This is a genomic window from Burkholderia sp. BCC0419, assembly GCF_902830285.1.
In the GTDB taxonomy this organism is placed as follows: Bacteria; Pseudomonadota; Gammaproteobacteria; order Burkholderiales; family Burkholderiaceae; genus Burkholderia.
This window is the reverse complement of record NZ_CADESR010000002.1, coordinates 1-115,343: the sequence shown is the minus strand read 5'-3', so window position 1 is coordinate 115,343 and position 115,343 is coordinate 1. Positions and strand designations below refer to the sequence as shown.

Below are 115,343 nucleotides of genomic sequence, written 5' to 3'. Positions count from 1 at the left end.
CTGCCGTCGGGCAAAGGCTCGATTCCGCTTCATTGCGGTGATCTCGCCGTTTCCGCGGCTGCATTGTAACGATTTGGCGGCCCGGGCCGAACGAACGGAAATGATCGGACATACGCGCCTCGCTGCATTCCATTCGCCCCGAAACGGTCGCCGACATAAATACGCACTACCGCACGATTTTCCATGACAAACGCCCGGCCCGCGCCGTATACACTGGCCCTTTCGCGGCACCGGAAGTCCGACGGTACGCTCGGCGACATCGACTCGCACGCTTTGCCGATCACGAAACGAAGCACGCTGGAGAAACCATGACTCGATTTTTCACGCGCTGGTTCGGCAACGACAAGACAAGCGACGGGAACAACACACCGGAGGCGCTCGAGCCCCCGGCTTCCGATGCCGATATCCTTCGCGATCACTTCTCGCCGTCGCCGGACGCGTTGGCGGCACTTGCGAAGCTGGTCGACATCATCGTAAAGCCTCTCGACACCGTGACACGCAACCGTCTCGTCGCCTACGTCCACGATGCCGACCCCGGAGAAGACACGTCATCGATACTGGACTGGGTACTCACGCGCGACATGAGCGCCCCGGAAACGCTCGACCCTTCCAACTGGTGCCTGTGCATCTCGGTCGACTGGCGCGCATCCGACGAAATCGAATGGCAGGCAAACCAGATGCTCGATACGCTGGGCATCGCCGAGCGCTGGACCTGGGACGGTGAAGGCGACGTACCGGCCGGACTGCTCGTGCTGGGCGCCTGGCTGGCCGGCAAAGGGTACGCGTTGCTTCATCTCGACACCGGACACGACGCCTATACGGCGTTCGCCGTCAGACAAGACGACCTCGCCGAAGCGCTGGCGCTTGCCCATGCCGCAGGGGCGGAAATCTCGATGTACAACGACCTTCAGCCGTGAAATGCATGCGGCCCGCGCGGCCAGCCCGCCATTCTACGCAATCTGCCGCGCCCTACCCCAGCGCCTTCACCATCCGTTCCATCAACGCGAGAACCTCCGGCCGATTCTCGCCCTTCGCATGCACGAAGTGATAGCTGAGCAGTGAATCGACCTCGTGACGGCTCACGCGCACGAGTGCGCTGCGCTGCAGATACGCATCCGCAAGCGGCGTTCGCGCAAGCGCCACGCCCAGCCCCGCTTCGGCCGCCGCCAGCACGAGGTTGTAATCCTCGAACCGGCGATCCTGCGCACGCGGCTTGAACGGAATGCCGAGCGCATCGAACCACGTGCGCCAGCCGGTCACGTCGGAATCGTGCAGCAACGGCATGTCGAGCAGCGCGGCGTCGCCCGCTCCGCGGCGCATGCTGGCCAGTTGCGCGGCGAGCCGCGGATGCGCGACCGGATACAGCCGTTCCGGCATGAACGGGCGGGTGTCGAGCCGACGCCAGTTGCCGCGCCCGTACCGGATCGACAGATCCGCTTCGCCGCCGGCGATATCCACGTTGCGCAGTTCGATGCCGAGCTCGATGCGCAACGCGGGCGCTTCACTCTCGAGCGCAGGCTGCCGCTCCAGCAGCCACAGCTGCGCGAATGCGGGCACCACGCTCATCCGGACCAGCCGCGGCGCACGCGGCGAACGCCACTGATCGGCCGCGCCGTCGATGATCGCGAACGCCTGCTCGATCCGGCCGACGAAGCGCTGCCCGTCCGGCGTCAGGCGCACGCCGCGTGCATGCCGTTCGAACAGCGCCATCCCGAGCCAGTTTTCCACGGCGGCCACGCGTCGGCTGATCGCGCCGTGCGTGACGCCGGAAACGTCGGCGGCCGCGAGAAACGAACCTTCGCGCGCCACCGTGCAGACCGTCTCCAGGCTCGCGAGCGGCGGCCGCGGGCCCGGCATCGGCGTGGCGGCCGACAGCCCGTCGGCCACCTGACGCACACGCGCCGGACCGCCGGCCCGCCGCGCCTCCGAGCTGTGAGCCATATTCATATCCGGGTGTTGATCTGTGCGCTAGCTTAACATCTCGCCCCGCCGCACCATTGCCGCATGAATACCGTTTCGTCACCGACGTCGCGCGGCGCGCGACAACCGCTCGTCGCGGCAGCCGCGGTCGCGTTCACGATCGTCTCGTGGGCGTCCGCGTTCCCGTTCATCCGGATCGGCCTGCACGGCCTCGCGCCGCTGCAGCTCGCGGCCGCGCGCTTCGCGACCGCCGCGTTGCTCGTGATCGCGTGGCTCGCCTGGCGACGGCCGCCGCTGCCGGCGAAAGGCGATGCGTGGCGCTTTCTCGCATGCGGCCTGCTCGGCATCGCACTCTACAACGCGCTGCTCAATACCGGCGAACAGACCGTGTCGGCCGGCGCGGCGAGTTTCATCGTGAACACGCTGCCGATCTTCACTGCGTTGCTGGCCGCCGTGTTTCTGCGCGAGCGCTTCAATCGCTGGGGCTGGCTCGGTTCGCTGGTCAGCCTCGCCGGCATCGCGGTGATCGCGCAAGGGCAGCCCGGCGGCCTCGTCCTCGGCTCGGGAAGCACGCTGATCCTCGGCGCGGCGCTGTGTTCGGCCAGCTATTTCGTGCTGCAGCGGCGGCTGATTCCCGTGTACGGCGCGCTGCCGTGCACTGCGTACACGCTGCTGGCCGGCGCGGTATTGCTTGCGCCCTGGTTGCCCGGCGCGCTCGTGTCGCTCGGCGGCGGGTCGCGCGACACGGCACTGGCCGTCGTGGTACTCGGCGTCTTTCCCGCCGCGCTGGGTTACGCGACCTGGACCTTCGCGCTCGGCTACTTCGGCGCGGCGCGCGCGGCCAGCTTTCTCTACCTGACGCCGGCGGTCGCGACGCTGCTGTCGGTGGCGCTGACGGGCGAGCGGCCCGGCATCGCGACGGCGTGCGGCGGCCTGCTGGCGATTGCAGGGGTAATTGTCGTCGCGTTGCGCGGACGGTCGTAGGGTCGAACTTGCAGCGAATGGCGTGGCCGACGCGACGATCCGGATTTGCCGCGACGCCGGTCCCAAGACGCCCCCGGTCTCTGCCGATCCGGATGGACGGTTTGGCCTGTGCGGCTGGCACCCATTCACTGACGCTGCCGGGCCTGACCGTTAGTTGCACAAAGATAGAGGTCACTCTCGATGACGCATGTCCATGAAACCGGATACGCCATTCGCCAATGACCAAACTGTGCAGACAAATCGACCGAACAGTTCCCGATTGACCGTGCGTCAGTGTCCATGGCTTCGCCGTGGCGACCGGCCGAATAATGGATGCGGCCGTAAGGCCGACGACAGCGAACCGCAATCCGGGGGCCGCCGCGGCGCACGATTTCCGGTATCCGGAACCTTCGATATCCGCGCGCCGCAACGGCCCGCTACGCGGTGCGCCGCAGCACGCAGAAGCGGGTTCCGATATATTCATACGAATTGCATGGCGTCAGGCGCCCGTCCGCTCGCCCGGGCGGCAGGTCACCCGGCCGGATGCCAGGCAAGTGAACCCCGTGACGGGTATGAAAATTCGTCCGATCGCCCCGGCCCGCGGCCGGCCGGTCAAGACGTCAATAGAAAGACATTCAATTCGGAGATGGCAGATGGAACGAAGCACTGTCGGCATGCGCTGCAAACCCCTGATCACCGTTGCACTGGCTGCCGCCGCGTTCGCGGCCGCGTCGAGCGCGATGGCCGACCAGGTCGTGAAGATCGGCAGCGTCGAACCGACGACGGGCGGCATCTCGCACCTCGGCAAGGACAACGAGAACGGCGCGCGCCTCGCGGTCGAGGAAATCAATGCGAAGGGCCTGACGATCGGCGGCAAGAAGATCACGCTGCAACTCGACGCGCAGGATGACGCGGCCGACCCGCGCCAGGCGACGCAGGTTGCGCAGAAGCTCGTCGACGACAAGGTCGTCGCCGTCATCGGCCACCTGAACTCGGGCACGTCGATCCCCGCGTCGAAGATCTACAGCGACGCGGGCATCGTGCAGATCTCGCCGTCGGCCACTAATCCGACCTACACGCAGCAGGGCTTCAAGACGACCTACCGCGTCGTCGCGACCGATGCGCAGCAGGGCCCGGCGCTCGCGAGCTATGCGCAGTCGAAGGGCGTGAAGAGCGTCGCGGTGATCGACGATTCGACCGCGTACGGCCAGGGCCTCGCGAACGAGTTCGAGAAGAAGGCGAAGGCGCTCGGCCTGAAGGTGCTGTCGCACGACGCGACCAACGACAAGGCGGTGGACTTCCGCGCGATCCTGACGAAGGTCAAGGGCGAGAACCCCGACGCGATCATGTACGGCGGCATGGACGCCACCGGCGGCCCGCTCGCGAAGCAGGCGAAGCAGCTCGGCCTGCGCGCGAAGATCCTGTCCGGCGACGGCGTGTGCACCGATTCGCTGGCCGAACTGGCCGGCCCGGCGGCCGACAACGTGCTGTGCTCGCAGGCAGGAGCTGCGCTCGAGAAGATGCCGGGCGGCGCGGACTTCCTCGCGAAGTACCAGAAGCGCTTCAACCAGGGCATCAAGTTCGATGCGCCGTTCGCGTATGACGCGGTCTACATCGCGGTCGACGCGATGAAGCGCGCGAACTCCACCGACCCGGCGAAGATCCTCGCGGCGATGCCGGCGACGAAGTACGACGGCGTGATCGGCACGACGACGTTCGACGCGAAGGGCGACCTGACGCACGGGATCATCTCGATCTACGGCTACAAGAGCGGCAAGAAGACCTTCCTCGACCAGGTGAAGATGTAACCCGACGCGGCGCCGGCACGACGGGAACGCCACCCGTCGGCGCCGGCGTCGCGCGGGCCGAATACCGATTCACGGAGACGAAGCATCATGTGTGCAATGGCGTATGCGGAATTCCAACAGGAGTTGAAGAAAGCGCAGTTGACGGCGCGCGAGTTCGCCCGCCTGATCCGGATGAACGAAAGTTCGATCACCAACTATTCGAGCAAGGGCACCGTCCCTTCCCACCTCGCGGTCATCGCGAAACTGATCGGCACGCTGGCCGCGCACGAGATCGACTTCCGGCGCGTGATCCGGCAAATGCGGATCGAGCCGAAACGGCCGCGCGGCGTCGGCGTGTTTCCCGCGGCGGAAAAACCGCGTGCGCGGAAAGCGGCGAAAGCCGACGCCTGACCAGCGCCGGCAGAGGTCGACAGCGGCACGGGGATTGCCGCTCGACGCGCGATCGACGCCGCCTCAGGGGCCGCGCGACCCGCCCCGTTGTCACCCCACCGCCCGCACATGATCGAGCAGCGCCTGCAACGGATGGCGCAGCTGCTTCGACGACAGGCGTTTCACCTGGCTGCGGCACGAATACCCGGTCGCCAGCGCCTCGCCTTCCTGTTCCGCCCCGTCGACGTGCGCGGCCCACGACTGCGCATAGATCGTCTTCGACGTCGCGAGGTTGCGCGCCTCGTGCCCGTACGTGCCCGACATCCCGCAGCACCCGGCTGCCTGAACCTGCAAGCGCAGCCCGCGACGCGCGAACACCTGCGCCCATTGCTTGCCGCTGTCCGGTGCATTGGTCTTCTCGGTGCAGTGCGGCAGCAACCGATATGAAACCGTCGCCCCGCCCGCACCGGCTTCCGGCAGCGCATCCAGCAACCATTCCTGCGGCAGCGCGACCTTCGGCACGTCGGCGAGCCCCGTCACCTTCAGGTATTCCTGCCGATACGTGAGCGTCATCGCCGGATCGAGACCGACCAGCGCGACGCCCGAGCGCGCCAGCGCGGCCAGTTGCGTCGCGTTGCGGATCGCGGCCTTCGCGAATGCGTGAAGAAAGCCCTGCACGTGCAGCGCCTTGCCGTTCGGCGCGAGCGGCGCGAGCCACACCTGAAAACCCAGGCGCGCCGCCAGCTCGATCAGCGTCGCCAGTTGCTCGGTATCGAAATAGCGCGTGAACGTGTCCTGCACGATGACGACGCTGCGCGCGCGCTGCGCATCGCTCAACGCGGCGAGCGCATGCGGATCGGCCGGCTTCACGTTCCATGCGCGAATCACGGCCGCGAGATCGAAGCGGCTCAGCAGCGGGCTATCGACCATGCCGATCTTGCGCTCGAGCAGCGTCCGCGCCCAGCCGGCCCCCATCAGCCCGTTGTACAGCGCGGGCACGCGCGCCATCCACGGCATCGTGAATTCGAGCGAACCGATCAGGTAGTCGCGCAGCGGCCGCAGGTAGCGCTGGTGATACAGCTCGAGAAAGCGCGAGCGAAACTCGGGCACGTTCACCTTGACCGGGCACTGCCCCGCGCACGACTTGCACGCGAGGCAGCCAGCCATCGCGTCGTACACCTCGTGCGAGAAATCCGCGTCGCCACGACGTGCGTTGCGGCTGTTGCGCCAGCGCTCGGCCAGACCGCGCAGGAACGGCTGCCGCGTGCGCGCCGCCGCGACGACGTCGACGCCGGCCTGCCCTTGCAGGCGCAACCATTCGCGCATCAGCGACGCCCGCCCCTTCGGCGACTGCACGCGTTCGCGCGTCGCCTTCCACGACGGGCACATCGCGTCGTCCGGATCGAAGTTGTAGCACGCGCCGTTGCCGTTGCAATGCATCGCGGTGCCGTAGCTCTGCCATACGCGCTCGTCGATCTGCCGGTCGTGGTCGCCGCGCGTCGGCACCTCGTCGATCTTCAGCAACCGCAGCGTGTGGTCCGGCGGCGTCGCGATCTTGCCCGGGTTGAACTGGTTGTGCGGATCGAACGCGGCCTTCAACTGCTGCAACGACGGATACAGCTCGCCGAAAAACGCCGGCGCATATTCGGAGCGCACGCCCTTGCCGTGCTCGCCCCATAAAAGGCCACCATGGCGCTGCGTGAGTTCGGCCACCGCGTCCGACACGGGCCGCACCAGCGCCGCCTGCTTCGGGTCCTTCATGTCGAGCGCCGGGCGCACGTGCAGCACGCCCGCATCGACATGGCCGAACATCCCGTACTGCAGCCCGTGGCCGTCGAGCAGCGCGCGGAATTCGGCGATGTACGCGGCGAGATTCTCGGGCGGCACCGCGGTGTCCTCGACGAACGGTTGCGGACGCGCCTCGGCCTGCACGTTGCCGAGCAGACCGACCGCGCGCTTGCGCATCGCATACACGCGCTTCACCGCATCGTCGCCGGCCGCGAGCGTATGGCCGAGACGCTCCACGCTCGTATCGGTGCGCAGATGCTCGACGAACGCGCGCACGAGTGCGTCGACGTCATGTTCGTCGTCGCCGCTGAATTCGATCAGGTTGATGCCGAGCGTCGGACGCGCGTCGTCCTGCGGGAAATACTCGGCCACGCTGCTCCATACGAAGTCCTTCATCGCGAGCATCAGCACCTTCGAGTCGACCGTCTCGATCGACAGCGGCCGGTGTTCGAGCAGCGCGCGTGCGTCGCGCAGCGCGTCCATGAAGCCCGCGTAACGCACGTTGACCAGCACCGAAAACTTCGGGATCGGCAGCACGTTGAGCTTCGCCTCGACGACGAAGCCGAGCGACCCTTCCGCGCCGCACAGCACGCTGTTCAGGTTGAAGCGGCCGTCCGGTTCGCGCAGGTGCGCGAGGTCGTAGCCGGTCAGGCAGCGGTTGAGCTTCGGAAACTTCGCGTCGATCAGCGCCGCCTGGTCGTCGCTGATGCGCCGCGCGGTGCGATACACCTTGCCGACCCGGTCCTGCCGCGTACAGCGGCGTTCCAGTTCGTCGTCGTCGAGCGCGTCGCTGTGCAGCCGCTCGCCGCCCATCAGCACGAAGTCGAGTTCGAGCACGTGGTCGCGCGTTTTGCCGTACGTGCAGCTGCCCTGCCCGCTCGCGTCGGTGTTGATCATCCCGCCGACGGTCGCGCGGTTCGACGTCGACAGCTCCGGCGCGAAGAACAGCCCGTGCGGCTTCAGCGCCGCATTGAGCTGATCCTTGACGACGCCCGCCTCGACGCGCACCCAGCGCTCTTCCGCGTTGATTTCGAGGATCCGGTTCATGTTCCGCGACAGGTCGACGACGATGCCGTCGGTCAGCGACTGCCCGTTGGTGCCGGTGCCGCCGCCGCGCGCGGCCATCGCGACGTCGCGGTGCGCGGGCTCGGCCAGCAACCGGGCCAGCAACTGGACGTCCTCCGCATGCGCGGGGCAGATCACCGCCTGCGGCAGGCGCTGGTAGATCGAGTTGTCGGTGGCCTGCACGGTCCGGTTCGCGTGGTCTGCACGGATTTCCCCGGCGAAACCGGCCGCCTGCAGCGCGGCGAGAAAATCGCGGTACACGTTCGCGGACGGGCTGGCAGGACGGGGCAACGGGACGATCGACATGGGCAAAAACGCAATGTGGGTGGAGCCGGCCGGTTCACGCGCGCCGAAACATGATTTTTTGGCAAGTTTCCGCACAACCGGGAATTCCAGTATCTTTGGATATTCCGCCAGAAACAAACGAATTCTCACCCGGCAAAACTTGCATAAAACTCATGAATTACCGTCGCCTCACCCCGTCGATGTCGCTGCTGCTCGTGTTCGAGGCCGCCGCGCGGCATGAAAGCTACACGCGCGCGGCCGACGAGCTGTCGCTGAGCCAGAGCGCGATCAGCCGGCAGGTCCAGACACTCGAGGATCAGCTCGGCGTGCCGCTGTTCCGGCGCGAGGGCCGCTCAGTCAAGCTGACCGAAGTCGGCCGCCGCTACTTCGTCGAGCTGAGCGGCGCGCTCGGGCGCATTCGCGGCGCGACGCTGCAGGCGATGTCGCACCAGGCGGGCGCCGGCTCGCTGCGGCTGGCCACCCTGCCGACCTTCGGCTCGAAATGGCTGCTGCCGCACCTGCACGGCTTCTACGCCGCGCATCCGGGCGTGACCGTGCACCTTCATTCGCGCATCGGCGCGATCGATTTCCTCACCGACGACCTCGACGCGGCGATCACCGTCGGCGCCGGCGACTGGCCGGGCCTGCACGCGCACCGGCTGTACAACGAGTTCCTGATCGCGATCGCGCCGCCCGCCACGGGCCGCGGCCGCAAGGCCGACGCACGCACGCCGGCCTGGGCCGCGAAGCAGACGCTGCTGGGCGTGACGAGCAATCAGCAGGCCTGGGCCGAGTGGTTCTCGCACTATCGGCTCGATCATCGCCAGATGCGCATCGGCCCGAGCTTCGAGCTGACGTCGCACCTGATCCAGGCCGTGCATGCCGGAATGGGGATCGGGCTGGTGCCGAAGGTGCTCGTGGAAGACGAATTGAGCCGCGGCGAACTCGACGCGATCGGCGACGCGATTACCAGCCAGCGCAGCTATTACCTCGTCTACCCGCCGGGCAACGACACGCTGCCGTCGCTCGTCGCCTTCCGCGAATGGCTGTTGACGTCGTGCTGACGTGCCGCCGGCGACGTGCCGGTCAGGCGCGCCATTCGCCGAGAATCTGCTCGGCGAGGTAGTCGCACGGCGGGCGCGCGGACTGCGCGCTGCGCGCGAGCACGACGTCGAGTTCGCCGAGCGACGGCAGCCCGTGGCTCTCCGACAGCTGCAACAGATGATCGGGCACGCAGCAGCGCGCGAGCGGCGCGATGGCGAGGCCGGCCTCGACCATGCTGAGCAGCCCGAGAAAGCTCGGGCTCTCGTATGACATCCGGTACGGAATCTTGCGCCGGTTCAGCGCCTTGATCGCATGATCGCGCGCCATGCTGCCGTGTGCGAACAGCGCCACCGGCAGCGGCCGCTCTTCCCACACGTTCCGTTTCGGCGATCCCGTCCAGACGATCGGCTCGAGCCGGATCAGCTCGCCGGACACGCCCTTGACGCGGGTCAGGCAGGCGAGGTCGACCGTGTTGTCCTTCAGCATCGGCACCAGCGCGCTGCTCGGCTGGCCGATCACGCGCACTTCCACGCGCGGATGCATCGCGGCGAACTTGCCGAGCACCTGCGGCAGCAGCGACGAGATGTAGTCGTCGGGCACGCCGATCGTCACGCGGCCGCGAATCTCCGGACGCACGACCGACGCCCACGCCTCGTCACGCATCGCGAGCATCCGGCGGCCGTAGTCGGCGAGCATCCTGCCGTCGTCGGTCGCCGTCACGTTGCGCGTGTCGCGGATGAACAGCGGCTTGCCGAGCGCGTCTTCCAGCGTCCTGATCTGCATGCTCACTGCCGACGGCGACCGGTGCACGGCCTGCGCGCCCTGCGCGAACGATCCGGATTCCGCGACGGCCACCACCATCGCGAGCACATCGAGGTCGAGCTTTTTCATGTCGGTTCAGAAAAACTGATCAATCGATTCAGTTTATCCCGTTTTACTGTTCACCTCCATCGCCGGACAATGAATTCCGTCAGCACTCACTCGATGCAGGAAGCGGAAAACATGCACACGTCCGGATCGCTCTACGGGTTTCTCGTCATCGGCGGCATGCTCGCGGTCACGCCGGGGCCGAACATGGTCTACGTGATGTCGCGCTCGATCGCGCAAGGGCGGGCGGCCGGGCTCGTGTCGCTCGCCGGCGTGATGATCGGCTACCTGTTCTACATGTTCGCCGCGGCGTTCGGCATCACGACGCTGTTCATGAGCGTGCCCTATGCGGGCAGCGTGCTGGGCGCGGTCGGGGCAACCTATCTGCTGTACCTCGCCTGGCAGGCGGTGCGGCCCGGTGGCCGCTCGCCGTTCGAGGTGAAGACGCTGCCGAACGAGCAGCCGCTGCGGCTGCTCGCGATGGGCGCGACGACCAGCGTGCTGAACCCGAAGCTCGCGATGTTGTTCGTGTCGCTGCTGCCGCAGTTCATCGACTACGGGCAAGGCAGCGTGTTCGGCCAGTCGCTGTTTCTCGGCTCGCTGCTGATCGCCGCGTTCGCATCGGCCAACGGGCTGGTGGCGGTCTGCTCGAGCAGCCTCGCGAAGTTCCTGCACGGCCGCCCGACGCTGCTGCTCGCGCAGCGCTGGGCGATGGGCATCATCCTCGGCAGTCTCGGCGTGCAAATGGTGATCGAGGCATCGAAGATGGCGGGCATCGCGTGATGCGTCGTGCCGCCGCGCGGGCCCGCACGATCGCGGGCCGCGCGCTTGCGGCGGGTCACAGCGTCACGCGGCAACGGCCTGCCGCTGCGCCTCGAGTTCACGCACGAGCGGCAGCACGCGCTTGCCGAAGTACTCGACCTCCTCGATGAAGTGCAGGAACCCGGCCAGCACGAGATCGACGCCGATCGCCTTCAGCGCGACGATCCGCTCGGCGATCTGCTGCGGCGTGCCGATCAGGTTCGTGCGAAAGCCGTCGTTGTACTGAACGAGATCCTCGAACGTCGATTTCGCCCAGTTGCCCTCGCCTTCGGGCGACGCCTTGCCGGCCTGCTTCACCGCATCGCCGAATGCGTGCACGGCTTCGACGTGCGCATGCCGGATGATGTCGTCCAGCACGGCCTGCGCTTCTTCCTCGGTGTCGCGCGCGATCACGAACGCATTCACGCCGATGCGCACGCGATGGTTGTTCGCGGCCGCCTTCGCGCGGATGTCGTCGATCTGCGCCTTCAGGTTCTCCGGCGTGTTGCCGTTCGTGAAATACCAGTCCGACACGCTCGCCGCGTTGTCGCGCGCCGCGCGCGAGCTGCCGCCCTGGAAGATTTCCGGGTGCGGCTTCTGCACCGGCTTCGGGCTCAGCGTGTAATCGTTGAAGCGGTAGAAGTCGCCCTTGAACGTGAAATTGTCCTGGGTCCAGATGCCCTTGAGCGCCTGGATGAATTCCTTCGAACGCCGATAACGTTCGTCGTGCTCGAGCCACGGTTCGCCGATCGCGGTGAATTCGCCCTTGAACCAGCCGCTCACGACGTTGATCGCGATGCGCCCGTTCGAGATGTGGTCGATCGTCGCGAGCTGCTTCGCGACCACGGCCGGATGCCATGGCCCCGGCAGGATCGCGGCGAGCACCTTGAGCTTCGTCGTCGCATGCAGCAGCGCCTGGCTGAACGACACCGACTCATGCTGGTATTCGGCGCCGTAGCCGGCCGTGAAGCGGATCTGGCTCAGCGCGTAGTCGAAGCCGGCCGCTTCGGCCGTGCGCGCGAGTGTCTGGTTGTATTCGAGGCTCCAGTCGGTGCGCTGCTCGATCGTGCTGACGACGAGGCCGCCGCTGACGTTCGGCACCCAGTACGCGAATTTGACGCCGTCGGCGGAAGGGTCGGGAAGGCTCATGAAGGTGTCCTGGTCGAAGGGGAAACGAAAAGCGGCTCACGCGGCCGCGGCGGAAAGCGCATGCGGGCGCAGCTGCGGCACCGCGCGGTCCACGGCGAGCGCGATGCGCTCGCGCAACGCCGGGTTCGCGATCTGGTACTGGTCGAAATCGCTCTCGGACGCATACACGCCGATCGGCAGCGTGCGCGCCTGAAAGAAGCTGAATAGCGGGCGCAACTGGTGGTCGATCACGAGCGCATGACGCTCGCTGCCGCCGGTGGCCGCGAGCAGCACCGGCACGTCGACGAGCGCATCGTGACGCACGAGGTCGAACAGATGCTTGAAGAGGCCCGTGTACGACGCGCGATACACCGGGCTCGCGACGACGAGCGCATCGGCCGTCTCGATCGCGCGGATCAGTGCATCGAGATCGGCCGGCACCTGCGCGCGCGTCAGCGCGCCGGCCAGCCGGCTGCCGATCTCGCCGAGTTCGATCAGCCGCGTCTCGATCGGCAGCGCCGCGCCGAGCGCCGTGACGATCGCGTCGGTCAGCGCCAGCGTGCGCGACGGCCGCTGCAGGCTGCCCGATATCGCGACGACGTTGAGGGTGTGGCTCATGCCATGCGTTCCCGTGGTGGAGCCGCGTGCGGTGCGGCGATACCGGTTCGGGTCAGCAAGGAGCGTGCCATTGGCGCGGGTGCATGACGGAAAGGTCGTCTGCATCACGAAACTTCTCGCCATCGCCCGTCAGAAATGGCACTTCGCCAAATACGCGACAGTGGCAAGTGTTCCGGCTCGCACGTCACATCGATATTCCGCCCTGCGATGAACACCGTGCAGCGGGTCTGCGGATGCGCTGCTGATCAGGCAGCAGCGCACCACACGCGATAGCGCCGAATTCGATGTCTGGACGTCGCCGCACCGCCGCTCTTCCGCACCATTGCTGGTTCCGCAGCAATCGCGCTTTGGTTATCAGAAATCGATGCTTTTCGCGCGCGGCGAAACGTTCAACACTCTGCTGACCACGCAGCAGCCGGCCCGCTTTGCCCGGCCATCCAACGGTTCATCGCCATGACTTCCATTTCCGCATCGCCGCGCCCGCTCAACCTTCGTGTCGTCACCGCTTCCCGCGACCCGGCCGGGCCTCGGCCCGCAGAGCGCGCGGCGCCCGTGCTCACGCTGCCCGAACGTCACGCGCCGGCCCGCGCGCATGCGCAGGTGTTCGCCGATCCGCGTTCGCTCGCGCTGCTCGAACAGGTTCGCCGCGTCGCGCCGAGCGACGCGAACGTGCTGATCGTCGGCGAGACGGGCACCGGCAAGGAACTGATCGCGCGCCACGTGCACGAGCTCGGCACCCGTCGCGACGGGCCGTTCGTCGCGGTGAACTGCGGCGCATTCTCCGAAACGCTCGTCGACAGCGAACTGTTCGGCCACGAGAAAGGTGCATTTACGGGCGCATTCAGCGCGAAGCCCGGCTGGTTCGAAGCCGCGCACGGCGGCACGCTGTTTCTCGATGAAATCGGCGACCTCCCGCTCGCGATGCAGGTCAAGCTGCTGCGCGTGCTGCAGGAGCGCGAGGTCGTGCGGCTCGGCTCGCGCACGGGCATTCCGGTCGACGTGCGCGTGGTCGCGGCGACCAACGTCGACTTGCAGCAGGCGGTCGCGGCCGGGCAGTTTCGCGGCGACCTGTTCTATCGGCTCAACGTCGTGCAGCTCGCGGTCCCGCCGTTGCGCGACCGCCCGGGTGACATCCTGCCGCTCGCGCGCCACTTCTTCGACATTTACCGCGACCGGCTCGGCGGCGGGCCGCGCCGGATCGATCCGCGCGCCGAGCGCCGGCTCGAGGCACACGGCTGGCCCGGCAATATCCGCGAACTGGAGAACGTGATCCATCACGCGCTGCTGGTGAGCCGCCACGACGCGCTGCAGGACACCGACCTGCACATCGCGCCGCCGTGTGTGCCGGCCGTGGCCGCGCCTGCGGCCGATTCGTCCGCCGACGCACAGGCGGCGCTCGAACACGCGCTGCGCGACCTGTTCGACGACGGGCACGGCAACCTGTTCGAACACATCGAGGACACGGTGATGCGTGTCGCGTTCGAATTCAGCCACCGCAACCAGATCCGGGCCGCGCAGTTGCTCGGCATCAGCCGCAATGTGCTGCGTGCGCGGCTGATTCGCGCGAAGGCGATCACCGCGCTGAAATAGCGGCACCGGAGCGCGCCGCCGCTCCACCCCCGGCGCCATGGCGCCATCGCGCCGCGATCCGTGTCGCGACGTCCGAACCTGATGTATCGTGGCGCGAAGCGTACGCTTCGTTGCCCGCCCCGCATCCGGTCGCCCGTCATGCGACCGTCAGCGACCGGCAACAGGCCACGCACGATCCTCCGCAACACGAAAGCCGTCCGGCGCCCGTGCGCGCCCGGCCGAGCCCTGTTCACCCGTCCGGAACCCGTCGCCATGAAAAAGCTTGTGAACCGCCCGTCCGACGTCGTGCGAGAAATGCTGGAAGGCATCGCACGGCAATCGCCGCATCTCGCGATCCTCGGCGACGAGCACGTGCTCGTCCGCCGGCCGCTGCCCGAGCCGTCGCAGCGGCCGGTCGCGATCCTGTCCGGCGGCGGCAGCGGCCACGAACCCGCACATGGCGGCTATGTCGGCGAAGGGATGCTGAGCGCGGCCGTGTGCGGCGAAGTGTTCACGTCGCCGTCGACCGACGCCATACTCGCCGCGATCCGCGCGAGCGCCGGCCCGAACGGCGCACTGCTGATCGTGAAGAATTACACCGGCGACCGGCTCAACTTCGGGCTCGCCGCCGAACTGGCGCGCGCGGAAGGCATTCCGGTCGAAACCGCCATCGTCGCCGACGACGTGTCGCTGCGCGGCCGCGTCGAACGCGGCCAGCGGCGCGGGATCGCCGGCACCGTGCTGATCCACAAGCTCGCGGGAGCGGCCGCCGCGCGCGGGCTGCCGCTTGCCCGCGTCGCGAGCATCGCGCGCGACGCGGCGGCCGAACTCGGCACGATGGGTGTCGCGCTCGACGGCTGCACGATCCCGGGCGCCGACAAGTCGGGCTTCAGCCTCGCCGATCACGAGATCGAGCTGGGCCTCGGCATCCACGGCGAGAAAGGCGTCGAGCGCCGCGCGCCGCTGCCGGCCGATGCGCTGGCCGACACGCTGCTGTCGAGCATCGTCGCCGATCTCGTGCTCGACCGCGACGAACGCGTCGCGCTGTTGGTCAACGGCCTCGGCGCGACGCCGGACATGGAACTCGCAATCGTGCTGCGCGCCGCGTTCGACAACCTGAGCCGGCGCGGCATCGTCGTCGCGCGCGCATGGGCCGGCACGTTCCTGTCCGCGCTGAACATGCCGGGCTGCTCGATCTCGGTACTGCGGCTGAACGACGAGCGCGCGGCATTGCTCGACGCGCCGACGCAGGCGCGCGCATGGCCGGGCGGCGGCCTCGTGAACACGCAGATTCGCGTGGCCGCGGCCGCGTCGCAGGACGCACCGCCGCCGCCGCTCGATGCGGCCGGCCGCGCGTGGGCCGCGCGCCTGCAACCGGCGCTGCACGCCGTGGCGCAGACGCTGATCGACCACGAGCAGACGCTGACGGATCTCGATGCGGCAGCCGGCGACGGCGATCTCGGCGCGAGCATGCGGCGCGCCGCGCAGGCGATCCTCGAATTGCCCGATACCGCGTACGGCACGCCGTCCGGTGCGCTCGCGGCGCTCGGCGCGGCGTTGCGCCGCGCGATTGCCGGCAGCTCCGGGCCGTTCTATGCGACCGCGCTGCTGCGCGCGTCGCGCCGGCTGGCCGATATCGCCGAGCCGTCGCCGCGCGACTGGGCCGCGGCATTCCGCGCGGCGGTGGATGCGATCAGCGAACTCGGCGGCGCGCACGCAGGCGACCGGACGATGCTCGATGCACTGGTGCCGGCCGTCGACGCATTCGGCCGCGCGCTGGACAGCGATCGCGATCCCGCGAGCGCATGGACGGCGGCCGTCGACGCGGCCGAGCAAGGCGCGGAGGAAACGGCGCGCATGACGCCGCGCGCGGGACGGGCCAGCTATCTGGGCGAGCGCGCGATCGGCACGCCGGATGGCGGTGCGGTGGCCGTGTCGTACTGGTTGCGCGCGTTGCAGCCGCACGTGCGCTGAACGGCGGCGCGCGCGATGCGGGTCGGCTGCACCGTGCGCGTCAGCCGGCCGCTGGCGCCTTCGTCCGCCCGGGCAACAGCATCGCGCCGGCCAGCGCCGTGCCGAAACTCGCGAGCCAGCACCAGTAGCCGATTGCATCGAGATAAACCGGCTCGACGCTGCCGGCCTCGTTGACCATGATCTGGTGCTGCGACAGGAAGCTCAGCCCGAACAGCAGCGCAAGCGCGGCCAGCACGGCCGCCTGCACGCGCAAGCGCTTCACGGTCAGTAACCACGCGCTGAACACGAGCGGATTCGCGAGCCACGCATAAATGCCGACGAGCACGCCCGTCCAGCCCGTCAGCAGCACCTCCCAGCCATCGGCCCATGGATGCGGATTCGGCGCGCCGGTGCGAAACGGCGCGGTGAACATCGCGACGAGATAGAACAGCATGCTGGCGACGAGCAGCGCGGTGGTCGCACGGCTCATCGGCTCGCGAGTGGATGCGGAGGAAGGCGTGGTCGGGGTCATGATGGCATCGCGAACGGGACTCGCCGCGATTCTGCCACACGCGGCCCGGCCGGCTGCCCGCTCAACCGTTTCCGTCGAACCGGTACAGCGCCGCAGGCGTATCGACCAGTACCTGCCGGCGTCCGGCGTCGTCCGGCAACAGCGTCGCCAGGTACCGGTACGCGAGCGCATCGTCGACCGCCGCCTCGTACCCGACATGCGGCCAGTCGCTGCCCCACACGAGCCGCTGCGTACCGAACGCGTCGCGCAGCGCGCGCATCGCCGTCAGCCCGGACGCCTGCCAGCGGTCGGGACGGTCGTTCCGGTAGGCGCCCGACACCTTGACCCACACGCGCTGGGTCGCCGCCGTCGTCAGCAGGTAGCGGAAGCCGGGATCGTCGATCCCGAGCCGCGGATCGGGCCGGCCAAAATGGTCGAGCGAGACGTCGACGCCCGCATCGAGCAGCGGCGGCATCAGCGCCGGCAACCGTGCAGCCTCCGCATGCAGCTCGACCTGCCAGCGATGCGCACGCAGCAGCGGAAACAGCGCGCGCCACGCCGCGCCGGCGAAATCCGGATCGCGTACGCCGATCAGGTTCAGCCGGATCCCGCGTACGCCGAGCGGCGTCCATGCGGCAACCTGCTCCGCATCGCGCGCGGGATCGATCACGACGATGCCGCGCAAGCGCGCGGGCTGCGCGCGCAGCGCGGCAAGCAGATAGCGGTTGTCGGTGCCGAGAAAGCTCGGCTGGATCAGCACGCCGTTCGACATGCCGTGCCGGTCGAGCATCGCGAGATACTGGTCGAGCGACGCGTCGTACGCGATCGTGTAGCGATGGCCCGGCACGAGCGGCAGCGATTTCAGGAACACGTGCGCATGCGCGTCGACGCCGGTGATCGCGCGTGTGCCCGGCGTCGCGCCGGCGCAGCCGCCCAGCACCTCGGCCATCGCGAGTCCGGCGAGTGCGCGGTTGAACGAGCGCCTCGAAATCATGGGTGTCTCCTGTATTTTTTCGATTGAGGTGAACGGCGCGGCCCCGCCGGCCGCGAAGCGGCGCATCAGCCTACATCGTGCGCGCGACGAGGAATATCGGGACGAACGACAGCACCGTCGACAGCGCGACGACGAACGCCATCAGCCGATGGTTGCCGCCGTACTGCGTGGACAGCACGTACGAGTTGCTCGCGCACGGCAGTACCGAATAGAGCAGGATCAGGTTCCCGGACAGCGGCGTCACCGCGAACGCCTTCGTCGCGGTCAGCGCGAGCAGCGGAAAGCCGACCAGCCGGATCGCGGTGGTCACGAGCCCCGCGCGCACGAGTGCCGCCTCCTTGCGCGGCAGCGGCAGCCGCAGCGCGGCGCCCACGCAGATCAGGCTCAACGGCAGAGCGGCGCCGCCGAGCACGTCGACGGTCTGGTCCACGGCGGCGGGCAGGCGCCAGCCTGTCAGGTTCAGCACGATCCCGAACGCGCTCGCGACGATCAGCGGATTCGCCGCCACCTTGCCGACGATCCGCACGAGCCCGCGGCCGCCGGCCTGGCCATGCTCGAACGACAACAGCACGAGCGTGTTCGAGATCGCGACCATGTACGCGACGACGACCGCCGCGATCCCGTAATCCGCGCGGCTCAGCAATCCCGACGCGACCGACAGGAAGATGTAGCTGTTGAAGCGGATCGAGCCCTGGACGATCGACGTGAACGACGCGTGCGGCACCGCACACCATCGGCAGCCGAGCACGACGGCGGCCAGCACCGCGAGCGTCAGCCCCGTCAGCAGCACGATCGTCGATTTCGACGACGCGTCGAGCGGCCCGGCCAGTCCGATCGAATGCACGAGGAAGGCGGGAAACAACACGTAGTGGGTGAGCTTTTCGGCGGACGGCCAGAATGCCGCATCGACCAGCGCGATGCGACGCACGGCGATGCCGATGCAGATCAGGGCGAAGGCGGGTGCGACGGCGATCCAGGCGAGTTCGGTATGCATGGTTGGACGGATTCGGAGAGGGAAGCAGCGGGCAGGTCGGCCCGAGTGCCGAGGAGTGGCTCGGGTGCGGTCGTCGCGGGATCGGGTTCGAACGGCAACCCGACGGCGGCGAGCGCCTCGTACGCGAGGGCAGGCGCGAAACGCACGCCGGAGCCCGACGCGCCCGCCACCGAGCAGCCGTGGCGGCCGATCGGCGCGACCCGCGGATTGCGGTCGGCCGTGTAACCGTCGACCGCCGTGCGCGCGGCGAGATGGGCATCGCGCAGGCCCGGAAAATGACGGTCGAGCAGCGCGTGCGCGAGGGCGCGCTCGGCGGCGCTCGGCGCGACGCGTGCGCCGGCAGCGCAGCCCCACGCGTGCGACGTGATGCTCAGCAGCCAGCCGCGCCGCGCATGCATCGGTGCGAGAAACGCCTGCGCGTCGGGCAGGTAGACGACCGGCGCGTCCGGCGCGGGCGGCAAGCCGCGGCCGTCGACATCGAACGCGACGATCTTCTTCGTGACGATGTCGGTTCGCGCGTCGCCGGCGGCCTCGCCGTCGACCGCCGGCCACGGGCCGCTGGCGCGGATGAGCCGGTCTGCGCGCAGCGTCACGCCGTGGGCGACGACGGTCCAGCCATCGGCATCGTGCGTCACGTGCGTGACCGGCGCATCGAAGCGCTCGACGGCGTGCGCGCCCGTCAGGTAGTGCGCGACCAGCCGCGGCACGTCGACCAGCCACGCGCGGCCGCTGTGCCACAGATGCGCGCCGGCCGGCAACGCGCCGAGCAGTGCGGCGACAGCGGCCGGCGGATTGTCGGCCACCGGCGGCTCGAGCAACGGGCCGCCCGCATCGGGTGCGTCCGCAACGAAGGCGAACGGCGCGGCGCGCACGCAGCATCCGGCCCGCGCCCACGCACCGTAGTACGCGTTCGCGACCAGCGATCGCGCGCGGCGCTCGCCGCTGCCGCAGAACGGCGTGATCACGCCGGCCGACAGCGCCGTGGCCGTCTGCACGGCCGGCCGCGCATCGAACACGGCAATGCGCAACGCACCCGCATGCCGCGCCGCCACGTGCGCGATCGTCGCCCCCGTCACGCCCGCACCGACGATCGCGAGATCAACCCGCATCGGCCTGCCACCAGACGGTGCTGATCACGAGCGGCGTCGCGCCGTCGTTCTGCACCTGGTGCGAGCGGTGCGATTCGAAATACAGCACGTCGCCGGCCCGCACGCGCACGGGCTCGCCGTCGTAGGTCAGCCGGCCGCTGCCCTGCGCGATCATCCAGCATTCGCGTACCGCATGAACATCCAGCCGCGACGTGCAGTTCGGCTCGACCGTAAACAGGCCGCCGCGAAACGGAATCTCGCCGTCGCCGAGCCCGGCGAAATCGGCCTGGCGCAACACGACGCCACGCACATGCGACTCCGGCGGCAACGCGCCGACGTGCGGAAACTTACGCGCGCTCATCGTGCACCTCCTCGCCGACGAGGCCCAGTTCCGCGAGAATCGCGTCGCGGTCTCGATCGAGCGCCGGCGCGGCCCGGCGCGTGGCCGGATCGGGGCAGCCCGAGATCTTGATCGGCGTCCCGACGAGCCGATACGGGCCGACGTCGGGATCGTCGACGTCGATCAGCATGTTGCGCGCGGCCGTCTGCGGATGAACGACGGCCTGGTCGACCCGGTTGATCGGGCCGGCCGGCAATCCCGCGCGCGCGAAGCGCTCGCACCAGGCCTCGACGCCGTGCGCCGCCAGCAGCCCGTTGAGCATGCGTTCGAGTTCGGCCTCGTGATCCTTGCGCGCCTCGCCGCCCGCGAAGCGTGGATCGGCCGCGAGCGCCGGCACGCCGAGCGCGTCGCACAGCAGCCGGAACAGCTTGTCGTTGCCGGCCGCGATGATGAGCGGGCCGTCCGCCGCGCGGTAGACGCCGAACGGCGGCGCGATCGCCGGCCGATAGCTGCCGACCGGCCCCGTGACCTCGCCGGTCGCGAAGTAACGGCCGATGAAATACTCCATCAGCGCGAGCTGGCAGTCGAACATGCCGATGTCGACCTTCGAGCCCTGCCCGGTGCGACCGCGCCGCACGAGCGCCATCAGCAGCCCGGTCGTCAGGAACAGGCCGGCCGCCAGATCGCCGATCGACGGCCCGACCCGCACGGGCATGCGCCCGGGCTCGCCCGTCACGCTCATGATCCCGCCGAGCCCCTGGACGATCATGTCGTATGCACGGTGGTCGCGATACGGCCCGGTATGGCCGAACCCCGATGCGCTGCCGTAGATCAGGCGCGGGAAGCGCGCGTGCAGCGTGTCCCAGTCGTAGCCGATGCGCGCCATCGTGCCGGGCCGGAAGTTCTCGGTGACGACGTCGGCCTTCTCGAGCAGCGCATCGAGCACGCAGCGATCGGACGGGTCCTTCAGGTCGAGCGCGATGCTCTCCTTGCCGCGGTTGAGCGACGCGAAATACGCGGACTTGCCGCCGTACCACGGGCCGTACGCGCGTGCATCGTCGCCGGTCGACGGCCGCTCGACCTTGATCACGCGCGCGCCGTGATCGGCCAGCAGCATCGTGCAGAACGGGCCGGCCAGCACGCGCGTCAGGTCGACGATCACGAGCCCTTCGAGTGCGCCTTCCATCATGCGACCTCCCGCATGCCGGGCGGCAGGACCGCCGCCAGATCGCCCGGCGTGACCGGGTCGAAGTTCGCCAGCGGCGTGACGACCGGCGACGACAGCCGCGCGAAGTCGCCCGCGTTCGGCTCGCCGCGCAATCCGAGCGCACGCCACGCGGTCTGCGCGAGCGCCGGCATCAGCGGCCACGCGAGCAGCGCGAAACCCTTGGTCCAGCCGTACAGGTCACCGGCCGCGCGCGCGCCGCCGAAGCGCGCACTCCAGCGCTCGACGATGCCGGCCAGCGCCGTCGGGTCGAACGTCGCGAAAGCCATCGCGCGCTGCGCGTCGCGCCACGCCGCCTCGGCTGCCCGCGCCGTCTCGTCGGTCGGCACGCGCGCCGCGAGCGGCTCGCCGATCGCCTCGGCCACATGCCGCTGCACCGTCGCGTACGGCCCGTTCACGAAGCGGCAGAACGCATCGCGGTCGAAGTCCGTGCGTGCGTCGACCGGGTTGGTCGACGCGACGAAGAAGCGCACCGCGTCGGCCGGCACGCGCGTGCGCGCCGCGAGATCCTCGACCCAGATCGCCCAGCGCAGGCTGGTCGAGAACTTACGCCCTTCCAGCGTGTAGAAATGATTGATCACGAAGCGGTCGAACGGCTTCGACACGCCGTCGGCCATTGCCATCGCCTGGATGCCGACCAGGTGCGACACGCAATTGTCGATCCCGAATCCGTTGACGGTGATCACGTCCGAATCGCGATCGAACGGGTTGGCGTGCAGCCCGTGCCTGCGTGCATAGAGATCGCCGACGAAGCGGATCGCGCCGAACAGCAGCCCGTGCCCGAACAGCGTGCGCGGCTCGCCGTCGAGCACATACGGCAACCCCCAGCCGGCGTGGCTCGTCAGGCGGAAACGCGCGCCGTCGCGCGCCAGATGGCGGCGTGCGATGTCGACGAACACCGCTGCGGTCTCGGTGCCGGTCAGTTGCGCGAGCAGCGCGGCGGGATCCGTGATGTCGAAGAACAGGTTGTCCTGCTCGCGCATCGCGAGCGTCTCCCCCCAGCGCGCCGACGGTTCGCGCACGTCCTCCGGCTGGAAATGCGCGCCGCAGTCCTCGCAGAAGAATCCCGACACGTCGCGCGCGCACTGCGGGCAGCGGCCGAGCAGGAAACTGCCGGTCACGTAACCGTCGCGCGCGGCCGAATACGGCAGGCGCTCGCGCACCGTCGACACGCGCCGCTGCGCGGCCAGCCGTGCGACGAGCCCGTCGTGCGCGGCGAGGTACGCGTCGTGATGCGCATCGCCGAGCGGATCGACGAACAGGTCGACGTCGATGTTCATGTCGGCGAGATCGTCGACGATGCCCGCGCAGCTCTGCCGCGCGAGCGCCGCCGCGTCGATGCCGGCCTGCCCGGCGCGCAGCGGGATGTAGGAATCGTACGGGTCGCTCGCGCATGCGATGCGCGCGACCTCGCCGCGGCTGCGCAGGTGGCGCGCGAGCATGTCGAGCCGCAGGTACGGGCCCGCGATATGACCGAGGTGCAGGCGCCCGTTCGGCGCCGGCATCGCGGGTACGAGCAGGTAGTGGCGCGGGTCGCGGATCGTGTCGATCGGCATGATGGCCTCCGGGTCAGTCCAGCGTGACGGTCACGTCGGCCGCGAGTTCGCGCAGCAGCGCCACGATGTCGCGGTCGAGCTCGCACTGTGCGATCAGGTACGCGATCTCGTACGCCTTGAACACGTCCTTCGGCAACGCCATCTGCGCGCCCTTGCCGGCGACGACCTGCAGGAAGCGCAGTTCCGGCCGCCGCCACAGCCGCTCGAAGCCCTCGACGCGGGCGATGCGGCCGAGCCCCGGCGGCATCACGATACGCTGGCCCGCGCGCGTCGATGCGGTGCCGAGCCGGTCGTCGAGCGGGCCGTCGATCGCGCCGCGCGCGAGATCGAGCACGGTGCGGTACGGCGAGAAGCCCGCGACGCTGTACGGGATCAGATGCGAGTTGATGAACTCGCCGCCGAGCCGCCCGCCGATCTCGAGAATCTTCGGGCCGTCGCGCGTCACCATCACGTCCGCGTGGAAACCGCACCAGTCGATGCCGGTCGCCGCGACGCCCGCGCGCACCATGTCGCGGATCGCCGCCTGCGTGTCGGCCGGCAGCAGCGACGGCGTCACGTTCTCGTACTGGATCGGGATCGACCGGTCGAAGGTCTTGTCGATGATCGCGTTGATCGCGACGCGGCCGTGCGCGACGACGCCGGACACCGAATGCTCGCTGCCCGTCAGTTGCTCCTCGAGCAGCGCGTGATCGCCGTACAGGCTGAACATCTCGCCCTTCTCCGGCGAGTTGTACGCGCGAAACGCGCGATAGACCTCGACGGGGTCGGCGTGCGCATCGACTGGAAAGATGCCGCGGCTGCCGGAGTTGCCGGCCGGCTTGAGCAGCGCGGGCGCGCCGATCCGTTTCAGCGCGGCGGTGAATTCGGCTTCGCTGCCGACCACCGCATAGCGCGGGTTCGCGTTCGGCACCGCGTCGAGCACGCGGCGAGTCGCGGCCTTGTCGCGCACGTTGAGCGCGGCGTCCGGCGCCGTGCCGCGCAGGCCGAGCCGATGCGACAGCCGGCTCGCGAGCACGACTTCGAGATCCTTCCACGCGACGACGCCGGACAGCTCGACGCGATGTTCGCGCAGGTAATCGAGAATCGTCCGCTCGGCCGCGTCGTAATCGCCGAGGCGCGTCGGAATGATGCCGGCGCAGCCGAACGAACGGAACGCGTCCGGCGTCGGCGTCGCCACATAGAGGTCGAGCCCGAGGCTGCGCGCCGCGTCGATTTCGGCGATCCGCTCGCCCGGAAGCGCGCGTGTGTCGAGATACAGCATGGCCGGTGCATGGGTCATGGCGGGGTGCTCCTGTCAGTTCACGAGTTGTTGGGTGGTGGCCTGCGGCGCGTCGCCGTGCGGCCAGTCGACGAATCCGGGCGGCGTGCCGACCTCGTAGATGGACGCGCCCGCGATCGCGTTCGCGATCCGTCCGCTGCGCCACGCGGCAAGGCTCAGGTTCGGGTCGGCGATGCCGCGCGTCGTGCGCGCGGCGTTCTGGAAGAAAATCCGCGCGGCGCTCGGCCGGTTCCAGCGCACCGCATAGTCGTCGTCGAGTTCCGGCGCGCCGTTGCGCGTGTGCATCTCGAAGCGCAGCGATTCGAGCGCACCGGGCATCTGGAATTCGCTGCCCGTCGCGAGCAGCACGACGTCCGCATGCAGCGGCGCATGCACGCCGGTGCCGTCGTCGACGCTCAGCACGAAGCCGCCGTCCGCGCGGTGCAGGTTCGCCATGCTGCGGCCGGGCATCAGCGCGCAATGGCCGGGGCGCCCCTCGAGGTGCGTGATCTCGTAGAGCCGCTGGTAGATCGCCGTCAGCAGCGGCAACGTGACGCCGTCGCTCGCGAGGCGCTGCGTCTCCAGCGCGTCGCGCTTGCGCTGCGGCGACAGCCGCGAGAAATGTTCGTTGTACTGCGGCACGAACCATTCGTTGACGAACGGCGAGTCGTCCATCGGCAGGAAGTTCTCGCGCCGCGTCAGCCATGCGATGTGCGCGGGCGCGGCGTCGCCCGTCAGCCCGAGCAGGTGCAGCGCGAGCTCGGCGCCGCTCTGGCCGCCGCCGACGATCGCGACGCGCCGGCCGGCGAGCGCCGGTCGCACGGTGCAGAACTGCGACGAATGCAGCACGTCGGAGCCCAGGTGCGGCCGCGCACAGGCAGGCACGGTCGGGCGCAGGCCGACGCCGACCACCAGGTTCGCGGTGCGCACGACACCATGCGAGGTCGTGACGCGCAACGCGCGCCCGTCGCGCACGACGCTTTCGACTTCGCAGTCGAACCGCAGGTTGTCGAGCGACGCGCACACCCACTGCATGTACTGTTCGAACTCGCGGCGGCGCACGGTCGGAAAGCGTGCGTTCGCGAACGAGTACAGCCGTTCGGTGCGTTGCAGGAACGCAATGAACGAGTAGCGGCTGCACGGGTCGGCCAGCGTCACGAGGTCCTTCAGGAAGCTGGTCGTCAGCGACGAATCGGCGAGCATCAGCCCCGGATGCCAACGGAACTCGGGCCGGCGCTCGACGAACAGCGAACGCAGGCCGTCCAGCGGCGCCAGCAGCGCCGCCAGGCTCAGGTTGAACGGACCGACGCCGATGCCGAGCACGTCGACTTCTTCGCCGGCAAATGCCCGCGGCTTCGCGCCGTCGAGCGTCTGGAATTCGAAAGTGTTCATCGCGCCTCCCCGGCACCGGTGATCGAATCGTGAAAGGCAACGTCGTCGGCGTGGCCGAGCACGCGCGCGGCCAGCGCCGCGCCGCCGTGAACGGCCGTGGCGATCCCGCTGCCGCAATAGCCGCCGCACCAGCCGAGCCGCCCGGCCATGCCGACGTGCGGCACGCCGAGCGCGGTGAAGCCGAGCGGCGCGGACCACACGTGTTCGACGCCCACGTGCTCGAGCGCCGGGAAATACGCGGCGAGCCGCGCGCGCAATGCGGCTTCGACGCCCGCGGGCGGCATATCGGCCGACAGGCCGAGCCGGCTGCCGAACAGCAGCCGCCCGCTGTCGTCGAGCCGGAAATAGTCCTTGTCGGCGGACAGCGTGCCGTACACGCGCGGCTGCCGCGAAATGCGGCGCTGCGCCACGTCGTCGAGGATGCGGGTCGCCAGCAGGTGCGTGCCGTAGCGTTCGAGCGGCGGGCGCACGTCGGCCGGCAGCAGCGGCCACGCGTCCTCCGCGCACACCAGCACGGTGCCGGCGTCGAGCGTCGCGCCGCCGAGGTCGAGCACGGCCGCTCCGGACGCAAGCCGCACGGCGTGCACGCGCGCGCCGCGCCGGATCCGCACGCCGAGCGTCGCGGCCCGCATCCGCATCGCATCGCGGAGCGCGCGCGGCCGGATCAACGCGAAGCGCAGGTTCAGCAGCCCGGCGATCGCGTGTGCCGCGCCGGTTTCCTGCGTGACCGCCTGCGCGTCGAGCCACCCGACGCACGCATCCTGCTGTGCCGCGTAGTGCTCGAACCGGTGCGCCAGCTGCACCGCCGACGCGTCGTCGCACGCGAGCGTGATGTGGCCCGGATGCGCCCAGCCGCATGCGAGGTTGCGGTCGTCGACGAAGCGCTTCAGGTACGCGATGGCCTGCGCCGCCGTACGCTCGGCGGCCTGCGCGTGCGCGGCTGAAACCGGGCCGCGCGGCAACGCCGGCGCGACGCTCGCGACCGAACCGAAGTTGAATGCGCTCGGCACGTCGCCCGGCGGATCAGCGTCGCAAACGTCGACCGTCGCGCCCTGCTCCGCCAGGTGGATCGCGGCGGACAGCCCCGTGTAGCCGCCGCCGACGATCGCGACGTCGGCGGTTCGTGTGCCGGGCGTCCTCATGCGTGCTCCGGCTGGTGTCGATGCGCGTCGACGAATGCGCGGTACGGCGCATCGAAGAAGAACGCGGGCTCGCCATCCGGCGGTTCGAGCTGGTCGAGCCAGCAGGCCGTCGCCGAATACTTCGCGAGAAAGGGCCGGCGCAGCCAGCGCGGATCGCGCGCCTGCAGGAAATTCAGCAGGAAGTAGCGCTGCCCCTGCAGCTCGAGCGTGCCCGCGACCTCGACCTTGCCGGGGCCTGCGCTCATCGACGGGCCGCGCGCGCTGCGCGCAAGCCCCGACACCGATGCGATCGCGGTGTTGTAGAGGTCGAGTGCCCGCGCGAGCGGCAGCTCGAAATAGCCGCGCGGCCCCGTATCGCGCTCGACGAACAGGTAGTACGGCACGATGCCGAGCCGCACCTGCCCGACCCAGTTGCGCCGCCAGACTTCCGCGTCGTCGTTGATATGGCGCAGCACGGGCCCCTGCGAGCGGATCACGACGCCGATGCGGCGCAGGTTCGTCACGGCCTGCTCGGCGATCTCCGTCGACAGTTCGCGCCAGTGGTTCAGGTGCGCCATGACGGTCACGTTGCGCCCGGCATCGATCAGCGTGCGCAGCAGCGCGAGCAGCTCGGGCGTATCCGGATCGCTGACGAAACGGTACGGCCAGTAGGTCAGCGCCTTCGTGCCGATCCGGATGTTGCCGACATGCTCGAGCCCCGGCTCCAGCAGCGGCATCAGATACTCGCGCAGGCGCGCCGCGCTCATCACCATCGGATCGCCGCCCGTCATCAGCAGGTCGGTCACTTCGCCGTGCGCGCGCAGGTACGCGTGCAGCCGCGCGGCTTCGCTCGACGCGAATTTCAGCGACGCGTCGCCGACGAACTGCGGCCAGCGGAAGCAGAACGTGCAGTACGCATGGCAGGTTTGCCCGTGGCTCGGGAAGTACAGCACCGTCTGCGCATACTTGTGCTGGATGCCCGGGCAGGGCTCGCCGTCGAGCGCCGGCTCGTTGAGCCGCTGGTCCGCCGGATGCGGGTTCATCCGCGCGCGCAGGCGCCCGACCAGCGCGTCCAGGTCCGCATGGCGCGCCGCGTCGCGCGACAGCACGGCCAGCTCCCCGAGATCGTCGGGCGCGAGCATGTCGGGTTGCGGAAACGTCAGCCGGAACAGCGGATCGTCCGGTACGTTCGTCCAGTCGATCAACTGCTCGACGACATAACGGTTGACCTTGAACGGCAGCACGCGTGCGACCAACCCGATCTGCTCGCGCATCGGCGGCGGCAGCATCGCGAGCTGCGGGATGTCGTCCAGCTTCGACCGGTTGTACGCCTTGAACACGGGATGGACCGGGATCGACGGCCGCGGCGGCGCGCCGCCCGGCGCGCCGTCGTGCGTGGATATCCGTTGGCCCTCGGATAGTTCGATCATTGACTCGACTCCATTTTTTTAGATGTACTAATGTGTGTCGTGTGTCTCGTCTGCTCCGCGCCGACGGCCAGGCAGCCCGTCGGCGTTCTGCAGATACTAGAAGCAATCGCCGCGGCGAAGCATTACGCCGGTGTTATTTATCCATAAGCGTTTCGCATGCGGCTTCGCACCAATTCAGCGTGGTGCGGCGACGCCCACCGCCGGCCGCGCCACCTGTTCGCGCGTTGCCGGACGGGTTTCCGGCATCCGCCAGTACACGACCAGCGAAATCGCCGCGCAGGCCGCCACGTACCAGAAGAACATCGTCTCGTTGCCGACCGCCTTCAGCCGCAGCGCGACGAATTCGGTCGTGCCGCCGAGGATCGCCGTCGTCAGCGCATAAGGCAGCCCGACCGCCAGCGCGCGAATTTGCGGCGGGAACAGCTCGGCCTTGACCAGCATGTGTACCGACGTGAATCCGCTCAGCACGACGAGCCCGGCAAACACCAGCGCGAACGCGGCGAGCGGCTCGTGCACGTGCGCGAGCGCCGTGAAGATCGGCACGGACAGCAGCGTGCCGCCGAACCCGAACCACAGCAGCACCGGCCGGCGCCCGACGAGATCCGACACGAGCCCGAACAGCGGCTGCAGCGGCATGTACAGCAGCAGCGCGAGCGTGCAGATCCAGGTCGCCGTTTCCTTGTGCAGGCCGACGGAGTTGACCAGGTATTTCTGCATGTAGACGGTGTACGTATAGAACGCGACGGTGCCGCCGATCGTGATGCCGATCGCAAGCAGCAATTCGCGCCAGTGGGCCGCGAGATCGGCCGTCACGCGCGTCTTCGCCGCACGCGCCCGGCTCGCGACGAACGCGTCGCTCTCGACGACGTTGCGGCGCATGTACAGCGCGAACAGCGCGAGCACGCCGCCGACGAAGAACGGAATCCGCCAGCCCCAGCGCTCGATGTCGTGCGTGCCGGCGAAGATCCGCTGCATCGCCAGCATCAGGCCGAGTGCGACGAGCTGGCCGGCGACCACGCTCACCTGCAGGAAGCCGACGTAGAAGCCGCGCCGGTTCGGCGGTGCGATCTCGCTCAGGTAGGTCGCGCTGGTGCCGTATTCGCCGCCCATGCTGAGACCCTGCAGCAGCCGCGCGGCGACGAGCAGCGCCGGCGCGAGCATGCCGATCGTCGCGTAGCCGGGCGTGACGGCGATCAGCATCGAGCCTACGCACATCGCGAGCACCGACTTGGTCAGCGCGGCCTTGCGTCCGTGCCGGTCCGCGTACAGGCCGACGAGCCAGCTTCCCGCCGGCCGCGCGACGTAGCCGACCGCCGCGATCGCCGCGGTGTTCATCAGTTGCACGGTCGGCCGGTCGGCGGGAAAGAATGACGGCGCGAAGTAGATCGAGAAGATGCTGTACGCGAGGAAGTCGTACCACTCGATCAGGTTGCCGGCGAGCCCGCCGACGATCGAGCCGATGCGCGGCGGCGCGTCGGCCGCCCCGGTTGGGGAAGTTGCCACGGTTGTCTCCTGTTCGTTCTGTTTCGGGCGGCCGGCAGGCGGCCGCCCGTGCCGCATGCCGGCCTTACGGCTGCCCGGCCGCGTAGCGTGCGTCGAGCGCGTCGAAGCGCGCCTTGTCGACGAGCCGCTGCCGTTCGGCAAACGGCGCGACGAGCGCGGGGTTTTCGTCGAGCCGGCCCGTGTCGCGCAATGCGGTCAGCGCGGCCTGCATCCCGTGCACGGCGCCCTGCAGCGCCGCATTCGCATACAGCACGACGCCATAGCCGAGGCGCGCCAGTTCGTCGCGCGAGCGGGTCGGCGTCTTGCCGCCGATCACGATGTTGATGAGCTGCGGCGTGTCGAACAGCGCGGGCAGTCGTTCGACGTCCTCCGGCGTATCCATCGCCTCGATGAACAGCACGTCGGCGCCCGCTTCCGCATAGCGGTGCGCGCGCTCGATCGCGTCGTCGATGCCGTGCACGGCGGCCGCATCGGTGCGAGCGACGATCAGCAGGTTCGGATCGACGCGCGCATCGACGGCCGCCTTCAGCTTGCCGACCATTTCCGCGGCCGGAATCACTTCCTTGCCCGCGAAGTGGCCGCATTTCTTCGGCAGCACCTGGTCCTCGAGCTGGATCGCGTCCGCGCCGCTGCGCTCGAGCGTGCGGACCGTGTGCAGCACGTTCAGCGCGTTGCCGAAACCGGTATCGGCATCGACCATCAGCGGCAGACCGACGGCGTCGCGCACGCGCGCCGTGTGCTCGGCCAGCTCGCCGAGCCCGACGAAGCCGAGATCCGGCAGGCCGAGCGACATGTTGGTGACGCCGGCGCCGCTCAGGTACAGCGCGCCGAAACCGAGATCGGCGGCGATCCGTGCGCTCAGCGCATTGAACGTGCCGGCGACGAGCAGCCCCTGGCGGGCGGCGATGCTGCGCCGGAACGCGGCGCGACGAAGGGCGGTGTGATCGGTCATGCAAGGCCTCGTTGGTCGAAACGGAACAGGGTGCGCGGCGAGTCGCGCAGCACGCGCGTGCGCTCGCCGGGGTCCGGCAGCCAGCGTTCGAGCGCCGCGCAGGTCGCGCCGAAATCGACACGCTCGCGATGCTGCGTATGCGGCCAGTCGCTGCCCCACACGAGCCGCTCGGCCGTGAACGCGCCGCGCAGCGCCTGCGCGGCGCCGAGCGCGGTATCGGTACCGTCGCCGGTCAGGCTGTTGCGGTACGCGGCCGACAGCTTGACCCACACGCGTCCGGTATCGGCGAGCGACAGCAGGTGACGGAAGCCGGGATCGCGTTCGCCGAGCGTCGGCGACGGGCGGCCGAAATGGTCGATCACGAGTGTGCACGCTTGCGCGAGCAGGCTCGCGGCGATCGCATGCAGGTCGGCCGCGTCGCGATGAATCTCGACATGCCAGCCGAGCGCATTGATGCGTGCGAACAGCGCGCGCCACACCCGCGTGCCGAAATCCGGAATCGGCAGGCCGACCAGATTGAGCCGCATGCCCACGACGCCCGCGCGGTCCAGCGCGGCGAGCGCGTCGTCGTCGATCACCGGATCGACCACCGCGACGCCGCGAAAGCGGCTCGGGTAGCGCCGCAGCACGTCGACGAAGAACGCATTGTCGGTGCCGAGAAAACTCGGCTGCACCAGCACCGCGTGCGTGATGCCGTGCGCGGCGAGATGCGCGACGTACGCGTCGAGCGACGCATCGTAGTCGGGTGCATGGCGCACGACCGGCGCAAGCGGCAGGCCGCGCGCGAACACGTGCGCATGGGCGTCGACCGCCGCGACGGCCGCCGGGGATGCGTACCACGCGGCCGGGTCCGGCGCCGCTGAAACCGGTTCGACCGGCGGATTCACTGCTCGATCCATGACGACTTGCCTGCAAGAGGTGCCCGGCCCGGCAGCGGGCGACAGGCGACGGAATGAACGAAAGACGAAAACTACAGCGATGCGCCGGCGCGTGCGTCGCCGTCGGCGCCCGGCCCGGCGGCCGCATCGGGCAGGCGGCGCCCGCGCGTTTCCGGCAGGAACCACACCGCGATCACGACCAGCCCGTACGCGATGCCCGCGTCGATGCCGAGCGCCGTGCCGAGCGGCAGCGATTCGCCCATGCGCCCGACCAGCACCGGAAAGCCCGCCGACACGATGCGGCCGAAGTTGTAGCAGAAGCCGACGCCGCGTCCGCGCACGTGCTGCGGATACAGCTCGTTGAACAGCGTGCCGAGCGTCGCCGGGATGCCGGCCGAGCACAGCCCGAGCGGAAACCCGAGCAGCAGCATCGCGACGTCGTTCAGCGGCAGGAACACGTACAGGTTCACCATCACCGCGCAGCACGCGGCGAACAGCATCACGTTGCGGCGCCGGCCGATCCGGTCCTGCAGGTACGCACTCAGGAAACAGCCGCAGATGAACGCGACGATCACGACCGCCAGATACGCGCCGGTGCCGAGCACCGACAGGTGCCGCTCGGTCTTCAGGTAGGTCGGCAGCCAGATCGTGATCGCGTGATAGCCGCCGTGCGCGCCGACGCCGATCAGGCCGCCGACCACCGTGGTGCGCAGCACCGACCGGTCGAAGATGCCCACCGTCGACGCATCGCCCGTCTGCGCGGGCGCCGGCTGCGCGCGCGGCGGCTCGGAAATCGCGCGGCGGATATACAGCACCAGCAGCGCGGGCAGCGCGCCGATCGCGAACAGCACGCGCCACGCCCACTCGGGCGGCAGCCACGCGAACACGATCATGTACAGCAGCACCGCCGCGCCCCAGCCGAATCCCCACGCGCTCTGCACGACGCCCATCGCCTTGCCGCGGTGACGCGCGCCGACCGTCTCCGCGAGCAGCACCGCGCCCGCGGTCCATTCGCCGCCGAAGCCGAGCCCCTGCAGCGCCTTCAGCACCAGCAACTGCTCGAAGTTCTGGGCGAACGCGCTCAGGAACGTGAAGGCGGAGAACCAGCACACGGTGATCTGCAGCGCCCGCACGCGCCCGTAGCGATCGGCGATCGCGCCGGCCAGCAGGCCGCCGAGCGCGCCCGACACGAGCGTCGCGCCGCCGATCAGGCCGGCCTGCCCCTTGCCGATGCTCCAGGTCGCGAGCAGCGCCGGAATCACGAGACTGAACATCTGGGTGTCGAGGCCGTCGAGCGCCCAACCCGCAAAGCAGCCGCGCAACGTGCGCCGTTCGGTCGTCGAGAGTTCGCGCATCCAGGTCAACGGAGGTCTCCTCGTGTCGTCGCCGTGCGTCGCCTGATCGCGCCGCTACCGGGGGCGCGGCCGGGTTCGACAACGCCCGATGTGCATCCTATGAATCATTTGGATAATTCGCTACTATGATTCGAATAATTATTCATAACGCACGCTTATGGAAATCAGGCACGTCCGCTACTTTCTCGCGATCGCGGATTCCGGCAGCTTTACGCGCGCCGCCAGCGAACTGGGTATCGCGCAGCCGGCGCTCAGCCAGGCGCTGAACCGGATGGAAAAGGAACTGGGCGTCCGGCTGTTCGAGCGGTCGCGGCGCGGCGCGACGCTCACGCCGGCCGGGCTCGCGATGGTCGACGACCTGCGCCTGAGCGTCGCGCGGCTCGACGCGGCCGCGCACCGGGCGGGCGAGATCGGTGCACAGCGCGCCGGGCGCCTGACCATCGGCTTCGTCAGCGCGGCGCTGTTCGATACGCTGCCGCGCGCGATCCGGGGGCTGCGCGAAAGCGCGCCCGACGTCGAGCTCGTGATGAGCGAGATGAGCAATGCCGAGCAGGCGATCGCGCTCGAGCGCGGCGAGATCGACATCGGGCTGCTGCATACGCCGGTCGCGGTCAACGGCCGGATGCGCGAGAAGCTGATCCGGCGCGACCCGCTCGTCGCCGTGCTGCCGACGGCGTTCCCGCACCAGCCCGACGGCACGGTGACGTTGGCCGATCTCGCCGCGGCCGGCCTCGTGTGGTTTCCGCACGATCAGCTGCCGCTGATCCGCGCGGGCATCCTCAGCGCGTTCCGCCAGGCCGGTCATCCGGTGGACATCGTGCTCGACGTGAACCGCACGCTGACCGTCGTCGCCTGCGTGGCCGCCGGCTGCGGCGTGTCGCTGCTGCCGCGCTCGATCCACGCGTTCGCGTTCGACGGGGTCGCATACAGCCCGATTCGCGACGGCGCCGCGCTGCCGAATTTCGAACTCAGCGCGATCTGGCCCGCACGGTCGCGCCCGACGCTCGCGGACCGTTTCGCCGCGCTGCTGCCGTCGGCCGATACGCGGTCCTGAGCATCCGGCCCGCCGGCACACGGGCCGCCCCGGCACGGGAAAAACCCGATCCCCACATCGTCCTATGACATCCGGCATTGCGAATTGGCGGGATTACCTTGATCCTCGTCGGCGCCCGCCCGGGCGCATGCTGATAGCGAGGATCCCTCATGCGATACGTGCCATCGTGGACTTCCGTTTCCGCCGCGCTGTTTCCCGGCAACACCGCGAGCGCGACGCTGTTCGCACTCGGCACGTTCGCGATCTCGTTCCTGATCCGCCCGCTCGGCGGCCTGTTCTGGGGGCCGCTCGGCGACCGGCTTGGCCGCAAGACGATGTGGTGGATCTCGCTCGTCGGGCTGTTCGTCGCGGCCGTGCCGATGTTCACGCTGATGACGCACGGTCCGCTCGGCGCCTTCAGCGGGTTCGCGGTGCTCGGTGTGCTCTACGTGCCGCAGCTCGCCACCATTTCCGCGATGTTCCCGGCGATGTTCCCGACCCACGTCCGGTATGCGGGCATGGCGATCGCGTACAACGTGTCGACGTCGCTGTTCGGCGGCACCGCGCCGATCGTCAACGACTGGCTGATCGGCAAGACCGGCAACGCGCTGATTCCTGCGTGCTACATGATGGCCGCCTGCGCGGTCGGGCTGGTCGCGCTGCCGGCGGTGATCGAGACGCGCGGGTGTTCGCTGCGCGGCGACACGCTCCCCGGTCAACCGGGCTGACCCGCACGCCGGCGGCGCCCGGCTTCCCATAAACGGCATCCCTTGCATTGCCCGCCGTCCGGCAACGAACGGCGGGCAATGCGCATTTCGGGCGGCTGAAGCTGCTGCCGGATTGTTGCCGCCCGGACAACACGATGTGCCCACGTGCAGCGCTGTTGGCGTGTGCCGGCCGTCACTACAATCGCTGACAAGCTCGATCGGAATCCGGTCGAACCGAAGCGCGCGACCCTTCACGATCGCGCTCGCGAACCGCGCGGTACCGCGCGGCTTGATTCACTCGACGAACAGGATTACTGAACATGAACGCACCCATCCGCAACGTCCAGCCGGTTATCGCCCGCCTGGGCAACGAAGCTTCGGGCGAGCTCGTTTCGTCCCGCTACGCCGTGCGCATCGGCGAGGTCGATGTCGTGCTGATCAGCGACGGCGTGCTGCCGCTGCCGACTTCCACCATGTCCACCAACGTGAGCGAAGCGGACCGCAACGCATGGTTCGACGGCCGTTTCCTGCAACGCGACATGTTCGACTGGGCGCTCAACATCGCGCTCGTGCGCAGCGCCGATCGCCTGATCCTGATCGACTCGGGCGTGGGCGATGGCTTCGACTACTTTACGCGCGCCGGGCGCTCGGTGATGCGCCTGGAATCGGCCGGCATCGACCTGGCCGCGATCACCGATATCGTGATCACGCACATGCACATGGATCACGTCGGCGGGCTGAACGTCGACGGCGTCAAGGCGAAGCTGCGCCCCGACGTACGCATTCACGTATCGGCCGCGGAAGTGGCGTTCTGGAAAAATCCCGACTTCAGCAAGACGGTGATGCCGGAAACCGTTCCGCCCGCGCTGCGCAAGGCGGCGGCGAAGTTCGTGGAACTCTATGGCGAAAACATCGTGCCGTTCGACCGGACCGTGGAAGTCGCGGCGGGCGTGTCGGCGCGGGTGACGGGCGGGCATACGCCGGGACACTGCGTGGTCGACATCGCATCGAACGGGGAAAAGCTGACGTTCGCCGGCGACGCGATTTTCGAAGTCAACTTCGACAATCCCGACTGGCAAAACGGCTTCGAACACGATCCGGACGCGGCGGTCGACGTGCGTATCGCGCTGTTCAACGAAGCCGCCGACACCGGCGCGCTGCTGGCCGCGGCCCATGTCGCGTTCCCGTCCATCGGACATATTGCCAGGAACGGCGACGGGTTCCGTTTCGTTCCGGTCGTGTGGGATTACTGAGTGACGAGCGGTGGCCTGCGCGCACCGCTGGCGGTGCACTGACGGCTTTTTCAAACCGTACCGGCAAGAAAAAACGCCGCCGCACTTGCATGCGGCGGCGTCACCTCGCGCGCCGAAACGCGCATCAGCATCATTGAAAACTCACGCGACGGCAGAAATATTCCGCTCGGCGACCTCGTCCACCGCGTCCTTCACGATGCCGACGATCTCGTCGGCTTCCTCGCGCGTCATCATGAGCGGCGGCGCAAAGTATTGTCCTAGTGCAATCGCGCGCGAAAGCAGGACTGACGGGTCGAATCAGCGGGACAATCGGCGTGCCCGGTACGGAGACGGGCCCGGCACTTTTATCGTTCGGATGACTGTCGCGGGCCGCCTACCCGCGCAGAATGCGCCGCGCCTTCAGGATCACCGGCATGTCGACCATCCTGCCGTCGAGCGCGACCGCCGCGCCGCCGCTCGCATCGACGGCATCGAGCACGCGCCGCGCCCACGCGTGCTCCGCGTCGGTCCACGCATACGCGCGGTGCACCGCGTCGAGCTGCTTCGGATGAATGCACAGTTTCCCGCCGAAGCCGAACCGCCGCGCGTAGCGCGCATGCCGTTCGATCGCATCCGGATCGTCGATGAGGGTCGACACGCCGTCGACCGGCGGCGCGATTCCCGCCAGCCGCGATGCGAGCACGATCCGCGAGCGGAACGCGTTCAGCTCTTCCCCGTCGCCATCGATGCCGAGATCGACCTGGAAATCGAGCGTGCCGAACGCCACGCGCACGACGCGCGGCGCGGCACACACCGGATCGAGCCCCACGATGCCGGCCGCCGTCTCGACGATCGGCAGCAGTTCGAGCGCGCGATGCGCGTGCGCGAGCACCGCATCCACCTGCGCACGCGTCTCGCACTTCGGCAGCATCATGCCGGCCACGCCCGGATGCGCGGCGATCGCCGCGATGTCGTCGGCGAACCATGCCGTATCGGCCGCATTCACGCGCACCCACACGGGCCGCGCGGCATCGAGCTGCGCGACGACCGCGTCGCGCGCCGCCGGCTTGCCGTCCGGCGGCACCGCATCCTCAAGATCGACGATCACCGCATCGGCGCCGGCCGCGCGCGCCTTCTCGAAGCGCTCCGGACGATTGCCGGGAACGAACAGCCACGAACGGGCGGAAGCCGGCGTCATGCCGAGACCTCCGGAAACAGCGAGCCGATCGCGTAGCACGACGCGACCTGCCACGCGTCGGCCAGGAGCCGCTCGGCCTCGGCGTCCGACGCTGCGCCCGAGAACGCGGCGAGCGTGCGTACCTTGCGCGCGATCTCGTCGCGCGACAGCGTGTTGCCCGGATCGCCCTTCGGCTCGTCGACGCGGCCCGCGAACGTGCGGCCGTCGCGCGTCGTGACCGTGACCTTGCCGATCCAGCGCGCCGGATACGCGCGATCGACTTCGTCGTCGAACGCCATCGACACGCGCTCGCGAAACGCGGCGACGTGGGCAGCCGCGTAATCGCGCTCGAATTCGTCGACGCCCGCGTGCCCGTGCAATGCGGCCAGCGCGAGCACGGTGCCCATGTTGAACTTCGCCTGATGCACGGTGCTCGGCACCGTGACCGCGCCGAGCACGTCGAGCGCGCCCTGGTGCACATGCGTGACGACCGTCCCGATGTCCGCCGCGGCGAGCCGCTCGCGCGCCATCACCGCGAGCAGCGCATCGGCGGCCGGATGCGTATGGCGGCACGACGCGTGATACTTGAACGACGTTTCCGCCGTCGCCCAGCGTTCGCCGAGCCGGTCCGTCAGGCGGGCCGGGTCCGCATCGGTCGACATCCCGGCTGCCATCCCCTGCGCGCCTTCGAGAATCCGCGTGGCGCCACGAAACCCGTCGCGCGCGAGCTCTGCCGCCATCAGCCCGTTCGCGGCGGCCATCGCCGTATGCAGTTGCTTGGAATCGGCCGCGTCGCGCAGGAATTCCCACAACCCGCTCGCCTGGGTGCCGGCCGAGCCGAACGCGTCGAGCATCCGTTCCGGCGACAGCCCGAGCAGCCGCCCGGCCGTCGCGGCGGCGGCGACCGTGCCGGCGGTGCCGGTCGTATGGAACACCTTGTAGTGCGAGCGCCCGAGAAATTCGCCGACACGGATGCCGACTTCATAGCCCGCGACCGCCGCCGCGATGAAGTCGCGCCCGCTCGCGCCGCGCGCCTGCGCCAGCGCGAGCGCGACCGGAAACACGACCGTCGCCGGATGAAACACCGCGCCGTTGTGCACGTCGTCCTGCTCGGCGAAATGCGACGCCGCGCCGTTCGTCATCGCCGCGAAGTACGGCGTCGCGCGCGTGCGGTCGATCAGCACGTCGGCGGTGCCGGGCCCGCCGCGCGAGCCGCCCGCGCGGCGCGCGAACGCGGCGATCGTCTCGACCGGGCGCGCGCCCTTGCCGGCCAGCGCGGAGCCGAGCCAGTCGACGTAGAGGTTGACGGTGCGCGCGACGACGTCGGCGGGAATCGCGTCGAAGCGCAGTTGCGACGCGAACGTCGCGAGCGTGCGGCCGGGGGGAGTGGCGGGAATCGTGTTCGTCATCGTCGTCGTGAAAGCGGAATCAGATCGTGCCGTTCGCGCGCAGCGCATCGATTCGCGCGCGGTCGTAGCCGAGTTCGGCGAGGATCGCATCGGTATGCTGGCCGAGCGCCGGCACCGCGTCCATGCGCGGCTCGACGCCGGCGGGCAACCCGGGCGGCAACAGCGCAGGCACCGGGCCCGCCGCCGTATCGACGCTGCGCCAGCGTTCCCGTGCGTTCAATTGCGGGTGCCGCCATACGTCGTCGAGCGTGTTCATCTGCGCGTTCGCGATGCCTGCCGCGTCGAGCCGCTGCATTACTTCGGCGGCCGTCAGCGTCGCAAACGCATCGACGATCAGCGCATCCACCGCGTCGCGCGCCGCATGCCGTTTCGAATTCGCGTTGAAACGCGGATCGTCGGCGAGCGCCGGCTGCCGCAGCACCTGTTCGCAGAACAGCTTCCATTCGCGCTCGTTCTGCAGCCCGAGCATTACGGTCTTGCCGTCGCCGGCCGGGAACGGGCCGTACGGGCAGATCGTCGCGTGCGACGCGCCCGACGGCGCGGGCGGGCTTTGCCCGTCGATCGCGTAGTAGAGCGGGTAGCCCATCCACTCGACCATGCTCTCCAGCATCGACACGTCGATCCGGCACCCTGCGCCGGTGCGGCCGCGCATCAGCAGCGCGCTCAGGATGTTGGTGTACGCGTACATGCCGGCCGCGATGTCCGCGATCGAGCAGCCGGCCTTCGCCGGTTGCCCGGGCGAGCCCGTGATCGACAGGAACCCGGCTTCGCTCTGGATCAGCAGGTCGTAAGCCTTGCGGTCGCGATACGGGCCGTGGTCGCCGTAACCGGAGATGTCGCAGACGATCAGGCGCGGATGCGTGTGCTTCAACGCGTCGTAGCCGAGGCCGAGACGCTCGGCCGCACCGGGCGCGAGATTCTGCACGAGCACGTCGGCATCGGCGAGCAGCGCGTCGAGCACGGCGGCCGCAGCGGGCTGCTTCACGTCGAGCGTCAAGCTCTCCTTCGAGCGGTTCACCCACACGAAGTGCGACGACAGCCCGTGCACGCGTTCGTCGTAGCCGCGCGCGAAATCGCCGCTGCCGGGCCGTTCGATCTTGATCACGCGTGCGCCGAGATCGGCGAGCTGGCGTGTGCAGAACGGCGCCGCGATCGCATGTTCGAGCGTGATCACCTTGATGCCGTCGAGGGGTCGCATCGTCGGCCTCCGTCAGAACGAGCGCGGCAGGTCGAGGATATGCTCCGCGACGTAAGCCAGGATCAGGTTGGTCGAGATCGGCGCGACCTGGTACAGCCGTGTCTCGCGGAACTTGCGCTCGACGTCGTATTCGCACGCGAAGCCGAAGCCGCCGTGGAATTGCAGGCATGCATTTGCGGCTTCCCACGACGCGTCGGCCGCGAGCAGCTTCGCCATGTTCGCCTGCGCGCCGCACGGTGCGTGCGCATCGAACCGGCGCGCGGCGTCGAAACGCATCAGGCTCGCGGCCTCGACGTTCACGAACGCGCGCGCGATCGGAAACTGCACGCCCTGGTTCTGCCCGATCGGGCGGCCGAATACGACGCGTTCCTTCACGTACTGCGACACCTTGTCAATGAACCAGTAGCCGTCGCCGATACATTCGGCCGCGATCAGCGTGCGCTCGGCGTTCAGCCCGTCGAGGATGTACTTGAACCCCTGCCCCTCCTCGCCGATCAGGTTCTCGGCCGGAATCTCGAGGTTGTCGAAGAACAGCTCGTTGGTCTCGTGATTGACCATGTTCGGGATCGGCTGCACCGTCAGCCCGCGGCCGATGGCGTCGCGCAGGTCGACGACGAAGATCGACATCCCTTCCGACTTTTTCTTGACGTCGGCAAGCGGCGTCGTGCGCGCGAGCAGGATCATCAGGTCCGAATGCTGCACGCGCGAGATCCACACCTTCTGCCCGTTGATCACGTAACGATCGCCGCGCCGCTCGGCGGTCGTCCTGATCTTCGTCGTGTCGGTGCCGGTGGTCGGCTCGGTCACACCCATCGACTGCAGGCGCAGCTCGCCGCTCGCGATCTTCGGCAGGTACGCGCGCTTCTGTTCGGCCGAACCGTGGCGCAGCAGCGTGCCCATGTTGTACATCTGCCCGTGGCACGCGCCGGAGTTGCCGCCCGAGCGGTTGATCTCCTCCATGATGATCGACGCCTCGGTGAGCCCGAGACCCGAGCCGCCGTATTCCTGGGGAATCAGCGCGGCAAGCCAGCCGGCCTTCGTCAGCGCGTCGACGAACGCGTCGGGATAGCCGCGTGCGTGGTCGATCTGGCGAAAATACTCGCCGGGAAACTGGCTGCACAGGTCGCGTACCGCTTCGCGGATGTCCTGGTACGGGTCGTGTTGCGTCGTCTGCATGTCCGTCGTCGATGAAGTGGAAAGGGAGCGCGTCATGCGAGGGTCGCGGTGGCCTGCATCGTCAGCCAGCCGTCGCGATCCTTCGCCCACAGCTCGATCGTGCGGCCGTCGTCCGACGGCTTGCCGCACAACGTGAACGGCTGCCCGTCGAAGGTCGGGCGCACCGCGCGGAAGGCGAAGCTCGCGAGCGTCGCGTCCGGCCGTTCGCGGTGCACGAGATCGACGAGCAGCGTCGCGATCAGCGGGCCGTGCACGACGAGCCCCGGATAGCCTTCCTCCTGCGTCACGTAGCTGCGGTCGTAGTGGATGCGGTGGCCGTTGAAGGTCAGCGCCGAATAGCGGAACAGCATCACCGCGTCGGCCGTGACCGTGCGCGACCACGTTTCGCCCGCAGGTGCGGCAACCGGCTTCGGTGCGGGCGCACCCGGTTGCGGCGCGTCGCGATAGACGATGTCGTGCTCTTCGTCGACGCACAGCGCGCCGCCGGATTCGATCCGGTGCTGCACCGTCACGAACACGAGCCGGCCGCTGCGGCCCGTCTTGTCCTCGATGTTCGCGATCGTCGATTCGCGCGTCGCGCGCTGCCCCGCACGCAGCGGCGCATGGAACGTCAGGCGGCCGCCGGCCCACATGCGGCGCGGCAGCGGCACTGGCGGCAGGAAGCCGCCGCGCTTCGGGTGGCCGTCCGGGCCGACCTCGGCCAGCGGCGCGATCGGCAGGAAGTAGAGCCAGTGCCACATCGGCGGCACGACGTCGCCGGGCGACGGGCGGTCGAGCGTGGCGGCCAGCGCGTTCAGCGGAAACGCGGTGATGTCGTCGCCGAGCGTTTCGGTCTTGCCGAGCCACGCGTCGAGCGACGCGGGGGCGGCAGGCTGCGAGGATGAGGTCGGCACGTGCGATTCTCCGGTGCGCTTGCAATGACCCTAATATGCACGCCACGCACCGTTTCGCGAAGTCGGCTTTCCCGAACCGGGGCTTCGAATTTGCTTAACGCGCGCGGTCATGCGCCGTGCTGCCGGATGGTTCTCGTCTGACTATTCAATATAGTCGCCGCGCCGGACGCGTGCGGCTCGAGGTCGCCAGCCTTGCCGCTTGACCACGGCCGGCACGCCGCCTGGATTGCTTCAGACGGGCCGGCCGTGCGGCGTGGAACGTGTCATCCAGGTGACAAAAACCGATAGTTTGCTATCGAATGTTTTTGCCCCTATCATCTCGCCCATGATCAATCTGCACGACCTCCGCCTCGCCGTCAGCAGCCTGCTCGTGCTCACCGCGCGCAAGTGGCGCCGCACCAGCGACGGCGTGCTGACCGCGTACAACGTATCCGAGGCCTGCGCGACGCCGCTGCTGATCGCCGGCCGCCTCGGCGAAGGCGTGCGGCAAGGCACGCTCGCCGAGCACGTCGGCATCGAAGGGCCGTCGCTCGTGCGCCTGCTCGACCAGCTGTGCGCGGCCGGCCTCGCACGCCGTGACGAGGATCCGCACGATCGCCGCGCGAAAACGATCTCGCTGACGGCCGCCGGCCGCGCGGTCACCGCGAAGATGGAGGAAGACCTGCGCGCGCTGCGCGCCCAGGTGCTCAAGGGCGTGTCACGCGCCGATCTCGAAGCGACACTGCGCGTGCTGAACGCGTTCAACGCAGCCGACCCGCATCCTTCGGCGTCACACCCGTCACACCCGTCCCGCCCTGCCGATTCCGCGTCATGACCTATCCGAGCCTTCGCGACTGGCTGTTCTCGGGCAAGACGTTCGCCGCGTCGATGCTGGCGCTGTATCTCGGCCTGTATTTCCAGCTGCCGCGCCCGTACTGGGCGATGGCGAGCGTCTACATCGTGTCGAATCCGTTCGTCGGCGCGACGCGCTCGAAGGCGCTGTACCGCGCGCTCGGCACCGCGCTCGGCGCGGCCGCCGCGATCTTCTTCGTGCCGCCGTTCGTCGAAACGCCGCTCCTGTTCAGCATCATCGTCGCGACCTGGTGCGGCACGCTGCTGTACCTCGCGATCTCCGACCGCACCGCGCGCAGCTACGTCTTCATGCTCGCCGGCTATACGATGCCGCTGGTCGCGCTGCCGACCGTCACCGATCCGTCCACGATATTCGACGTCGCGATCGCGCGCACCGAGGAAATCGTGCTCGGCATCGTGTGCGCGAGCGTGGTCGGCAGCGCCGTGTTCCCGAACCGGCTCGCGCCGACGCTGATCGAACGCACCGACGCGTGGTTCAAGGATGCCGCGTTCTACGGCCGTGAAACGCTGTCCGGGCACATCGCCGGCAAGGCGCTGTCCGCGTGCCGGCAGCGGCTCGCCGCGACGATCACCGGCCTCGAGTTCCTGCTGAGCCAGTTGGGCTACGACCATGCGCATCCGCGCGTCCTCGCGCGCACGCAGGCGCTCGCGGGCAGGATGCAGCTGTTCCTGCCGCTGATGTCGTCGCTCGCCGATCCGCTGATCGCGCTGATGCGCGACCTGCACGTGCGCCCGCCCGCGCTCGACGCGCTGCTGGCCGACGCCGCGAAGTGGTTCGACGCGCCGCTGCCGGCCGTGAAGACCGGCTCCGACGGCGACATGGCGCACGATCCGGTCGCGGACGACCTGCGCGAGCGCATCGCCGCGCTGCAGCCGCCCGACAGCGCGCTGGCGAGCTGGGACGGCGCGCTGCTGTCGAATGCGCTGTGGCGGCTGCGCCAGGTCATCGACATCTGGCAGGACTGCCGCTCGCTGCGCGCGCTGATCGCGAACGAGTCGGGCGTGTGGCAGCCGCGCTATCGGCACTGGCGGCTCGGCGGCACCGAGCGCTTCTTCGATCGCGGGATGATGCTGTTCTCGACGCTGACCGTCGTGTTCGCGATCGTGTTCGCGTGTTGGCTGTGGATCTCGTCCGGCTGGCACGACGGCGCGGCCGCGGTCACGCTCGTGGCCGTGTCGTGCAGCTTCTTCGCGGCGCTCGACGAGCCGGCGCCGCTGGTGTTCAAGTTCTTCCTGTCGACCGCCGCGAGCGTGGTGTTCGCGGGCCTGTACCTGTTCGTCGTGCTGCCGCACGTGCACGATTTCGCGATGCTGGTGCTGATGTTCGCGGGCCCGTTCATCCTGATCGGCACGCTGCTGCCGCGCCCGCAGTTCAACATGGTGACGATGCTCGTCGCGGTGAACACGGCCACCTTCATCAGCATCCAGAGCGCGTACGAAGCCGATTTCTTCGTGTTCCTGAACAGCAACCTCGCCGGCGTCGCCGGGCTGCTGTTCGCGTACGTGTGGACGCGCGCGACGCGCCCGTTCGGCGCGGAACTCGCGGTGCGGCGCCTGCTGCGCTCGGGCTGGGAGGACGTCGCGCGCTCCGCGTCGACGCAGCCGCTCGACGACCAGCGCAACCACGCATCGCGAATGCTCGATCGCGTCACGCAACTGCTGCCGCGCCTCGGCGCGTCCGACGACCATCGCCACCCGTCGATCGAGAGCTTTCGCGACCTGCGCATCGCGCTGAATGCGCTCGACCTGCGCCGCTCGCGCCGCCGGCTGTCGGGCGACGTGCCCGACGCGATCGATCGCGTGCTGGCCGGCGTCACCGATCACTACACGCGCTGCGCGGCCGCGAACGCGCGCCAGCCCGTGCCGCCCGCGCTGCTCGCGACGATCGACGACGCGCTGCAGCGCGTGGCCGGCCGCAACCTGCCGGGCGCCGCGCCGGCCGACGACGCGGCCGCACCCGCGGCGCCCGCCACGCACCGCCGGTTGCGCGACACGCTGCACGCGCTCGTCGGCCTGCGCCTGTCGCTGTATCCGGCCGCAGCCGCGCAAGCGCCGCAGGCGCCGGACGGAGCGCGCGCATGAGCCGGCTTTCCACCTTGTCCTTCCGACCGCGACCATGATCGGCGAAATCGATATCTTCGGCGTATTCGTGCCGGCCCCGCTCGTGCTGATGCTGATCGCTTACCTGATCAACAGCGTCGTGCGCGCGGTGCTCGAGCGCGTCGGCTTCTACCGCCTCGTCTGGCACCGTTCGATCTTCGACCTCGGCATCTACGTGTTCGTGCTGGCCGCCGTCGTGATCGTGTCCCACCAACTCGTGGCTACCTAACGTGAAAAAAACCTGGCTCTCGGCAGGGCAAGTCCTGCTCACCCTGATCGTCGTCGTCGTGGCCGGCCTCGTGCTGTGGCGCATCATCAACTACTACATGTTCTCGCCGTGGACGCGCGACGGGCACGTGCGCGCCGACGTGATCCAGGTCGCGCCGGACGTGGCGGGCCTCATCACGTCGGTGCAGGTCGCCGACAACCAGGAGGTCAAGCGCGGCCAGGTGCTGTTCGTGATCGACCAGGCGCGCTACGCGCTCGCGGAACGGCTCGCCGAAGCGACGCTCGCGCAGCGCCGCGCGACGCTGGCGCAGGCGAAGCGCGAATACGCGCGCAACCTGCAGCTCGGCAACCTGGTCGCGAGCGAACAGGTCGAGGAAAGCCGCACGCGCGTCGAACAGGGCGAAGCCAGCGTCGCCGACGCGCAGGTATCGCTCGACACCGCGAAGCTGAACCTGCAGCGCACGACGATCGTCAGTCCCGTAGACGGCTACCTGAACGACCGCGCCCCGCGCGTCGGCGAATACGTGCCGGCCGGCCGCGCGGTGCTGTCGGTCGTCGACCGCAATTCGTTCCGCGTCGACGGCTACTTCGAGGAAACCAAGCTGCGCGGCATCCATATCGGCCAGCCGGTCGACATCATCGTGATGGGCGAGCCGCATGCGCTGCGCGGCCACGTGCAGAGCATCGTCGCTGCGATCGAGGATCGCGACCGTACGCAGGGCGCTAACCTGCTGCCGAACGTGAACCCGGCGTTCAGCTGGGTGCGGCTCGCGCAGCGCGTGCCGGTGCGCGTCGTGCTCGACGAGGTACCCGACGATTTCCGGATGATCGCGGGCCGCACCGCGACCGTGTCGATGCGCGGCGCCGACGCGCGCCGCCACGACAACGCGAAACCGGCTGGCGCGAGCGCCGTGTCGGCGGCCCCGACTGCGTCCGGTACGGCCGCCAGCACCGCGGGAGCATCGCAATGAAGCGGCACGGTCTGCGCGTCGCGGCGACGCTCGCCCCGCTTGCGCTCGCACTCGGTGCGTGCAAGTCGGTCGGCCCCGACTACAAGCTGCCGCAACAGGCGTACGTCAATGCGCCGCTCGCGAACCATGCGCTCGACGACGCGAACGGCGCGCTGGTGTCGCGCGACGCGGTGCCCGGCAACTGGTGGCAACTTTACGACGACCCGGTACTCGACGGGCTCGTGCGCAATGCGCTGAAATCGAACACCGACCTGCGCGTCGCCGCGGCCAACCTCGCCCGCTCGCGCGCGGCGCTGGTGGTCGCGAACGAACAGGGCGGCTTCTCCGGCGGCGCGGAAGCGGCCGTTCAGCGCGCGCAGGAATCGGCCGAGCAATACCTGCTCGAAAACAAGCTGCCGGTCGTCAACGAAGGCACGGTCGGCATCAACGTGTCGTACGAGCTCGACCTGTTCGGCAAGCTGCGGCGCGGCGTCGAAGCCGCGCGCGCGGACAGCGAGGCCGTCAAGGCGGCCGGCGACCTGGCGCGCATCACGGTCGTGGCCGACGTCGTGCGCGCATACGTCGAAGCGTGCTCGGCCGGCGACGAGCTCGCGATCGCGAAGCAGTCGCTCGCGCTGCAGAAGCAGCGCGTCGCGCTGTCGCAGCGGTTGCGCAACGCCGGACGCGGCAACCAGACCGACGTGACGCGCGGCGTGACGCAGGTGCGCACGCTCGCCGCCGACATTCCGCGCTTCGAAGGCCGCCGCAAGATCGCGCAGTACCAGCTCGCCGCGCTGCTCGCGCGCGCGCCGGCCGACCTGCCGAAAGCCGCCGCCGAATGCGAACGCCTGCCGAAGCTGCGTCAGCCGATTCCGATCGGAGACGGCGCCGCGCTGCTGCGCCGCCGCCCCGACGTGCGCGAAGCCGAGCGGCAGCTCGCCGCCGCGACCGCGCGGATCGGCGTGGCAACCGCCGCGCTGTACCCGTCGGTCAGCATCGGCGCGTCGGCCGGCTCGGTCGGCGTCGCCGCCGACCTGTTCTCGTCCACCACGAATCGCTGGTCGTTCGGCCCGCTGATCAGCTGGTCGTTCCCCGTCAACGGCCAGCGTGCGCGCGTGCGCGAAGCCGAGGCCGCGACGGGCGGCGCACTCGCGCACTTCGACGGCGTCGTGCTGAATGCGCTGCGCGAAACGCAGTCGAGCCTCGCGACCTACGCGGCCGACGTGCAGCGCACGGATGCGCTGCGCACCGCCTACGAATCGGCCCGCAATTCCGCCGCCGAAACGCATCGCCTCTATGCGGCCGGCCGCGAATCGTTCATCTCCGATCTCGACGCGACGCGCACGTTGACGAGCGTGCAGGCGCAGGTCGCGGCGGCCGAAGGCCAGGTCGCAGCCGACCAGGTGCGGCTCTTCCTCGCGCTCGGCGGCGGGTGGGATGGCGACGGTGCAGCGGCCGCAGCGGACGCCGGCTCCACCGCCGCGGCGCCCGCGACCGGCGCGTCAGCGCCGTAGCGTCATCGCCGTCGGCACGAAACGCGTGCATGACGCAACGCGCCATGGCGGCGGGTTTTCCTGATTCGCGCCATGGCATCCGCAGCGCGACGCGCACCCGCGTTGACGGTACACTGGCCGATGCATTTCCATTCATCTGCTGCCGCGGCCGGTCCGGCCGCGGCATCCACCCGGAGAGTCATCATGCGAACCAGCGCCCGCAACCAATTCGCCGGCCAGATCGGTGCCGTCAAACCCGGTGCCGTCAACGACGAAATCACGCTGCGCACGCAGGACGGCCTCGAGATCGTCGCCGTGATCACCCACGGCAGCGCGGCGGCGCTGGGTCTCGCGGCCGGCACGAAGGCGTTCGCGCTCGTCAAGGCATCGTCGGTCATCGTGATGGTCGACGTCGACAGCAGCAAGGTATCGGCCCGCAACTGCGTCGCGGGCACCGTCGCGTCGGTCGCGAAAGGCGCGGTCAATTCGGAGGTCGTGATCAAGGCCTCGGGCGGCGCGGAGATCGTCGCGATCGTCACCAATGACAGCGTCGATCGTCTCGGCCTCGCGAGCGGCACCGCCGCATCCGCGATCTTCAAGGCATCGAGCGTGATCATCGGCGTCGAGTGATCGCGTGACGATGGCGATGGCGATGGCGAGGTGCGCCACGCATACGTGCGGCCCGGTCTTCGTCGGGACGCACACGATGATCGCTCCGGCCGATCGCACGCGTGAACAGGTGTTGCAGTCGCTGCAATCCGCGGCGGCCAACGCCGACGTGCCCGATGCACAGCTGTTCGGCGCACTCGTTGCGGCACGCGCGGGTCGCAACGAACGCTCGCTGCTGGGCTTGTCTCCCGGCCAGTTCGCCGGCCTGCTGGCCCGGCAGTTTCCGCATCTGCGATCGGTCGATACCGCTGTACTCATGCCGACGGTCGCGCCGCCACCGTTACCGGCCGCCCACTCGGCATTCGTCGCGACGCTGCACGCGCGGCTGATGGATGACGCGAATCCGGCCGTCACCCGCGACGATGCCGACTGCCTCGCCTCGATCATCGCGCATGCGTGCCTGCGCCCCGATCATCTGTGGCGCGACCTCGGGCTCGACGGGCGCGACGCGGTATCCGCGATGCTCGAGCGCTTTTTCCCCGCGCTCGCCGCGCGCAACGTCGCTCATCTGCGCTGGAAGAAATTCCTCGTGCAGGAAGTGGCCGCATCGCTCGGCGTGCCGCCGGGGCCCGCACCCGGCTGCCCGGGCTGCGAGGATTTCGGTTTCTGTTTTCCTCGAGCGTGATCGTTGCCATGGCGACGCGTGATGCCGCCTGTTTCGTCGCCTCGTCAGACGGAAAAGCGGCGCTGACCGGCATGGCGAGCGCGAACCTGCCGTTACGCGACTTCGACGCCACATTCCGCTTCCACGGAAAAACGCGGATCGCCGACATCTCACACGGCAACGACTGAATGCTCGTCAAACCGCGGACCGGTCGCCAGCGCGCGCTCCGATCCTCCAACCCGATCTGGCCACGCGCGGCTTCCGGCACGCGAATGTCGGCGCGTGCTTCGGCAACCTGCCGGCAACCGGCATTGCCGGACCGATGACCGGCTTTCCGCGCTTCCCATAAACGGTCACCTTGCAATGCGCAGCGCCCATCGCTCACGACACAGTCAGTGTCGATGCCGGTGATGAATGTCCGGAAAATGCGCGTGACTATGCGTGATCGGCAGATGCACGTGCGGATGCGTGTGAGGTTCATCGCCGTCATACGGAAAGTCGTGCGCGTGCTGGTGATGGTCGTCGTGCCGATGCCGATGCGTATGCTCGAGCCGCTCGTGCGCATGCGTGTGTTCATGCCGTTCGCGCACGTGCAGCCAGATGCCGAGCGCCATCAGCGCGGCCGCGATCCAGAACGTCGCGGGCGGCAGCGCAGGCCAGATCAGCAGCGACAACACGACCCCGAACAGCGGGGCGATCGAAAAGTACGCGCCGGTGCGCGCGCTGCCGAGATGGCGCAGCGCGACCACGAACAACACGAGGCTGATCCCGTAGCCGCCGAGCCCCGTCAGCATCGCCGCGGCCGTGACCGGTATCGCAGGCAGCGTCGCGCCGGTCGCCAGCGCGATGCCGATGTTCACCGGCCCCGCGATCAGCCCTTTCAGGCACGCGATCACCATCGCGTCGTTCGCGGCCACCTTGCGGGTCAGGTTGTTGTCGATCGCCCAGCACAGGCATGCGCCGACGATCAGCAGCGCGCCGACCGGCACGCCGGCGCGGCCCGGCGTCCACGACAACAGCGTGCCGCCGGCGACGATCGCCACCATGCCGAGGAATATCTGCGTATCCACGTTCTCGCGAAACACGACCCACGCGATCACCGCCGTCAGCACACCTTCGAGGTTGAGCAGCAACGCGCTCGTCGCCGCCGGCGTGCTCGACAGCCCGAGCATCAACAATGCCGGGCCGGCCACGCCGCCCGCCGCGATCGCACCGGCCAGCCACGGCAGATCGGCACGCTGCAACGGCGCGGCATTCGCGGCCGGTGCGCGTCGGCTGTGCCAGCCGCGCAGCAGGATCCCGATGCCGAGCCCGACACCGCTGCCGAGATAGAAAAGGCCGGCGACCATGAACGGCGACATCGCGCCGATCAGCGCCTTGGCGAGCGGTGTCGCGGCGCCGAACAGCGCGGCGGCGGCGAGCGCGACGAAAATCGCGGAATGTCTCGGGTTCATGGTCCGGGTTGAATTGACGTTGATGAAGCTCGGCGCGGCTTTGGGTCGAGACCGGCTGGCCTTACTTTTCGTAAGGCCGGTTGTATCGCGGCACTCGGCTTGCCCGCAGCCTGACGATCCAGTCATGATTATCGCGCGCCATTTTGTCGCGACAGGCAGGCGGGATCACTCGCGCGTCGATCGATGCGTTCCGTCTCATCATTTCGTCACGCGAATTATTCGGTCGGCCCGACTTATTATTCAGGGATACGAAGTATTAGAACACAAGCGGAACAGTCGCAATATCATGCGTGCCGAGGCCGATCGACGAATGTGAGTCGTCCGGTCGCGTTGTCTGTTCGACGGGGAGGATATGTGCCGGCAGGTTCAGCGCCGGTGGAGGCAGTCCCGACCTGCCTCTGTCGAGGCAAGTCGGTCTGTCGTGTCATGCGCCGCATGCGACTGCATGCGGGTACGCGCACGCGCGGTGCGGATTACTCGTTGCCGGCCGCTTGCTGTTCGACCTGCGGCGCGGCGTCGGTCTGGACCTTCGCTTCCGCCTCAGCTTGCGCCGGTTGCGACGCGGCCTCGGCCTGCTGCTCGGCCTGCTGCTCGGCCTGCTGCTCGGCCTGCTGCTCGGCCTGCTGCTCGGCCTGCTGCTCGGCCTTCGGTTGCTGCGGCGCACCCTTGGCCGATTGTGCCGCACCCTTGCCAGGGCGGCGAGCCTTCAGGCGGCGTGCACGCGCCGCGTCGTCGTGCGTCACGCGCCCGGCTTCGTTGCCCTGCAGGTCGACGCGCACCGCGTCTTCGACGAGGCAGGACCAGTAGCGGTTGCCGCGGCACCACGTCGACATCGCCTCGCGCAGTTCGGCTTCGTTGAGGCCGACGGCCTGCGCTTCGCGTGCGAGATCGTCCCAGATGCCGACCTTGAGCGGCACTTTGGGGGCCGGATTCTTCGGGAATGCGCGCGGAAACTTCCGCTGCAGTTTGCCGATTGCGACGATGACCGGATCGACCGGCGCCGACGGCTTCGCCGAAGCAGGCTTCGCCCGATGCTGCGCCTTGGCGCCGGCACCCGGCTTGGCGCCGCGGGACGGCTGGTCGCCGGACTTCGGCTTCGCGCCCGCGTCCGTCGGCGCCGCCGGCCGCTTCGCGTTGCGCTCCTGCTTGGCCTTCGCTGCGAGCTGCGCCCGCAATTCGGCAAGTTGTTCAAAACCCATAAATTCAATCCACCAGGAATATAAGGTGTGGTTCGTGCGGCCGTGCCGCGCGGCACAAAAGCGTCGCCGCCATGCGTGCGGCCGGCCTGCCGCCGGTGCGGACCACTACGGGGCCGCATCGCGCACGCCACTCTATTTTCAGGCACCCGGCCTCGATGCCGGACAAGACAGGAGTGGAAGTATACCGGTACGCGGGACGGCCGGTTGACTCGCCGGTCTGCATTTGCCCGATCCGCGACGCCGAAAATGCGGCCGCGCGGTCGTGTTGCGCATTATATGGATACGTTTGCGGATGTCACGCCATTCGCGGCCACTGCCGGAAATCGTGCTGTGCAGGCACGCGATACGCGATCTCCCGCGCGATGGCCATCGAACAGCGTCGTGCCGCATCCGCGACGCGTTGCGTGGCCCCGACATCGCACGACACGCCCGCCCGACCTTCGTTTGCGCCGTCATCGGTGCCCGACTCGTTGCGTCCGCATCGATCGCGTCGAGGACGAAGATATCGGAAAGTGCGTAGTATGGCCGAATCGACTTCGTTGGCAGCATGTCCCGCCTACTTTTCACCGTGCGCTCGATCGGCCGGGCGCGATCCCGCTGCCTGCGAAAAGACCCGGTTACAAGCGATGGAGCGGATGCATGGTTTCCCAAGACGACACCCCGCACGACGGCATCACGCGCGAGGAGATTCACCATCGGCAGATCGACATGCGCGGCTATCGGCGCAGCGATGGCCTGTTCGAAGTGACGGCCTGCCTCGCGGACCGCAAGACCAACGATTTCACACCACCCGGCGGCACGCGGACGGTCGCGGCGCTGACGCCGCTCCACGATCTCGGCGTGACACTGGTCTTCGACATCGACATGGTCGTCCGCGCCGTATCCACGTTCATCCGTTCGCATCCGTATGCGCAGTGTCCGGGCGGCGGCGACTCGCTACAGGCGCTCGTCGGATTGAACATCGGCGCCGGCTGGAACAGCGAGGTTCGTAAGCGCCTGCCGTCCTGCGATACGTGCACGCACCTGAAGGAATTGCTCGGCCCGATCGCCACGACGGCCTATCAGACGATGGTCGGCATGCGGCGATCGTCGCTCGATTACCGCGACAGCGAAGGCAAGCCGCTCAAGATCGACAGTTGCTACGCATACGGCGCATCGCGCGATCTCGTGAAACGTCTTTGGCCCGAATATCACCAGCCTTCGGCGACGGTAAAGGGCAGCTAGCGCGTCGGCATTCGGCCGGTTCGGCGTGTGTGGAATGGCGTTGAGCGAACAGCCGGATATCCTGCCTGTGTCGATTCGGCAGGTCGGCGCCGCCGCATCCGTCATCAGAAAACGCCCAGTGCCAGCCCCGCGGCAAGCCCCGCACCCAGTTCGGCGCAGCGCGCGAGCGCGTCCCGGTCGATCGTCTTCATCGCGAGAATACGTTCCGGCGTCTGCGCATGCGTGCAGACGATCAGGCCGGGCGCGACGTTCTTCAGCCGCCATCCGGTCGCGATCCGGTCGATCTGGCGCAATGCGTTCTGTCCGTCGCTTCCCGCGCAGATCATCGCCGCATACGGACGGCCGTTCACGCGATCGAGCGCCGCGTAGTAGCAGCGATCGAAGAAATCCTTCATCAGCCCCGACATCGCCGCAAGATTCTCCGGCGTCGCGAACAGGTACGCGTCCGCGGCCAGCACGTCGTCTGCGCTCGTCGCGTCCGCGCGCTGCAGCCTGACGTCGACGCCGGGCTGCTCGCGAGCCGCGCCGGCAGCCGCTTCGGCCATCTGCTGCGTGCCTCCGGTCATCGTGTGATAGACGATCAACAGCGTCTTCATGAGTAGTTGCTCGCAGTCGGCTTCGGGTGCGCCGACGATATCGTCGGGTTTGGGCCGGATGGCCGCTCGGCACCGGTGAGCGCCATTTTCCGCTCGTTTTCCCCGGATCGGCCGGTTTCGCGCATCGCAACGATTTCGATTGGCCCGTGCATCCGGATGCTTCCGGATGCGCGGTCAGTCCTGCGTGCGATGCGATGCGGCGCCGTCCGGTCGCGCGTAGTACGCGAGGAACATGTCGGTAGCCGATTCCGCAACTTTCTGCTGCTCCTGCGCCGTCAGTGGCGGCTGGCCCATCGTGATCTGCGGCCAGAACGCGAATGCCTTCACGGCGCCATGCAACTGATGCGCGGCGAACACCGGATCGGCGACCGACAGGCGGCCGGCGGCCGCCGCCGCACGCACCCAGATCGTGAGGTCTTCCTCGCGCTCGCCGAGGCGTTCGACCATGTCGCGCGCCCGTTCCGGCGAATGGATGGCCGCGCCGATCGCGACGCGCGCCAGCGCGAGAAACGCCTCGTCGCTCATCAACCGCAATTTGCGGTCGAGTAGCGCGAGCAGTTGCTCGCGCAGCGGCACGTCGGCGCGATAGGTCGGCGAGTTGCCGGTCCGGGTCGCGTCCCACAGCTTGTTCAGGATCGCGGCGAACAGCGTCTCCTTACCGGGGAAGTGGTTATAGACGGTGCGCTTCGACACGTCCGCGCGCGCAGCGATACGATCCATGCTCGTCGCATCGTAGCCTGCCGCGAGAAATTCCTCGATCGCCGCATCGATGATGGCCGCGCGCTTTCGGTCGGTCAGACGCTGAGGGGGAGTGCTGGTATCCATACGGAAATTTTACACCGGCAGTTTACTTACCCCAAAAATAAACTACACTGTTTAGTGTACTTTATTCTCCGGACGAACCGACAATGGCATCGCCTCTCGTTTTGATTCACCGCATGCTGGGCTTCGCGGCCGCCCGACGTGGCCGGACGCTGTCCGGCAGTTCGCCGCAGCACAATGGCGAGCGCTTTGCCAACGTCGCCCCGCGGCCCGCCGAAGGATTGGGCAAGACGCTGGGAATCGCCTGGAACATGCTGGTCAACAAGCCGCGTCATACCGTGCCGGCCGGCGCCTTGCCCGTCGACTCGCTGACCCGCGCGGAACTCGACGCGGCGCCCGATCGCAGCCTGTACCGGCTCGGCCATTCGACGCTGTTGCTGAAGCTGCGCGGCGAATTCTGGCTGACCGATCCAGTGTTTGCCGAGCGCGCGTCGCCGTTTCGGCGCATCGGCCCCAAGCGCTTTCATGCGCCGCCGATCGCGCTGGAAGATCTTCCGCCGCTGCGTGGCGTGATCCTGTCGCACGATCATTACGATCACCTCGACCGCGACACGGTGCTCGCGCTGGCCGCAACCACCGGCGTATTCGTGACGACGCTGGGCGTCGGCGATCGGCTGATCGAATGGGGTATCGACGCGAACAAGGTCCGCCAGCTCGACTGGTGGCAAAGCATGGACGTGGCCGGGCTGACGCTGACGGCTACGCCCGCCCAGCACTTCTCCGGGCGTAGCCTGTTCGACGGCAACAGTACGCTGTGGGCGTCGTGGGTAATCGTCGACGACGACCTGCGCCTGTTCTTCAGCGGCGATACGGGTTATTTCGACGGCTTCCGGGAGATCGGCGAGCGCCTCGGGCCGTTCGATGTCACGCTGATCGAAACAGGCGCCTATGATGCTCAATGGCCGTACGTGCACATGCAGCCGGAAGAAACCGTGCAGGCGCACATCGATTTGCGCGGACGCTGGCTGATCCCGATCCACAACGGCACGTTCGACCTCGCAATGCATCGCTGGCAGGAGCCGTTCGAGCGTGTGACGGCGTTGGCGCTCGTGCGTGGCATCGAGCTGTCGACACCGAGGATGGGCGAACGCCTCGATCTCGACGCACCGCATCGCGGCGAACGCTGGTGGCGCACGGTCGACGAGCGCGCGGCAGCGCCGGCGGCGAAATCGCGACGCTGGCAGCTTTGCGCATCGCAGGCGACGAAGTAGTCCGCCAGTCGCTGCACCTGCCTTCCGGGAAGAGGGCGGTGCCGCGATTCCGGGTGGTGCACGCGTTGCCGGCCTCCCCTGCACGTCGACGGCCTGTCTGTCGACCCAATTACCTGAGTAGAGAAGTCATGCATCCGGTACCCGTCCGATACATACCCGGCGAACGAGACGATGACGTCGCCATCGCGGCATTCGACCAGGCAGGCCACCGTTCGACCCGCCGCAGCCGCGAGAACGAGCTGCGACAGACGCTCGCAGAGCGCGTCGCGAGATGGACCGACGGTGTCGATCACCTCGACACGGCCATTCCCAACCTGAGCTTTCATCGAAGGGAAGCACCGACGCTGCCGATGGAATGCATGGTCGAGCCCAGCTTCGGCCTCGTCGTTCAGGGTGCGAAGCGGGTCATGCAGAGCGGGGATGCCTACATCTACGACACCGACCGCTTTCTGATCACGTCTCTCGATCTGCCCGGTTCGACGCAGATCATCGAGGCCAGCTCCGACAAACCTTTTCTCGGGCTGGGCCTCAAGCTCGATTTCCGCGTCATGGCCGAACTGATGATGCAGGTCGCGCCGGATCACGACGATGCGCCAGCAGGCCGCGGACTCGTCGTCGGCGACATGACCGAACCGCTGTACGACGCGCTGAACCGGTTGCTCGCGCTGCTGGACGACCCGAACGCCATTGCCGTTCTCGCGCCGTACATCGAGCGGGAAATCTACTATCGGCTGCTGACGAGCGACCAGGGCGCCCGGCTGCGCCAGATTGCGTCCACCGGCACTCAGTGCAACCGAGTGTCACGCGCGATCCGGTGGTTACGCGCTCACTATGACGAGTCGTTGCGCGTCGATGATCTCGCGGCGCAGGTTCAGATGAGCAGTTCGACCTTCCATCACCACTTCCGTCAACTCACCGGCATGAGTCCGTTGCAGTATCAGAAACGGATACGGCTCAACGAGGCACGTCGACTGATGCTGGCGGAGCGGCTCGATGCTGCGTCGGCGGCCTTCAGGGTCGGGTATGCGAGCCCGACCCAGTTCAACCGGGAATATAGTCGGCTATTCGGTAATTCTCCGCGAAGGGATATCGATAGCCTGCGTGGTGGCACGGACCTCGCTCTGGCGATCGTGGCAAGTTATTGATCGTGATGGGTGACGGTGGAGATGTGCCGCTTTGGCGGGATCCGCAAAGTGCGGGGGGTGGCTTCTCGCACGCGGGTCGAGTGAACGCGCTCCTCTTCCGAAGGTCACGTTGTACCGGCCGCGCTCCGGATTCTTCCGCGCCCCCTCCAACGTCAGCTTCTTCTCGCGATGCTCCGCGATTCCATGAATCGGGAGCCCGACACGCGCGTTGTCACGTGACAACTGGCGCCAAATACCGGCGCACCTTGTGCCGAATTGGCGGCTCGACGCGACTCAGTGGTGCACAGATCCTCCGGACATCGACGCTCTTCGGCGACGTCCATTGCAAAACGTATCAAAAACCACAAATAACGTATCAAAGAAAACAAATCCGGCCGCGACTGCACCAACCTTCAACGCCGGTGCGCTGAAAAAGCATACGCCCCCATTTCCGAGCATCGCAGCGCTCATTTTGCGTGAAACAGCATGAAAAATATGGCGCAAGCCATTGCCACACAAGGATTTCCAGCAAGTGTAGATTTCCAGAGAATGTTTCACGACCCGACCGTTTTGGGTTGTCACATGCCTCGGAGACATGGGTTCGGCGCCAATTGGGACCCGTATGCGCGGCAATCTCATGCATGGTGAAACCCTCCAGCGAAGGTTACTCGATACTTGCCACGAAACGAGCCCTGCCCTATTGGCCAACACGAGAGGCAACACCAAATTCCCCCTATTAAATAGGGTCATACCAATGGCCTTGCGACATCTCCCCGGAGATATACCTCAGCAATCGGTCAGCGGCGGTGCGTCTGTACTTGAGCGCACGCACGGCGATAGGGGAATCAAGCAACCCGCCAATCATGTCCGGACCTCGCTACTCCAAACGCTCCATTGCAACGTCGCCTGGGACGCTTCACTTTATATAGCTTCCTCCGCCCGAATTTCCAGACATCGACCTCTGTTGTCACGTGACAACTCACCGATTCACTGCCGAGCCGGGTGGACCAAAAGCTATCGGCGACATCTTTCTTCCCGAGCAATATGCCTCCTCCGCAGTGAGCATCGGCCAACCGCGACTATTCCTTAATGATCACAAAGTCGCTACTGGGTGCGCGTCGGGAGCCGTTTGTCACGTGACAACTCATCTCGTTGCCAGATAAGCGTACGTCGTCACGGGCCGCGTATCGGTAATCAAGTGAAGTAACTTCTCCGCAGCCAAGCCGCGATCGAATCGAAGACTTCCCCACGACGTCCGCCTAGAGGAATCGATGAGAATCGATGTCCGGCGACTTGTCACGTGACAACTGCCTGTTTCCCCACGACCGACAACATCAACGACACGGATTCGTATCGAGTTTCGAATGAGACCAACGCGCGATGAGACGTCAAGTCTCTACGCAAAGGTTTCGTGACTGATATCGCCGACGGTCGGATTTTCTCAAATTTGTTGTTCGTTTTTTGTAGTCGTAATCGATGGTTTTTATCGAGTCGCTATTCGCGAACAGCGCCCTGGCCATTCGGCCTATTTGTCACGTAACAACCACAGCGATCAATAAAACATCCAGGGTATGGAACGCTTTTCTGGACATTCTGCGGATATCTGAATATATTACGCAAAACTCCTTGGAGGAATTCAATGGCTTTCAAGATCGCCGTCAGTAATCAAAAAGGTGGGACTGGAAAGACAACCATCTCCGTCAACATCGCGGCTGCATTCGAAGCCGGCGGCAACAAGGTCGCCCTGATCGATGCCGACCCTCAAGGCACTTCCGTTCGTTGGGTCACGAGTGGCGAGAACACACTCCCGATGACGGTCCTGTCGCTGGCTCCCGCCGGCCGCGGCATCGGCGGCGAGATCAAGAAGCAGGACGCGAATTTCGACGTGATCGTCGTCGACTGTCCCGGCAACCTCGAAGATCCGCGTATCGCATCCGTCCTCGAAGTGGCGGACTTCTGCCTGGTGCCGCTTTCGCCGTCGCCGGCCGATCTGTACAGCACCGTCGCGATGATCCGCATGATCGAGTCGATGCGCGCCGTTCGAAATCCTCAACTTTCTTCCGCATTGATGCTGAATAGTGTTAATGGAAAAACTAAAATGCGTGAAGAAATTTTAAAAATTCTAAGGGCTGAAGAAATAGGGGAGCATCTGCTCGACAGCCAGATCGCGCAGCGCGAGGTCTATCGTCAGACGTTCGCGCTCGGCACCACGATCCATCACCACAATCGATACCTGAAGGGCCTGAAGGAAGCCCGCGCGGAAATCGAAAGGCTGGTCACGGAAATGGCCCAATACATCGCGTCGACGCGCGCTACCGGAGCCGCCCATGGCTAAGGACACCTCGAAAGACAAGAAGCCGACCGGCAACCTGCATCTGGCAGCCGGCCTGTTGCGCGGGCTCGCGCAGGAAAATGCGGCACTCGAAACGCGGCTGCCCGAGCCGGCGGCCGCACCGGCTGCCGTCGTCGAAGCGACGCCCGTCAATGCCCCGGCCGCAGCCGCGCCCTCCGGGATACCCGATCTTGGCGCCCCGCAGAAGGTGCTGGTCAAGGACTGCATCCCGAACCCGTTCAACCCGCGCGTGTTCTACTCGGAATCGAGCCTGCACGAGCTCGCACTGACGTTGAAACGGGAAGGGCAGATCGAGCCGATCAAGGTCACGCGGCTCCCCGAGTTCCCCGGCAAGCTCGTCGTGATCGACGGACAACGCCGGCTGCGTGCGACGAGCATCAACGGCGACGAAACGATCAATGCGACGTTCCGCACGGATCACACGCCCGAGCAGCTCTATACGATCGCGTATCGGGCGAACCACGACCACGAACGCCAGACGATCTTCGACGATGCGGTCGCGTGGAAACGTCTCCTGGACGAGAAGGTCTTTGCCGACCAGAACACGCTGGCGGAGAAAATCGGCAAGGACAAGGCATCGATCAGCAAGACGCTGTCGCTGAACGCGTTGCCGAACACGCTGCTGGAGCGGATGGCCAGTGCGAACGACGTGGTCGGCCTGCAGGCCGCGTACTTCCTGAAGCTGATCTTCGAACGCCTGGGCGAGCCGACGGCCGACCGGCTGCTGACGGCCGTGATCGACCGGAAAAAATCCGTCCGCGATCTCGAGAATTTCCTGCGTGCGCAGAGCGACGGCGCCAAGAAGGCCGGACGCACGCGCTACAGCGTCCGTCATGACTTCGCGCTCGAATCGCGCGCGATCGGCCAGTTGAAGACTTATCCGGACGGGCGTCTGGATCTGCAGCTCAAGGGCGTCGACGCATCCCACCAGGAAGCGCTTGCCGACAAGCTCAAGACCGTCATCGACGCGTACGTCGCCGATCTGGCGACGGCCACGTCAAAGTAACGCGCCACCGGCAAAAGGCCTCGCCTGCGCGCTGCGCCGCGAAGCCGGACCGCACCACGGTCCGGCGCACGGCGCGCACGGCAGCGAGGCCTCGTTCAGTTGCCCGCGAGACTGCTTTTGAGCAGGAATTCCAGCAGGTCGTCCGAAGTCGGCTCGCCCCAGGTATCGAGCGCCAGCCATCGGAAGAAGCTCGTCTGCGCGAGCTTGCTCGCCTTCTTCTTCGGCGACAGCGTCAGGTCCTTCGAACCCGCCACCGTCTCGTTGTAACGCTCGATCAGCTTGGTCTGGTCGTCGATCTCCAGCTCGCGGAAATACGCGCCGGCTTCCTCGACCTTCGCCGCCAGATACTTGTCGCGAATCTGTTCCTGCTTGCTCTGCGCGGATTCCTTCGCCGGCGCGGCCGCTTCGGTTCCCTGCCCGTCGGCCAGCGTGTAACCGTGCGTCAGCGCCTTGCGGAAGTACGCGGCGACGTTGTCGACCGGCGCCGCATTCTTCTTCGTAGTCCGATTGAGCGTATAGGCGATCGCCGCCTTGATGCGCTGCACGCCGTATTGCGTGATCAGCCGGCGCGCTTCCGAACGCGGAATGCCGAACTTCGCGACCTCCTCGACCAGCGCTTCGTTCTTGACGTCGCCGTCTTCGACCGTATCGGTGCTCTGCTTGCGCGTCACCTTGAACTGCACGGCTTCCACGCTGCGGCCGGATTTGTGTTCGATCAGCTCGAGCGTGTGGTCCGATACTTCGTTCACCTCCTGGATGCACGGCACCAGGACCTTGCTCTTGAACAGCTTGTATTCCTTGTACGACTGCGATGCCTTGTCCTGGCCGAGGATGAGGTCACGGAATTTCGGCAGCGGAATCTTCGCGGTGATGCCGATCCCTTCGTAGCGCACCGTGTTTTCCCACAGCGCGAGCGAGTGCGACCGCCGGAACTCGCGAGCGATCCGCATATCGATCAGCGCGTAGATTTCGGGATTGAGCAGTTCGCTGCGAATCTGGTCGGAGAAGCTGTACTTCAGCACCGATTGCTCGAGCTCCGCGCCGGCGAGCAGGCCCGACGCTTTCCAGACCGTCGAGCGGTCCGCGGCCAGGTAGTCCCAGTTGACGACGGTACTGATCAACGAGTTGACCGTGTCCTTCACGTACTTCGTGTTGTTGCTGTTCAACCCGCTCTCGTGCGACAGCGACGCGATCGAGATCGAGAAGCTCGTCCGGCCCGGTTCGAACGCCTCTTGCCGAAGCGCGTTCTTGATCAGCGAGCTGAACATCTTGCGCTGCTGCAGGCCGATCTTTCCCGACTTCGGCGCGATATGAATCGCCTGGACCGCCTTGCGCAGCAAGTCGGGAGGCTCGGGTGTCTGAAACAGCGAAACCTGTTTGTCTGAGCCTTTGCTTGCGGGCTTGCGCGGCATCGTGGTGTCCGGGTAAGGTTGCCTTATTGAAAGCGGACTTTATACCTTTTCGTGCCATGGAGCAACGTCCTTTCTACAGCATCACTTTCACTATCTTCGCTAACTATCCGATATTTAAGTAAAAGTTTTTGTTGAGCGATTTGTACAGAGCCCCATATCCGTCTACCTTTTGGCCAAAAACCCTCCCAAAAGCCGCTACCTTTCCGGGACGGACAGGGAAACCCGGCACAGGATTTGCCACCACGAAGGTACCCATCCATGGGGAAAATGAGCGGAATCGAGATCGCCGGGAGGACACGTGGTGCCCTGCAACACGAGCGCAGTTTTCTCCCATAACTTGCTACCTTCAGCGATTCCCATAGGTGGGTACCTGTCAGTATCGTCGAGAATCTTGCTTTCCGTCCCGACGGTAGAAATCGCTCCCATAAACGGCAACCATTCGGTTTCCCCATAAAAGGTAACCTGTCCACGGCCTTGGCCCTGTCTATGGGAAAGCTTCACAGGGCCCTCGAGCGAAGGGCAACGAATCGATAGAGACCGGCTCCCATAAATAGGTACCTTCGAGATTCCCCATAACTGGTTACCCAAGAAAAATCGCTGTGCACACACCCGACTACCGACCGAGAAAAGCGCCCCATAAAAGGCTACCTTCATGTGTTCCCATAGACGGCTACCCAACACGATTCACGGTCGATTTCCCATAACCGGATACGTTCGCCCCATATCCACAACCCTGATTCCCCACAACCCGGTACCCCAAACCCCAAATCCACAGACCTGAAACCCCAAACCCTTCCACCTGTGCTCCCATAAATGGGTACCGAACACCGCTCAAACCCTTGCCAGACAAGGCTGTGAGCCGTCTAAAAGTAGTTAAAGAAGTAAACGTGGTTTACCAAAGATGTAAACACACGTGTGCTTGCACAGAAAGACGAACCCCATAAACCGCTACCAATGGGAGCCGTCTGTGGGATGCCACATGCGCAGATCGCTCGATTCAGGCTGACTTGGCCCCTGTCTGAAGCCTTGTTCCTGGACCACTTCAGGCCTGACAAGGCATTCCGAAGAGGTGAGTGCCCACTCACAAACACCGAAACGTAGAAACTTATGGGAGGAAATCCCCGGATTCGGCGTAGAGGTTCCCGTTTATGGGACCCAAAAACCTGCCCAGTGGCCCCCTCGGCACCTGTGATTGACCAGCGGAACGGATCCCGTCGCTTTCCCCCACAGCAGTTCGAAATCATCCCGGACTGCCTGCGAATGGTTTTTTGTACTCGCGCTGCCTCGTCCTTGGACAAGTTTTTGTCGATCGCCTGTGACGCCGCTCGACAAATTTAGCCTGTGGACTGTGCGGGGTGGAATCCGCAGCGGGCTGTTTTTCATCCCCGCGTCCCATCCGTTTTTCTACCTTTGGCGCCCCCGTCTGTGAAGTCATGCTGTGCCCGTCACAGGCAACGAGAGACTCAGACCATGGCGGAAAACCGACCGGGTGCCACAATGCCGCCGCACAGAGTCCCGGGCCTCCAGGACAGGTCTTGACGGGATTCATCGAGATCGTTGCGAGCCAACGTGAAGATGCCGCCAGTGCCGAAGCTCACCGCAACCGAATTCCACGATGCTCCCGAACATGCTCACCTTCCAAAAAACCGGAATCCCGTAAAAGCTCACCGATCAGGCGGAGCACAGGTATAAGCAAGCTGTGCAGATCGCAGCGCCGTCCACATAAGGAACCATCGATGGGAGCAAACAAGAAACGATCGGCATCCCTGTGGGACGCCTGACGCGTCGGCAAGCACGGTCGCATGGACGGACAGGCCTTCGCAGCCATGCGCACCTCCACCCGACGAGCGCTGCTCGTTCATGACAGGTTGCAGCGCATTCGTGCAATCAAACAGGCTGACGTCCTCACCGCTCGCGCAGCCTCCGCCTTTTTCGTCAGACCTGCCAGCCGACAACGAGCCTTGCGTCCACAGGTAGCCTTCTGCATCACAAGGCGGTAACGGTTGCCGGACGAATCACCGCACGCCGCAACGACGCAACGTAATCGTCTTGATCGCCGACGAAGCGAATCGTGGTCGTTTATGGGAGGAACCGTCGCTCGCGCCGCGTCGAACGATGACGTGACGCACGGATCGACTGCTGCTGCGGTGATCGTGCAAGCACGACGATACTCACGTCGCGCACGAGCGTATCGATATCACCACCCGTGAAACAGCCGTCGGCGTCGCGCGTCGTGTCGCGTCCAACGATTCCCGTCATCGAGCGCACCAACCACGTTGTCTCCCATACGTGTATCCCCAATCCGTCGTCACGTTGACGCCACAATTTTTGCGACACGGTTATGATGCTCAAGTCCTGACCGCGACATGACGACTGGTCAGGGCAGGGGCGGTATCTCGATGGTTTTTCAAACCGTGATGGTCATCAAAAAAGAGAGTTCAGCGATGCGAATCCAGATCAGAAAACTCACGCTGGCTGCTACTGCAGCCGCTTTCCTGTTCGGCTCGGCCGTTCCGGCCTTTGCGCAGACCGACGCCGCCAGCGCGCCGGCTGCACAGGACGCCAAGGCCGCGAAGAGCGAAGCGCGCAAGGCGGCCAGGGCCAAACACAAGGCCGAGCGCAAGGCTGCGCGTGCGAAGAACACCGCCGAGCTGAAGAAACTCGAAGACGCCGGTTACAAGCCGGCGGCCAATGATCCGAACTATCCGCAGAATCTGCAGAACGCAGAGAAGAAGGCCGGCGCCGCAGCAAGCCAGTAAGTCGGTCAGCGTCGTCCGGCGGCAAGCCACGGTTCGATCCGCGGCTTGCCGCATGCGTCGCGATCGCGCGATGCACGAAGGCAAGCACGTTCCGCACGCTTATCCAATTTGATTCGGAATCCTGTGTATCGTGAAGATGTACGACACGCATGCAGGGGCGGTCAGCGTCGCTCGCCCGACGCAGTCGCGCTTCCCGTTGCCTTCAGCCAGTCCTTGAACGCGCGGACGGCGTCGTCATCCGCCCGCGCCGACGCCACATACGTGAAGTAGCGCCACGGCGGCAGCGCCGGTTCGCTGAACGGCTGCACGAGGCGGCCTTCGGCGATGTCGTCGGCGACGAGCGCGATCGGCCCCATCGCGACGCCGAGCCCGTCGAGCGCGCCTTGCAGCGTCAGGTAGAAATGCTCGAGCGTGAGCGAGTGCCGCGGGACGAGATTCGGGTGCCCGGCCGCGGCGAGCCACTCCGGCCACATGCCCGGATAGGTTGCCGCATGCAGCAGCGTGAAGCTGGCGAGATCGGCAGGCGTATCCAGCGACCGGCCCTCCAGCAACTTCGGCGCACACACCGGCAGCCGGACTTCGGACAGGAATTCCTCCGCGACGTATCCATCGATGGCCTGCGGGCCGCCGCGAACGATCAGGTCGACCTTGTCGCGCAGCTTTTCGATCGGCTCGTTCGACGTCGACAGCCGCACCTCGATGGCCGGATGCGCAACCTGGAACGATGACAGCTTCGGGACGAGCCAGCGCAGCGAGAACGTCGCCGGTGCGCTGACGCGCAGCACGCGCTGCTGCGCGTGACCGAAGTGCTGCGCGGTGGCGAGTGCGATCCGGTCGAACGAAGCGCCGACCTCGGCGAGGTACGCGCGCCCGGCCGCAGTCAGTTCGACGCGCCGGTTATGGCGTTCGAACAGCGGCCGCCCGAGCCACGCTTCCAGTTGCTGCACGTGCCGGCTGATCGCGCCATGCGTCACGCACAGCTCGTCGGCAGCCAGCGTGAAGCTGCCGAGCCGCGCGGCGGCTTCGAATGCGCGCAGCGAATTCAACGGAGGGAGTCGTCGGGCCATTGCATCGTTTCGCGTGAAATTTACTCACACGATGGTTCAGGTTTAATCGTTTGATCGGGTGATCCGGCTCCCCCAATATGGCACACAAACGGCCGATCGGGCCGAACGAGTGTCTGAATTTCTCACATGGAGTACGGAGCATGCCGAACGTGGTGGTAGTGGGCGCCCAATGGGGTGACGAAGGCAAGGGGCGCGTCGTGGACTGGCTGGCGGCACAGGCCGATCTCGTCGCACGCTACAACGGCGGCCACAACGCGGGCCACACGCTGGTCGTCGGCGGCCACACGTACAAGCTCGCGCTGCTGCCGAGCGGGATCGTGCGCGGCAAGCGCGGCGTGATCGGCAACGGCGTGGCGCTCGACCCGGAAGCGCTGCTCGCGGAAATCGGGCGGATGGCCGAGCTCGGGCTGTCGGTGACGCCGGACAACCTGTCGATCGCGGAGAACGCGACGCTGGTGCTGCCGATTCACCGTGCGATCGACCAGGCGCAGGAGCGTTTGCGCCGCGAACCCATCGGCACCACGCTGCGCGGGATCGGGCCGGCCTACGAGGACAAGGTCGGGCGTCGCGGGCTGCGCGTCGGCGATCTCGCGGAACCGGGCGGGCTCGCGGCCAAACTCGACGTGCTCGTCGACCATCACAACGCGTGGTTCCGCGGCCTGGGGCTCGACGAGTACGATCGCGACGCGATGCTGGCGACGCTGGTTGCGCTTGCACCGAAGATCCTGCCGTTCGTGCGCCCCGTCTGGGCCGACCTCAACGACGCGACCGATCGCGGCGAGCGGATTCTGTTCGAGGGTTCGCAGGCCGTGATGCTGGACATCGACTGGGGCACGTACCCGTTCGTGACGTCGTCGGGCACCGTGGCATCGGCCGCGGCGGCCGGCACCGGGCTGGGTGCCGCGAAGCTCGGCCACGTGCTGGGTGTCACGAAGGCGTATGCGACGCGGGTCGGCGGCGGCCCGTTCCTCACCGAGCTGACCGACGCCACCGGCGAAACGCTGCGTGCGCGCGGACAGGAGTTCGGCGTCAACACCGGCCGGCCGCGACGCTGCGGATGGCTCGATGCCGCGCAATTGCGCCAGGCCGTCAGGATCTCGGGCATCGATTCGCTGGCGCTCACCAAGCTCGACGTGCTCGACGGCTTCGAGTCGATCGCGCTGTGCGTCGGTTATGAATTCGACGGCGCGCGCGTCGACCATCTGCCCGCGAGCCTCGATGCGCAGTCGCGCGCGAAGCCGCTCTACGAACGGTTCGAAGGCTGGCAAGGCTCCGTGAAGGGCGTGCGCGAGCGTGCGGCGCTGCCGCGGGCCGCGCAGGATTTCATCGCGCGCATCGAAGCCGTGGCGGGCGCGCCGGTTTCGATGATCACGACAGGCGCGGAGCGCAACGACACGATCGTGTTGCGCAATCCGTTCGAGGCGGCGGGCGCCGCGTAACGCGCGAGACGCGAAGAGCGTCAATCGAGAGCGGGATCATGGTCGGCGGGTAGTTTTTGCCGACCGCTGCGGTTGGCCTGTCGGCACCTTCGATACGCATGGATGCCCGGCCCGGATGCCGCGCGGCGAGCGGCTCGTCAGCACGATTCGGCATCCGGATCGTGCCGCATACGGCGAACTGGACACGCCTGCAACGCTGCTGTACTGTTCCGCACAATTCGCGCCAGACCGGCGTGTGCCGGCGCCGCCGGCACCCTGGCGGCACGGCGGCGCGACGTGACACTCCCGGGGACAGGTCGATGGACACGTTACAGATGATGCGCATTTTCGTCCGGGTCGCGGAGGAGGGCAGCTTCACGAGCGCGGCTCAGCGCCTGGACATCACGACGGCCTACGCGTCGCGCTCGGTCGCGCAACTCGAAACGCATCTGCGCACGCGCCTGCTCAACCGCAGCACGCGCCGCATCGCGCTGACCGACGCCGGGCAGCGCTATCTCGACCGCTGCCAGCGCATTCTCGGCTTTATCGACGAAGCGGAAGCCGAGGCGGCCGATGCACAGGCGAAGCCGTCCGGACGGCTGCACGTTCACGCGACGACGAGCTTCGGCCAGTCCTACGTGGTGCCCGCGGTCGTACGCTACCGCGAACGCTATCCGTCGGTCGCGGTCGAGCTGACGCTGTCGCAGCACGTGCCCGACATCATCGACGAAGGCTACGACGTGTCGCTGCAGTTGAGCACGACGGAGCTGCCCGATTCCGGGCTGGTGTCGCAGCGGCTCGGCGACGTGGGCAGCGTGCTGTGCGCGTCGCCTGCCTACTTGAAGGCGCGCGGCACGCCGCGCACGGTGAGCGATCTTGAAGGGCATGCTTGCCTGCAACTCGTCACGTCGCTCTTTCCGCGCGACCGCTGGCATCTCGACGGCCCGAACGGCCGCGAAACGTTCGAACTGACGGTGCCGGATTTCCAGGTGAATATCGCCGATGCGCTCGGCGCCGCGCTGCGCGCGGGGCTCGGGATCGGCTCACTGCCGATATCGGCTGCGCTGCCCGCGCTCGCGAGCGGCGCGCTGGTGCGCGTGCTGCCCGATTACCGGCTGCAGAAGCTGACGGTCTATACGTTGTATGCGTCGCGTCAGTATCTCGATGCGAAGATCCGCACGTTCGTCGATTTCCTGCGGGAATGCGTGCCCGAGCTGCTGGCCGCCGACGAGGCTGCGTTGAACGCTTGCTGCGCGTCCCGTCATTCCTGATTCACGCAAGGTCGGTACGTGAGTGCCGCACACTGTCTTCCGGCTCAACATAAATAATTTGCAGTCCTGCGTTAAAGGCCGGCGACGAATGCATGTGCATGGACCGGTCCGGACAACGATGCCGGTGCCACCGGCATGTCCTTATGCAAACGCTTGCTTTCGATATCGAACATCGTTGGTTCGGCGGGCGGCGGCCGCCTTTTAGAATCGGTGCGACCTGCTTCATCGCATGCGCGCGCTCCGTTCGCGCTCCCTTCATCGAACCCGAAACGACATGGCAGATCGATACTCCAGAACCCGCCGCCGGCTGCTTCATGCCGGCCTGGCGATTGCGGCAGGCGCCGCCGCCCACCCGGGCCTTGTGCTGGCCGGCGCGGCCGGCACGCGTACGTTGCGCATCGGTTATCAGAAAGGACCGCTCAGCCTGCTGAAGGCACGCGGCACGTTGCAGGGCAAGCTCGCGACACTCGGCGTGAACGTCACATGGACCGAATTCCCGTCGGGCCCGCCGCAACTCGAGGCGCTGAACGCGGGATCGATCGATTTCGGCGATGTCGGCGAAGCGCCGCCGATCTTCGCGCTCGCGGCCGGCGCGCCGCTCGTCTACTACGCGCAGACGCCGGCCGGCCCGGCAGCCGAAGCCGTGATCGTCGCGAAGGATTCGCCGGTCAAGACCTTTGCCGACCTGCGCGGCAAGCGCATCGCGCTGGTGAAGGGATCGAATACGCACTTCCTGCTGGTCCGGCTGCTGCAGGCCGCGAAGCTCGGCTATACCGACGTCACGCCGGTCTGGCTGTCGCCGTCCGATGCGCGGGCCGCATTCGAGAACCGCTCGGTCGACGCGTGGATCATCTGGGATCCGTTTCTCGCGGTGGTCCAGCAGGCATTCGGCGCGCGCATCGTCGCGGACGGCACGGGGCTCGTCGAGAACCGCAGCTACTACTTTGCATCGCGCACGTATGCGCAGCGCAATGCCGACGTGCTCGACGCGGTCGTGTCGGAACTGGCGACGGTCCAGCGCTGGCTCGATGCGAACCGCGCGCAGGGCGCGGCCGAATTCTCGAAGCTGTGGGGGATTCCGGAGCCGGCCGTGGCGCTCGCGTTTCGCCGTGCACGCTTCGGCGTCGAGCCCGTCACCCGCGACACGCTCGCGTACCAGCAGCGCATCGCGGACGTGTTCTATCAGGCGGGCATCCTGCCGAAACGCGTCGACGTCAGCCTGGCTGCACCGCCCTCGCTCGCGTGAGGGTATAGCCGGCCCGACGATGGGGTTCGCGGTGAGCAGCGAACCCGCCGCGATATCCGTTCATGGTGCGACGCGCGACAGCGGCACCGCTTCGCCGCGCAGTTTCGCGACGTCGCGGCCCGGCGCGTCGCCGAACAGCCGTGCGTATTCGCGGCTGAACTGCGACGCGCTCACATAGCCGACGCTTCGGCACGCCTGTCGCGCGTCCATCGCCGCGAGGCACATCAGGCGGCGCGCCTCCTGCAGCCGCAGCACCTTCTGGCATTGCAACGGACTCATCGACGTGACCGCACGGAAGTGATGGTGGAAGGTCGACGGGCTCATCTCCACGTGTCGGGCGAGCGCGTCGACCGCCATCGGATCGAGGTAGTGGTCGCGAATCCATGCGACGGCGCGCGAGATGCGCTGGGTCGTCGAACCGGCGTCGCCGATCTGCGCGACGCGCGCGCCCGACGGGCCGCGCAGCAGCCGGATGAGGATTTCGTCGACGATCAGCGGTGCGAGCAGGTCGAGGTCGTCGGGTTGTGCGATCAGTTGCATCAGCCGCGCGACGGCGTCGATGATTTCGGGCGTCGCGTCGAGCGTGTCGAGCGCGCCGTAGTCGACGGCTTTCGGCAATCCGCGTGGAAAGACGACCGGCGTGAGCGCCGCGATGCGGCGTGGATCGAGTTCGAGTTGCGCGTAAAGGAACGGCTCGGCCGGGTTCGCGCGCGTCACGCGGCCGGTCACGGGCAGGTCGGCGGTGGCGACCAGCATCCGCGATTCGTCGATCGGGTAGGTATCGCCGCCGACCCGCATCGACTTCGCGCCTTGCCCGACGATGCTCAGGCACGCGTGGTGCACGCCGTGGTTCCACTGCGGCGACGGCGCGCAAGCGCGCGCGACGCGCATGCCGCGCAGCGGCAGGTCGAACATGCCGTCGTGCGGCGCGTACGCGGCGATCAGCGCCGCGAGCCGGGCCGCGGGCGACCGGGCGCGCGACCGAGCATCGTGATCCGGCGGGTTGCGCGGTTGCGGCGGCGTTCGAGCGTCGATTTCCATGTTGCGTGAGCGGTTGGCAGAGTGGGCGATGCCATGCGCGCGGCTGCGATTCGGTGTCGAGGTGCAGGCACGGCGGTCACATCGTACGGCCAGTTGCGTGCGCGGGATTGCCTAAATCTGTCCGAAATTAGCCCGATCATCCGGACCTGCAGGGTTGGCGGCCGCGTCGCCCGTCGTTGCACGGTGTGCAGCGCACAAATTCGGAAATTAAGGCAAAACAATCGCAGGATCGGGCAAGCCATTTTCCGGCGGTTTCCCTACCATTGCACCTGCTGAAGGAAATGCGATTCAGCGCGCCCGGATGATGCGGGCGACACCGTCCGCGTGATGCGCGGCCGCCGCCGGCCATGCCGCGTGTGTCGCCGCCGCGAATCGCCGGAAAAGACTCAGGACTGCTATTGAACGATCGTGCATCGGGCTTGCCGAGGCCGGTTTGCGTCCGTTGCAAGCCGGCGCGTGCGTGTCGCGAGCGTGCCGACCGACCCGGCTGAGCCGGTGTCGGTGCCGCCGCATTGGCCGGGCCTATGCGGGCCGGCTGCGGCGCAGTGTCGGGTGCAGGCATACGGGCAGTCGTCCGCGCAGGGAAATCCGGACAAATGGACCAACTTCAATCGATTCGGGCATTCGTGACGGTGGCAAGGGAAGGCGGGTTTCGCCGGGCGGCGACGCGGTTGCGCGTGTCGACGGCGATGGCGAGCCGGCTGGTCGATGCGCTCGAGACGCGCCTCGGTGCGCGCCTGCTTCAACGCAGCACGAGCCACCAGTCGCTGACGGAAATCGGCGAGCTGTATCTCGCGCGCGTCGAGCGGATTCTCGGTGCGATCGACGAGATCGACGGTCGTTTCGTCGCGATGGGCAGCAAGCCGGAAGGCGTATTGCGCGTGGCCGCGCCGGTCGCGTTCGGGCTCAGCCAGTTGAGCGCGCTGCTCGATCGTTTCGTGCACCGGTTTCCGGACGTGCGGCCGACTGTGACGCTGACCGATGGCCACGTCGACCTGACCGCCGAGGACATCGACGTCGCGTTCCTGACGGATGGCATGCCGGTGTCCGGCGCCCACGCGCTGCATACGCTGGCCGCGTACGAATCCGTCCGCGTCGCGGCGCCGGGTTACGTCGCCGCGCACGGCGGCGCGGCTGCGTCGGCCGACTGGCCGGACATCGCGGCCGTGCGGCTGGAGCTGCCGGCGGCCGACGACGACCACGCGGCCGGGATTCGATCCGGCGCGACGCCCGGCAATACGGGCGTCGGCCATCTCGAGATGGCGCGGCGGCTGGCCGTGGCCGGCATGGGCGCGGCGGTGCTGCCCGCGTATCTCGTCGACGCCGATCTGGCGGCCGGCACGCTGGTGCGCGTGGCACCGGTCCACCCGCTCGCGCCCGTCACGCTGAAGCTCGCGCATGCGCGTGCCGCGCGTCTGCCGGCCGCCGCGCGCGCGTTCATCGAATTCGCCGGCGCCGCGTTTCGTCCCGCGCGCTAGCGGTCTGGCTGACCCCACGGCAACGCGAGCCCGCCGGGGCCGCGGGCTCGCCGTTCTTTTTCGGAAGCAGTTCGGCACACGAACGCTTCGCAGGGTGCAACGCACACCCGCAATACGCGTCCGCATCCGCGGTGGACAGGAAGCTGCAGGTCCGCCGCGCGTCAGGGCCATGAGGAGATCTGGTGATTCCCATTGAAGGTCGTCTAATTGTGAGAGGTCGCTCCATGCGCGTCGAACGGGTTCCATACCGCTTAATCACTGCCGCAACGGCTGCCGTTTTCCTGGCCGCGTGCGGGAAAAAAGAATCGGCGCCGCCGCCGCAAACGCCGGAAGTCGGCGTCGTCACCGTGCAGCCGCAAGCCGTGCCGGCGGTGACCGAGCTGCCGGGCCGCACCAGCGCGTTCCTCGTTGCGCAAGTGCGTGCGCGGGTCGACGGCATCGTGTTGCGCCGTGAATTCACCGAAGGCACCGACGTCAAGGCCGGCCAGCGCCTCTACAAGATCGATCCGGCGCCGTACGTTGCTGCCCTGAACAGCGCGAAGGCGACGCTCGCGCGGGCGCAGGCGAATCTCGTCACGCAGAACGCGCTGGTCGCACGCTACAAGGTGCTGGTCGCCGCGAATGCGGTCAGCAAGCAGGACTACGACAACGCGGTCGCCACGCAAGGCCAGGCCGCGGCCGACGTCGCGGCCGGCAAGGCGGCGGTCGACACAGCGCAGATCAACCTCGGCTATACGGATGTCGTGTCGCCGGTTTCGGGTCGCGTCGGCATCTCGCAGGTGACGCCGGGCGCGTACGTGCAGGCGAGCCAGGCGACGCTGATGTCGACGGTGCAGCAGCTCGATCCGGTGTACGTCGACCTCACGCAGTCGAGCCTCGAAGGGTTGAAGCTGCGTCAGGACGTGCAGAGCGGCCGCCTGAAAACGAGCGGCCCGGGTGCGGCGAAGGTGTCGCTGGTCCTCGAAGACGGCAAGACCTACTCGGAGGCGGGCAAGCTGCAGTTCTCGGACGTGACGGTCGACCAGACCACCGGCTCGGTGACGATCCGCGCGATCTTCCCGAACCCGGGCCGCGTGCTGCTGCCGGGCATGTTCGTGCGCGCACGGATCGAGGAAGGCGTGAACGAGAACGCGTTCCTGGTGCCGCAGATCGGTGTCACGCACGACCAGAAGGGGCAGGCGATCGCACTGGTCGTGACCGCGGCCAACAAGGTCGAGATGCGTCCGCTGACGACGACCGGCACGTACGGCCAGAACTGGATCGTCGAAGGCGGTCTGCAAGCGGGCGATCACGTGATCGTGCAGGGCGTCGACAAGGTGCGCCCGGGCGCGACCGTGAAGACCGTCGCCGCGCAGCTCGCTCCGGCGCCGGACGCCGCATCCGCCACAACGGCAGGCGCCGCGCCGGCAAGCGCCGCGCCGGCGACTACCGCGGCCAGTGCCGCAGCGAGTTCGGCCGCCGCGTCGAGCGCGCAATAACAGGGAGTCCGTTTCATGGCCAAGTTCTTTATCGATCGCCCGATCTTCGCGTGGGTGATCGCGATCGTGCTGATGCTGGCCGGCGTCGCATCGATCTTCAAGATGCCGATCGCGCAGTATCCGACGATCGCACCGCCGACGATCCAGATCCAGGCGAACTATCCGGGCGCTTCCGCGAAGACGGTGGAAGATACGGTCACGCAGGTGATCGAGCAGCAGATGAGCGGGCTCGACAACTTCCTGTACATGGCGTCGACGAGCGACGATTCGGGCAATGCGACGATCACGCTGACCTTCTCGCCGGGCACGAATCCGGACGTCGCGCAGGTGCAGGTGCAGAACAAGCTGTCGCTTGCGACGCCGAACCTGCCGCAGGTCGTGCAGCAGCTCGGCATGCAGGTCACGAAGTCGAGCAGCAACTGGCTGATGTGGTTCGCGTTCAACTCCGAGGACGGCCGGATGACGAAGGAGGACCTGACGAACTACGTGGCCTCGCACGTGCTCGATCCGCTGAGCCGCGTCAACGGCGTCGGCCAGACGCTGCTGCTCGGTTCGCAGTTCTCGATGCGGATCTGGCTCGACCCCGTCAAGCTGACCAACTACAGCCTCACGCCGACCGACGTGACGGCCGCGATTACGCAGCAGAACGTGCAGATCGCGGGCGGCCAGATCGGTGGTACGCCGGCGAAGCCGGGCACCGTGCTGCAGGCGACGATCACCGAATCGACGCTGCTGCGCACGCCCGAGCAATTCGGCAACATCCTGCTGAAGGTCAACCAGGACGGCTCGCAAGTTCGCCTGAAGGACGTCGGCCGTGCGGCGCTGGGTTCGGAGAACTACACGTTCGATACGAAGTACATGGGGCAGCCGACGGCCGGCCTCGGCATCCAGCTCGCGACCGGTGCGAACGCGCTGGCGACCGCGAACGCGCTGCGGGCCAAGATCGACGAGCTGTCGAAGTACTTCCCGCATGGTCTCGTCGTGCACTACCCGTACGACACGACGCCGTTCGTGCGCCTGTCGATCGAGGAAGTGGTCAAGACGCTGATCGAAGGCATCGTGCTCGTGTTCCTCGTGATGTACCTGTTCCTGCAGAACCTGCGGGCGACGATCATCCCGACGATCGCGGTGCCGGTCGTGCTGCTCGGCACGTTCGCGATCATGGGCCTTGCCGGTTTCTCGATCAACACGCTGTCGATGTTCGGCCTCGTGCTCGCGATCGGCCTGCTGGTCGACGATGCAATCGTGGTGGTCGAGAACGTCGAGCGCGTGATGGCGGAGGAGGGGTTGTCGCCGAAGGAGGCGACCCGCAAGGCGATGAGCCAGATCACCGGCGCACTCGTCGGCGTGGCGCTCGTGCTGTCGGCGGTGTTCGTGCCGGTGGCATTCTCCGGCGGCTCGGTCGGCGCGATCTATCGTCAGTTCTCGCTGACGATCGTGTCGGCGATGGTGCTGTCGGTGCTGGTCGCGTTGATTCTGACGCCGGCACTGTGCGCGACGATCCTGAAGCCGATCGAGAAGGGGCATCACGAAGAGAAGAAGGGTTTCTTCGGCTGGTTCAACCGGACCTTCGATCGTAGCCGCGATCGCTACACGAGCGGCGTGAACCACGTGATCCGGCGCTCGGGTCGCTGGCTCGTGATCTACCTCGCCGTGTTCCTCGCGGTCGGCGTGATGTTCGCGCGCCTGCCGAAGTCGTTCCTGCCCGACGAGGATCAGGGCTACATGTTCATGATCGTGCAGACGCCGTCCGGCTCCACGCAGGAAACGACCGGCAAGACGCTCGACAACATCAACACGTACCTGACTACCGCCGAGAAGGATGTGGTCGACTCGGTGTTCACGGTCAACGGCTTCAGCTTCGCGGGCCGCGGCCAGAACGCGGGCCTCGTGTTCGTGAAGCTGAAACCGTACGAGCAGCGCCAGCGTTCGAACCAGAAGGTGCAGGCGCTGATCGGCCGGACCTTCGCGCACTATTCGACGTACAAGGACGGGATGGTGATTCCGTTCAACCCGCCGTCGATTCCCGAACTCGGCACGGCCGCCGGCTTCGACTTCGAGCTGACGGACAACGCCGGCCTCGGTCACGAAGCGCTGATGGCTGCCCGCGGCCAGTTGCTCGGGATGGCCGCGAAGGATCCGGCGCTCGCGCTGGTGCGCCCGAACGGCCTGAACGATACGCCGCAGTACAAGGTCGACATCGATCGCGAGAAGGCGAACGCGCTCGGCGTGACGGCCGCGGCGATCGACCAGACGTTCTCGATCGCGTGGGCGTCGCAGTACGTGAACAACTTCCTCGATACCGACGGCCGGATCAAGAAGGTGTACGTACAGTCGGACGCGCCGTTCCGGATGACGCCGGAAGACATGAACATTTGGTACGTGCGCAACAGCGCGGGCGGGATGGTGCCGTTCAGTGCGTTCTCGACCGGCCACTGGATCTACGGGTCGCCGAAGCTCGAGCGTTACAACGGCGTGTCGTCGATCGAGATCCAGGGGCAGGCTGCGGAAGGCAAGTCGACCGGCCAGGCGATGGCCGCGATCGAAGCGCTCGCGAGCAAGCTGCCGGAAGGCATCGGCTATTCGTGGACGGGCCTGTCGTTCCAGGAAATCCAGTCCGGTTCGCAGGCGCCGATCCTGTATGCGATCTCGATCCTGGTCGTGTTCCTGTGTCTCGCGGCGCTCTATGAAAGCTGGTCGATCCCGTTCTCGGTGATCATGGTCGTGCCGCTCGGCGTGGTCGGCGCGCTGCTCGCGACGATGCTGCGCGGCCTCGAGAACGACGTGTTCTTCCAGGTCGGCCTGCTGACCACCGTGGGGCTGTCCGCGAAGAACGCGATCCTGATCGTCGAGTTCGCGCGCGATCTTCAGGCGGCCGGGAACATGGGGCCGGTGCGTGCGGCGATCGAGGCGGCGCGCCTGCGGCTGCGCCCGATCCTGATGACGTCGCTCGCGTTCATGCTGGGCGTGCTGCCGCTCGCGATCAGCAACGGCGCGGGCTCGGCGAGCCAGCACGCGATCGGCACCGGCGTGATCGGCGGGATGATCACGGCGACGTTCCTCGCGATCTTCATGATCCCGATGTTCTTCGTGCGGGTTCGCGCGATCTTCAGCGGCGAGACGGAAAACGTCGACGACGCATGGCGTCTCGTGCAGGGCGACCTGCAGCGCGGTCACGACGACGCACACGATTCGAAGGGGCAGTAACGATGCAAAAACATGCTTTGACTGCAACCGCGGTCGCACTGGCTGCCGCGCTGTTTGCCGCGGGCTGCACGATGGCGCCGCATTACAAGCGGCCCGACGCACCCGTCGCGCAGGCGTACCCGGCCGGCGGCGTCTACGCGACGCAGCCGGATGCGGCCGGCGCGCGCAGCGCGAACGGCCAGGCGGCGACCGCCATCGGCTGGCGCGAGTTCTTCGTCGATCCGCGCCTGCAGCGGCTGATCGAGATCGCGCTGAAAAACAACCGCGATCTGCGCGTGTCGGTGCTGAACATCGAGGCGGCGCGTGCGCAGTACCAGATCACGCGTGCGGGGCTGTTCCCGACGCTCGACGGTACGGGTACGGGCAACATTCAGCGCTATCCGCAAGGTGTTTCGCCGACCAACCAGGCCTACATTTCGCGCGCTTATAACGTCGGGCTGTCCGCGTCGTGGGAGCTCGACCTGTTCGGTCGCGTGCAGAGCCTGAAGGATCAGGCGCTCGCGCAGTACCTGTCGACGTCGTACGCGCGGCAGGCATCGGAGATCTCGCTGGTGTCACAGGTGGCTGACCAGTACCTGACGCTGCTGTCGACCGATGACCTGCTGAAGGTCACGGAGGACACGCTGAAATCCGCGCAGGCGTCGTACGACCTGACCAAGCTGCAGTTCGACAACGGCACGGGCTCCGAGCTCGAGCTGCGTCAGGCGCAGACGGTGGTCGAGACGGCGCTCGCGAACCAGCAGGCGCAGGCACGTGCCCGCGCGCAGGCGCTGAACGCGCTGGTGCTGCTGGTCGGCGAGCCGCTGCCGGACGATCTGCCGGCGGGCATGTCGCTCGACGCGCAGAACCTGTTGACGGACGTGCCGGCCGGGTTGCCGTCGGACTTGCTGACGCGTCGTCCTGACGTGATGCAGGCCGAGCAGACGCTGCTGGCCGCGAACGCGAACATCGGCGCGGCCCGCGCGGCGTTCTTCCCTAGAATCTCGCTGACGGCCGCGTTCGGCACCGCGAGCCCGACGCTGGGCGGCCTGTTCAAGGCCGGCACGGCGGCATGGTCGTTCGCACCGAACATCGCGCTGCCGATCTTCGAGGGCGGGCAGAACATCGCGAACCTCGATCTCGCGAACATGCAGAAGCGCATCGAGATCGCGAACTACGAGAAGGCGATCCAGTCGGCGTTCCGCGAAGTGTCGGACGGCCTCGCCGCACGCGGCACGTACGACCAGCAGATCTCGGCGCTCGAGCGCAACGAGCACGCGCAGCAGCGTCGCTTCGACCTGTCGGACCTGCGTTACAAGAACGGTGTCGACAGCTATCTATCGGTGCTGACCGCGCAGACGGATCTGTACTCGGCGCAGCAGTCGCTGATCAGCGCGCGTCTGGCACGCTGGACGAACCTGGTCGACCTGTACCGCGCGCTCGGCGGCGGCTGGATCCAGCGTGCAGGCGAAGCGCCGCGCGCGCCGGATGCACCGGTCGACGACGACAAGGCGGCCGCTCCGGCGCCTGCGTCGGCAACGGCGACGAACGGGTAAGCACAAAGAAGGGCAGGCGCGGTTTACCGCGCTTGCCCGTCGAACCGGCTGTATGCGAAAACGAGAACGCCACGGACGCAAATCCGTGGCGTTTTCTTTTGTACCGTCGCCGCGCGGGCAGCGGCGTTACGTTATGCCTGGTTCGTCCAAAGCGTCCGGCCGAAGAACGTGAGCGTGCGGTCCCACGCCATTTGCGACCACACCGGATCGAACTGCGTGCCGGCGATGCGGCCAGGGCCGACGGCCGTTTCGTTCGCGAACGCATGGTGCGCGAGATAGCGATGGAATTCGAAGCCGACCTTCGCATCCGTCAGCTTCTTTTCCAGTGCGTCGACCTGGTCGATCGTGAAGAACGCATCCTGCGTGCCCCAGTGGCCCATCAGCGGCACCTTGAGCTTGGCCGGATCGAGGTAGTCGAGCGGCGGAAGGCCGTACCACGTGACGCCGGCGTCCGCCTCGGCGTATTGCAGCGACAGCAGCGTGAGGGCGCCGCCCATGCAGTAGCCCGTCACCGCGACACGCGGCGCCAGCGTCTTCAGGTACGTGACCGCACCGGGAATGTCCTGCGACGCGGCGTCGCCGAAATCGAGGCCGGTCATCAGGTGGTGCGCTTCTTCCTCCTCGACCGTCGACTTGCCGCGATACAGGTCGGGCACGAGCGCGAAGTAGCCGCAGCGCGCGAGGCGATCCGCGACGCCGCGGATCTGGTCGTTCAGCCCCCACCATTCCTGGATGACGACGACCGCGGGCGCGCCTTCGGTCTGTGCCGGCGTGGCCAGATAGCCCTGCAGTTCCTGGCCGTCCGGGCGGCGAAACGTGATCATGGAACCGGATGTTTGAGACATGAAACCGCTCCTTTTCGAAAAATGCGCCGAGTGCGACATCGGGCCGGCCAGCGGGCGTCGTGACACCGCTTGTTCTGGCCGACGCCGACCACGCGGCCATTCTATGCGCAAACACCGGACGCTTGCGTGAACGTCGCCGCGCGGCACGCGCCGGCAAAGGGAGCGGACGACCGGAAAACAAACACCCCGCCCCGATGAACGGGAGCGGGGTGTCGCGTGTACGACGTGCGTATCGGAATACGCCGGAAATACGCCGGCGCGTATCCGGCTTACTGGCCGAAATAGATCGAGTCGCGGCCTGTCTGCTTGACTGCGATCGCGCGGCCGGCACGCGCGCCCGCGGCTGCTTGCGCGCCGTAGCCGGCTTCATCGGCGTTCGTCACGCGGGCCTGCGCCGTCTGCAATGCACGCGGGTAATACTGATCGGAGACTTCGGGCTTGTAGCCGGCCTGTTCGAGCTGGACGAGTTCCGCACGCACCTGGGCGCGCGTCAACTGGCCCGACGGGTTCGATTGGGCGAATGCGCCGTACGATGCGGACAAGGCGGTGGCGGCGACGACAGCGGTGATGAACGACTTCATGGTGACCTCCGGTTCTGTTGATTTCGCGCTTCGCTCGTGGCGTTCAGCGGTTGATTGCATCGTAACGATCGCGTTACCGGTCGGAAATACGCGTTGCAGCGAATCATTATTGCAACTGGGTAAACGATTCGCGCGGCACGCCATTTCATCTGAAGATTGCGGGCGTGTCGGAGCAGTGGCCTGGCCTGTGGGAGGCGATAGGGTCGATCGGTGCAGCAGCGGGGTGACCGGTTGAATCGTATTTCGAAGTATTTTTTGCGAGGTCGCCAGCGTCGCTCGTTCCGCATCACGCAGCCAGGGTCGCCTGCCGTTTCCGGTATTCGGCCGGCGTGATGCCGACATGCCGGGTGAACGCTCGCCTGAGCGTATCGACGTTCGCGAAGCCGCATTTCGCGGCGACCTGTTTCGGCGTGTCGTGGCCGTTCTCGAGCAACTGGCGGGCGGCCGAGACGCGGGTCGCCTCGACCCATGCGGCCGGCGTCATGCCGACTTCCGCGCGGAACAGCCGCGCGAAATGGCGCGGGCTCATGCCCGCATGCTTCGCCATCCCGGCCACCGAATGCTCGAGCTCCGGATGCGCCGCGATCCAGCGCTGGACTTCCTGCAGCACCGATCGCCCGGCGGGACGCGCCTCGCCCTTGCGGCTGAACTGGAGCTGTCCGCCCGGGCGCTTGAAGAACATCACCAGTTGCGCGGCGACGCGCCGCGCGATCTCGCGGCCGAGATCCTCCTCGACCAGTGCGAGCGCGAGATCGAGCCCGGCCGTGACGCCGGCGCCGGTGCGCAGCTTGCCGTCGCGTACGTACAGCGCGTCGGCGTCGACGGCGATGGACGGATACGCTTCGGCGAATGCATCGGCGGCGGCCCAGTGCGTGGTCAGGTGACGCCCTTTCAGCAGGCCGGTGGCCGCGAGGATGAACGCGCCGGTGCAGATCGAGCCGTAGCGCCTGCTTTGCACGGCCGCCGAGCGCAGCCATGCGAGCACGTCGGTGCGCAGCAAGATCTGGCCGGCGTTCGGCGCGCCGGCGACCAGCAGTGTGTCGATGCGCTCGGAGATGTCGGGCGCGATCCAGTCGGGCAGCAACCGTGCGCCGGACGAACTGCGGATCGGACCGGGCCTGCTCGCGATGATCCGCACCGCATAGAACGGCTTCCCGCACTCGGCGTTCGCTTGCGCGAACACGTCGAGCGGCGCGGAGACATCGAGCAGTTGAACGCCCGGAACGGCGAAAATACCCACGACCTTCGGCATGATCGATTGCGTGTCGTATCGAACGTGATGCGCAGCAGTATAGGGGCGCTTTCTTCACCGTGCCGGCACCATGTCTGTTCGTCGCACGAAATGGCAGGATTTGTCGTAATGCGTCCATTGGAGACACCTGTCGGACTCCGGAGAATCGAGGGTGTCTTCCATGGAGGTCGATCATGAATGTGAACGTTGCCGGCATCACCCTTCCCGATACTCAACTGACGCGCGAGATCACCGAGCTCGTGCGCGATACCGAGTCCGAACTGCTGTTCCATCACTCGAGCCGCGTGTTCTATTTCGCGGCGCTGGCGGGCCGGCGCCGCGGGCTCGAGTACGATCCCGAGTTGCTCTATTGCGGCTGCATGTTCCATGACATGGGACTCACGCACCGGCACAGCAGCGCATGCGAGCGCTTCGAAGTGGACGGCGCGAACGCCGCGCGCGATTTTCTGAAGGGCAGGGGGATTTCGCAGCAGGACATCGATGTCGTATGGACCTCGATCGCACTGCATACCACGCCCGGCATCCCGCAACACATGCATCCGGTCGTCGCGCTGGTCACCGCGGGCGTCGAGATGGACGTACTGGGTCTCGCTTACCCGGAATACAGCGACATCGAGCGGGAAGCGGTCGTGCATGCGCATCCGCGCGCGCCGCATTTCAAGGAGGACATCATTCAGGCGTTCTACGACGGCATCAAGCACAAGCCCGGCACGACGTTCGGCAACGTGAAGGCCGACGTGCTCGCGGACAAGGATCCGCATTTCCATGCGGGCAACTTCTGCAGCGTGATCCGGTCGTCCGCGTGGGCCGGCTGAACGCGCACGGGCGGCCGCGCGTCAGCCGACGTTGATCGACTGCCCGGCGTACAGCACGTTCGGCGCCGAAGCCAGGCCCGGATTCAACTGCAGGATCTCGTTCAGCGCACGCGCATCCTGCTGGTCGCGCGTCATCGCCTTCCGGTCGTTCGGCGACACGTGCGCCGCGTCGAGCAGTGACTGTCGATGCGCGTCGGCGATCACCCACAGCGAATCTCCAGCCACGACGATGTACGGTTGCGCGGCGGACGACGGCGGCGCGGAGGGCTGCGCGGGCGCCGTGTTGCCCGTCGTGCCGGTCCCGGGCGGTTGCGTCGCGGTGGCGCCCGGCGCGAGCCCGGTCGTCGGCTGCTGTGGCGGCTGCGATGGCGACGGTGACGCCGGCGTCGACTGCGGCTTGTGCGTCGACGATCCCGAGCCGCCCGACGGCGGCCCGAAGAACAGGTTCTGCAATTGCGTGAAGCCCCAGATCCCGATCGGCACGAGGATGAGCGCGGTCGGGTATTTCCTGACCCAGCGCGTCGCGTTCGGGAAATGGGTGTTCAGGCGCGCGCCGAGCAGCATCGCCGTCGACGTCGCGGCCGTTGCCGCGAGCCCGTAGTGCCCCTTGTCGTATTGCGCGATCGTGCCCGCGATGCCGCTCGCGACGCCGACGAAATCCGACGTCGAATCGATCAGTCGCACGACGCGGCTGCGCTTGTCCGCGTTCACGCGGTGCGCGCTCACCGCATAGACGAGGCCCGAATACGTCGCGGCGAGCGCCGCGCTCGCGGTCGTCAGCGCGCCCGCGACGGTCGGCGCGGTCATGAGCCCGTGCACGCCGACGGCGATCGTCCCCGAATAGCCGACGATCGCGCTGCCGCGTCCGACGAGGCCGAGCAGCCGGCGGGAATTGCCGTGATGCAACTGCGCGAGCGACGTGCCGCCGACCATGCCCTGCATGTTCGCGAGCAGGTCGACCGACAGTTCCTTGATCTGTGCGGCCGCGTCGTCGAAGCCGATGAGCCCCTGCCGATGCATTTCGACGAAGTGGCTCGCCTTCACGCGCGTTTCGTTCGTGAGCAGGTCGAGCTGTTCGAGCCGCGCCGGGTTGTAGCCGTGTACCGGCGCGGTCAGCTGCTGCGCGAGCGAGCGCTGCAGGCGGTCGAGCACGTCGTGCACCGCGCGCGGGTCGCCGCTCTGCAGGCTCTGCACCGCGCCCTGGTGCATCGCGCCGAACACGCGGCCTGCGCGCGCACCGACGAACAGCGCGGTGTTCGCGTGGGTCAGCGCATCCGAGCTCATCACGGTCATGCCGTTGAACACGTTCAGCGCCACGAGCGAGCTGGCGCCGGCCACCGTGCCGCCGAAGCCCAGCGACCACGCCCAGTCGCGCTTGCCGAACGACGGCCGGTGCACGCGCAGCGCGTTGAGCTGCGCGAGCGCGGCCTCCTGCGGGTTGCCGCGCTGGTGGCTCGGCTGCGCGGCGATGTCGCGGTTCACGATGACGGGCTTGGTTTCGTCGATCGCGAGCTTCGGATCGGCGGCCACCGCGCGCCAGAACGCGGTGCTCGATGCATTCGGGTTCGGGTACGCGTCGATCTTGCGTTCGGTGTCGGGTTGGCCGTACTGGTTCAGCCAGCGGTTGCCGGCATCGCGTGCGCGTAGTTCGGCCCGGTTGGCGGGCGCTGCGGTATTCCAGTAGTTCTCCTTCGCATAGGTGATCGTCGCCTGCCGTGCGCGGTCCATCAGCGCGGTCGTGTGCCCTTCGTACAGATCGGCGCGCAGTTGCGCGAGCTGGTCGGGCTTTAGCCCGTTCGCGAGGCCGACGCGTTCGACTTCGGCGAACAGCACCTGATGCTGGTTCGCGAGCGTCTGTGCGCCGACCCGTTCGAACACGCGCGTGAGCGCGTCGGCGCCGTGCAGGCGTGCGAGCTTGTCGGGCGCGTGCAGCTTGTATTCGACGAGCTTGCGGGCGAGTGCGGCGGTCAGGTCCTGGTTCGCGACGAAGTCCGAGCCATGCGTCGCATACGACAGCCCGAGATGAACCCAGTCGAGCTCCTTGCGCTCGAGCACGGCCTCGACGAGCTTCAGGTGGCCGTCGCCCGGCGCCGGCTCGAGCACGGCGTCCCAGCCGTGGAACGTCACCATCACATGCGGCGCGGTTTTGCCGGCGTGTTGCCGCGCCCACGTTTCGAGCGCGTCGAACGTGCGCACGTAGTCGTGGTACGCATCGTTGGTGCCGGCCAGCGTGCGCTGGTCCTCGGCCGACACGAGCGCGCGCGACGGCGCGGTTTCGAGGCGCAGCACGAAGCCGCCTTCGGACGCCGCGTCGAGCCATTGGTACAGGTGGTCGAGATCGTCGAGTTCGAGATGGCGGCCCGTGCCGTCGATGTCGATCCGCGCGTTCGCTTCGTCGAACTGCGCGTGGTCGAGCTTGCCGAGTTCGCGCACGCGGCGGATGAAGGCGGGGTCGTGTTTCCGGCCGAGCGCGGCGGCCAGCGAATACGGATCGACCGCGACCGACACGACCGGCATCGCACCGCCGTAGCGTTTCACGAGCGCGAGCATCTCGGCGGGGTCGTCGCGCAGCGTGAAGCCACGCGCCATCAGCGCGAGGCGATCCTGGATCTCGGCCTTCGCGCGGCCATAGGCCTGCAGCGCATGCCGGTCCGCGGCCCGTGCGATCGACAGATAGGTGATGGCGCGCTTCGCATGGCGCGATACCACGTTCGCCGCATGGTCGGGCCGCGACAGCGGGCCGCGCCACGGCATGCTCGACGCATCGCGCGCGAGCCGCAACGGGATGCCGAGCGCCTTCATCATCACGCTGTCGGCCATCATGACCTGGCGCGTCGTGCCGAGATCGAGCGGCTCGCCCGTGCGGCCCGCGAACGCCTTCACGCGCTCGTGCTCGGGGAACCAGTGGTCGACCTTCGCCTTGCCGAAGCGGAGGATCCATTCGGCGACCGTCGCGCTCGTCAGGCCGGGCTGATAGGTCTTGATGCTGAACGGCTTGCCGGCCGGCGCGGCAAGCGGCGCGGGTGACGCGGCCGGTGTGGGCACGGCCGGCGCGTTCTGATTGCCTTTCTTGCCCTTCCCGCGCGCAGGCTTCTTCGGCTTCGCCGGCGGATTGGCGGAGGCGGTGCCCGACGCGGGATCGCTGGCGAGTTTGACCTGCTGGCGCCTGGCGGCGGCCAGTTCGGCCGCGATGCGGCGCTCCAGTTCGCCGAACGGCGCGGACGATTCCGCCGCGGCCTTCTGCAACTGCTTGTCGAGTTCCGCCTGTTTCAACGCATACGCCGCGACCTGCGTCGGCTTCGTGCGTGCGTCGAACGCGGCCGGGTCGAGCCGCGTCACGAGGAAATGCCGGTCCGAGCCGTCCGGACCGCCGCCGATCTTCGTCTTGTCGAGATCGACGCCGGGCTTGCCCGTGTCGGCGAAATGCGCGGCATCGTCGAACCATTGCAGCGTGCCGTCGCGGGTCGCGAGGATGCCGTCGGGCTGGTGCAGCGTGTCGATCAGCGCGCCTTCCGTGCCGTAGACGTAGATGAAGTATTCCGGGCCGACCTGGCCGAGATCGATCACGCGCCGCAGATGCAGCGTGTTCGCGCCGCTGAAATCGTGCACGTCGTCGGCCGATTTCGGCAGCAGGTTCGGTGCGACCCAGCGGTGGGCGAGCGGCGTCGCGCCGGCAGGCGGCCTGCCTGCCGACTGAATCCGGCCGAGCCGGCGCTGCACGCGGTCGCTCGTTTTCAGCGGCGGCGGCTTCTGCTCGGCGACCGGCAGCGCCCGCTCGGCCGGCTCGAAGCCGCCATAGCGGGACACCACCGATTCCGGCAGCGAGGACGGCACGAACACGACGCCGCGTCGTCCGTCGGGCAGGCCGCGTGCGCGGCGGCGGAAGGCGGTGCCGAGATCCTGCTCGCCGATCGACGCATCGCCGACCGAGGTTTTCTCGTGATAGGTCCAGCCGCTGCCGCCTGGCTTGGGCACGGCGTAGCCGAGCACCTTGCCGGTCTTCCTGTCGACCGCGAAGATCGTCGCGCCGTCGTCCGCGGCCTTCGCGGCCGCCTTGGGACGCTTGAATTGCGGCGCGCCGGCGAGTTCGCCGATCTGCTCGACGACCTCCTGCGCAGGCGCGTCGCCGGAAGGCTCGGCATTCCACACGCGCTTCGAATCGACCGCTTCGACCTTCGCCGCGCCGCCGAATTTCTGCAACTCGTCGAGCGACACCGGCGACAGATAGAAGTCGAATTTCGCACGCGCTTCATGCGGCGCTTCGCTGCCGCTGCGCTTGCGTGGGCGCGTGCCCGGATAGAGCGCGTCGCGCAAGTCGTGCGACGGCGTGCCGCCGGGGTCGGCCGATTCGACCTGACCGGGCTGGCCGTGCGCATCGGTCGTCAGGCTCGCGACGAATTCGGGTTGCGGATGCGTGCCGTCGTCCGCCGGCCGGTCGGCGTGCTTCGCGATCAGCACGTGCGCGTCGGGGCCCGCGTATTGCGCGAGGTCGCGGATGTCGGCCAGCTGCGTGCCGTCGATCCGCTTCAGGTCGCGTTTGCCGTGCGCATCGAGCCAGTCGGCCGCGCGCGCTTCGGGCGTGAGCGCGGGGGTCGCCGGCAGGAACGACGACGGGTCGGGCACCGGCCACATCATCATCGACGGCATCGTTCGCGGCGCGGTGCCGGTTCGCCCGGCCTCGCCGTCGCGCAGTGCCTGCTCGGCCTGCGCACGGTACAGCGCACGGTAGACGGGATTGCCGGGCAGCGAGGTTTGCGCGTTGCCGAACGCGTCGGCGAGGCGCGCGAGGCCGTCTGCGTCGCCCGGCATCACATGGTCGGCTTCGCGCGCGATCGCGTCGGGGAGCACCGCGTGCTCGGCGATGTCGATGCCGGTCGATTCGAGGATCTGCTTGCGTACCGCGAACGCGTTGGCCTGCGCGCGCGCCTCGGCGAGCAGCGTGCTTTGCACGTACGCTTCCGGGCTGCTGGTGTCGAGGCGGAGCCGGTCGTTCGACACGTCGGCCGCGTGGCCGGCTTCGTGCGCGAGCGTATAGACGAGCGTGCCGGCGCCGCGCAGGCCGCCGTCGATCACGATCCGGCGCTGCTCGACGTCGGTGCGGCTGCCGCGTCCCGCGCGGCCCCACACGACCTGCCAGCCATCCGACTTCAGCAGCCGCATCTGCTCGGCGAGCAGGCTCGACTGGCCGGCCAGCGCATAGGCGGCATCGGGCAGCGGCGCGCCGCCGAACCACATCCGGATGCGCGTGAAGAGCGACGGCTTCTGGACGAATGCGCCGTCCGGCAGCGATTCGCTGATCACGGGGTGCGCGAGTTCGACGTGGCCGCTCGCGATGCCGCGTTCGAGCGGCTGGATGACGGCATCGATCATCCCGGGCGTGCGGTTGGTGGCCGGGTCCGGATGCGGGATCAGGACGGAAGGATCGCTGAAGTAGAACGTGCCGTGCGCATCGAACAGGCCTTCGAAATCGAACGATAGCCCGTGCCGCGCGGCAAGCTCGCGCATCGCGACGAGCTGCCGCATCGATTCGTGCGTCACGCGTTTCGGCAGGATGCCGTGCATCACGTCGAGGCTGCCGAGTTCGGCCAGCGGGCTGTACAGCACGGCGATGCGCCCGCGGTACGTGAACGGCCCGTCGACCGTGACCGTGCGCATGCCGAGCTGCGTCAACTGGTCGAGTCCGCGCTTTTCGTGGGCGAGCATCGTGCGCGCCTTGTCGCCCGCGGCATCGAACACGCCGATCGCATTGCGCTTGCCGAGTTCGAATACCGCCTTCGCGGTGCCCGCACCGAGGAACGGGCCGAGCAGCGCGTCAGGATCGACGCGCCGCGCCGGATCGCCGGCGACATGCAGCCCGTGTTCGTCGACGGCGAGCGCACCCGCATCGATCCGTTCGCGCGGCGACGGCGTGTAGCGCGTCCACGTACCCGGGCCGCCGAACTGCATGCGCTGCGTGCCGTCGTTGCGCGGCTCGCCGATCGTGCGGACCGTGCCGCTGTCGGGCACGTAGATCGTGCGTTGCCAGAGGTTCGCGAGCCACGCGGCGTGTGCCGCGCCGCCTTCGCCGGCGAGGACGATGGGCGCGCCGGCCCGTGCGGGCGTGAACGCGTGGCGATGGTCGATCGAGTAGTCGACGGGCGTGGCGGGGCGGCCGCGTGCGTCGAGCAGGCTGCCGGCTGCATCGGTCCGCGCGTGGACGAGCGTCAGCGGTTCGCCGTTCGCATAGGACACCGGACCGTTGCGCGAGAAGGACAGTTTCGGTGCGCCGCCGCCAAACCAGCGGCGCGGAAACGGCGACGCACGGTCCGCGTGCGCGTGGCTCCACTGCACCTGTTCGTCGAGCGTGCGCGGCAGCCGTGCGCCGCCGCTGCCGCCGGACGATTCGGTCGTGTGCGGCGCGGGCATGCGCAGCGATGCGCTGCCCGGCTGTTGTTGCCGGTCCCACGCGCGGCCATAGAACGCACTGTAGTGTTCGCCGTCGCGGCCCGATACGGGCGCGTTGCCGAATGCGTCGGCGAGGCGCGCGAGGCCGGCTGCGTCGCCCGGCATCACATGGTCGGCTTCGCGTGCGATCGCGTCGGGCAGCACCGCATGCTCGGCAATGTCGACGCCGGTCGATTCGAGGATCTGCTTGCGTACCGCGAACGCGTTGGCCTGCGCGCGCGCCTCGGCGAGCAGCGTGCTTTGCACGTACGCTTCCGGGCTGCTGGTGTCGAGGCGGAGCCGGTCGTTCGACACGTCGGCCGCGTGGCCGGCTTCGTGCGCGAGCGTATAGACGAGCGTGCCGGCGCCGCGCAGGCCGCCGTCGATCACGATCCGGCGCTGCTCGACGTCGGTGCGGCCGCCGCGTCCCGCGCGGCCCCACACGACCTGCCAGCCATCCGACTTCAGCAGCCGCATCTGGTCGGCGAGCAGGCTCGACTGGCCGGCGAGTGCATAGGCGGCATCGGGCAGCGGCGCGCCGCCGAACCACATCCGGATGCGCGTGAAGAGCGACGGCTTCTGGACGAATGCGCCTTCCGGCAGCGATTCGCTGATCGCCGGATGCGCGAGCGCGATGCTGCCAGTGCGGATGCCGCGTTCGAGCGGCGCGACGACGTTGTCGATTTCCTCGAGCGTGCCGTCGATTCCCTCGCGGTCATCGGAGCGGACTACGGTGGCCGGGTCGCTGAAGTAGAACTCGCCGCGTGCGTCGAATACCCCCTGAAAATCGAACACCAGGCCATCGCGCTCGACGATCTCGCGCATCGTGGCGAGCTGTCGCATCGATTCGTGCGTGATACGTGACGGCAACGCGCCGAGCGAGACGGCACGGCTGCTGAGTTCGGCGAGCGGATGGTAGAGGATCCCGATCCGGTTGCCGACCGAGAACGGGCCGTCGATGGTCAGCGTGCGCATGCCGTAGCGGTGCAGCAGGTCGAGGCCGTTGCGTTCCGTGTCGAGTGCGTCGTAATGATTGGCGAGCTGGCCGTCGCGCGGCCGCGCGGGATCGACGTCGTACAGGCCGATCGCGTTGCGTTTGCCGAGTTCGAACACGCTCTTCTCGATGCCGGCCCCGAGGAACGGGCCGATCAGCGCTTGCGGGTCCAGCCGCCGTGACGGATCGCCCGCGACGTGCAGGCCGTGCTCGTCGACGGCCAGTTCGCCGTAGTCGATTCGCTCGCGCGGCGACGGCGCATAGCGGGTCCACGTGGGGGCGTAATCGAATTGCGCCTGCGCGCGCATGCTGCCCGGGTTGCCCATGGCCGCGTCGAACGCGCGGATGGTACCGCCGTCCGGCACGTAGACCGGCCGTTTCCAGGTGTTCGTGAGCCATGCCGCGGCGGCGTGGCCGTTGTCGGCGGCCAGGACCAGCGCGCGGCCGCTGCCGGCGCTGGTCGACGTGCCGGCGAAGAAGTTCGCGATCGAAAAGTCGACATGCTGCGCGGGGCGGCCGTGTGCGTCGAGCAGTTGGCCGGCGGCGTCGGTTCGGCCGCGGATGACCGTCAGCGGTTCTTCGGTCCCGGACGACGTGTGTTCGTCCAGGATCCGCAGCGTCATCTGTCGCGGCTCGTTGCGCCCGCGTTCGGCGAACGGCGAGATCGCCTCCGCATGCGCGAAGCTCCACTGCACTTGCTCCTCGAGCGTGCGCGGCAGGTGCGCGCCGCCGCCGGCCGCTTCGGTCGTGTGCGGCGCCGGCATCCGGCGCGGGGCGCCGCCGTTGCGTTTCTGCTTGTCCCAGATGCCGTCGTAGAAGGCCTGGTACGTCTCGCCGCGGCGGCCCGATACCGGCGCATCGGCGAACGCGTCGGCAAGCCGTGCGACCGTGCCCGCATAGTCGCTCGACGGCGTCCAGCGGTCGGCCTCGTGCTGGAGCGCGTCGGGCAGCGTCGTGTTCGCCGCGATGTCGCCGCCGCCCGCGAGATCGATCTCGTAGCGCGCCTCGAACGCGTTGATCTGCGCGCGCGCTTCGGCTTCGAGCGCCTTGCGCGTGAAGCGGCTGCGGCCGCTGTAGTCGAGCGCATCCAGCGTGCCGTCGATCGCCTCGACCGCATGCTTGGCCTCGTGCGCGAGCGTGTACGTGATGCTGCCCGAATCGTGCAGTCCGCCGTCGATCGTCACGCGCCGCCGCTTCGGATCGATCCGGCTGCCGCCGCCGCGCTTGCCGAGGCTCACGCGCCAGCCGGCGTCGCTGAGCATCCGCAACTGCTGCGTGAGCGTGTCCGATTGCTGCGCGAGCGCGTGCACCGCGTCCGGCAGCGGCGCGCCGCCGAAACGCATTTGCAGCCGCGTGAACAGGCCCGGGCCGGCAAGCGCCGGGTCCGGCGGTGCTTCGGTGGTTTCCGGGTGCGCGGCGGCCGGGAGCGCGTGGTCCTCAGCCGGTGCGTCGCGGGCCGGCTTCGGCCGGGCTGCATCGCGCGCGTCGTTCGCCGCTTGCGACGCGGATCGTTCGGCCGGCTTGACGAGCACCAGGATACGGTTCGGTGCACTGAATGCGCCGTCCAGCGCACGCGTCGGGCGCGCGGGCGGCTGCGGCAGGGTAGCGTGCGTTTCGGGGTCGGCGGCGTTGCGCCGGGTCGTTGCGAGCACGACGACGGTGTCGTCGTTCGCGGGCGGTGGCGCACGGCGCGCGGCGGGCGCTTCCGGATTCGCCGCGGGCGGGTCGGTTTCGGCGACGCCCGCCGCATCGGCGTGCGCCGCCTGCGAATTCGTGCCGACGACGCGGCCGCCTGCCGCCGGCGCGGCGGGGGCGGGCGGGTAGCGCGTCAGTGCCGCATCGGCGCGCAGCGTGCCGTCTGGGTGCAGCGCGTCCGGCGCGGCGGCGAATACCGGCCGCTGCCAGCGGTTTGCGAGTTCTGGCGCGACGTGCGCGTCCGCCGCATCGGCGATGACGACGATCGGTTCCGCGACGTCGGCGGGCAGCGCGCCCGCCGCACGCGGCCGCGCCGCCTCGGGCACGGAGGCGGACGGGGCCTCGCCGTTGCGCACGATGAAGAGCGTGTGTTCGCCGTAGTCGAGCGCTTCGACTGACGGGCCGCGCGGCACCGACACGCCGGCCGGGTCGAGCGTCGCGGGCCGGGAGGCCGGCTCGGCGTCGGTCAGGTCGATCACGCGGACCGGCGTGCGCGGCGCGACGCTGGCCGGTTCTTCGAGGTCGCCCGCGCCGGGTGCGCCGGGCGCTCGCGCGACGACCGGATCGTTCTCCGCGCGCAGGTCGCTGCTGCGGCGATTCTGCGCGGCGACATGCGAATCGGACGCGCGCGTTTCCTGCTGGTTCTCGTCGCGTGTGGTCTGTGCTTCGCTCGTGCGCTGCGCATTGCGTGCGCTGGCTGTCGTGGTCGCGGCGGCCGTGTCGTTCGCTTCGGTGGCGCGCGCCGCGGCTTCGTTCACCGGCGTGGTCCGCGGCGCTTTGTCGGCCGGCGGAGCCTCGTCGCTTGCCGGCTGCCGCGGGTCGTTGCGCGACGGGATGGGCGCTTTCGCGACGAGCTTCGACGGCGCATTGATTTCGCCGTCGCTGCCGAACGACAGCCGGTCGCCCGTCTCTGTGACCGAATCGATCTTCGTGCCTTCGGTCCAGGTCTTGCCGGTCAGCTTGACGATGCTCAGTTCGCCGTTCTCGCCGAGGATCACCGACGTCCCGTGCGGCAGGTTGTTCAGATCCTTGTTGTTGAGCGAGTCGAGCACGCGCACGGGCATGTTGTCGTAGGTGAGCACCTTGTCGCCCGCCATCAGCGTGCCGTCCTTCGCGACCTTGATGTCGACGCCGTCGAGCGACGCGCGCGTCGCGCCGAACGCGAGTTGCGACGGTTCGTTCTTGCTCAGGATCTTCTGCAGTTGCTGCCCGTCGATCGAGATGCGTTCGCCGCCCGCGGAGCGGGCGACCACCGGCCGGCCGGTGACGCGAACCGTCGCGTTGACCACGCGGTCCCGCACGCCGCCCGCGCCCATCAGCGCGACGTTCGTGAAACCGGACTTGAGCGCGTCCCAGCCGTGCTCGCTGTCCCCGTGTGCGAAATCGATACCGGCTTCGACGAAGCTTTCGCCTGCGGCGCCGACGCCGGTGGCGAGCGACGTGCCGCGCACGATCGCGGTGGTCACCCGCGCGGCCTTCGCCGAGCCGGTGAGCGCGGTGATCGTCTTGCCGAACACTTCCGAGCCCGCGAATTTCGCCGCGCCGGCCGCCCCCATCGGCACGAGGTTGAGCCAGTCGCCGCGTGCGCCGGCGTCGGTGAACGGATTGATGCTCTGGTTGTGTTCCCAGCGCGAGCCGATATCGAGCGCGGATTTCGTCATGCTCGAACCGATCGCCGTGTCCATCATCACCGCGCCCGCGAAATTCAGCGCACCGCCGGCGAACGCGCCGACGCCGGTGGCGTCGAGCAGCACGCCGGCGCCTTCCATCAGCAGCCCGAGACCCATCATCCCGAGGTTCACCTTGCCGCCGGTCAGCGTGTTCAGCGCGCTGTCGAACCAGTCGTCGTGATGCGCGGCCTTCTGCTGGAACTGCGCGTGACCGTTGTCGTCGTAGCCGGTCACGAGATCGAGCGTGCCGCTCGACGCAAGCTGGTTGTTGTCGAGGTAGTCGCCGATATTGTCGTAATTCGCCGACGTGTCGTCGACGTACTGGACGTTGCCCTTGCCGTCGGTGACCTTGAAGAGTGCGCTCGTCACCATCCCGGCCGTCTTGTCCGAGTAGATCAGCGGCAGGATGTTGACCTGCGTGGCGCTGCCGCCGCCGAGCTTCAGGATTTCGCCGCGCACCTTGTTGATCGTGTCCAGCTTGTCCTTGTCGGTGTAGCGCACCGAATCGTCGTTGACGGGCGCGGTGGGCGTGCCCGCGCCCGTGTCCGACGACGGCTGCACGTCGGGCGGGAGCCCGATCGCGGTGCCGATCAGGTTGCGCTGCTCGTTGTCGGTCAGCTTGCCGAAATTGATCGTCGCGGCCTTGTTCGTGCTCACGCCGGCCTGGTCGAGCAGCGATTGCGACAGCTCGCCCTGGTGCGCGCGGAAGAAACCGTCGAGCGCCTTCGAATAGGCGTCCTTGTCGTCCTGGCTCTGCGGGTTGCGCAGGTTCTCGGCGAGGCTTGCATCGAACTGGTCGAGCAGCACCTGTTGATGCGACATCTCGGTCAGCAGCTGCAGCTTGTTGATGGTTGCGTCGGCCTGCTGAAGATTGCTGCGTGCCTGATCGAGCTGGTCCTGGTACGGATTCGGACGCCGCGGCGTGGGCATCGGAATCTCGTCTCCGTTCACCTCGCGCATGCGCACCGGTGTCGGGTTGTTCGCGTACCAGTCGTCGTAGGTTTTCTGCATATCGGCGAGCTTGCCCTTCAGCACGCCTTCCTGCGTCTTCGCGTTCGCGAGCTGGAATTTCGCGGCTGCGTCGTTGAACGTGTTGGACAGCCGGCCGTCGGCCGCGCGCAGCGCGCCCGCGACGACATGGAGTTTTTTCGCGTCGAGCGCGGTCTGGCCGGTCGCGGTGGTCGGCACGGACGTGTTCGAGCCGAGCGGCTGCAGCACGAACGATGGATTCGTAAACAGCGTCGTGGGCGGGAACGACGTCGACAGCGCGCTGGGCGGTGTCGACGTGCTCAACGACGACGTCGGCATCGGCGTCGGTGTCGTCGACGGCGCCGGCGTGCTCGATGCGCTCGATGTGCTCGATGTGCTCGGCAGCGACGTGCTCAGCGACGGCGACGGTTGCGCCGAAGGGGACGGCGGCGTCGTAGGCGGCGGATTCGTCGACAGCGTCGGCGTCGGGTTCTGCAGCACGAACGGCACCTTCGGCTTGAGCTGCGCATCGATCTGCGCGCCGGCGTCGTCATACTGCTGCGCGAGCGTCTGGCCGTACGCGACGACGAACCCGTCGTGCGCGAGGCTGGCCTTCTGCTTCGCCTGTGCGAGCGCATCGGACGCGGCGGCGAGGTCGGTGTCGACGGTCGGATGCGGATCCAGCGAGCGCGGATTCGCGGTGTGCCAGTCGTCGAATGCCGTTTTCGCGGTGTCGTACTTGCCCTGCAAGTCGTCGACGGTCAATCGCGCGCCGAGCATCTGCATGTAGCTGCCGCTCGTGTTCGCCTGCGTGGTCGCGCGATCGAGCGCGGCCTTGTCGTCTTTCGCCGCGCCGGGCGTCGAGCCGATCAGGCACGCGCTGTCGGCGTCGTATTTCTGCTGCAGCGTCGTGACCTGCTGCGCATCGAGCGACGCCGCATAGGCCGCGTTCGAGTAATTGGCGATCTTCGCGGCCTGCGCGATATTGGCCTGCACGGTGTTCATGTCGACGTTGCCGTTGGCATCGGCCGGCGGCGGATCGGGCAGATCGACCTGCAATTGCAGCGGCGCGAGCGCATCGTTCAGCTTGCCGACGCCGCTATCGATCGCGTCCTTGTACGCGGGATCGGCCATGTACGACTGGAATTGCGTATAGGCGAGATTCGCATTGCTGACGTCCGCCCAGTACTTCGCCTGGGCCGTTACCGCAGTCGACGTCGCCGATTGCCAGTCGTCGTAGGCCTGGACCTGGGCGGGTGTCTTGCAATCGCCCTGCTGCGGGACGAAGTTCGGATTCGCCTTGGTCTGATCGGGAAACAGCTTCTGCAGCGCGGCGAGCTTCGCATTGGCCTGCTGCTGCGCGGGCCCCTCGATTTTGTCGTTCGTCGGGTCGGCGCTGTACTGGTCGGCTTTCGCCTGTTCGCCGTACAGGATCCGGTAGCCGGCGTCGGTCGTGACGTCGAGTTCGCGTTGCGCGGTGTCGGCCGCATCGTGCGCCTTCGTGTAGTGGTCGCGTGCGGCCTTGCGCTCGTCGGGCGTCGCGTCGGGGTCGCGGTTCGTCATGCGCAGCACGCCCTGCGCGCCTTGCAGCGTTTGTTGCGCGTTGTCGTACCGGGTCTGCGCGTCCTGGATCACGCCCTGGACGGCTCGCGTCGTGTCGTTGTCGACCGTGATCTCGGGCGGCGCCACGCGATACTGATCGGCCATGCTCTGGAGCAGCGCGGTGGCCGATGCGATTTCGGGGTTGGTCGGCTTGGATGGATCGGTGCCGAGGTCGGCCTGCACGGGGATCGGCGGCACGGTGGTCGGATTGACCGGGTTGGCCGGGCCGTTGTTCGGGCCGTCGTTGGACGTACCGTCCGCGTTGCGCGGCGGTTTCGGTGCAAGGTCAGGGTCCAGCGTTTGCGACAGGAAACGCTGCCAGTTCAACCCCAAACCCATTCCGTCGATGGACAACATGCAAGGCTCCCGTCAGGCGCGGCCGTACGCAGGGTGCACGCCGCCGGCGCCGCATGGCGCGATTTCGAGTGTACGGAAGCGGCTGGAGCGGGCAAGGGGGCGATTCGTAGCGCGCGACGAGGGGGAGCTGGTCGGTCCGGGGATCGCTACGAGAAGCGATCTTGTCCTGATAGTGCGCAATGCAGAAGGCGAGACGAGGAGGCGGCTTGCGCATCGATTCGGTCGGGTTCGTGTGTTACAGCTGGCTTTCGGTGATGGAGTGTGTCTTACTGTTCGCTTTCGTTTTTTATGATAAGGTATGCGAAGTAATTTGGGGGTGGTGGAAGTGTTGGGGAGGAGTAAGTCGTGCGGTATGCCCCGAATCGAGGGAGGGATTCGGGTGACACGAGTGCGTTCAGCCGATATCGACGCGAGAGGAATGGGAGCCGGTACGACGGGTGATTCGCTTTTGTGGTGGGTAGGCGTTGCCGGCTGAATCGCGCCGATATCCGATGGGCGCGGCCGGCTTGCGGGAGCAGGCGGTCGACGTGTAATCGGCAGAATTCTGCGTGTGATCGCGGGACGGCGAAGAATCGGACGGGGGGAAGAGGCGACTCCCCTCAATTCACGCATCACCATTGGGAAATTGTTACGTGACAACTTTAGGTCATCTGGGTCGATGATTTTATATACTGAATTTTTGCACGCCCTCCCCGAGGCGAATCTCCGATTCGCGTACCGCCGAATACGGGTCTGCCAGCCGATTGGCAAGCCCCCCGCTCAAGATCCGCAAGTATTCGGCAAAACGCCTATAATGATTGGGCAAATTGCCGCAGAGAGGTCAGGTCATGAGCACCATCGCTTTTCATCCTTCGGGCGTCGCCCATCCGCGTCAGGCCGAATTCACGATTCTCGAGCAGCTGCTGGCGATCCGCGTCCGGTCGGGCGCCGATCTGGCCGAGCTGGCGAGCGCGCGCGTCGACGTGTCGGTGATCGACCGCCTGTCGGAGCGCGGGCTGAAATCGGACGAGCTGGCCTTCATCATTCCGCGCCGCACGCTGAGCCATCGTCGCCAGGCGCACGAACGCCTGTCGCCGGAAGAGTCGGACAAGGCGATCCGCCTCGCGCGCATCGTCGCGCAGGCGACGGCCACGTTCGGCGAGCAGGACAAGGCGATGGCGTGGCTGCGCAACGGGCTGCAGCGCTTCGGCGGCCGCACGTCGCTCGACATGGCGAGCACCGAGCATGGCGCGCGGCTCGTCGAAGAGGCCCTCACGCAGATCGACGAAGGGTACTTCGCTTGACGACGCTGTGGCGGATCAGCAATTACGCCGATCTGAAAGGCATCGGCGGGTTGCGGGCCGGCGGGCGCTGGCATTTCGCCGGGCAGCCCGTCGTGTATCTCGCCGAGCATCCGGCGCTCGCGTTGCTCGAGACGCTGGTTCATTTCGAAATCGCCACTGTCGCGCAATTGCCGAGCGGATACCAGTTGCTGCGTATCGAAGTGCCCGATTCGGTGGACGTCGCCGAAATCGCCGAAGGCGATGCGCCGGAGGACTGGCGAACCAATGTCGACTGGACCCGCAGCGCCGGTACCGAGTGGCTGCACACGCAGCCGAGCGCGCTGCTGCGCGTGCCGAGCGTCGTCGTGCCGCATGCCCACAACTTCCTGTTGAATCCGCTGCATCCGGCCGCGTCCGACATCCGCATCGCGGAAGTGATGCAATCGCCGTACGACACGCGGATTCTGCGGCTGGTCCAGTCGAAGCCGGGCGAATAGCGAACCGGGAGGCGTACGGTCCGCGCCGGCGGCGCGATCAGCGCTCGTGTGCGGCGCGATCCGCGGCCGCATCGGGCGGCAGCGTTTGCCGAATGCGCGTGACCGTTCGCATGCTGGCGAGACCGAGCATCGCGGTGACATCGGCATGCGCGTGGCCCGCGAGCAGCTGGCGGCGCGCATACGTATTGCGCAGCACGCGCGGGCTCATGTCCGCTGCGTGAAAGCCGATCGCGTTCAGCGCGTCGCGCACGACGAGCAGCAGGAACATGTCGTTCATTGCGCCCCCGCGCGGCGCGGGAAACAGCAGCGCCGACGGCCGCACGTCCGAGCGCGCGCGCCATGCGGCGAGCGGCGCCACCGCGAACGTGTCGAGCGCGATCCGGCGCGCCGGCCGCGCGCGATCGCGCGGCACCGACAACACCGGTGGTCGCGCGTCGAGATCGAGCGCGTCGCCTGTCGCCGCGCGAATCTCGGCCGACGTGATGCCGCTCGCGAGCAGCAGCGCGACGATCGCGCGATTTCGGCAGTCGGCCGGCGTGTCGTCCGCGCGAGGCTGCACATGGCGCTGCAGCGCGGCGTCGGCATCGGGCGGCAGGTAGCACGGCTCGGGCTCACCGTCCGGCCATGCGAGATCGCGCGTCGATCGGCCGGCTGGATGGATCGTCCGCACACCGGCGTCGACCAGATGCCGGCCGAGCCGGTCGATCAGCTTTGCATAGCGCACGCGCGTCGACGTGCCGGGCGCGCAGGTGCGGTCGAGTTCCGCGAGGAAGGCCGCGACGTGGTCGGGCCCGAACGTGGCGAGCGACACGCGCTGTGCGCCCAGGTGGCGCAGGAATCGCTCGAACATCGCGACATGCTGCACGATCGAACGCGGCGCGAACGGCCGGCGGCCGGCGCCGGTCGCGGCGGTTTCCTGCCAGGCGCGAAACGCGCCGACGGGGTCGTGAATCCAGCGATCCGTGTCCATCCCCGCTTTATAGCCGGACGCGGTGACGCCGGCAATCGTCCCGATGTCCGGTCGGCCCGCGCGCCGCGAAGCGGCGTGTCAGGCCGCGGCACGCGTGTCGTCGACGCCGTCGTTGTTCATCGTCAGGAAAACCAGCACGAGCAGCAGCGTGATGAAGAACCGGAACGCGTCCTGCACGCCGTGTCATTGCTTCGACATCCACATCCCGAACCATTCGCCGTCGACCGACATGAACGCGACCTGCCACGTGAGGAAGCCGAGCGTCAGGCATGACCGCAGGCGTCGTCAAGCGCGGGCAGCGTGCGCATGGCGCTGCGGTTACGCGTCGCGCGAAGGCGCCGCACCCGCACCCGCACCCGCACCCGCATGCGCTTGCCCACTCAGCCGCGCGAGCGCGGCGAACGCCAGTTGCGTCGCGATGGCCGCGAGCGTGCCGGCCGCCATGCCGTTGCCGAGCACGATCTGCACGGGTGCGCCGAAATGGCGATACAGGTTCGGCACCAGGATCGGTGCGAGGCCGACCACCAGTGCAGCTGCGAGCGTGTACTGGTTCGCGCGCGCGTGCAGGTCGACGCTCGCGAGCAGCCGGATGCCCATCACGCCGATCATCGCGAACACGACCAGCGCGGTGCCGCCGACCACGGCGGCCGGGATCGCGTACGCGAGCCGCGCAAGCGGCGCGAACAGCGCAATGACGATCAGGATCGCACCGGCGGCGGCCGTCACGTAGCGCGAGCGTACGCCGGTCGTCTGCACGACACCGATGTTCTCGGCGCTCGTCACGATCAGCGGCGTGCCGAACAGCGCACCGGCGAGCGACGCGAGCGCGTCGCCGCGTATCGTCTTCGGCACATCGCGCCGGAGCGAAATCGCCTTGCCGCACGTTTCGCCGACGGCGACCGTTTGCGCGGTGGCCTCGGCCATCGAGATCGCGGTGAAAATCAGCAGCGGTAGCGCAGCCAGCACGTCGAAACGCGGCATCCCGAACGGCAGCCACACCGGATGCGTGAACAGCGGCCCATGCCACACGTCGGCAAGCGCCGGCATCGCGCCGAGTGCCCAGCCGAGCGTCGCGCCGGCCATCAGCCCGATCAGCACCGCGAGGCGCCCGGCCGTGCCGCGGAACGCGCCCGCGACGACGATGGTGGCCACGATCGTCGCGAGCGCGAGCCCGAGTGCGCGCGGCTGCGCGAAGTCGGCCGAACCGGGCTGGCCGACGACGATCGTCGCGTAGATCCGGATCAGGTTGATCGACACGAGCAACAGCATCGCGCCGACGACGACGCGCGGAAAGAGCCGCAGGCAGCGCGTGAAGACGGGCAGCAGCACCCAGTAGAACGCGCTGGCGAGCAGCGCCGCGCCGGCCGCGGTGGGCAGGCCCGATTGCGCGGCGATGCCCGCGAACAGCATCGTCGGTGCGCCGCCGGGCACCATCACGAACGGCATGCGTGCGCCGATCGGGCCGGCGCCGAGCGATTGCAGCAGCGTGCCGATACCGCACGCGAAGAACGTCGCGCCGATCAGCTGGACCGTCAGGTCGGCCGGCAGCGCGAGCATCTTCGCGATCAGGAACACGGCCGTGATCGGCGACGCGGCCATCGACAGCACGTGCTGCAGCCCGAACAGCGCGAGCTGCCACGCGGGCAGCCGGGCATCGACGGGCGGGGAGATCGGATCGTGCGACACGGCAGGCCCCTCGGAAACGAACGGCGACGATGGCCGGAAACCGGCGGTGAACGGAAGCTCAGGTCCGCAGCCAGGGCAATTGTGCGGCGCTGTAGCGGAACGTCTGGAACACGCTGTTCAGCTGGCCGGGGCCGGTCTTGCGCGCCGCTTCGTCCGGGTATTCGGCGAACCACGGGATCACGTATTCCCAGACGACCTCGCCGGCCGGCGTCACCTCGAACAGCCGCCCCGTCGACGATTCGGTGACGTGCGTGTTGCCGTTCGGCAAGCGCTGCGCGTTGCCCATGAACGGTGTGTAGAACAGGTTCACGACGTCGTCCGAATACGACCACACGACGCGCTGCGTCGCCGGATCGATTTCCACGACGCGCGAGAACACGACGTGCGCTCCATGGCGGAAATTGCCGTTGTCGAACGCAAGGATGTTGCCGTTCGCGAGCGGCACCGGCGCATGCTGGTGCGATACGACATCGGGCCCGATGTGCAGGTCGACGCGGCCGGTTTCGCGGTTCACGCCGATGATCCCGGACGTCGTGCGCAGGCTCATCAGCACGCGGTCGTTCGCATCGACCGCAAGACCGTTGACGAGCGGCCAGTGATAGCGGCCGAAACCTGCCGCGATCGGAAAATCCTCCGGCCGCAGATGGTCGCGTGCATGCCATTCCCAGACGATCTGGCCGGCGCGGTTCACTTCGCGGATCACGTCCGCAACCATCACCTCGTCGTCGCCGTGCGCGGTGCCGCCCGGCACGCGCCGCGCGAATGCCGCGTCGACCGGTTCGCACGCGGCGTACAGCAGGTTGCCGTTCGGCAGCCACTGCGCGTCGTGGTGATGCGCGGGATCCTCGTAGCGCCACACGGTGTCGCCTTGCGGCGTGACCTCGTAGAAGTCGCCGCCATGCCACATCGACCACGGCGCGTAGCGCGATTCGGAGTGCGGATGATTGCCGTTGTAGCCGAGGTTGCCGTTCGCGAGGATGACCGCGTGGCGGCCGGGGCGCACGGGCATCTTCCACTGGTGGACGACTGCGCCGTCGATGCCGACGAGATAGACGTTGCCGTCGGCCGTCTGCGGCGCGATGAGCGTATAGCCGCCCGCGCACAGCGCGGGATCGTGGGCGATGAGGCCGACGCCGCGGCGGCGCTGGGTAATCTGGTCGACGGTCGTCACTGCGGTCTCCATTCGAATCGGATGCGGGGATGCAGCGGAATCTAGACGATTCGTCCGGTCAGTAAAATCGGATTATTCTTGATGGCCTGTTCGGAAAAATCTAACGGACCCTTCATGCGTTCGATATCGCAGACATTCCGCTGTTTCGACGAAGTCGCGCGGCGCGGCTCGATTCGCAAGGCGGCCGACGCGCTGCACCTGACCGCCGCGGCGGTGCACCAGCAGGTCCGCAATCTCGAGGAGCAGGTCGGCGTGCCGCTGTTCGACCGGCTGCCGCGCGGCATGCAGCTGACGCTCGCTGGCGAGATCGTGATCGCGGCCGTGCGGCGCAGTCAGCGCGATTTCGACAACGCGCTGACGCAGGTCGAGGACCTGCGCGCGCTGCGGCGCGGGCACGTGAATCTCGCGGTGCCCGCATCGACGGCGGAAAAGCTCGTGCCCGACGCGATCCTCGCCGCGATGCAGCACTATCCCGGCGTCACGTACAGCGTGCGCTCGGGAAACGGCGAGAGCATCGTGCGCTGGGTCGAGACGGGCGAGGTCGACATCGGTTACGCGCTGCGCCGGCGCACCGCGGCGGGCGTCGTCGAGGTGCGCGCGTTCGCGCAGCCGCTGGGTGTCGTCACGGCGCCCGGTCATCCGCTGGCGTCGACGGGCGGCAAGGTGCGGATGCGCGACTGTTTCGCGCATCCGCTGATCCTGATGACGCCCGACACGGAACTGCGCGCGATGTTCGACCAGATCGATGCGCGGCAGCCGCGCAGCGTGCGGCCGCTGGTCGAAACCGGTTCGGTGTCGATGGTGCGGCGCCTTGCGGCCGAAGGCGCCGGCGTCGGTTTCCTGATCGCGGAAAACGTGGCGGACGACGTGGCTGCCGGCCGGCTCGCGTGGACGCCGCTGGCCGATGCGGGCGCACGCTCGTTCAGTTGCATCTACCAGCGGGCGGACATGAGCGCGACGGTCGCGATGACGATGTTTCTCGCGTTCTTTTCCGAGGCGATCGACGCGATGGAGCACGGTTTCGCGCGCGGCGGCCGGGCGGCCGGCACGCGTCGCCGGGCGAACAGGTAACGCCGTCACGATGCGAGCCGCATCGGCGTATCGCCATGCGCTGCAATGCAGCAGCCAACCCGCATGCCGGTTCGGTGACGTAGCGCACACGACGTCCGGTTGCATGACGTCATTTCCTTATTGCGGAAAAAATTTTGTCCATGGGACTATCGAACGCGTTGCCCGTGCACCGAGGGGGTTGCAGGCGACAGGATGTCCATCGCAACGACCGACAAGAACATCGGCAGACCATGAACAGAACAGCGATTTTTCCGTATGCGTCCGCGTTGCTCGCGGCCGCCCTGCTGACCGCGTGCGGCGGCGACGTCGAGAACGAGACGGCCCGCACGACGACACCTTCCACCGATGCGAGCTGCCTCGCGGTCGACAACAGCGGCGCGACGGTCGTGGTGGGCTCGAACCAGCCGGGCGACCCGTCGCTGCCGGAAGCATCGTCGGGCTATCGCACCGGGATGAAGCCCGTCTATGCGAAAACCTATCTGGTGGCCACGTCGAACGCGTATGCGAGCGCGGCCGGTTGCGCGGTGCTGAAGAAGGGCGGCACGGCCGCCGACGCGGCGGTCGCCGTGCAGGCCGTGCTCGGGTTGACCGTCCCCGAGGCGACCGGCCTCGGGTCGGGCGGCGTGCTGCTCTACTACGATGCGCGCGGCAAGACGCTGCAGGCATACGACGGCCGCGAAACCGCGCCGGCCGCCGCGACCGAGAACTACCTGCGCTATGTCGATGACGCGACCGACCATTCGGCGCCGCTGCCGAACGCGCGCGCGAGCGGCCGTTCGATCGGCACGATCGGCGTGCCGCGGCTCATCGAGGCGCTGCAACAGGATCACGGCCGCTTGCCGTGGCAGAACCTGTTCGGCGACGCGATCACGCTCGCGACCAACGGTTTCCCGATCGGCGGCCGGCTGGCCGACGCGATCGCGGCGAACGCCGCGAACCTGAAGCGCGACCCCGAAGCCGCCGCGTATTTCCTGAACGCCGACGGTTCGCCGAAGACGCTCGGCACCGTACTGAAGAATCCCGCCTACGCGCGCACGCTGTCGCTGATGGCGCAGTCGGGCGCGAATGCGCTGTACACGGGGCAGATCGCGCAGGACATCGTCGCGAAGATCGCGGTGGCGAAGGGCGCGGACGGCTCGACGCTCACGCCGGGCAAGACGACCGTCGCGGATCTTGCCGCCTATCAGGCGAAGCGTCGCGAACCGGTGTGCACGACCTATCGCAGTTACTGGGTCTGCGGGATGCCGCCGCCGTCGTCGGGCGGCATCGCGGTCGCATCGGCGCTCGGCATTCTCGAGAATTACGACTTGAAGCTGCTGAAGCCGACGGCGATCGATCTCGAAGGCGGCAAGCCGACGGTCGCGGGTGTTCACCTCATCACCGAGGCCGAACGGCTCGCGTATGCCGACCGCGACAAGTACGTGGCCGATACCGACTTCGTGCCGCTGCCGGGCGGCACGTGGGACACGCTGCTGAACAAGCCGTACCTGAAATCGCGCGCGGCGCTGATCGACACGACCAAAAGCATGGGCACCGCGCAGCCCGGCAATTTCGGTGCTGTGCCCCTCGGCGTCGACACGACGCTGATCGAGCACGGCACGAACCAGTTCACGATCGTGGACGGCGACGGCAACGTGCTGAGCGCGACGACGACGGTCGAGTCGAGCATGGGCTCGTTCCACATGACCAACGGCTTCCTGCTGAACAACCAGCTGACCGACTTTTCCGCGAACCCGCTCGACACGTCCGGCAATCCGGTGGCGAACCGCCTGCAGCCGGGCAAGCGGCCGCGCAGCTCGATGGCGCCGACGATCGTGTTCGGGCAGGCCGCCGACGGCTCGCGCGGCGACTTCGTGATGGCGACCGGTTCGCCGGGCGGCGGCACGATTCCGCAATACGTGGTCAAGACGCTGGTCGGCGCGCTCGACTGGGGGCTCGACGCGCAGCAGTCGGCAGGACTCGTCGACTTCGGCGCGAGCAACAGCCCGACGACCACGATCGGCGGCGAGCATCCGAACGTCAACGCGGCGAACAACGGCGCGAACGATCCGCTGATCACGGGGCTGCTCGCGCTCGGGCACAAGGTATCGACGTCCGCGCAGGCGAGCGGCGTCAACACGGTGATGCGCGTGAGGGTTGGCCAGTCGCCGGCGTTGCAGGGCGGCACCGATCCGCGTCGCGAAGGCGTCGTGCTCGGCGATACGTTCCGGCCGTAACCGGGCGGCATGCGCGCGGCCCCGGTCCGCTGGTTGGCGGCCGGGGCCGTGCTTCGTGAAGAGGCCGCGTCGACGGCCGGGCAATCCTCATCCTTCGGAATGCAGATGAAATCGGCTGGCTTTCCCTGATGCATGACGATCAGGCGAATCGCCGGCGCGAAGGAGTCGGTCGCCACAGTTCATACCTGTCCGTTGTCAAATACGGCGTTCACCCCGCCGCAAGCCCCCGATTGTCAAACAGTGTGAGTCAATCGTCAGCATTTGCAACTGAAGTAACAGTCCCCGCAATTCGATCGTTTTGCCCGCCGGCGCCGCTACATTAGCTCCACCTGCCGCATGTCGTGGCGAGGCATGCGACCAGCCGCACGAAGGCGGCCCGCAGCAACAACGTCTTTGGGGAGAATGACCATGAACAAGATTCGTACGATTCTGCTGGGTGCCGCTCTGACGGCGATGGCGACGTCGGCTGCATTTGCCCAGACGGCCCAAACCGGCGCCCAGGGTTCCGCAGGCGTCGGCGCCCAGGTCCAGACGCCGCTGCTCGGCGGCGGCGTGGGCGTGCAGGCTGGCGCCGGCGCGGATGCGGCGGGCTCGGGTTCGGGCGCGGGCAATGTCGTCGGCGGCGCGCTGAACGGCGTCGGCAAGACGGTCGGCGGCGTGGGCTCGGCAGCCGGCACGGCAGTGGGCGGCGCGACGCAGGCGGTCGGTTCGGCGGCCGGCGCGACGAAGGATGCGGCGGCATCGGCCGTGCGCTCGACGAAGTCGCACGTGAAGCACGTCGCAGGCTCGGCGAAGAGCCATGCACAAGGCGCGATGTCGACGGCAGGCGACGTCGCGGGCGGCGCGAAAGCGAAGGCCGGTGACGCGCTCGAAGGCGCGACGAACTCGGTGCAGGGCGGCGCATCGGTCGGCGTGAAGGGTTCGGCGTCGGCGCAAGGCGGCGCGCTGTAACAAGCAGCACGCATCCCGTCACGGCCCGGCCCGCTTCGATGCGGGCCGGGTTTTTCTATTGAGGAACGCGATGCGTCGTGCACGGTGCCTCATGTCGAAACACGGGAAAGGGAATGTATCGATATTGATTAGGATCGCAAAAGTAACAAGCAGCTGATCGACTGAGCTTGACACTGAAAGGAGACGACTGTCGGGCCGGAGGGCAAGCTGACCGGCTTGTAGGTCGAGTGGCTAGCGGCCTCAAATATCACGTTCATGATCCAGTGACCACGGTCGTAAATACATTTGCAATGATGGAATAAAGTATTTGCAAGGAAAGTGGCAATTAGTTTATAAATACGAGCGTTTTTTATTTTCTCTGCCGATCGCAACCATTGGCGTTGAACGGGGCGTCAGATGACCGTGACACTGTTTGACGTGTGTCAGCATGTGCGCCTTTCTCGTGACCATGAATACCGCCTGCAAAGCCAACGCTGTGCCGGCGTTGGGGATCCCGTCGAAATTGCTGAGCTCGTCAGCCATGCCTGATGAATCGCAGGCGAAACACGGTATTTTTGTTATCGAAACGCTGATTACCTGATCAGTGGAAGTCGTGAGCCATCTTGTGGTTCGCGTTGGCGATAATGTGATCTTTGTTAATCTATGCAATTCGAATTGCGAAATGATCGGCATGCATGTAATAAAAAATGAAATGATCGTCGATTCCATTTTTTTGCCGTGCAATCCGGAATTCGAAAGAAAAGATTCCATGATTAATACGCTACAGGGCAAGACGCACCCGCGGTGATTAAACGTGTCGCCAGCCTCCCGCCACATCCGCACGGGCACTGTCGCGCTCGCAGAGTCAGATCGCGTACCGCTATCGGCAATGCGCGATGCGGCTGCGTTGCGATCTAGCGCGTCGATGCTGGTCGCGGCACGTCAATGTTCAAGTCGACCTGCACACGGCGTGTGGCAGGCCCCTTCGGACGATCACGCTGAAGGTCCGGGACGCGCAGCGCGACGACGACGTGACGTTCAACGTCGTGTTACCGCCGACGGTGGCGTCATGACGGTCGACACGGGCGCCATGCCTGATTACTGGATGAGTTCCATTCACGGAGAGGCTTCAATGCGAAAAGTCATGCTGTACTGGATGCTGTTGCTGCTTGCGCCGTTGGCATCGGCTATCGCGAACATGGCCCATGCGGGGCCGGCGAGCGAAGCGTCGGCGCCGGCCGCGGCCGTGCCCGCAGCGGCACGCGCAGACCGGCTGCCCGCCTATCAGCCGCGATTCGGGCGCACGCGCCCGATCGTCGCCGTCGTCGGCGAAAACGACTATACCGAGCTGACTGATTACGTCGTTCCCTATGGGATCGTGGCCGAATCGGGTGCGGCGGATCTCGTCGCGCTTGCCACGAAACCGGGCCCCATCCGGATGTTCCCGGCACCGATGAACGTCATTCCGGACGAAACCACCGCCCAGTTCGACGAGCGCGTGCCCCAAGGGGCAGACTATGTGATCGTGCCGGCCGTGCATCGCGACAGCGATCCGACGCTGCTTGCATGGGTTGCCGAGCAGGCGAAGAAGGGCGCGACGATCATCGGCGTGTGCGACGGCGTCTGGGTCGTCGCACGCGCGGGGCTGCTGGAAGGCCGCCGCGCAACGGGGCACTGGTACTCGATGAGCGATCTCCGCAAGAAGTTTGCCGATATGCGCTGGGTCGACGGCAAGCGTTACGTTGCCGATGGCAAGGTCGTCACGACGACCGGTGTCACCGCGACGATTCCTGTATCGCTTGCGCTCGTCGAGGCGCTCGCCGGGCGCGAACGCGCGCTGCAGGTCGCCGAGCGACTCGGAAGCCCTGCCTGGTCGTCCGAGATCGCGAGCGACCGCTTCAACCTCGGTTTGCCGGCGATGGCGACGATCGCAACCAATTATGTGTCGTTCTGGTCGCATCGGGATGTCGGTATCCCGATTGCGCCGGGTGTCGACGAAATTGCGCTGGTGCTCGAGGCCGACGCCTATTCCACGACGTTCCGCTCGACCGCCTACACGGTTGCCGCGAACCGTGAACCCGTGCGCACCCGGCGCGGGTTGACGATCGTTCCCGACTGCGTGGCCGGCGTCGACGCGCCTACGCGGATGTTGTCTGCCCCGATCACGCGCTATCCGTTGCATGCGCTCGATGCATCGCTGAATGCGATCTCGTCTGAATTCGGCAAGCGCACGGCCGCATGGGTCGCACTACAGATGCAGTATCCGGGCTACTGAGCTGCGCATCGCAGCGTCGCCCAGTTCGTCCCCGAGCCTGTCGGTTCTCCGCCCGCTTCCGGGGGCGCCGAGCTCGTCCCTGTCGATCCGTATTTGCTTTGGAGATTCCGAGCGCGTATGGGCGCTGCGCGATCCTCGCACTCGCCGCTGTGCCGCGTTCGGCGAAAGGAAGGATTGACCGGGTCCGGCTACTTTCCGATGACGTCGGGATTTGCAAGCATGATCGCCATGCGACGCCTCGCGACATGGTGGAAATGGCGATTCACGAAATCTTGTTCAGGTCCCTGGACCGAGGAGACGACCCCTGCCCATTGCCTGCGCGCCATGCTTAAATAGCAGGGCTCCCGACCGCCGGCCGCCGTGATGGCAGCACCGGCCGGCACGGGCCAGCATGTCCGATCGACACCGTGACGACAGACGATACGAAAACGCCGTTCCGGCCCGCCCGGCGCGGTTCGATAACATTCCGAGGCATCACGTCATGACCATCCTGTTCCGTCTTCTCGCGCTCGCCTGCGCGCTCTGGCTGGCCGCTTGCGCGGCGCCGCCCTCGCCCCCGCCGTCCGCCAGTCCCGCCGCGTCCGTCGCCGCACCGGACGCCAGCGAGCGCCGCGGGCTCGGCACCGCGTGGGGCGAGTCGGTGCGATCCGAAACCCGGCAGGTCGAATTCGAACGCGCGGATCCGGCGACGCCGACGGATCTCGCGTCGGTCTACTACAACGACGTGTTGCCCGGCCATCTTCCCGCGTCGCAGGTGCGCCGGCTGCCGACCCGCGTCGCGCTCGCGAACGGCGACATCGCGCTGTCGTTTACCGACGAAAAGGGCGCGCCGCTGCGTCTCGCGCGCAGCAACGGCCGCTGGCACATGGCGGGCGTCGAGGGTTCGCGCTACATGATCGTGTTGCGCAACCAGGGGCGCCGCGCGTTCGAAGTCGTGTCGACGGTCGACGGGCTCGACGTGCGGTCGGGGCGGCCGGGCAGCTATACGAACGGCGGCTACGTGCTGTATCCGGGCCGCACGCTGACGATCGAGGGCTTCCGCAAGAGCCGCGACGAAGTCGCCGCGTTCCGCTTCGCGGCCGTGCCCGACAGCTATGTCGCGAACTCGAAGTACGGCGATACCGCGAACGTGGGCGTGATCGGCATCGCGCTGTTCGCGCAGAAGGAGAACGACGAGGACGCGCTGCGTCGCAACGCGAATCCGTTCCCCGGCAACGACAACGGCTTTGCGCCGCCGCCCGTCCCGCGCGGCGAGTGAGCGCATGTAGCCGGGCGCCCGCGTCCGTCACGACGTACGCGGGACGATCCTGCGTGTTTCCCTGCACGTTCAACGCGTTCCCGGCTCCGTTTCGCTGTCACGCGATCGTGCTGCGGCACAATGTCGGTTCGCATCGGTATCGGGTGCTTTCGCGCCATCCGGACCGATGGAGGACGCATGTCGCCGCCCGCTTTCAGGTACCATCCCGACCCGCTTGAAACGGGCAGCGCGATCCGGTCCGGCGCGTGCCGCATGTGCTGCGGCACGCCCGGCGGCTACCGGGATGACGCTCGACGGCACGGGCCCGTGCGAGCGGCGTCGCCCCTTCGCCATGAAACAGAGGAACCTTCGTGAAGTTCATCCACGCGGCAGACATTCACCTTGACAGCCCGTTGCACGGCCTGAGCGCGTATCCCGACGCGCCGGCCGCGCAGTTGCGCAACGCGTCGCGCGAGGCGCTGCGGCAACTCGTGGATCGCGCGATCGAAGAAGAAGTCGCGTTCCTCGTGATCGCGGGCGACCTGTACGACGGCGACTGGAAGGATCACAACACGGGCATCTTCTTCGGCCAGCAGATGGGGCGCCTGCGCAAGGCCGGCATCCGCGCGTTCGTCCTCGGCGGCAACCACGATGCCGAAAGCGAGATGACGAAGAAGCTGACGCTGCCCGACAACGTCACCGTGTTCGGCCACCGCAAGCCGGAAACCGTCAGGCTGCCGGAATTCGACGTCGCATTGCACGGGCAGAGTTTCAAGGACAAGGCCGTCGTCGACAATCTCGCGATCGGCTATCCGGACCCGGTGCCCGGGCACTACAACATCGGCGTGCTGCACACGGCGCTCGAAGGGTATGCGGCACACGCGAACTATGCGCCGTGCACGCTGGCCGAACTGCACGCGAAAGGCTACGACTACTGGGCGCTCGGTCACGTGCACGAATTCCAGCAATGGACGGGCCCGTCCACCGTCGTGTTTCCCGGCAACCTGCAGGGGCGCCATATCCGCGAGACGGGCCGACGCGGCGCGGTGCTCGTGACGGTCGAGCAAGGCAGGACGCAGGTCGAGCGCCTGTATCTGGACGTGCTGCGTTGGGAAGCCGTGTCGGTCGATGCGTCCGATTGCCTGTCGGTGGCCGATTTGTCGCGAAAGATCGGCCAGTCGCTGGAGGCGCTGTTGACCGTCGACGGCCACGTGCCGCGCGCGGTGCGCGTCACCGTCACCGGGCGCACGCCCGCGCACGGCCTTTTCTTCGGCCGCGCGCCGCAGTTGCGTGCGGAGGTGCTGAACCAGATCGGCATCATCGGCAACGAGCGGCTGTGGCTCGAGAAGGTTCGGCTCGCGACGTCCGCCGCCGATCATCAGCAGGGCGAGAGCGAGCAACTTGAAGCGCTGGAGGATCTAAAGCAGATCCTGGCCGACGCCGCGCACGATCCGGATTTCCTCGCGCTGCTCGAACGCGACCTGAAGCCGTTCGTCGGCAAGGTCCGCAGCGACGTGAAGGAGGACGTGCCGTTGCTGACGATGGCGCGCGCGGGCGAGCTGACGGCGCTGGTCGAGCAGGTCGGGCCCGCGTTGCTCGCGCGGCTGGCGAGGGGGGAGTAAGCGATGCGCATCAGCCAGCTCGATCTGATCAAGTACGGCAAGTTCACCGACGAGACGCTGCGTTTCCCGCCGGCCGGCGAGGATTTTCATGTGATCGTCGGGCCGAACGAGGCCGGCAAGTCGACGATCCGCACGGCCGTGTCCGAGTTGCTGTTCGGGATGAAGCTGCAGACGCCGCTCGATTTCCTGCACAGCACGCCCGAGTTGCGGATCGGCGGCGTGCTGGAGAGCGGCACGGGCGAACTCGCGTTCCACCGTGCGCGCGGGCGCAGTCCGTTGCGTACGCCCGCCGACGACAAGCTGCCCGACGACTATCTGGCGGCGATCCTCGACGGCGCGACGCGCGAATTCTTCGAGCAGATGTTCGGGCTCGATCACGGGCGGCTGGTCGATGGCGGCCGCAGCATTCTCGACGCATCGGACAAGCTCGGCCAGGTGCTGTTCGAATCGGCTGCCGGCGTCGGCAGCCTCGGGCCGGTGCGCGAGGAACTCGACGCGCGCGCGCTCGAATTGTGGGCGCCGCGTCGCAGCGGCAGCGCGTTTGCGCTGGCCGAAACGGCGTTCAACGAAGCCGTGACCGAACTGAAGACGGTCCAGGTGCGCACGCGCGACTGGGTGGATCGCAAGGACGCGCGCGAAGCGGTCGAGCAGCAGATCGAGCAGGCGCGCGCGGAACAGCGCCGGCTCGAAGCGCTGCGCTCGAAGCTCGAACGCGTGCGGCGGCTCGCGCCGTACCTGAAGGAGCTGACGGTCAAGGACGCGGCGCTCGCCGAACTGGGCGCGGTCGTCGAGTTGCCGCCGACCGCGTATGCGGATCTGCTGAAGGCGCAGGGCGATCTCGCGGCCGAGCAGAAGGTGCTCGAGGAACGGCGCGCCGACCTGCTCGCGAAGCGGCAGGCGCGCGATGCGATCGCGGCTGACGCCGACACGCTGGCGCTCGAAGCCGATATCGAGGCGCTCGACCGGCTGCGCGGCGCATGCATGAATCACGCGCAGGATCTGCTGCTGCTCGGCGCGGACGTCGAGCGGCACCTGTCCGCCGCGTCGTCGTCGGCCGCGCAGCTTGGTTGGCCGACGGACGAAGCGTCGCTGCGCGCCGCGTTGCCGACGGCGCTGTCGCTGAAGACGGTCGCGAACCTGCTGCGCGAACACGGCGCGCTGCACCAGGCGCTCGCCGGCGCGCGCGAATCGCTCGATGAACGCACGCGCGAGCTGGCGCAGGTCCGGGAACAACAGGCGCGCCTGTCGACCGTCGACGTGCCGGAAGCGTTGCGCGCGGCGCTGGCCGACGCGCAGGGCTTTCGCAACAGCGGCCCGCGCGAGCAGGCGCTGGCGCACGAAATTGCGGCTGCCGAACGCACGCTGTCCGACGCGCTCGATGCGCTCGGCCAGTGGCGCATGCCGGTCGACGCGCTGCGCGCGCTCGACGTGCCGTCGGCGGCGCGGCTCGGCGCGCTGCTCAAGGAAGACAGCGAACGCGCCAGCGCGGCCGCTGCCGCGCGCGACGCGCGGGATGGCGCACTCGAAGAGCTCGAACGGCTTGAACTGCAGGAGAAGCATTTCTCGGAGAACCACAAGGTCGTCACGACCGCCGACGTGCTGGCGGCGCGCGCGCGTCGCGACGGCGCGTGGGGCGAGATCCGCAGCGGCGCCGTCGATCTCGCGACGGGCGCACCGGCGGTCGACGACGCGATTCGCCTCGCCGACGAACTCGTCGATGCGCAGCTCGGCGCGACCCAGGCCGCGGCGACGCTGCAGTCGCTGCGTCAGCAGGTCGAATCCGCGCGTGCGGGCGTGGCGCGCCGGCAGGCCACGCTGGACGAACGCGAGCGCGAACTCGCCGCCCATCGCGACGCCTGGGCCGCGCTCGCGACGGCGGCCGCGGTGCCCGGCATGCCGCTGGCGGCGATGGGAGACTGGCTCGCGAAGCGCGACACGGTGTTCGCCGCGCAGGCCGATCTCGATCGTCAGCGCCGTGAATTCGACACGATGCGTGCTGCCCGCGCCGGCGCCGAAGCCGCGCTGCGTGCGGCGTTGCTGACGGTATCGCGGGGCGGCGAGTCGGACGGGCTGGCCGCGCTCGTCGCCGTCGCCGAGACGTTCGTCCAGTCGGCCGAGAAAGCGGCCGCACAGAAGGACAGCCTCGACGATCGCGCACGGGAAGCCGAACGCGGATGCGCGACCGCGCAGTCGCGAGCCGGTCATGCGCAGGCGGCTTACGACGCGTGGCAAGCGCAATGGCGCGACGCGCTGGCCAACGCGAAACTGTCCGCGAGCGCGACGACGCTGGCTGCGGCGGAAGGTGCGCTCGGGCTCGCGAATACGGTGACGGTCGAGCTGGCCGATGCCGATGCGCCGCGCAACCGGATCACTGCGATCCGCGCGGAGCTGGCCGCGCTCGAGGCCGGCGCGCGGCGGCTTGCCGAAGCGCTCGCGCCCGAGTGGCTGGCGAGCGGCGACTGGCCGGACGTGGCGCGCCGGCTGGCGATGCGTCTCGCGGCCGCCCGGGAAATCGCGCGTGCGATCGAGCGTGCCGACGAGGCGGTGCGGCAGGCCGACGACAAGGTCGCGGATGCGGCTGCCGCGGTGGCCGGCGCCGATGCGCGCATCCAGCCGCTGCTGCAACTGGCCGGCGTCGCGTCGATCGACGCGGCGCTGCCGCTGGCCGAGCGCTCGGATCGGCAGCGCCAGCTTCGGCAGGCGGTCGATGCTGCGCACGAGGCGCTGGTGCGCGACGGCGACGGGCTTTCCCGATCCGCCGTCGAGGCCGAGGTGGCGGAACAGGACATCGCCGACGTGCCGGCGCATCTCGAAGCGGTGAAGCAGTCGCTCGGCGATGTCGGCAAGCGGCTGAACGAGCTGGCGCAGCAGCAGGTCGTGGCCGACCAGGCGTTCGGCGCGATCGACGGCCAGGCGAACGCGGCCGTCGCCGAGTCGAAACGGCAGGAGGCGCTGGCGGCGATGGGCGACGCGGCCGAACAGTATCTGGAGGCAGCCACGGCGAGCCGCTTGCTGAAGTGGGCGACGGATCGCTACCGCGACCAGAAGCAGGGGCCGATGCTCCGGCGCGCGGGCGAGATTTTCGCCGGGCTCACGCTGGGCGAATTCGCGAAGCTGACCGTCGATACCGAACGGACGCCGCCCGCGCTATATGCACGGCGTACGAGGGGAACGTCGGTCGAGGTCGCCGGGCTGAGCGAAGGGACGCGCGATCAGCTGTTCCTCGCGCTGCGGATCGCGGCGCTGGAGTTGCAGCTCGGCAGCCGCACGGCGCTGCCGTTCGTCGCCGACGACCTGTTCATCAATTTCGACGATGCGCGCGCGAAGGCGGGGCTCGATGCGCTGCGCGATCTGTCGACGCGCACCCAGGTGCTGTTCCTGACGCACCACGACCACCTGCTGCCGCTCGTGAGGGACGTCTTCGGCGCGCGGGTCAACGTGGTCGAGTTGCAGCGCGCGCCGGCCGGCGCGTGATGCGGGGTACGCCGGGATGCCGGTGCACGGGAAGGGTCATCGCGTACAGGTAGTATGAGCGGTTCCGAAACGCATGCGGCCGGTTCAACGGTCGCGGGTCTGGCCACACGAGGGGGGAATATGAAGAAGCTGGTAGCCGCGATTGCGTTCGCGGCGGACAAGCATCGCAATCAACGGCGCAAGGATGAAGAGGCGTCGCCGTACATCAATCATCCGATCGCGCTCGCCGACGTGCTGGCCAACGAGGCCGGCGTCGAGGACGAACGCGTGATCGTCGCGGCCGTGTTGCACGACACGGTCGAGGATACGGAGACGACCGAGCAGGAGTTGCTGCGGCTGTTCGGCAAGGATGTGGCGGACATCGTGATGGAAGTCACCGACGACAAGTCGCTGCCGAAGGACGAGCGCAAGCGTCTGCAGGTCGAGCACGCGGCCACCATCAGCCGGCGCGCAAAGCTCGTGAAGCTGGCCGACAAGATCTGCAACCTGCGCGACATCGCCCGGCATCCGCCCGCGGACTGGCCGCTCGAGCGCAAGCAGGCGTATTTCGACTGGGCGAAGTCGGTCGTCGACCCGATGCGCGGCGTCCATCCCGGTCTCGAGGCGATCTTCGATACCGCGTACGCCGCACGGCCGGCGGACTGACGCACGCACATGCGCTCGGCCCGATCCGCCGCGCGACAACCGGCTGCCGTGGCGGGTGTCGATGTCGGCGGCGACAAGAAGCTGTGCGATCTCGTGATCCTGCGTGGCTCGACGGTCGTCTGCCGGGAAGCGCGGATCGCGCCCGAGTCGCTGCCTTCACTGTGCCTCGCCCATGATGTCGTGGCCATTGGCGTCGACGCGCCGAGCCTGTGGTGGACCGGGAGCGGCCGCCGCGCGGCCGAACAGGCGCTCGCGCGCGAACGAATCTCGTGCTTTCCGACGCCGTCGCGGGAGCAGGCCGTCGCGAGCACGTCGGGCTTCTTCGACTGGATGTTCATGGGGGAGCGCGTCTACCGCTCGCTCGCGGACGCCTATCCGTTGCTGACCGGCGCGCGCTACGCGGGCGGACGGGCGAGCTTCGAAACCTATCCGTATGCGATTACCTGCGCGATGCTGGGCAAGGCCGTGGCGTCGGCGAAGCAGAAGCGCAACCAGCGCCGGCAATTGCTGGCGCGGGTGGGCATCGACGTATCGACGCTGCGCTCCGTCGATGCGCGAGACGCGACCCTGTGCGCGTTGACGGCGCAATACGTGATCGACGGGAACGCGTATGCGTATGGCGATGCGGCGGGCGGATACATCCGCGTGCCGGCGATGAGCGAGACAATCGTGCTGGATTCGCCGTAGGCGCGACGTGCGGCTCTGCGCGGGATGGCGGTCGCAGGGTGGCCGCTTCGTGCGGGAAGATGCGGCAGGCCCGGCGACGAAGATTGTCAGCTAGCGACTATCGGCGGGCACGACGCGAGGACGATGCACCGCGCGATTCCGGGTGAGCCTCTTCAATCCTCGAGGATGGATTTCGGCACGCTGGACAGGTCGCAGGCTTGCGCGTGCTCGAAGTAGCTGTCCGCATCGTCGATCATCACGACCGCGACGTCGATCAGCTCGTCCAGCCGTTGCAGCAGCGATTCCCGCCACTCGATGTCTTCGTCGCGTTCGGGCGCCTTGTCCAGCTGCTCGATGATCGAGTCGGCCGTCTGCAGGAATGGAATGGCCTGCTGATAGTTTTCGATCGAGACCAGCGCCGCATTGCGCGCGCCGACGAGCCGCTCGCGATGCGTGTCCGCCAGTTCGGATTCGCCGCTGATGCGCGGCAACATGTCCGAGATGCGCTGCAGAAGCGGCGGGACCTGTTCTTCCAGCAGGATCGCGCGCTCGCGCAGGGCGGCATATTCGTCGCGAAGGTCGGTGTCGCCGGGTTGAGTCGTGCTGTCCATCATCGATATGCGTGCGTGGTTCGGTCGCGGCATGATACTCGACCTCGCCAGGTTCCTTGCCCGTTCCGCGTCTTCCTATATAGAAGGAAAGAGGCGTGTTCGTCATATCTTTAGAGGGCGGCGCGCGGTGCGTTTCTCGGCCCGTTGAGCCCAAAGCCCCCGTGCGCGGCAGCGCACGGAGGCTTTTTCAAACTTTCTTCACAAAGGGCTTGCGCGGACGGGGGCGGGTGCTTAGAATCACGCCTCTTTCGCGCTAACGGAAACGCAGCGCGGGAAGAAGGGAAGCGGTGCTGTTGAGGTTCGGTGGTAGCGAGCCTCGGCGGTACGGAAGTTGAGCCCCGCAGTCGCAACGAAGTAGGTAAAAAGTTGTTGACGAACTGCGAAACACGGTTCATAATCTCGCTTCTCTG

The 115,343-nt window shown here is 67.6% G+C and carries 84 protein-coding genes and 3 pseudogenes; 44 read left to right on the top strand and 43 right to left on the bottom strand.

Annotated features, from left to right (window positions below):
- Positions 1 to 308: 308 nt before the first annotated feature.
- The gene (locus HWW87_RS14145) at positions 309 to 917 is read left to right on the top strand and encodes a hypothetical protein (protein WP_175820796.1); all 609 of its coding nucleotides are present in this window, start codon (positions 309 to 311) and stop codon (positions 915 to 917) included.
- A 52-nt stretch (positions 918 to 969) separates the two neighbouring features.
- On the opposite strand, the gene HWW87_RS14140 is transcribed toward HWW87_RS14145, so the two are convergent.
- On the bottom strand, positions 970 to 1,947 hold the full coding sequence (locus tag HWW87_RS14140; RefSeq protein WP_175820795.1) for a LysR substrate-binding domain-containing protein: 978 nt from the start codon (positions 1,945 to 1,947) through the stop codon (positions 970 to 972).
- Positions 1,948 to 2,004: 57 nt separating this feature from the next.
- Between HWW87_RS14140 and HWW87_RS14135 the strand changes: the two genes are divergently transcribed.
- From HWW87_RS14135 to HWW87_RS14125, 3 genes are all read left to right on the top strand, one after another.
- On the top strand, positions 2,005 to 2,904 hold the full coding sequence (locus HWW87_RS14135; protein ID WP_175820794.1) for a DMT family transporter: 900 nt from the start codon (positions 2,005 to 2,007) through the stop codon (positions 2,902 to 2,904).
- Positions 2,905 to 3,536: 632 nt separating this feature from the next.
- Positions 3,537 to 4,691, top strand: a complete 1,155-nt coding sequence (locus HWW87_RS14130; protein WP_175820793.1) for a branched-chain amino acid ABC transporter substrate-binding protein — start codon at positions 3,537 to 3,539, stop codon at positions 4,689 to 4,691.
- A gap of 87 nt (positions 4,692 to 4,778) precedes the next feature.
- A complete protein-coding gene (locus tag HWW87_RS14125) occupies positions 4,779 to 5,081 on the top strand; it encodes a hypothetical protein (RefSeq protein ID WP_050015635.1) in 303 nt (100 codons plus the stop codon).
- Positions 5,082 to 5,171: 90 nt separating this feature from the next.
- Here HWW87_RS14125 and HWW87_RS14120 read toward each other — a convergent pair whose 3' ends face one another.
- Positions 5,172 to 8,219 carry an FAD-binding and (Fe-S)-binding domain-containing protein gene (locus tag HWW87_RS14120; protein WP_175820792.1) on the bottom strand — a complete coding sequence of 1,016 codons (3,048 nt, stop codon included), beginning with the start codon at positions 8,217 to 8,219 and terminating at the stop codon, positions 5,172 to 5,174.
- 152 nt (positions 8,220 to 8,371) lie between these two features.
- On the opposite strand from HWW87_RS14120, the gene HWW87_RS14115 reads away from it, so the two are divergent.
- Positions 8,372 to 9,262: a LysR substrate-binding domain-containing protein gene (locus tag HWW87_RS14115; protein WP_175820791.1), complete on the top strand. Its 891-nt coding sequence runs from the start codon at positions 8,372 to 8,374 to the stop codon at positions 9,260 to 9,262.
- A 22-nt stretch (positions 9,263 to 9,284) separates the two neighbouring features.
- Here the strand turns inward: HWW87_RS14115 and HWW87_RS14110 are convergent, their stop codons facing one another.
- Complete coding sequence (locus tag HWW87_RS14110; RefSeq protein WP_175820790.1) at positions 9,285 to 10,133, bottom strand: LysR substrate-binding domain-containing protein; 849 nt, start codon at positions 10,131 to 10,133, stop codon at positions 9,285 to 9,287.
- 111 nt (positions 10,134 to 10,244) lie between these two features.
- Here HWW87_RS14110 and HWW87_RS14105 point away from each other — a divergent pair, with 111 nt between their 5' ends.
- Positions 10,245 to 10,892: a LysE family translocator gene (locus tag HWW87_RS14105; protein WP_175820789.1), complete on the top strand. Its 648-nt coding sequence runs from the start codon at positions 10,245 to 10,247 to the stop codon at positions 10,890 to 10,892.
- 63 nt (positions 10,893 to 10,955) lie between these two features.
- Here HWW87_RS14105 and sfnG read toward each other — a convergent pair whose 3' ends face one another.
- Positions 10,956 to 12,059, bottom strand: a complete 1,104-nt coding sequence (gene sfnG, locus HWW87_RS14100; RefSeq protein ID WP_174431122.1) for a dimethylsulfone monooxygenase SfnG — start codon at positions 12,057 to 12,059, stop codon at positions 10,956 to 10,958.
- A 36-nt stretch (positions 12,060 to 12,095) separates the two neighbouring features.
- Positions 12,096 to 12,656 carry an FMN reductase gene (gene msuE, locus HWW87_RS14095; protein WP_175820788.1) on the bottom strand — a complete coding sequence of 187 codons (561 nt, stop codon included), beginning with the start codon at positions 12,654 to 12,656 and terminating at the stop codon, positions 12,096 to 12,098.
- Between the two features lie 453 nt (positions 12,657 to 13,109).
- On the opposite strand from msuE, the gene HWW87_RS14090 reads away from it, so the two are divergent.
- On the top strand, positions 13,110 to 14,246 hold the full coding sequence (locus tag HWW87_RS14090; protein ID WP_175820787.1) for a sigma 54-interacting transcriptional regulator: 1,137 nt from the start codon (positions 13,110 to 13,112) through the stop codon (positions 14,244 to 14,246).
- Between the two features lie 252 nt (positions 14,247 to 14,498).
- Positions 14,499 to 16,199, top strand: coding sequence for a dihydroxyacetone kinase subunit DhaL (gene dhaL / locus HWW87_RS14085; protein ID WP_175820786.1), 1,701 nt, complete (start codon positions 14,499 to 14,501; stop codon positions 16,197 to 16,199).
- A 40-nt stretch (positions 16,200 to 16,239) separates the two neighbouring features.
- Here dhaL and HWW87_RS14080 read toward each other — a convergent pair whose 3' ends face one another.
- The 15 genes from HWW87_RS14080 to HWW87_RS14010 form a co-directional block, all read right to left on the bottom strand.
- A complete protein-coding gene (locus HWW87_RS14080; protein ID WP_175820785.1) occupies positions 16,240 to 16,710 on the bottom strand; it encodes a hypothetical protein in 471 nt (156 codons plus the stop codon).
- 61 nt (positions 16,711 to 16,771) lie between these two features.
- Positions 16,772 to 17,683: an amidohydrolase family protein gene (locus HWW87_RS14075; protein ID WP_175820784.1), complete on the bottom strand. Its 912-nt coding sequence runs from the start codon at positions 17,681 to 17,683 to the stop codon at positions 16,772 to 16,774.
- A gap of 70 nt (positions 17,684 to 17,753) precedes the next feature.
- The gene (locus HWW87_RS14070) at positions 17,754 to 18,677 is read right to left on the bottom strand and encodes an AEC family transporter (RefSeq protein ID WP_059241116.1); all 924 of its coding nucleotides are present in this window, start codon (positions 18,675 to 18,677) and stop codon (positions 17,754 to 17,756) included.
- Entirely contained in the window at positions 18,629 to 19,786 is a 1,158-nt protein-coding gene (locus HWW87_RS14065; RefSeq protein ID WP_175820783.1) for an FAD-dependent oxidoreductase, read from the bottom strand. Before HWW87_RS14065 ends, HWW87_RS14070 begins: the two co-directional genes overlap by 49 nt.
- On the bottom strand, positions 19,776 to 20,126 hold the full coding sequence (locus HWW87_RS14060; RefSeq protein WP_174386210.1) for a cupin domain-containing protein: 351 nt from the start codon (positions 20,124 to 20,126) through the stop codon (positions 19,776 to 19,778). The genes HWW87_RS14065 and HWW87_RS14060 overlap by 11 nt, the downstream gene beginning before the upstream one ends.
- The gene (locus HWW87_RS14055) at positions 20,113 to 21,294 is read right to left on the bottom strand and encodes a CoA transferase (protein WP_175820782.1); all 1,182 of its coding nucleotides are present in this window, start codon (positions 21,292 to 21,294) and stop codon (positions 20,113 to 20,115) included. The genes HWW87_RS14060 and HWW87_RS14055 overlap by 14 nt, the downstream gene beginning before the upstream one ends.
- Complete coding sequence (locus HWW87_RS14050; RefSeq protein ID WP_175820781.1) at positions 21,291 to 22,886, bottom strand: methionine--tRNA ligase; 1,596 nt, start codon at positions 22,884 to 22,886, stop codon at positions 21,291 to 21,293. Before HWW87_RS14050 ends, HWW87_RS14055 begins: the two co-directional genes overlap by 4 nt.
- Positions 22,887 to 22,899: 13 nt before the next feature.
- Positions 22,900 to 24,165, bottom strand: a complete 1,266-nt coding sequence (locus HWW87_RS14045) for an ATP-grasp domain-containing protein (protein WP_175820780.1) — start codon at positions 24,163 to 24,165, stop codon at positions 22,900 to 22,902.
- A 15-nt stretch (positions 24,166 to 24,180) separates the two neighbouring features.
- On the bottom strand, positions 24,181 to 25,536 hold the full coding sequence (locus HWW87_RS14040; protein WP_175820779.1) for a SidA/IucD/PvdA family monooxygenase: 1,356 nt from the start codon (positions 25,534 to 25,536) through the stop codon (positions 24,181 to 24,183).
- Positions 25,533 to 26,678 (bottom strand): FAD-binding oxidoreductase, encoded by a 1,146-nt coding sequence (locus tag HWW87_RS14035; RefSeq protein ID WP_175820778.1) that lies wholly within the window; start codon positions 26,676 to 26,678, stop codon positions 25,533 to 25,535. The genes HWW87_RS14040 and HWW87_RS14035 overlap by 4 nt, the downstream gene beginning before the upstream one ends.
- Positions 26,675 to 28,087 carry a lysine 2,3-aminomutase gene (locus tag HWW87_RS14030; protein ID WP_175820777.1) on the bottom strand — a complete coding sequence of 471 codons (1,413 nt, stop codon included), beginning with the start codon at positions 28,085 to 28,087 and terminating at the stop codon, positions 26,675 to 26,677. Before HWW87_RS14030 ends, HWW87_RS14035 begins: the two co-directional genes overlap by 4 nt.
- Before the next feature lie 174 nt (positions 28,088 to 28,261).
- Positions 28,262 to 29,590, bottom strand: coding sequence for an MFS transporter (locus HWW87_RS14025; protein WP_175820776.1), 1,329 nt, complete (start codon positions 29,588 to 29,590; stop codon positions 28,262 to 28,264).
- Between the two features lie 64 nt (positions 29,591 to 29,654).
- Positions 29,655 to 30,542 (bottom strand): oxaloacetate decarboxylase, encoded by an 888-nt coding sequence (locus HWW87_RS14020; RefSeq protein WP_174386202.1) that lies wholly within the window; start codon positions 30,540 to 30,542, stop codon positions 29,655 to 29,657.
- Complete coding sequence (locus tag HWW87_RS14015) at positions 30,539 to 31,441, bottom strand: amidohydrolase family protein (RefSeq protein WP_175820775.1); 903 nt, start codon at positions 31,439 to 31,441, stop codon at positions 30,539 to 30,541. Before HWW87_RS14015 ends, HWW87_RS14020 begins: the two co-directional genes overlap by 4 nt.
- Before the next feature lie 71 nt (positions 31,442 to 31,512).
- Complete coding sequence (locus HWW87_RS14010; RefSeq protein WP_175820774.1) at positions 31,513 to 32,784, bottom strand: MFS transporter; 1,272 nt, start codon at positions 32,782 to 32,784, stop codon at positions 31,513 to 31,515.
- Positions 32,785 to 32,932: 148 nt separating this feature from the next.
- Here HWW87_RS14010 and HWW87_RS14005 point away from each other — a divergent pair, with 148 nt between their 5' ends.
- The 3 genes and pseudogenes from HWW87_RS14005 to HWW87_RS13995 all read left to right on the top strand — a co-directional run bounded on the left by HWW87_RS14005 (position 32,933) and on the right by HWW87_RS13995 (position 35,768).
- Entirely contained in the window at positions 32,933 to 33,829 is an 897-nt protein-coding gene (locus tag HWW87_RS14005; RefSeq protein ID WP_175820773.1) for a LysR family transcriptional regulator, read from the top strand.
- Positions 33,830 to 34,122: 293 nt separating this feature from the next.
- Positions 34,123 to 34,536 (top strand): annotated as a pseudogene (locus HWW87_RS14000) (MFS transporter); the annotation flags it as partial.
- 299 nt (positions 34,537 to 34,835) lie between these two features.
- Positions 34,836 to 35,768, top strand: coding sequence for an MBL fold metallo-hydrolase (locus HWW87_RS13995; RefSeq protein ID WP_174431139.1), 933 nt, complete (start codon positions 34,836 to 34,838; stop codon positions 35,766 to 35,768).
- A gap of 141 nt (positions 35,769 to 35,909) precedes the next feature.
- Here the strand turns inward: HWW87_RS13995 and HWW87_RS37555 are convergent.
- The 6 genes and pseudogenes from HWW87_RS37555 to HWW87_RS13970 form a co-directional block, all read right to left on the bottom strand.
- Positions 35,910 to 36,092: pseudogene (locus HWW87_RS37555) on the bottom strand (hypothetical protein); the annotation flags it as partial.
- A gap of 49 nt (positions 36,093 to 36,141) precedes the next feature.
- A complete protein-coding gene (locus HWW87_RS13990) occupies positions 36,142 to 36,945 on the bottom strand; it encodes a CoA ester lyase (RefSeq protein ID WP_175820772.1) in 804 nt (267 codons plus the stop codon).
- Entirely contained in the window at positions 36,942 to 38,333 is a 1,392-nt protein-coding gene (locus tag HWW87_RS13985; RefSeq protein WP_175820771.1) for an MmgE/PrpD family protein, read from the bottom strand. The genes HWW87_RS13990 and HWW87_RS13985 overlap by 4 nt, the downstream gene beginning before the upstream one ends.
- Positions 38,334 to 38,352: 19 nt before the next feature.
- Entirely contained in the window at positions 38,353 to 39,531 is a 1,179-nt protein-coding gene (locus HWW87_RS13980) for a CaiB/BaiF CoA-transferase family protein (protein WP_175820770.1), read from the bottom strand.
- A gap of 12 nt (positions 39,532 to 39,543) precedes the next feature.
- Positions 39,544 to 40,707: an acyl-CoA dehydrogenase family protein gene (locus HWW87_RS13975; protein WP_175820769.1), complete on the bottom strand. Its 1,164-nt coding sequence runs from the start codon at positions 40,705 to 40,707 to the stop codon at positions 39,544 to 39,546.
- Positions 40,708 to 40,739: 32 nt separating this feature from the next.
- A complete protein-coding gene (locus HWW87_RS13970; RefSeq protein ID WP_175820768.1) occupies positions 40,740 to 41,600 on the bottom strand; it encodes a MaoC family dehydratase N-terminal domain-containing protein in 861 nt (286 codons plus the stop codon).
- Between the two features lie 325 nt (positions 41,601 to 41,925).
- Between HWW87_RS13970 and HWW87_RS13965 the strand changes: the two genes are divergently transcribed.
- From HWW87_RS13965 to HWW87_RS37115, 8 genes are all read left to right on the top strand, one after another.
- Complete coding sequence (locus tag HWW87_RS13965) at positions 41,926 to 42,414, top strand: MarR family transcriptional regulator (RefSeq protein ID WP_175820767.1); 489 nt, start codon at positions 41,926 to 41,928, stop codon at positions 42,412 to 42,414.
- Complete coding sequence (locus HWW87_RS13960) at positions 42,411 to 44,534, top strand: FUSC family protein (protein ID WP_175820766.1); 2,124 nt, start codon at positions 42,411 to 42,413, stop codon at positions 44,532 to 44,534. The genes HWW87_RS13965 and HWW87_RS13960 overlap by 4 nt, the downstream gene beginning before the upstream one ends.
- 34 nt (positions 44,535 to 44,568) lie before the next feature.
- Positions 44,569 to 44,781: a DUF1656 domain-containing protein gene (locus tag HWW87_RS13955; protein WP_174386189.1), complete on the top strand. Its 213-nt coding sequence runs from the start codon at positions 44,569 to 44,571 to the stop codon at positions 44,779 to 44,781.
- Position 44,782: 1 nt separating this feature from the next.
- Complete coding sequence (locus HWW87_RS13950) at positions 44,783 to 45,751, top strand: HlyD family secretion protein (protein ID WP_175820765.1); 969 nt, start codon at positions 44,783 to 44,785, stop codon at positions 45,749 to 45,751.
- Positions 45,748 to 47,244, top strand: coding sequence for an efflux transporter outer membrane subunit (locus HWW87_RS13945; RefSeq protein ID WP_175820764.1), 1,497 nt, complete (start codon positions 45,748 to 45,750; stop codon positions 47,242 to 47,244). The genes HWW87_RS13950 and HWW87_RS13945 overlap by 4 nt, the downstream gene beginning before the upstream one ends.
- A gap of 183 nt (positions 47,245 to 47,427) precedes the next feature.
- Positions 47,428 to 47,853, top strand: a complete 426-nt coding sequence (locus HWW87_RS13940; RefSeq protein ID WP_175820763.1) for a TOBE domain-containing protein — start codon at positions 47,428 to 47,430, stop codon at positions 47,851 to 47,853.
- Between the two features lie 76 nt (positions 47,854 to 47,929).
- On the top strand, positions 47,930 to 48,517 hold the full coding sequence (locus HWW87_RS13935) for a nitrogen fixation protein NifQ (RefSeq protein WP_175820762.1): 588 nt from the start codon (positions 47,930 to 47,932) through the stop codon (positions 48,515 to 48,517).
- Positions 48,518 to 48,525: 8 nt separating this feature from the next.
- A complete protein-coding gene (locus HWW87_RS37115; RefSeq protein WP_244107216.1) occupies positions 48,526 to 48,684 on the top strand; it encodes a hypothetical protein in 159 nt (52 codons plus the stop codon).
- A gap of 204 nt (positions 48,685 to 48,888) precedes the next feature.
- Here HWW87_RS37115 and HWW87_RS13925 read toward each other — a convergent pair whose 3' ends face one another.
- Both HWW87_RS13925 and HWW87_RS13920 read right to left on the bottom strand, forming a co-directional pair.
- Positions 48,889 to 49,950 carry a DMT family transporter gene (locus tag HWW87_RS13925; RefSeq protein ID WP_175820761.1) on the bottom strand — a complete coding sequence of 354 codons (1,062 nt, stop codon included), beginning with the start codon at positions 49,948 to 49,950 and terminating at the stop codon, positions 48,889 to 48,891.
- Between the two features lie 473 nt (positions 49,951 to 50,423).
- Positions 50,424 to 51,149, bottom strand: a complete 726-nt coding sequence (locus HWW87_RS13920) for a ProQ/FinO family protein (protein ID WP_175820760.1) — start codon at positions 51,147 to 51,149, stop codon at positions 50,424 to 50,426.
- A gap of 639 nt (positions 51,150 to 51,788) precedes the next feature.
- Between HWW87_RS13920 and HWW87_RS13915 the strand changes: the two genes are divergently transcribed.
- A complete protein-coding gene (locus tag HWW87_RS13915; RefSeq protein ID WP_175820759.1) occupies positions 51,789 to 52,373 on the top strand; it encodes a DUF2889 domain-containing protein in 585 nt (194 codons plus the stop codon).
- A 104-nt stretch (positions 52,374 to 52,477) separates the two neighbouring features.
- On the opposite strand, the gene HWW87_RS13910 is transcribed toward HWW87_RS13915, so the two are convergent.
- Both HWW87_RS13910 and HWW87_RS13905 read right to left on the bottom strand, forming a co-directional pair.
- Positions 52,478 to 52,969 (bottom strand): NAD(P)H-dependent oxidoreductase, encoded by a 492-nt coding sequence (locus HWW87_RS13910; RefSeq protein WP_174386181.1) that lies wholly within the window; start codon positions 52,967 to 52,969, stop codon positions 52,478 to 52,480.
- A gap of 174 nt (positions 52,970 to 53,143) precedes the next feature.
- Entirely contained in the window at positions 53,144 to 53,794 is a 651-nt protein-coding gene (locus HWW87_RS13905) for a TetR/AcrR family transcriptional regulator (protein ID WP_175820758.1), read from the bottom strand.
- Positions 53,795 to 53,877: 83 nt separating this feature from the next.
- Here HWW87_RS13905 and HWW87_RS13900 point away from each other — a divergent pair, with 83 nt between their 5' ends.
- The 4 genes from HWW87_RS13900 to HWW87_RS13885 all read left to right on the top strand — a co-directional run bounded on the left by HWW87_RS13900 (position 53,878) and on the right by HWW87_RS13885 (position 59,485).
- Positions 53,878 to 55,002 carry an MBL fold metallo-hydrolase gene (locus tag HWW87_RS13900; protein ID WP_175820757.1) on the top strand — a complete coding sequence of 375 codons (1,125 nt, stop codon included), beginning with the start codon at positions 53,878 to 53,880 and terminating at the stop codon, positions 55,000 to 55,002.
- Between the two features lie 128 nt (positions 55,003 to 55,130).
- Entirely contained in the window at positions 55,131 to 56,147 is a 1,017-nt protein-coding gene (locus HWW87_RS13895) for an AraC family transcriptional regulator (protein WP_175820756.1), read from the top strand.
- Between the two features lie 1,618 nt (positions 56,148 to 57,765).
- Positions 57,766 to 58,461 carry a ParA family protein gene (locus HWW87_RS13890; protein ID WP_006489070.1) on the top strand — a complete coding sequence of 232 codons (696 nt, stop codon included), beginning with the start codon at positions 57,766 to 57,768 and terminating at the stop codon, positions 58,459 to 58,461.
- On the top strand, positions 58,454 to 59,485 hold the full coding sequence (locus tag HWW87_RS13885) for a ParB/RepB/Spo0J family partition protein (protein ID WP_175820755.1): 1,032 nt from the start codon (positions 58,454 to 58,456) through the stop codon (positions 59,483 to 59,485). Before HWW87_RS13890 ends, HWW87_RS13885 begins: the two co-directional genes overlap by 8 nt.
- A gap of 95 nt (positions 59,486 to 59,580) precedes the next feature.
- Here the strand turns inward: HWW87_RS13885 and HWW87_RS13880 are convergent, their stop codons facing one another.
- Positions 59,581 to 60,897, bottom strand: coding sequence for a replication initiation protein (locus HWW87_RS13880; protein WP_069619691.1), 1,317 nt, complete (start codon positions 60,895 to 60,897; stop codon positions 59,581 to 59,583).
- Between the two features lie 2,444 nt (positions 60,898 to 63,341).
- On the opposite strand from HWW87_RS13880, the gene HWW87_RS13875 reads away from it, so the two are divergent.
- Positions 63,342 to 63,656, top strand: a complete 315-nt coding sequence (locus HWW87_RS13875; protein ID WP_174431204.1) for a DUF4148 domain-containing protein — start codon at positions 63,342 to 63,344, stop codon at positions 63,654 to 63,656.
- A gap of 161 nt (positions 63,657 to 63,817) precedes the next feature.
- Here the strand turns inward: HWW87_RS13875 and gcvA are convergent, their stop codons facing one another.
- Entirely contained in the window at positions 63,818 to 64,723 is a 906-nt protein-coding gene (gcvA, locus tag HWW87_RS13870; RefSeq protein WP_175820754.1) for a transcriptional regulator GcvA, read from the bottom strand.
- 140 nt (positions 64,724 to 64,863) lie between these two features.
- Between gcvA and HWW87_RS13865 the strand changes: the two genes are divergently transcribed.
- The 3 genes from HWW87_RS13865 (at position 64,864) to HWW87_RS13855 (ending at position 68,658) form a co-directional block, all read left to right on the top strand.
- Positions 64,864 to 66,162, top strand: a complete 1,299-nt coding sequence (locus HWW87_RS13865) for an adenylosuccinate synthase (RefSeq protein ID WP_175820753.1) — start codon at positions 64,864 to 64,866, stop codon at positions 66,160 to 66,162.
- 299 nt (positions 66,163 to 66,461) lie between these two features.
- Positions 66,462 to 67,412, top strand: a complete 951-nt coding sequence (locus HWW87_RS13860) for a LysR family transcriptional regulator (RefSeq protein ID WP_174431163.1) — start codon at positions 66,462 to 66,464, stop codon at positions 67,410 to 67,412.
- Positions 67,413 to 67,686: 274 nt separating this feature from the next.
- Complete coding sequence (locus tag HWW87_RS13855) at positions 67,687 to 68,658, top strand: sulfonate ABC transporter substrate-binding protein (RefSeq protein ID WP_175820752.1); 972 nt, start codon at positions 67,687 to 67,689, stop codon at positions 68,656 to 68,658.
- Between the two features lie 60 nt (positions 68,659 to 68,718).
- On the opposite strand, the gene HWW87_RS13850 is transcribed toward HWW87_RS13855, so the two are convergent.
- Positions 68,719 to 69,699 carry an AraC family transcriptional regulator gene (locus HWW87_RS13850; protein WP_175820751.1) on the bottom strand — a complete coding sequence of 327 codons (981 nt, stop codon included), beginning with the start codon at positions 69,697 to 69,699 and terminating at the stop codon, positions 68,719 to 68,721.
- A 596-nt stretch (positions 69,700 to 70,295) separates the two neighbouring features.
- On the opposite strand from HWW87_RS13850, the gene HWW87_RS13845 reads away from it, so the two are divergent.
- From HWW87_RS13845 to HWW87_RS13830, 4 genes are all read left to right on the top strand, one after another.
- Positions 70,296 to 71,177 (top strand): LysR family transcriptional regulator, encoded by an 882-nt coding sequence (locus HWW87_RS13845; protein ID WP_175820750.1) that lies wholly within the window; start codon positions 70,296 to 70,298, stop codon positions 71,175 to 71,177.
- 224 nt (positions 71,178 to 71,401) lie between these two features.
- Complete coding sequence (locus HWW87_RS13840; protein WP_175820749.1) at positions 71,402 to 72,655, top strand: efflux RND transporter periplasmic adaptor subunit; 1,254 nt, start codon at positions 71,402 to 71,404, stop codon at positions 72,653 to 72,655.
- A 15-nt stretch (positions 72,656 to 72,670) separates the two neighbouring features.
- Positions 72,671 to 75,862, top strand: a complete 3,192-nt coding sequence (locus tag HWW87_RS13835; RefSeq protein ID WP_175820748.1) for an efflux RND transporter permease subunit — start codon at positions 72,671 to 72,673, stop codon at positions 75,860 to 75,862.
- Between the two features lie 2 nt (positions 75,863 to 75,864).
- Positions 75,865 to 77,397 carry an efflux transporter outer membrane subunit gene (locus tag HWW87_RS13830; protein WP_175820747.1) on the top strand — a complete coding sequence of 511 codons (1,533 nt, stop codon included), beginning with the start codon at positions 75,865 to 75,867 and terminating at the stop codon, positions 77,395 to 77,397.
- A 131-nt stretch (positions 77,398 to 77,528) separates the two neighbouring features.
- Here the strand turns inward: HWW87_RS13830 and HWW87_RS13825 are convergent, their stop codons facing one another.
- From HWW87_RS13825 to HWW87_RS13815, 3 genes are all read right to left on the bottom strand, one after another.
- Entirely contained in the window at positions 77,529 to 78,242 is a 714-nt protein-coding gene (locus HWW87_RS13825; RefSeq protein ID WP_175820746.1) for a dienelactone hydrolase family protein, read from the bottom strand.
- A gap of 269 nt (positions 78,243 to 78,511) precedes the next feature.
- Positions 78,512 to 78,823, bottom strand: coding sequence for a DUF4148 domain-containing protein (locus tag HWW87_RS13820; protein WP_174433907.1), 312 nt, complete (start codon positions 78,821 to 78,823; stop codon positions 78,512 to 78,514).
- 286 nt (positions 78,824 to 79,109) lie between these two features.
- Positions 79,110 to 80,075 (bottom strand): GlxA family transcriptional regulator, encoded by a 966-nt coding sequence (locus tag HWW87_RS13815; RefSeq protein WP_175820745.1) that lies wholly within the window; start codon positions 80,073 to 80,075, stop codon positions 79,110 to 79,112.
- A gap of 173 nt (positions 80,076 to 80,248) precedes the next feature.
- Here HWW87_RS13815 and HWW87_RS13810 point away from each other — a divergent pair, with 173 nt between their 5' ends.
- Positions 80,249 to 80,890 (top strand): HD domain-containing protein, encoded by a 642-nt coding sequence (locus tag HWW87_RS13810; protein ID WP_175820744.1) that lies wholly within the window; start codon positions 80,249 to 80,251, stop codon positions 80,888 to 80,890.
- A 21-nt stretch (positions 80,891 to 80,911) separates the two neighbouring features.
- Here HWW87_RS13810 and HWW87_RS13805 read toward each other — a convergent pair whose 3' ends face one another.
- Positions 80,912 to 94,600: an LWXIA domain-containing protein gene (locus HWW87_RS13805; RefSeq protein WP_175820743.1), complete on the bottom strand. Its 13,689-nt coding sequence runs from the start codon at positions 94,598 to 94,600 to the stop codon at positions 80,912 to 80,914.
- Positions 94,601 to 95,427: 827 nt separating this feature from the next.
- On the opposite strand from HWW87_RS13805, the gene HWW87_RS13800 reads away from it, so the two are divergent.
- Both HWW87_RS13800 and HWW87_RS13795 read left to right on the top strand, forming a co-directional pair.
- The gene (locus HWW87_RS13800) at positions 95,428 to 95,883 is read left to right on the top strand and encodes an antitoxin Xre/MbcA/ParS toxin-binding domain-containing protein (protein ID WP_174433909.1); all 456 of its coding nucleotides are present in this window, start codon (positions 95,428 to 95,430) and stop codon (positions 95,881 to 95,883) included.
- Positions 95,880 to 96,359: an RES family NAD+ phosphorylase gene (locus HWW87_RS13795; protein WP_174390171.1), complete on the top strand. Its 480-nt coding sequence runs from the start codon at positions 95,880 to 95,882 to the stop codon at positions 96,357 to 96,359. The genes HWW87_RS13800 and HWW87_RS13795 overlap by 4 nt, the downstream gene beginning before the upstream one ends.
- Before the next feature lie 37 nt (positions 96,360 to 96,396).
- Here HWW87_RS13795 and HWW87_RS13790 read toward each other — a convergent pair whose 3' ends face one another.
- The 4 genes and pseudogenes from HWW87_RS13790 to HWW87_RS13775 form a co-directional block, all read right to left on the bottom strand.
- A complete protein-coding gene (locus HWW87_RS13790) occupies positions 96,397 to 97,329 on the bottom strand; it encodes a tyrosine-type recombinase/integrase (RefSeq protein ID WP_175820742.1) in 933 nt (310 codons plus the stop codon).
- Between the two features lie 78 nt (positions 97,330 to 97,407).
- Positions 97,408 to 97,596: pseudogene (locus tag HWW87_RS13785) on the bottom strand (DUF2165 family protein); the annotation flags it as partial.
- A gap of 51 nt (positions 97,597 to 97,647) precedes the next feature.
- Positions 97,648 to 99,015 (bottom strand): uracil-xanthine permease family protein, encoded by a 1,368-nt coding sequence (locus HWW87_RS13780; RefSeq protein WP_175820741.1) that lies wholly within the window; start codon positions 99,013 to 99,015, stop codon positions 97,648 to 97,650.
- Positions 99,016 to 99,073: 58 nt separating this feature from the next.
- Entirely contained in the window at positions 99,074 to 100,198 is a 1,125-nt protein-coding gene (locus HWW87_RS13775; protein WP_175820740.1) for an aryl-sulfate sulfotransferase, read from the bottom strand.
- A gap of 102 nt (positions 100,199 to 100,300) precedes the next feature.
- Here HWW87_RS13775 and HWW87_RS13770 point away from each other — a divergent pair, with 102 nt between their 5' ends.
- The 3 genes from HWW87_RS13770 to HWW87_RS13760 all read left to right on the top strand — a co-directional run bounded on the left by HWW87_RS13770 (position 100,301) and on the right by HWW87_RS13760 (position 104,424).
- On the top strand, positions 100,301 to 101,257 hold the full coding sequence (locus HWW87_RS13770; protein ID WP_175821470.1) for a LysR family transcriptional regulator: 957 nt from the start codon (positions 100,301 to 100,303) through the stop codon (positions 101,255 to 101,257).
- 230 nt (positions 101,258 to 101,487) lie between these two features.
- Positions 101,488 to 103,473 (top strand): gamma-glutamyltransferase family protein, encoded by a 1,986-nt coding sequence (locus HWW87_RS13765; RefSeq protein ID WP_175820739.1) that lies wholly within the window; start codon positions 101,488 to 101,490, stop codon positions 103,471 to 103,473.
- 408 nt (positions 103,474 to 103,881) lie between these two features.
- The gene (locus HWW87_RS13760) at positions 103,882 to 104,424 is read left to right on the top strand and encodes a hypothetical protein (RefSeq protein WP_175820738.1); all 543 of its coding nucleotides are present in this window, start codon (positions 103,882 to 103,884) and stop codon (positions 104,422 to 104,424) included.
- A gap of 330 nt (positions 104,425 to 104,754) precedes the next feature.
- On the opposite strand, the gene HWW87_RS13755 is transcribed toward HWW87_RS13760, so the two are convergent.
- Positions 104,755 to 104,946 carry a hypothetical protein gene (locus HWW87_RS13755; RefSeq protein ID WP_175820737.1) on the bottom strand — a complete coding sequence of 64 codons (192 nt, stop codon included), beginning with the start codon at positions 104,944 to 104,946 and terminating at the stop codon, positions 104,755 to 104,757.
- Between the two features lie 346 nt (positions 104,947 to 105,292).
- Between HWW87_RS13755 and HWW87_RS13750 the strand changes: the two genes are divergently transcribed.
- The 6 genes from HWW87_RS13750 to HWW87_RS13725 all read left to right on the top strand — a co-directional run bounded on the left by HWW87_RS13750 (position 105,293) and on the right by HWW87_RS13725 (position 114,343).
- Positions 105,293 to 106,678 (top strand): DJ-1/PfpI family protein, encoded by a 1,386-nt coding sequence (locus HWW87_RS13750; RefSeq protein ID WP_244107215.1) that lies wholly within the window; start codon positions 105,293 to 105,295, stop codon positions 106,676 to 106,678.
- A 481-nt stretch (positions 106,679 to 107,159) separates the two neighbouring features.
- Positions 107,160 to 107,936: a hypothetical protein gene (locus HWW87_RS13745; protein WP_175820736.1), complete on the top strand. Its 777-nt coding sequence runs from the start codon at positions 107,160 to 107,162 to the stop codon at positions 107,934 to 107,936.
- A 350-nt stretch (positions 107,937 to 108,286) separates the two neighbouring features.
- Positions 108,287 to 109,537, top strand: coding sequence for a DNA repair exonuclease (locus HWW87_RS13740; RefSeq protein WP_175820735.1), 1,251 nt, complete (start codon positions 108,287 to 108,289; stop codon positions 109,535 to 109,537).
- A 3-nt stretch (positions 109,538 to 109,540) separates the two neighbouring features.
- Positions 109,541 to 113,011, top strand: coding sequence for a YhaN family protein (locus HWW87_RS13735; protein ID WP_175820734.1), 3,471 nt, complete (start codon positions 109,541 to 109,543; stop codon positions 113,009 to 113,011).
- A gap of 120 nt (positions 113,012 to 113,131) precedes the next feature.
- On the top strand, positions 113,132 to 113,656 hold the full coding sequence (locus HWW87_RS13730; RefSeq protein WP_027786250.1) for an HD domain-containing protein: 525 nt from the start codon (positions 113,132 to 113,134) through the stop codon (positions 113,654 to 113,656).
- Positions 113,657 to 113,665: 9 nt separating this feature from the next.
- Complete coding sequence (locus HWW87_RS13725; protein WP_175820733.1) at positions 113,666 to 114,343, top strand: DUF429 domain-containing protein; 678 nt, start codon at positions 113,666 to 113,668, stop codon at positions 114,341 to 114,343.
- A 152-nt stretch (positions 114,344 to 114,495) separates the two neighbouring features.
- Here the strand turns inward: HWW87_RS13725 and HWW87_RS13720 are convergent, their stop codons facing one another.
- A complete protein-coding gene (locus tag HWW87_RS13720; RefSeq protein WP_244107214.1) occupies positions 114,496 to 114,933 on the bottom strand; it encodes an ATPase in 438 nt (145 codons plus the stop codon).
- Positions 114,934 to 115,343 lie beyond the last annotated feature (410 nt).

What these genes read in the sequence shown, in the direction of transcription:
- HWW87_RS14015 (WP_175820775.1), bottom strand. Translation starts at nt 31,441, where the DNA reads ATGGATCGAGCAGTGAATCCGCCGGTCGAACCGGTTTCAGCGGCGCCG.
- HWW87_RS13995 (WP_174431139.1), top strand. Translation starts at nt 34,836, where the DNA reads ATGAACGCACCCATCCGCAACGTCCAGCCGGTTATCGCCCGCCTGGGC.
- HWW87_RS13955 (WP_174386189.1), top strand. Translation starts at nt 44,569, where the DNA reads ATGATCGGCGAAATCGATATCTTCGGCGTATTCGTGCCGGCCCCGCTC.
- HWW87_RS13745 (WP_175820736.1), top strand. Translation starts at nt 107,160, where the DNA reads ATGACCATCCTGTTCCGTCTTCTCGCGCTCGCCTGCGCGCTCTGGCTG.
- HWW87_RS13735 (WP_175820734.1), top strand. Translation starts at nt 109,541, where the DNA reads ATGCGCATCAGCCAGCTCGATCTGATCAAGTACGGCAAGTTCACCGAC.
- HWW87_RS13895 (WP_175820756.1), top strand. Translation starts at nt 55,131, where the DNA reads ATGCATCCGGTACCCGTCCGATACATACCCGGCGAACGAGACGATGAC.
- HWW87_RS13885 (WP_175820755.1), top strand. Translation starts at nt 58,454, where the DNA reads ATGGCTAAGGACACCTCGAAAGACAAGAAGCCGACCGGCAACCTGCAT.
- HWW87_RS13935 (WP_175820762.1), top strand. Translation starts at nt 47,930, where the DNA reads ATGATCGCTCCGGCCGATCGCACGCGTGAACAGGTGTTGCAGTCGCTG.
- HWW87_RS13765 (WP_175820739.1), top strand. Translation starts at nt 101,488, where the DNA reads ATGAACAGAACAGCGATTTTTCCGTATGCGTCCGCGTTGCTCGCGGCC.
- HWW87_RS13960 (WP_175820766.1), top strand. Translation starts at nt 42,411, where the DNA reads ATGACCTATCCGAGCCTTCGCGACTGGCTGTTCTCGGGCAAGACGTTC.
- HWW87_RS13730 (WP_027786250.1), top strand. Translation starts at nt 113,132, where the DNA reads ATGAAGAAGCTGGTAGCCGCGATTGCGTTCGCGGCGGACAAGCATCGC.
- HWW87_RS14065 (WP_175820783.1), bottom strand. Translation starts at nt 19,786, where the DNA reads ATGCGGGTTGATCTCGCGATCGTCGGTGCGGGCGTGACGGGGGCGACG.
- HWW87_RS14075 (WP_175820784.1), bottom strand. Translation starts at nt 17,683, where the DNA reads ATGATTTCGAGGCGCTCGTTCAACCGCGCACTCGCCGGACTCGCGATG.
- HWW87_RS13975 (WP_175820769.1), bottom strand. Translation starts at nt 40,707, where the DNA reads ATGCAGACGACGCAACACGACCCGTACCAGGACATCCGCGAAGCGGTA.
- HWW87_RS37115 (WP_244107216.1), top strand. Translation starts at nt 48,526, where the DNA reads ATGGCGACGCGTGATGCCGCCTGTTTCGTCGCCTCGTCAGACGGAAAA.
- HWW87_RS14110 (WP_175820790.1), bottom strand. Translation starts at nt 10,133, where the DNA reads ATGAAAAAGCTCGACCTCGATGTGCTCGCGATGGTGGTGGCCGTCGCG.
- HWW87_RS13840 (WP_175820749.1), top strand. Translation starts at nt 71,402, where the DNA reads ATGCGCGTCGAACGGGTTCCATACCGCTTAATCACTGCCGCAACGGCT.
- HWW87_RS14070 (WP_059241116.1), bottom strand. Translation starts at nt 18,677, where the DNA reads ATGCATACCGAACTCGCCTGGATCGCCGTCGCACCCGCCTTCGCCCTG.
- HWW87_RS13920 (WP_175820760.1), bottom strand. Translation starts at nt 51,149, where the DNA reads ATGGGTTTTGAACAACTTGCCGAATTGCGGGCGCAGCTCGCAGCGAAG.
- HWW87_RS14005 (WP_175820773.1), top strand. Translation starts at nt 32,933, where the DNA reads ATGGAAATCAGGCACGTCCGCTACTTTCTCGCGATCGCGGATTCCGGC.
- HWW87_RS13830 (WP_175820747.1), top strand. Translation starts at nt 75,865, where the DNA reads ATGCAAAAACATGCTTTGACTGCAACCGCGGTCGCACTGGCTGCCGCG.
- HWW87_RS13890 (WP_006489070.1), top strand. Translation starts at nt 57,766, where the DNA reads ATGGCTTTCAAGATCGCCGTCAGTAATCAAAAAGGTGGGACTGGAAAG.
- HWW87_RS13810 (WP_175820744.1), top strand. Translation starts at nt 80,249, where the DNA reads ATGAATGTGAACGTTGCCGGCATCACCCTTCCCGATACTCAACTGACG.
- HWW87_RS13750 (WP_244107215.1), top strand. Translation starts at nt 105,293, where the DNA reads ATGCGCGATGCGGCTGCGTTGCGATCTAGCGCGTCGATGCTGGTCGCG.
- HWW87_RS13815 (WP_175820745.1), bottom strand. Translation starts at nt 80,075, where the DNA reads ATGCCGAAGGTCGTGGGTATTTTCGCCGTTCCGGGCGTTCAACTGCTC.
- HWW87_RS13990 (WP_175820772.1), bottom strand. Translation starts at nt 36,945, where the DNA reads ATGACGCCGGCTTCCGCCCGTTCGTGGCTGTTCGTTCCCGGCAATCGT.
- HWW87_RS13800 (WP_174433909.1), top strand. Translation starts at nt 95,428, where the DNA reads ATGAGCACCATCGCTTTTCATCCTTCGGGCGTCGCCCATCCGCGTCAG.
- HWW87_RS13720 (WP_244107214.1), bottom strand. Translation starts at nt 114,933, where the DNA reads ATGGACAGCACGACTCAACCCGGCGACACCGACCTTCGCGACGAATAT.
- HWW87_RS14035 (WP_175820778.1), bottom strand. Translation starts at nt 26,678, where the DNA reads ATGAGGACGCCCGGCACACGAACCGCCGACGTCGCGATCGTCGGCGGC.
- HWW87_RS13850 (WP_175820751.1), bottom strand. Translation starts at nt 69,699, where the DNA reads ATGGAAATCGACGCTCGAACGCCGCCGCAACCGCGCAACCCGCCGGAT.
- HWW87_RS14130 (WP_175820793.1), top strand. Translation starts at nt 3,537, where the DNA reads ATGGAACGAAGCACTGTCGGCATGCGCTGCAAACCCCTGATCACCGTT.
- HWW87_RS14060 (WP_174386210.1), bottom strand. Translation starts at nt 20,126, where the DNA reads ATGAGCGCGCGTAAGTTTCCGCACGTCGGCGCGTTGCCGCCGGAGTCG.
- HWW87_RS14045 (WP_175820780.1), bottom strand. Translation starts at nt 24,165, where the DNA reads ATGACCCATGCACCGGCCATGCTGTATCTCGACACACGCGCGCTTCCG.
- HWW87_RS13985 (WP_175820771.1), bottom strand. Translation starts at nt 38,333, where the DNA reads ATGACGAACACGATTCCCGCCACTCCCCCCGGCCGCACGCTCGCGACG.
- HWW87_RS13755 (WP_175820737.1), bottom strand. Translation starts at nt 104,946, where the DNA reads ATGGCTGACGAGCTCAGCAATTTCGACGGGATCCCCAACGCCGGCACA.
- HWW87_RS13880 (WP_069619691.1), bottom strand. Translation starts at nt 60,897, where the DNA reads ATGCCGCGCAAGCCCGCAAGCAAAGGCTCAGACAAACAGGTTTCGCTG.
- HWW87_RS13965 (WP_175820767.1), top strand. Translation starts at nt 41,926, where the DNA reads ATGATCAATCTGCACGACCTCCGCCTCGCCGTCAGCAGCCTGCTCGTG.
- HWW87_RS13900 (WP_175820757.1), top strand. Translation starts at nt 53,878, where the DNA reads ATGGCATCGCCTCTCGTTTTGATTCACCGCATGCTGGGCTTCGCGGCC.
- HWW87_RS14135 (WP_175820794.1), top strand. Translation starts at nt 2,005, where the DNA reads ATGAATACCGTTTCGTCACCGACGTCGCGCGGCGCGCGACAACCGCTC.
- HWW87_RS14140 (WP_175820795.1), bottom strand. Translation starts at nt 1,947, where the DNA reads ATGAATATGGCTCACAGCTCGGAGGCGCGGCGGGCCGGCGGTCCGGCG.
- HWW87_RS13905 (WP_175820758.1), bottom strand. Translation starts at nt 53,794, where the DNA reads ATGGATACCAGCACTCCCCCTCAGCGTCTGACCGACCGAAAGCGCGCG.
- HWW87_RS13805 (WP_175820743.1), bottom strand. Translation starts at nt 94,600, where the DNA reads ATGTTGTCCATCGACGGAATGGGTTTGGGGTTGAACTGGCAGCGTTTC.
- HWW87_RS13725 (WP_175820733.1), top strand. Translation starts at nt 113,666, where the DNA reads ATGCGCTCGGCCCGATCCGCCGCGCGACAACCGGCTGCCGTGGCGGGT.
- HWW87_RS14120 (WP_175820792.1), bottom strand. Translation starts at nt 8,219, where the DNA reads ATGTCGATCGTCCCGTTGCCCCGTCCTGCCAGCCCGTCCGCGAACGTG.
- HWW87_RS13925 (WP_175820761.1), bottom strand. Translation starts at nt 49,950, where the DNA reads ATGAACCCGAGACATTCCGCGATTTTCGTCGCGCTCGCCGCCGCCGCG.
- HWW87_RS13940 (WP_175820763.1), top strand. Translation starts at nt 47,428, where the DNA reads ATGCGAACCAGCGCCCGCAACCAATTCGCCGGCCAGATCGGTGCCGTC.
- HWW87_RS14125 (WP_050015635.1), top strand. Translation starts at nt 4,779, where the DNA reads ATGTGTGCAATGGCGTATGCGGAATTCCAACAGGAGTTGAAGAAAGCG.
- HWW87_RS13915 (WP_175820759.1), top strand. Translation starts at nt 51,789, where the DNA reads ATGGTTTCCCAAGACGACACCCCGCACGACGGCATCACGCGCGAGGAG.
- HWW87_RS14080 (WP_175820785.1), bottom strand. Translation starts at nt 16,710, where the DNA reads ATGACCCCGACCACGCCTTCCTCCGCATCCACTCGCGAGCCGATGAGC.
- HWW87_RS13860 (WP_174431163.1), top strand. Translation starts at nt 66,462, where the DNA reads ATGGACACGTTACAGATGATGCGCATTTTCGTCCGGGTCGCGGAGGAG.
- HWW87_RS14145 (WP_175820796.1), top strand. Translation starts at nt 309, where the DNA reads ATGACTCGATTTTTCACGCGCTGGTTCGGCAACGACAAGACAAGCGAC.
- HWW87_RS13835 (WP_175820748.1), top strand. Translation starts at nt 72,671, where the DNA reads ATGGCCAAGTTCTTTATCGATCGCCCGATCTTCGCGTGGGTGATCGCG.
- gcvA (WP_175820754.1), bottom strand. Translation starts at nt 64,723, where the DNA reads ATGGCCCGACGACTCCCTCCGTTGAATTCGCTGCGCGCATTCGAAGCC.
- HWW87_RS13875 (WP_174431204.1), top strand. Translation starts at nt 63,342, where the DNA reads ATGCGAATCCAGATCAGAAAACTCACGCTGGCTGCTACTGCAGCCGCT.
- HWW87_RS14050 (WP_175820781.1), bottom strand. Translation starts at nt 22,886, where the DNA reads ATGCCGATCGACACGATCCGCGACCCGCGCCACTACCTGCTCGTACCC.
- HWW87_RS14030 (WP_175820777.1), bottom strand. Translation starts at nt 28,087, where the DNA reads ATGATCGAACTATCCGAGGGCCAACGGATATCCACGCACGACGGCGCG.
- HWW87_RS13945 (WP_175820764.1), top strand. Translation starts at nt 45,748, where the DNA reads ATGAAGCGGCACGGTCTGCGCGTCGCGGCGACGCTCGCCCCGCTTGCG.
- HWW87_RS13760 (WP_175820738.1), top strand. Translation starts at nt 103,882, where the DNA reads ATGAACAAGATTCGTACGATTCTGCTGGGTGCCGCTCTGACGGCGATG.
- HWW87_RS14020 (WP_174386202.1), bottom strand. Translation starts at nt 30,542, where the DNA reads ATGACCGATCACACCGCCCTTCGTCGCGCCGCGTTCCGGCGCAGCATC.
- HWW87_RS14115 (WP_175820791.1), top strand. Translation starts at nt 8,372, where the DNA reads ATGAATTACCGTCGCCTCACCCCGTCGATGTCGCTGCTGCTCGTGTTC.
- HWW87_RS13775 (WP_175820740.1), bottom strand. Translation starts at nt 100,198, where the DNA reads ATGGAGACCGCAGTGACGACCGTCGACCAGATTACCCAGCGCCGCCGC.
- HWW87_RS13845 (WP_175820750.1), top strand. Translation starts at nt 70,296, where the DNA reads ATGGACCAACTTCAATCGATTCGGGCATTCGTGACGGTGGCAAGGGAA.
- HWW87_RS13865 (WP_175820753.1), top strand. Translation starts at nt 64,864, where the DNA reads ATGCCGAACGTGGTGGTAGTGGGCGCCCAATGGGGTGACGAAGGCAAG.
- HWW87_RS13825 (WP_175820746.1), bottom strand. Translation starts at nt 78,242, where the DNA reads ATGTCTCAAACATCCGGTTCCATGATCACGTTTCGCCGCCCGGACGGC.
- HWW87_RS13910 (WP_174386181.1), bottom strand. Translation starts at nt 52,969, where the DNA reads ATGAAGACGCTGTTGATCGTCTATCACACGATGACCGGAGGCACGCAG.
- msuE (WP_175820788.1), bottom strand. Translation starts at nt 12,656, where the DNA reads ATGAGCCACACCCTCAACGTCGTCGCGATATCGGGCAGCCTGCAGCGG.
- HWW87_RS13770 (WP_175821470.1), top strand. Translation starts at nt 100,301, where the DNA reads ATGCGTTCGATATCGCAGACATTCCGCTGTTTCGACGAAGTCGCGCGG.
- HWW87_RS14090 (WP_175820787.1), top strand. Translation starts at nt 13,110, where the DNA reads ATGACTTCCATTTCCGCATCGCCGCGCCCGCTCAACCTTCGTGTCGTC.
- HWW87_RS14105 (WP_175820789.1), top strand. Translation starts at nt 10,245, where the DNA reads ATGCACACGTCCGGATCGCTCTACGGGTTTCTCGTCATCGGCGGCATG.
- dhaL (WP_175820786.1), top strand. Translation starts at nt 14,499, where the DNA reads ATGAAAAAGCTTGTGAACCGCCCGTCCGACGTCGTGCGAGAAATGCTG.
- HWW87_RS14055 (WP_175820782.1), bottom strand. Translation starts at nt 21,294, where the DNA reads ATGATGGAAGGCGCACTCGAAGGGCTCGTGATCGTCGACCTGACGCGC.
- HWW87_RS14040 (WP_175820779.1), bottom strand. Translation starts at nt 25,536, where the DNA reads ATGAACACTTTCGAATTCCAGACGCTCGACGGCGCGAAGCCGCGGGCA.
- sfnG (WP_174431122.1), bottom strand. Translation starts at nt 12,059, where the DNA reads ATGAGCCTTCCCGACCCTTCCGCCGACGGCGTCAAATTCGCGTACTGG.
- HWW87_RS13790 (WP_175820742.1), bottom strand. Translation starts at nt 97,329, where the DNA reads ATGGACACGGATCGCTGGATTCACGACCCCGTCGGCGCGTTTCGCGCC.
- HWW87_RS13820 (WP_174433907.1), bottom strand. Translation starts at nt 78,823, where the DNA reads ATGAAGTCGTTCATCACCGCTGTCGTCGCCGCCACCGCCTTGTCCGCA.
- HWW87_RS13855 (WP_175820752.1), top strand. Translation starts at nt 67,687, where the DNA reads ATGGCAGATCGATACTCCAGAACCCGCCGCCGGCTGCTTCATGCCGGC.
- HWW87_RS13980 (WP_175820770.1), bottom strand. Translation starts at nt 39,531, where the DNA reads ATGCGACCCCTCGACGGCATCAAGGTGATCACGCTCGAACATGCGATC.